The organism is Pseudomonas sp. PDM31 (genome assembly GCF_019218965.1).
In the GTDB taxonomy this organism is placed as follows: domain Bacteria; phylum Pseudomonadota; class Gammaproteobacteria; order Pseudomonadales; family Pseudomonadaceae; genus Aquipseudomonas.
In genome coordinates this window covers 228386-343728 of the sequence record NZ_JAHUWS010000005.1, presented here as the reverse complement: position 1 = coordinate 343728, position 115343 = coordinate 228386, and the positions used below count along the sequence as shown (strand labels likewise).

General features: G+C 60.0%; 96 protein-coding genes and 1 other RNA gene (2 of these 97 running past the window's edge). 45 read left to right on the top strand and 52 right to left on the bottom strand.

Annotation, left to right across the window (positions count from 1 at the left end):
- The 7 genes from KW839_RS12585 to KW839_RS12555 all read right to left on the bottom strand — a co-directional run.
- Positions 1 to 1730, bottom strand: partial view of a nitrate reductase gene (locus KW839_RS12585; RefSeq protein WP_060539815.1) — the 5' portion only. Its footprint begins 985 nt before the window's first position; 1730 of the gene's 2715 nt are visible here — the first part of the coding sequence; its start codon is at positions 1728 to 1730; its stop codon lies beyond the left edge, outside the window.
- A complete protein-coding gene (gene nirD / locus KW839_RS12580; RefSeq protein WP_060539814.1) occupies positions 1730 to 2044 on the bottom strand; it encodes a nitrite reductase small subunit NirD in 315 nt (104 codons plus the stop codon). The genes KW839_RS12585 and nirD overlap by 1 nt, the downstream gene beginning before the upstream one ends.
- Positions 2041 to 4494, bottom strand: a complete 2454-nt coding sequence (nirB, locus tag KW839_RS12575; protein ID WP_218424519.1) for a nitrite reductase large subunit NirB — start codon at positions 4492 to 4494, stop codon at positions 2041 to 2043. Before nirB ends, nirD begins: the two co-directional genes overlap by 4 nt.
- A gap of 328 nt (positions 4495 to 4822) precedes the next feature.
- The gene (locus KW839_RS12570) at positions 4823 to 6493 is read right to left on the bottom strand and encodes a bifunctional protein-serine/threonine kinase/phosphatase (RefSeq protein WP_218424518.1); all 1671 of its coding nucleotides are present in this window, start codon (positions 6491 to 6493) and stop codon (positions 4823 to 4825) included.
- Between the two features lie 7 nt (positions 6494 to 6500).
- A complete protein-coding gene (locus KW839_RS12565; protein ID WP_060539811.1) occupies positions 6501 to 7712 on the bottom strand; it encodes a NarK/NasA family nitrate transporter in 1212 nt (403 codons plus the stop codon).
- 317 nt (positions 7713 to 8029) lie between these two features.
- Positions 8030 to 8605: an ANTAR domain-containing response regulator gene (locus tag KW839_RS12560; protein ID WP_060539810.1), complete on the bottom strand. Its 576-nt coding sequence runs from the start codon at positions 8603 to 8605 to the stop codon at positions 8030 to 8032.
- A gap of 15 nt (positions 8606 to 8620) precedes the next feature.
- On the bottom strand, positions 8621 to 9832 hold the full coding sequence (locus tag KW839_RS12555; RefSeq protein WP_218424517.1) for a CmpA/NrtA family ABC transporter substrate-binding protein: 1212 nt from the start codon (positions 9830 to 9832) through the stop codon (positions 8621 to 8623).
- A gap of 229 nt (positions 9833 to 10061) precedes the next feature.
- Between KW839_RS12555 and KW839_RS12550 the strand changes: the two genes are divergently transcribed.
- The gene (locus tag KW839_RS12550) at positions 10062 to 11081 is read left to right on the top strand and encodes a quinone-dependent dihydroorotate dehydrogenase (protein ID WP_060539808.1); all 1020 of its coding nucleotides are present in this window, start codon (positions 10062 to 10064) and stop codon (positions 11079 to 11081) included.
- Positions 11082 to 11270: 189 nt separating this feature from the next.
- Here KW839_RS12550 and rmf read toward each other — a convergent pair whose 3' ends face one another.
- Positions 11271 to 11486 carry a ribosome modulation factor gene (gene rmf, locus KW839_RS12545; RefSeq protein ID WP_003223300.1) on the bottom strand — a complete coding sequence of 72 codons (216 nt, stop codon included), beginning with the start codon at positions 11484 to 11486 and terminating at the stop codon, positions 11271 to 11273.
- Between the two features lie 529 nt (positions 11487 to 12015).
- Between rmf and rlmKL the strand changes: the two genes are divergently transcribed.
- On the top strand, positions 12016 to 14286 hold the full coding sequence (gene rlmKL, locus KW839_RS12540; RefSeq protein WP_060539807.1) for a bifunctional 23S rRNA (guanine(2069)-N(7))-methyltransferase RlmK/23S rRNA (guanine(2445)-N(2))-methyltransferase RlmL: 2271 nt from the start codon (positions 12016 to 12018) through the stop codon (positions 14284 to 14286).
- Positions 14287 to 14428: 142 nt separating this feature from the next.
- On the opposite strand, the gene dacB is transcribed toward rlmKL, so the two are convergent.
- Positions 14429 to 15889: a D-alanyl-D-alanine carboxypeptidase/D-alanyl-D-alanine-endopeptidase gene (gene dacB, locus KW839_RS12535; protein ID WP_060539806.1), complete on the bottom strand. Its 1461-nt coding sequence runs from the start codon at positions 15887 to 15889 to the stop codon at positions 14429 to 14431.
- A gap of 233 nt (positions 15890 to 16122) precedes the next feature.
- Here dacB and KW839_RS12530 point away from each other — a divergent pair, with 233 nt between their 5' ends.
- Positions 16123 to 16467 (top strand): YggL family protein, encoded by a 345-nt coding sequence (locus tag KW839_RS12530; RefSeq protein WP_007971486.1) that lies wholly within the window; start codon positions 16123 to 16125, stop codon positions 16465 to 16467.
- Positions 16468 to 16627: 160 nt separating this feature from the next.
- Here the strand turns inward: KW839_RS12530 and KW839_RS12525 are convergent, their stop codons facing one another.
- The gene (locus KW839_RS12525; protein WP_218424516.1) at positions 16628 to 17821 is read right to left on the bottom strand and encodes a benzoate/H(+) symporter BenE family transporter; all 1194 of its coding nucleotides are present in this window, start codon (positions 17819 to 17821) and stop codon (positions 16628 to 16630) included.
- A gap of 255 nt (positions 17822 to 18076) precedes the next feature.
- Between KW839_RS12525 and KW839_RS12520 the strand changes: the two genes are divergently transcribed.
- Positions 18077 to 18841: a GntR family transcriptional regulator gene (locus KW839_RS12520; protein ID WP_060539804.1), complete on the top strand. Its 765-nt coding sequence runs from the start codon at positions 18077 to 18079 to the stop codon at positions 18839 to 18841.
- A gap of 182 nt (positions 18842 to 19023) precedes the next feature.
- Here KW839_RS12520 and guaD read toward each other — a convergent pair whose 3' ends face one another.
- The 4 genes from guaD to xdhA all read right to left on the bottom strand — a co-directional run bounded on the left by guaD (position 19024) and on the right by xdhA (position 25202).
- Positions 19024 to 20328: a guanine deaminase gene (gene guaD, locus KW839_RS12515; RefSeq protein WP_060539803.1), complete on the bottom strand. Its 1305-nt coding sequence runs from the start codon at positions 20326 to 20328 to the stop codon at positions 19024 to 19026.
- Positions 20329 to 20351: 23 nt separating this feature from the next.
- The gene (gene xdhC, locus KW839_RS12510) at positions 20352 to 21209 is read right to left on the bottom strand and encodes a xanthine dehydrogenase accessory protein XdhC (protein ID WP_060539802.1); all 858 of its coding nucleotides are present in this window, start codon (positions 21207 to 21209) and stop codon (positions 20352 to 20354) included.
- A 146-nt stretch (positions 21210 to 21355) separates the two neighbouring features.
- The gene (xdhB, locus tag KW839_RS12505) at positions 21356 to 23755 is read right to left on the bottom strand and encodes a xanthine dehydrogenase molybdopterin binding subunit (protein WP_218424515.1); all 2400 of its coding nucleotides are present in this window, start codon (positions 23753 to 23755) and stop codon (positions 21356 to 21358) included.
- Entirely contained in the window at positions 23748 to 25202 is a 1455-nt protein-coding gene (gene xdhA / locus KW839_RS12500; RefSeq protein ID WP_218424514.1) for a xanthine dehydrogenase small subunit, read from the bottom strand. Before xdhA ends, xdhB begins: the two co-directional genes overlap by 8 nt.
- Positions 25203 to 25469: 267 nt before the next feature.
- Between xdhA and KW839_RS12495 the strand changes: the two genes are divergently transcribed.
- From KW839_RS12495 to KW839_RS12465, 7 genes are all read left to right on the top strand, one after another.
- Entirely contained in the window at positions 25470 to 26129 is a 660-nt protein-coding gene (locus tag KW839_RS12495) for a GntR family transcriptional regulator (protein ID WP_060539915.1), read from the top strand.
- Between the two features lie 2 nt (positions 26130 to 26131).
- The gene (gene smc / locus KW839_RS12490) at positions 26132 to 29620 is read left to right on the top strand and encodes a chromosome segregation protein SMC (protein ID WP_060539799.1); all 3489 of its coding nucleotides are present in this window, start codon (positions 26132 to 26134) and stop codon (positions 29618 to 29620) included.
- Positions 29621 to 29877: 257 nt separating this feature from the next.
- Positions 29878 to 30732: a cell division protein ZipA gene (gene zipA / locus KW839_RS12485; RefSeq protein WP_218424513.1), complete on the top strand. Its 855-nt coding sequence runs from the start codon at positions 29878 to 29880 to the stop codon at positions 30730 to 30732.
- Between the two features lie 66 nt (positions 30733 to 30798).
- Entirely contained in the window at positions 30799 to 33156 is a 2358-nt protein-coding gene (ligA, locus tag KW839_RS12480; protein ID WP_218424512.1) for an NAD-dependent DNA ligase LigA, read from the top strand.
- A gap of 137 nt (positions 33157 to 33293) precedes the next feature.
- A complete protein-coding gene (locus tag KW839_RS12475) occupies positions 33294 to 34460 on the top strand; it encodes a putative zinc-binding metallopeptidase (RefSeq protein WP_218424511.1) in 1167 nt (388 codons plus the stop codon).
- 159 nt (positions 34461 to 34619) lie between these two features.
- Positions 34620 to 34716, top strand: an RNA gene (gene ffs, locus KW839_RS12470) — signal recognition particle sRNA small type.
- Between the two features lie 381 nt (positions 34717 to 35097).
- Positions 35098 to 35397: a hypothetical protein gene (locus KW839_RS12465; RefSeq protein WP_256352634.1), complete on the top strand. Its 300-nt coding sequence runs from the start codon at positions 35098 to 35100 to the stop codon at positions 35395 to 35397.
- A gap of 101 nt (positions 35398 to 35498) precedes the next feature.
- Here KW839_RS12465 and KW839_RS12460 read toward each other — a convergent pair whose 3' ends face one another.
- A complete protein-coding gene (locus KW839_RS12460; protein ID WP_218424510.1) occupies positions 35499 to 36251 on the bottom strand; it encodes an ABC transporter substrate-binding protein in 753 nt (250 codons plus the stop codon).
- Positions 36252 to 36374: 123 nt separating this feature from the next.
- Here KW839_RS12460 and dnaX point away from each other — a divergent pair, with 123 nt between their 5' ends.
- The 5 genes from dnaX (at position 36375) to KW839_RS12435 (ending at position 42162) form a co-directional block, all read left to right on the top strand.
- A complete protein-coding gene (dnaX, locus tag KW839_RS12455; protein WP_218424509.1) occupies positions 36375 to 38471 on the top strand; it encodes a DNA polymerase III subunit gamma/tau in 2097 nt (698 codons plus the stop codon).
- 66 nt (positions 38472 to 38537) lie between these two features.
- Positions 38538 to 38876, top strand: coding sequence for a YbaB/EbfC family nucleoid-associated protein (locus KW839_RS12450; RefSeq protein ID WP_060539784.1), 339 nt, complete (start codon positions 38538 to 38540; stop codon positions 38874 to 38876).
- Between the two features lie 215 nt (positions 38877 to 39091).
- Entirely contained in the window at positions 39092 to 40126 is a 1035-nt protein-coding gene (locus KW839_RS12445) for an NADP-dependent oxidoreductase (protein ID WP_218424508.1), read from the top strand.
- A 78-nt stretch (positions 40127 to 40204) separates the two neighbouring features.
- Positions 40205 to 40807: a recombination mediator RecR gene (gene recR / locus KW839_RS12440; RefSeq protein WP_218424507.1), complete on the top strand. Its 603-nt coding sequence runs from the start codon at positions 40205 to 40207 to the stop codon at positions 40805 to 40807.
- Positions 40808 to 41013: 206 nt separating this feature from the next.
- Positions 41014 to 42162: an acyl-CoA dehydrogenase family protein gene (locus KW839_RS12435; RefSeq protein ID WP_218424506.1), complete on the top strand. Its 1149-nt coding sequence runs from the start codon at positions 41014 to 41016 to the stop codon at positions 42160 to 42162.
- A 143-nt stretch (positions 42163 to 42305) separates the two neighbouring features.
- On the opposite strand, the gene KW839_RS12430 is transcribed toward KW839_RS12435, so the two are convergent.
- From KW839_RS12430 to KW839_RS12390, 9 genes are all read right to left on the bottom strand, one after another.
- Complete coding sequence (locus KW839_RS12430; RefSeq protein ID WP_008057870.1) at positions 42306 to 42854, bottom strand: adenine phosphoribosyltransferase; 549 nt, start codon at positions 42852 to 42854, stop codon at positions 42306 to 42308.
- Positions 42855 to 42934: 80 nt separating this feature from the next.
- On the bottom strand, positions 42935 to 43669 hold the full coding sequence (gene fnr, locus KW839_RS12425) for a fumarate/nitrate reduction transcriptional regulator Fnr (protein ID WP_218424505.1): 735 nt from the start codon (positions 43667 to 43669) through the stop codon (positions 42935 to 42937).
- 93 nt (positions 43670 to 43762) lie between these two features.
- On the bottom strand, positions 43763 to 45145 hold the full coding sequence (gene hemN / locus KW839_RS12420) for an oxygen-independent coproporphyrinogen III oxidase (RefSeq protein WP_060539912.1): 1383 nt from the start codon (positions 45143 to 45145) through the stop codon (positions 43763 to 43765).
- A 110-nt stretch (positions 45146 to 45255) separates the two neighbouring features.
- Entirely contained in the window at positions 45256 to 45939 is a 684-nt protein-coding gene (locus tag KW839_RS12415) for a sulfite exporter TauE/SafE family protein (protein WP_060539779.1), read from the bottom strand.
- On the bottom strand, positions 45932 to 46150 hold the full coding sequence (gene ccoS, locus KW839_RS12410; RefSeq protein ID WP_060539778.1) for a cbb3-type cytochrome oxidase assembly protein CcoS: 219 nt from the start codon (positions 46148 to 46150) through the stop codon (positions 45932 to 45934). The genes KW839_RS12415 and ccoS overlap by 8 nt, the downstream gene beginning before the upstream one ends.
- Before the next feature lie 22 nt (positions 46151 to 46172).
- Entirely contained in the window at positions 46173 to 48623 is a 2451-nt protein-coding gene (locus KW839_RS12405) for a heavy metal translocating P-type ATPase (protein ID WP_218424504.1), read from the bottom strand.
- Positions 48624 to 48791: 168 nt separating this feature from the next.
- On the bottom strand, positions 48792 to 49331 hold the full coding sequence (locus KW839_RS12400) for a FixH family protein (RefSeq protein ID WP_060539776.1): 540 nt from the start codon (positions 49329 to 49331) through the stop codon (positions 48792 to 48794).
- 11 nt (positions 49332 to 49342) lie between these two features.
- On the bottom strand, positions 49343 to 50758 hold the full coding sequence (ccoG, locus tag KW839_RS12395; protein WP_218424503.1) for a cytochrome c oxidase accessory protein CcoG: 1416 nt from the start codon (positions 50756 to 50758) through the stop codon (positions 49343 to 49345).
- Positions 50759 to 51051: 293 nt separating this feature from the next.
- A complete protein-coding gene (locus KW839_RS12390) occupies positions 51052 to 51258 on the bottom strand; it encodes a hypothetical protein (protein WP_218424502.1) in 207 nt (68 codons plus the stop codon).
- 297 nt (positions 51259 to 51555) lie between these two features.
- Between KW839_RS12390 and KW839_RS12385 the strand changes: the two genes are divergently transcribed.
- Positions 51556 to 52569 carry a metallophosphoesterase gene (locus KW839_RS12385; protein WP_218424501.1) on the top strand — a complete coding sequence of 338 codons (1014 nt, stop codon included), beginning with the start codon at positions 51556 to 51558 and terminating at the stop codon, positions 52567 to 52569.
- Positions 52570 to 52643: 74 nt separating this feature from the next.
- On the opposite strand, the gene ccoP (KW839_RS12380) is transcribed toward KW839_RS12385, so the two are convergent.
- From ccoP (KW839_RS12380) to ccoN (KW839_RS12345), 8 genes are all read right to left on the bottom strand, one after another.
- Positions 52644 to 53627 carry a cytochrome-c oxidase, cbb3-type subunit III gene (gene ccoP, locus KW839_RS12380; protein WP_218424500.1) on the bottom strand — a complete coding sequence of 328 codons (984 nt, stop codon included), beginning with the start codon at positions 53625 to 53627 and terminating at the stop codon, positions 52644 to 52646.
- Entirely contained in the window at positions 53624 to 53809 is a 186-nt protein-coding gene (locus KW839_RS12375; protein WP_003175465.1) for a CcoQ/FixQ family Cbb3-type cytochrome c oxidase assembly chaperone, read from the bottom strand. Before KW839_RS12375 ends, ccoP (KW839_RS12380) begins: the two co-directional genes overlap by 4 nt.
- A 5-nt stretch (positions 53810 to 53814) precedes the next feature.
- Positions 53815 to 54423, bottom strand: coding sequence for a cytochrome-c oxidase, cbb3-type subunit II (gene ccoO / locus KW839_RS12370; RefSeq protein ID WP_024164411.1), 609 nt, complete (start codon positions 54421 to 54423; stop codon positions 53815 to 53817).
- A complete protein-coding gene (gene ccoN / locus KW839_RS12365; protein ID WP_060539771.1) occupies positions 54423 to 55865 on the bottom strand; it encodes a cytochrome-c oxidase, cbb3-type subunit I in 1443 nt (480 codons plus the stop codon). The genes ccoO (KW839_RS12370) and ccoN (KW839_RS12365) overlap by 1 nt, the downstream gene beginning before the upstream one ends.
- 498 nt (positions 55866 to 56363) lie before the next feature.
- Positions 56364 to 57320, bottom strand: a complete 957-nt coding sequence (gene ccoP / locus KW839_RS12360; protein WP_218424499.1) for a cytochrome-c oxidase, cbb3-type subunit III — start codon at positions 57318 to 57320, stop codon at positions 56364 to 56366.
- Positions 57317 to 57514: a cbb3-type cytochrome c oxidase subunit 3 gene (locus tag KW839_RS12355; protein ID WP_060539769.1), complete on the bottom strand. Its 198-nt coding sequence runs from the start codon at positions 57512 to 57514 to the stop codon at positions 57317 to 57319. The genes ccoP (KW839_RS12360) and KW839_RS12355 overlap by 4 nt, the downstream gene beginning before the upstream one ends.
- A gap of 3 nt (positions 57515 to 57517) precedes the next feature.
- The gene (gene ccoO / locus KW839_RS12350; RefSeq protein ID WP_218424498.1) at positions 57518 to 58126 is read right to left on the bottom strand and encodes a cytochrome-c oxidase, cbb3-type subunit II; all 609 of its coding nucleotides are present in this window, start codon (positions 58124 to 58126) and stop codon (positions 57518 to 57520) included.
- A 10-nt stretch (positions 58127 to 58136) separates the two neighbouring features.
- Positions 58137 to 59561, bottom strand: a complete 1425-nt coding sequence (gene ccoN, locus KW839_RS12345; protein ID WP_218424497.1) for a cytochrome-c oxidase, cbb3-type subunit I — start codon at positions 59559 to 59561, stop codon at positions 58137 to 58139.
- A gap of 95 nt (positions 59562 to 59656) precedes the next feature.
- Between ccoN (KW839_RS12345) and KW839_RS12340 the strand changes: the two genes are divergently transcribed.
- Positions 59657 to 60331, top strand: coding sequence for an alpha/beta fold hydrolase (locus tag KW839_RS12340; protein ID WP_256352633.1), 675 nt, complete (start codon positions 59657 to 59659; stop codon positions 60329 to 60331).
- Between the two features lie 139 nt (positions 60332 to 60470).
- Here KW839_RS12340 and KW839_RS12335 read toward each other — a convergent pair whose 3' ends face one another.
- From KW839_RS12335 to acnA, 4 genes are all read right to left on the bottom strand, one after another.
- Positions 60471 to 60923: a hypothetical protein gene (locus KW839_RS12335; protein WP_218424496.1), complete on the bottom strand. Its 453-nt coding sequence runs from the start codon at positions 60921 to 60923 to the stop codon at positions 60471 to 60473.
- 393 nt (positions 60924 to 61316) lie between these two features.
- Positions 61317 to 62882, bottom strand: coding sequence for a PAS domain-containing methyl-accepting chemotaxis protein (locus KW839_RS12330; protein ID WP_060539765.1), 1566 nt, complete (start codon positions 62880 to 62882; stop codon positions 61317 to 61319).
- 103 nt (positions 62883 to 62985) lie between these two features.
- Positions 62986 to 63777 (bottom strand): CPBP family intramembrane glutamic endopeptidase, encoded by a 792-nt coding sequence (locus KW839_RS12325; RefSeq protein ID WP_218424495.1) that lies wholly within the window; start codon positions 63775 to 63777, stop codon positions 62986 to 62988.
- Positions 63778 to 63920: 143 nt separating this feature from the next.
- Positions 63921 to 66662 carry an aconitate hydratase AcnA gene (acnA, locus tag KW839_RS12320; RefSeq protein WP_218424494.1) on the bottom strand — a complete coding sequence of 914 codons (2742 nt, stop codon included), beginning with the start codon at positions 66660 to 66662 and terminating at the stop codon, positions 63921 to 63923.
- A gap of 223 nt (positions 66663 to 66885) precedes the next feature.
- On the opposite strand from acnA, the gene rlmM reads away from it, so the two are divergent.
- Entirely contained in the window at positions 66886 to 67959 is a 1074-nt protein-coding gene (gene rlmM / locus KW839_RS12315) for a 23S rRNA (cytidine(2498)-2'-O)-methyltransferase RlmM (RefSeq protein WP_218424493.1), read from the top strand.
- A gap of 217 nt (positions 67960 to 68176) precedes the next feature.
- Entirely contained in the window at positions 68177 to 68428 is a 252-nt protein-coding gene (tusA, locus tag KW839_RS12310; RefSeq protein ID WP_060539761.1) for a sulfurtransferase TusA, read from the top strand.
- 47 nt (positions 68429 to 68475) lie between these two features.
- On the opposite strand, the gene KW839_RS12305 is transcribed toward tusA, so the two are convergent.
- Positions 68476 to 69885 carry an MATE family efflux transporter gene (locus KW839_RS12305; protein ID WP_218424492.1) on the bottom strand — a complete coding sequence of 470 codons (1410 nt, stop codon included), beginning with the start codon at positions 69883 to 69885 and terminating at the stop codon, positions 68476 to 68478.
- 175 nt (positions 69886 to 70060) lie between these two features.
- Here KW839_RS12305 and pdxB point away from each other — a divergent pair, with 175 nt between their 5' ends.
- On the top strand, positions 70061 to 71203 hold the full coding sequence (gene pdxB / locus KW839_RS12300; protein WP_218424491.1) for a 4-phosphoerythronate dehydrogenase PdxB: 1143 nt from the start codon (positions 70061 to 70063) through the stop codon (positions 71201 to 71203).
- A gap of 62 nt (positions 71204 to 71265) precedes the next feature.
- On the opposite strand, the gene KW839_RS12295 is transcribed toward pdxB, so the two are convergent.
- Positions 71266 to 71445, bottom strand: coding sequence for a PA1571 family protein (locus KW839_RS12295; protein ID WP_060540158.1), 180 nt, complete (start codon positions 71443 to 71445; stop codon positions 71266 to 71268).
- Between the two features lie 245 nt (positions 71446 to 71690).
- On the opposite strand from KW839_RS12295, the gene KW839_RS12290 reads away from it, so the two are divergent.
- Positions 71691 to 73481, top strand: a complete 1791-nt coding sequence (locus tag KW839_RS12290; RefSeq protein ID WP_218424490.1) for an ABC transporter transmembrane domain-containing protein — start codon at positions 71691 to 71693, stop codon at positions 73479 to 73481.
- 111 nt (positions 73482 to 73592) lie between these two features.
- Here KW839_RS12290 and KW839_RS12285 read toward each other — a convergent pair whose 3' ends face one another.
- Positions 73593 to 75521, bottom strand: coding sequence for a transglycosylase SLT domain-containing protein (locus tag KW839_RS12285; RefSeq protein ID WP_060540157.1), 1929 nt, complete (start codon positions 75519 to 75521; stop codon positions 73593 to 73595).
- A 213-nt stretch (positions 75522 to 75734) separates the two neighbouring features.
- Here KW839_RS12285 and KW839_RS12280 point away from each other — a divergent pair, with 213 nt between their 5' ends.
- Entirely contained in the window at positions 75735 to 77654 is a 1920-nt protein-coding gene (locus KW839_RS12280; RefSeq protein ID WP_218424489.1) for an ATP-binding cassette domain-containing protein, read from the top strand.
- Between the two features lie 191 nt (positions 77655 to 77845).
- Here the strand turns inward: KW839_RS12280 and KW839_RS12275 are convergent, their stop codons facing one another.
- Positions 77846 to 78286: a universal stress protein gene (locus tag KW839_RS12275; RefSeq protein ID WP_060540155.1), complete on the bottom strand. Its 441-nt coding sequence runs from the start codon at positions 78284 to 78286 to the stop codon at positions 77846 to 77848.
- Positions 78287 to 78391: 105 nt separating this feature from the next.
- On the opposite strand from KW839_RS12275, the gene KW839_RS12270 reads away from it, so the two are divergent.
- The 7 genes from KW839_RS12270 to KW839_RS12240 all read left to right on the top strand — a co-directional run bounded on the left by KW839_RS12270 (position 78392) and on the right by KW839_RS12240 (position 87006).
- The gene (locus KW839_RS12270) at positions 78392 to 78829 is read left to right on the top strand and encodes a hypothetical protein (RefSeq protein WP_060540154.1); all 438 of its coding nucleotides are present in this window, start codon (positions 78392 to 78394) and stop codon (positions 78827 to 78829) included.
- A gap of 616 nt (positions 78830 to 79445) precedes the next feature.
- Entirely contained in the window at positions 79446 to 81593 is a 2148-nt protein-coding gene (gene fadB, locus KW839_RS12265) for a fatty acid oxidation complex subunit alpha FadB (RefSeq protein ID WP_060540153.1), read from the top strand.
- Between the two features lie 29 nt (positions 81594 to 81622).
- Positions 81623 to 82798, top strand: a complete 1176-nt coding sequence (gene fadA / locus KW839_RS12260) for an acetyl-CoA C-acyltransferase FadA (RefSeq protein WP_060540152.1) — start codon at positions 81623 to 81625, stop codon at positions 82796 to 82798.
- Positions 82799 to 82897: 99 nt separating this feature from the next.
- Entirely contained in the window at positions 82898 to 83134 is a 237-nt protein-coding gene (locus KW839_RS12255) for a DUF1653 domain-containing protein (protein ID WP_218424488.1), read from the top strand.
- A gap of 114 nt (positions 83135 to 83248) precedes the next feature.
- Positions 83249 to 85876: a type I DNA topoisomerase gene (gene topA, locus KW839_RS12250; RefSeq protein WP_060540150.1), complete on the top strand. Its 2628-nt coding sequence runs from the start codon at positions 83249 to 83251 to the stop codon at positions 85874 to 85876.
- Positions 85877 to 86153: 277 nt separating this feature from the next.
- Entirely contained in the window at positions 86154 to 86678 is a 525-nt protein-coding gene (locus tag KW839_RS12245) for a DUF6586 family protein (RefSeq protein ID WP_218424487.1), read from the top strand.
- Positions 86679 to 86772: 94 nt separating this feature from the next.
- Positions 86773 to 87006 (top strand): hypothetical protein, encoded by a 234-nt coding sequence (locus tag KW839_RS12240; RefSeq protein ID WP_060540174.1) that lies wholly within the window; start codon positions 86773 to 86775, stop codon positions 87004 to 87006.
- 93 nt (positions 87007 to 87099) lie between these two features.
- Here KW839_RS12240 and sulA read toward each other — a convergent pair whose 3' ends face one another.
- Positions 87100 to 87576 carry an SOS-induced cell division inhibitor SulA gene (gene sulA, locus KW839_RS12235; protein WP_060540148.1) on the bottom strand — a complete coding sequence of 159 codons (477 nt, stop codon included), beginning with the start codon at positions 87574 to 87576 and terminating at the stop codon, positions 87100 to 87102.
- Between the two features lie 10 nt (positions 87577 to 87586).
- Positions 87587 to 88195: a transcriptional repressor LexA gene (lexA, locus tag KW839_RS12230; RefSeq protein ID WP_007974043.1), complete on the bottom strand. Its 609-nt coding sequence runs from the start codon at positions 88193 to 88195 to the stop codon at positions 87587 to 87589.
- A gap of 228 nt (positions 88196 to 88423) precedes the next feature.
- Between lexA and KW839_RS12225 the strand changes: the two genes are divergently transcribed.
- The 3 genes from KW839_RS12225 to KW839_RS12215 all read left to right on the top strand — a co-directional run bounded on the left by KW839_RS12225 (position 88424) and on the right by KW839_RS12215 (position 91050).
- A complete protein-coding gene (locus KW839_RS12225; protein ID WP_060540147.1) occupies positions 88424 to 89131 on the top strand; it encodes a TetR/AcrR family transcriptional regulator in 708 nt (235 codons plus the stop codon).
- A 170-nt stretch (positions 89132 to 89301) separates the two neighbouring features.
- Positions 89302 to 90300, top strand: coding sequence for a beta-N-acetylhexosaminidase (gene nagZ / locus KW839_RS12220; RefSeq protein WP_218424579.1), 999 nt, complete (start codon positions 89302 to 89304; stop codon positions 90298 to 90300).
- 12 nt (positions 90301 to 90312) lie between these two features.
- Complete coding sequence (locus KW839_RS12215; protein WP_060540145.1) at positions 90313 to 91050, top strand: S-methyl-5'-thioinosine phosphorylase; 738 nt, start codon at positions 90313 to 90315, stop codon at positions 91048 to 91050.
- A gap of 140 nt (positions 91051 to 91190) precedes the next feature.
- On the opposite strand, the gene KW839_RS12210 is transcribed toward KW839_RS12215, so the two are convergent.
- Genes KW839_RS12210 through mfd form a run of 3 tightly spaced genes read right to left on the bottom strand, consistent with a single transcriptional unit; the run spans position 91191 to position 97922 of the window.
- The gene (locus KW839_RS12210; protein ID WP_218424486.1) at positions 91191 to 93884 is read right to left on the bottom strand and encodes a DEAD/DEAH box helicase; all 2694 of its coding nucleotides are present in this window, start codon (positions 93882 to 93884) and stop codon (positions 91191 to 91193) included.
- Positions 93885 to 93895: 11 nt separating this feature from the next.
- Entirely contained in the window at positions 93896 to 94462 is a 567-nt protein-coding gene (locus KW839_RS12205; protein ID WP_060540143.1) for a CsiV family protein, read from the bottom strand.
- 10 nt (positions 94463 to 94472) lie between these two features.
- Positions 94473 to 97922 (bottom strand): transcription-repair coupling factor, encoded by a 3450-nt coding sequence (gene mfd, locus KW839_RS12200; protein WP_060540142.1) that lies wholly within the window; start codon positions 97920 to 97922, stop codon positions 94473 to 94475.
- A gap of 363 nt (positions 97923 to 98285) precedes the next feature.
- Between mfd and KW839_RS12195 the strand changes: the two genes are divergently transcribed.
- From KW839_RS12195 to KW839_RS27665, 3 genes are all read left to right on the top strand, one after another.
- Positions 98286 to 99749, top strand: a complete 1464-nt coding sequence (locus KW839_RS12195) for a glyceraldehyde-3-phosphate dehydrogenase (protein ID WP_060540141.1) — start codon at positions 98286 to 98288, stop codon at positions 99747 to 99749.
- 231 nt (positions 99750 to 99980) lie between these two features.
- Positions 99981 to 100466, top strand: a complete 486-nt coding sequence (locus KW839_RS12190; RefSeq protein WP_218424485.1) for a hypothetical protein — start codon at positions 99981 to 99983, stop codon at positions 100464 to 100466.
- A 106-nt stretch (positions 100467 to 100572) separates the two neighbouring features.
- On the top strand, positions 100573 to 101685 hold the full coding sequence (locus tag KW839_RS27665) for a polymorphic toxin type 44 domain-containing protein (protein ID WP_256352632.1): 1113 nt from the start codon (positions 100573 to 100575) through the stop codon (positions 101683 to 101685).
- A 419-nt stretch (positions 101686 to 102104) separates the two neighbouring features.
- Here the strand turns inward: KW839_RS27665 and KW839_RS12175 are convergent, their stop codons facing one another.
- On the bottom strand, positions 102105 to 102311 hold the full coding sequence (locus KW839_RS12175; RefSeq protein WP_218424484.1) for a hypothetical protein: 207 nt from the start codon (positions 102309 to 102311) through the stop codon (positions 102105 to 102107).
- A gap of 378 nt (positions 102312 to 102689) precedes the next feature.
- Here KW839_RS12175 and KW839_RS12170 point away from each other — a divergent pair, with 378 nt between their 5' ends.
- The 4 genes from KW839_RS12170 (at position 102690) to sthA (ending at position 106463) form a co-directional block, all read left to right on the top strand.
- Positions 102690 to 103088, top strand: coding sequence for a hypothetical protein (locus KW839_RS12170; protein WP_256352631.1), 399 nt, complete (start codon positions 102690 to 102692; stop codon positions 103086 to 103088).
- A gap of 96 nt (positions 103089 to 103184) precedes the next feature.
- Positions 103185 to 103703: a hypothetical protein gene (locus tag KW839_RS12165; protein ID WP_218424483.1), complete on the top strand. Its 519-nt coding sequence runs from the start codon at positions 103185 to 103187 to the stop codon at positions 103701 to 103703.
- A gap of 213 nt (positions 103704 to 103916) precedes the next feature.
- Positions 103917 to 104861 carry an FAD:protein FMN transferase gene (locus KW839_RS12160; protein ID WP_256352644.1) on the top strand — a complete coding sequence of 315 codons (945 nt, stop codon included), beginning with the start codon at positions 103917 to 103919 and terminating at the stop codon, positions 104859 to 104861.
- A 207-nt stretch (positions 104862 to 105068) separates the two neighbouring features.
- Positions 105069 to 106463: a Si-specific NAD(P)(+) transhydrogenase gene (sthA, locus tag KW839_RS12155; RefSeq protein WP_060540138.1), complete on the top strand. Its 1395-nt coding sequence runs from the start codon at positions 105069 to 105071 to the stop codon at positions 106461 to 106463.
- Between the two features lie 42 nt (positions 106464 to 106505).
- On the opposite strand, the gene KW839_RS12150 is transcribed toward sthA, so the two are convergent.
- Together KW839_RS12150 and KW839_RS12145 are read right to left on the bottom strand one after the other, a co-directional pair.
- Positions 106506 to 107228 (bottom strand): glycerophosphodiester phosphodiesterase, encoded by a 723-nt coding sequence (locus KW839_RS12150; RefSeq protein ID WP_060540137.1) that lies wholly within the window; start codon positions 107226 to 107228, stop codon positions 106506 to 106508.
- 14 nt (positions 107229 to 107242) lie between these two features.
- Positions 107243 to 107824 (bottom strand): PilZ domain-containing protein, encoded by a 582-nt coding sequence (locus tag KW839_RS12145; RefSeq protein WP_218424482.1) that lies wholly within the window; start codon positions 107822 to 107824, stop codon positions 107243 to 107245.
- A gap of 94 nt (positions 107825 to 107918) precedes the next feature.
- Here KW839_RS12145 and KW839_RS12140 point away from each other — a divergent pair, with 94 nt between their 5' ends.
- The 3 genes from KW839_RS12140 (at position 107919) to KW839_RS12130 (ending at position 111170) form a co-directional block, all read left to right on the top strand.
- Positions 107919 to 109169 (top strand): lipoprotein-releasing ABC transporter permease subunit, encoded by a 1251-nt coding sequence (locus KW839_RS12140; protein ID WP_060540135.1) that lies wholly within the window; start codon positions 107919 to 107921, stop codon positions 109167 to 109169.
- 7 nt (positions 109170 to 109176) lie between these two features.
- Entirely contained in the window at positions 109177 to 109860 is a 684-nt protein-coding gene (gene lolD / locus KW839_RS12135; RefSeq protein ID WP_218424481.1) for a lipoprotein-releasing ABC transporter ATP-binding protein LolD, read from the top strand.
- Positions 109861 to 109925: 65 nt separating this feature from the next.
- Positions 109926 to 111170, top strand: a complete 1245-nt coding sequence (locus tag KW839_RS12130; RefSeq protein WP_218424480.1) for a lipoprotein-releasing ABC transporter permease subunit — start codon at positions 109926 to 109928, stop codon at positions 111168 to 111170.
- A 129-nt stretch (positions 111171 to 111299) separates the two neighbouring features.
- Here KW839_RS12130 and KW839_RS12125 read toward each other — a convergent pair whose 3' ends face one another.
- Positions 111300 to 112649 (bottom strand): heavy metal sensor histidine kinase, encoded by a 1350-nt coding sequence (locus tag KW839_RS12125; protein ID WP_218424479.1) that lies wholly within the window; start codon positions 112647 to 112649, stop codon positions 111300 to 111302.
- Complete coding sequence (locus tag KW839_RS12120; protein ID WP_060540131.1) at positions 112649 to 113329, bottom strand: heavy metal response regulator transcription factor; 681 nt, start codon at positions 113327 to 113329, stop codon at positions 112649 to 112651. Before KW839_RS12120 ends, KW839_RS12125 begins: the two co-directional genes overlap by 1 nt.
- Before the next feature lie 155 nt (positions 113330 to 113484).
- Here KW839_RS12120 and KW839_RS12115 point away from each other — a divergent pair, with 155 nt between their 5' ends.
- Both KW839_RS12115 and queF read left to right on the top strand, forming a co-directional pair.
- Complete coding sequence (locus KW839_RS12115; RefSeq protein ID WP_218424478.1) at positions 113485 to 114021, top strand: plastocyanin/azurin family copper-binding protein; 537 nt, start codon at positions 113485 to 113487, stop codon at positions 114019 to 114021.
- A 49-nt stretch (positions 114022 to 114070) separates the two neighbouring features.
- Positions 114071 to 114901 (top strand): NADPH-dependent 7-cyano-7-deazaguanine reductase QueF, encoded by an 831-nt coding sequence (queF, locus tag KW839_RS12110; RefSeq protein WP_218424477.1) that lies wholly within the window; start codon positions 114071 to 114073, stop codon positions 114899 to 114901.
- A gap of 57 nt (positions 114902 to 114958) precedes the next feature.
- Here queF and KW839_RS12105 read toward each other — a convergent pair whose 3' ends face one another.
- Both KW839_RS12105 and KW839_RS12100 read right to left on the bottom strand, forming a co-directional pair.
- Positions 114959 to 115222, bottom strand: coding sequence for a DUF4404 family protein (locus tag KW839_RS12105; RefSeq protein WP_060540128.1), 264 nt, complete (start codon positions 115220 to 115222; stop codon positions 114959 to 114961).
- A 109-nt stretch (positions 115223 to 115331) separates the two neighbouring features.
- Positions 115332 to 115343 carry the final stretch of a hypothetical protein gene (locus KW839_RS12100; RefSeq protein ID WP_060540127.1) on the bottom strand. Its footprint extends 609 nt past the window's final position, so 12 of the gene's 621 nt are visible here — the last part of the coding sequence; the start codon falls outside the window, past its right edge; its stop codon occupies positions 115332 to 115334.

Below are 115343 nucleotides of genomic sequence, written 5' to 3'. Positions count from 1 at the left end.
GCGGCGCGATAGGGATCGGCAACAAACTGCGCCCGCCCGCTGGGGGTCGGAAAAATTCCGTCGATATACAGCCGGGCCGTGCCCTCGCTGGCACCCACAGGGAAGGGCCATTGTTGCGGACCAAGACGGTCGATCAGGTCGTGACTGATACCGGACAGGTCCAGGTCGCGGCCATGGGTCAGTTGCTTGAATTCATCGAACACCTGAGTCGGGGTTTCAAACGCGAACAGACCGGGTTGGCCGGGACGCAGATGTTTTTCCAGACGTTGTGCGAAATCTACGGTGATCGCCCAGTCTGGCCGTGCTGCACCCGGTGCGGCGATGGCCCGGCGGACGTGGGAAATGCGCCGTTCGGAGTTGGTCACCATGCCGTCTTTTTCACCCCAGCTGGCGGCGGGCAGCAGCAGATCGGCGAACGCTGCGGTTTCGGTGGTGCGAAAGGCTTCCTGCAACACCACGAATGGGCACGCTTGCAAGGCTTCGCGCACGGCGCTCTGGTCCGGCATCGATTGCGCCGGGTTGGTGCAGGCGATCCACAGGGCTTTGATTTTGCCGTTGCCGACCTGCTCGAACAGTTCGATGGCGCTGAGCCCCGGGTTCTCCGGGAGTTGCTCGACACCCCAGTAAGACGCTACCTGAGCACGGTGTTCAGGATTGGCAACTTCGCGATGACCAGGCAGCAAGTTGGACAAGCTGCCGGTTTCCCTCCCGCCCATGGCGTTTGGCTGACCGGTCAACGAGAAAGGACCTGCACCAGGCCGTCCGATTTGCCCGGTGGCCAGATGCAGGTTGATCAGCGCACTGTTTTTCGCGCTGCCGGCGGTGGATTGATTCAGGCCCATGCACCACAGCGACAGGAAGCTTTTCGAGGTCCCGACCCATTGGGCACATTCCTGCAGTTGTTCGATGCCGATGCCGCACAGTTGCGAAACCATTTGCGGCGTGTAGTCGCGCACCAGGCTTTTGAGTTCGGCCAGACCTTCGGTATGGGCATTGATGAAATCGCGGTCGATCCAGTCTTCCCACAGCAGCAGGTGCAAGATCCCATGGAACAAGGCGACGTCGGTGCCCGGCAGAATCGCCAGATGCAGGTCAGCCAGATCGCAGGTGTCGGTACGCCGTGGGTCGATGACGATGACTTTCATCTGTGGACGGCGGGATTTGGCTTCTTCCAGGCGACGAAACAGTACCGGATGGGCGTAGGCCATATTACTGCCGACGATCATCACGCAGTCGCTCAGTTCGAGGTCTTCGTAGCTGCAAGGTGGTGCGTCTGCGCCCAGGCTGCGCTTGTAGCCGACCACCGCCGAAGACATGCACAGGCGTGAGTTGCTGTCGATATTGTTGGTCCCCACCAACGCTCGCGCCAGCTTGTTGAAGGCGTAGTAATCCTCGGTCAGCAACTGCCCGGAGATATAGAACGCCACGCTATCCGGACCATGTTCGGCGATGGTTTGGGCAAACACGCTGGCGGCATGATCGAGGGCGCTGTCCCAATCGGTGCGAGCGCGGGCCAGGCCTTTGCCCAGACGCAATTCGGGGTACAAGGCCCGGGCCGTGAGGTCGCCCGTCAGGTGCAGGGTCGAGCCCTTGCTGCACAGTTTGCCGAAATTGGCCGGGTGGGCCGGATCGCCGCTGACGCCGAGGATGCGCTCGCCGTCATGCTCGATCAGCACCCCACAACCGACCCCGCAGTAACAGCAGGTGGAAGCGGTGATCTGGCGGTTCATCAGCTTGCGTCCAGGGCCAGCATCACCCGGCCATTTTCGACCCGTGCCGGATGATGGTGGGCGCAGCCGATATCCGGCGCCTGGGCTTCGCCGCTTGCCAGGTCGATCTGCCAGTTGTGCAGCGGGCAGGCGACCCGCTTGCCGTAGATCAACCCTTGGGACAATGGCCCGCCTTTGTGCGGGCAGCGGTCATCGAGGGCGAAAACTTCGTCGTCGCTGGTACGGAAAATGGCGATGTCACCTTTCGGGCCGGCGACGATTCGCGAACCCAGGGCGTTGATTTCTTCCAGTGCGCAGATATCCAGCCAGTTCATGCCAGCACCTCCAGGTTCTTCACAGGGATGACGTCGAACTCCTTCTTCAGCAATGGCTGTTGCAGGCGTTCTTTCCACGGGTCTTGCTCGAACGACAGGGAGAACTGCAGACGCTCGTTGAGCGCTTTGCGGCGTTGTGGATCTTCCAGCACGGCTTTCTTGATGTGCTCCATGCCGACCCGTTGCAGGTAGTGCACGGTGCGTTCGAGATAGAAGGCCTCTTCGCGATAGAGCTGCAGGAATGCGCCGTTGTACTCGCGTACTTCTTCGGCGGTTTTGAGCTTGACGAAGAACTCGGCGACCTCGGTCTTGATCCCGCCGTTGCCGCCGATGTACATCTCCCAACCGGAATCCACACCGATAATTCCCACATCCTTGATACCCGCTTCCGAGCAGTTGCGCGGGCAACCGGAGACGGCCAGTTTCACTTTGTGCGGCGACCACATGTTGAACAGGTCATGTTCAAGCTCGATGCCCAGTTGGGTGGAGTTCTGCGTGCCAAAGCGGCAGAACTCGCTGCCGACGCAGGTCTTCACCGTGCGGATGGATTTGCCGTAGGCGTGGCCGGACGGCATGTCGAGATCCTTCCAGACCCCTGGCAGGTCCTGTTTTTTAATACCCAGCAAGTCGATGCGTTGCCCACCGGTAACCTTGACCATGGGCACGTTGTATTTGTCTGCCACGTCGGCAATGCGGCGCAATTCGGAAGGATTGGTCACTCCGCCCCACATCCTTGGCACTACAGAGTAGGTACCGTCTTTCTGAATGTTGGCGTGAGCCCGTTCGTTGATCAGGCGTGATTGCGGATCGTCCTTGGCCTCGCCCGGCCAGGTGGAAATCAGGTAGTAGTTGAGCGCCGGGCGACAGGTTGCACAGCCATTCGGCGTGCGCCAGTTCAAGTAGCCCATGGTGCCGGCAATGGTCAACAGGTGCTGCTCACGGATGGCCTGGCGGATCTGTCCGTGATTGAGGTCGCTGCAGCCGCAAATGGCTTTTTCGCTTTTCGGCTTGACGTCGGCGGCGCCGCCCACGGTATTGATCAGGATCTGTTCCACCAGGCCCGCGCAGGAGCCGCAGGAGCTGGCGGCCTTGGTGTGTTTCTTGACCTCATCGACACTGAACAGCCCGTGCTCCTGAATCGCCTTGACGATGGTGCCCTTGCATACGCCGTTGCAGCCGCAGACCTCGGCACTGTCAGCCATGCTCATGGCCTTGTCCTGGCCCTGATGTCCGACGTCGCCTATAGCGTTTTCACCAAACATCAAGTGATCGCGGATTTCACCGATGCCGTGGTTCTCGCGGATTTGCCGGAAGTACCAGCCGCCATCGGCGGTATCGCCGTACAGGCAGGCCCCGACCAGCACGTCATCCTTGATCACCAGTTTTTTGTAGACCCCGCCGATCGGGTCGGAAAGGGTGATGGTCTCCGTGCCTTCACCGCCCATGAAGTCACCGGCGGAGAACAGGTCGATGCCGGTGACTTTCAGTTTGGTCGAGGTCACCGAGCCCTGATAACGGGCGAAACCCAGTTGTGCAAGGTGGTTGGCGCAGACCTTGGCCTGCTCGAACAGCGGTGCTACCAGGCCATAGGCGATGCCGCGGTGGCTGGCGCATTCGCCGATCGCATAGATCCGTGGGTCATAGGTTTGCAGGGTGTCGTTGACCAGAATCCCGCGGTTGCAGGGGATCCCGGATTTTTCCGCGAGTTCGGTGTTGGGGCGAATGCCGGCCGCCATGACCACCAGGTCGGCGGGGATGATCTCGCCGTTCTTGAACTCCACCGAGCCGACCCGGCCATTGCCGGCATCGTGCAGGGCCTTGGTTTGCTCGCACAGGCGAAAATGCAGGCCGCGCGCTTCAAGGGCCGATTGCAGCAGCTGGCCGCTGGTCTTGTCCAGTTGCCGTTCCAGCAGCCATTCACCGAGGTGCACTACGGTGACATGCATGCCCCGCAGCATCAGGCCGTTGGCGGCTTCCAGGCCGAGCAGGCCACCACCGATCACTACTGCGTGCTTGTGGGTTTTTGCGGTGTTGATCATGGCCTGGGTGTCGGCAATATCGCGGTAGCCGATCACACCCTCAAGGGTGTTGCCTGGAATCGGTAGGATGAAAGGGGTCGAACCGGTGGCGATCAGCAGGCGGTCGTACTCGGCCTCGCTGCCGTCTTCAGCGATGACCCGGCGTTTGACCCGGTCTATTTCCACCACTTTGCGGTTGAGCAGCAGCTTGATGTTGTTTTCCAGGTACCAGTCCAGGTCATTGAGCACGATCTCTTCGAAAGTCTGCTCGCCGGCCAGCACCGGTGACAGCAGGATGCGGTTGTAGTTTGTGTGCGGTTCGGCGCCGAAGACCGTGATGTCGTACAGCTCATTGCTCAGCTTGAGCAGTTCTTCCAGGGTGCGAACCCCGGCCATGCCGTTGCCGATCATCACCAGTTTTAGTTTTTTCATCAGGTTCTCCGGGAGCTCAGACTCGCCTCATCAGGGCTGTTCAGGTCTTGCTCGACAAATTTTTGCGCAAACAAAAAAAGGCGTCCCGCTAGTTGCCTAGCGAGGACGCCTTTGTCCTGGTCCCGTTCTCTCGGGAAGCGCAGCATTCGTCGTTGAAGGCTGGGCTTTATGTGTGGTGTAAAAGGTAATGCAGCGGCTGTGCCAAGTGCTGCTGGACCGCGGATTTATTGAGTTAGGGGGGCATTCGTCGAAATGATTGCAGTGTTTTGTGCACTGATTCGAAGCGTGTTGCTCGTTCGTGGAGCGTCAGGTTGATGGTTCAGCGCTATCAGCCGTGAAACAGCAAAACCAGCAGCACCAGATTCACCACCAGCGACACCAACGCCAACGTCCGCCACACCTTCAGCGGCTCGCGCTCCAGCAGTGGCCTTGGCCGCACGTTCAAGCTGCGCCGCTCGCCCTGTTCCATCAACAGCAGCCATTCTTCCGCCGTTTCAAAGCGCTGATCAGGATCCGCAGCCACGGCCCGCTCCAGGCTTTGGGCAATCCACTCCGGCAGGTCTGGTCTATAGCGCCCGGCGCTGACCGGCTGGCCGAAACGAGGGTGCTGGAATGCCTCGATTTCGCCGTAGGGAAAATGCCCGGTAAGCAGGAAGTAAAGGGTAACGCCGACGGAGTACAGGTCCTGCTGCGCTGTCGCAAGGTTGCCAAGAAACGCTTCCGGGGCGATGTAGCTCGGCGTCCCGGGCAGTTCGGTGGGGCGGTCTTCGCAGAGCCCTGGACAGTAGGCGAGACCGAAATCCAGCAGGCGCAATTCGCCGTCGTCTGCCAACAGCAGGTTTTCCGGTTTGATATCGCGATGCAGAATCTGCCGGCGATGCAGCAAACCGACCGCTCGCAGCAAGCGCTCGGCCAGTTCCTGCCACTGGGCCAGCGGCAGCGGCCCGCCCTGATCGTACAATTGTGCCAGCGTCGACCCGGCATATTCGCGCATCACGTAGTACAAATGCTGACGCTGGCTGGCGGCATGGACTTCAGGGAAATGCCGTCCGGCCACGCGCTTGAGAAACCATTCCTCCGAGAGTAATGCTTGCCCGGCCTGGTGATCGTCGTGCATTCGCCCCGGCAGGGTTTTCAGCAGCCACGGTTGTTGCTGGGCGTCGCGTACCCGATAGAGCAGCGATTGCTGACTTTGCCCGAGTATTGTTTCGACTTGCCAGCCTTCGAAGAGCTGCCCGGGTTTCAGTGCCGGCGGCAGCGGCCATTGCTGCAAATGCATCAACGCGTCGCCGATGCTCGCCTCACCGAGCGCATCGACACGCACCAGCAAGGCGCTGGCGTTATCCTCGCTGCCGGCCAGATGCGCGGCCTTCACCAGGGTTTGCGCGGCGCTGTGCAAATCCGGTTGGTCGCGCAGAATCGCGGCAATTGCGGTGTCGCCAAGCACGGCCCAGACACCGTCGCTGAGCAGCACGAAACTCTCATCCAGGCGCAGTTCGCCATCGAGGAAATCCAGCACCAGATGCTGATCGAGCCCCAGTGCGCGTTTGAGCACGTGCTGCATGCCCGGCTGGTCCCAGACGTGATCCTCGCTGATGCGTTGCAACTGGTCGGCATGCCAGCGATATACCCGGCAATCTCCGACGTGGGCCAGGGTGAAACGCCTGCCACGCATGACCAGCGCACTGACCGTGGTCAACAGCGGTTGGCCGTTGCCATTGGCCTGCAGCCAGCGGTTCTGCGCCAGCAGCAGGCGATCCAGCGCCTGGGCAATGCCCCAGGTTTCCGGCGTGGCGTAGTAGTCCAGTGCCAAAGCCTGCAAGGTCGAACGGGCGGCGAGGCCGCCATCGGCACACTGGCTGACACCGTCGGCGATGGCGAACAGGTAACCTTTGCTCGCCGCCAGTGCCGGAGCGGGCGTGACCAGGCGCAGGGCGTCCTGGTTTTCATCGCGAGGGCCGATGGCACTGGCTTCGGCGAAACTCAGTTGCAGGCCCATGGCAGCGTCAGACCCGCGCCGCGGTTACGGCGGCCGAGCCCCAAGTGGTTCTCCAGCGCCGTTTTACGCCATGCAGGCCGAACCAGGCGAGGATGCCGAGGCTGGCGAACAACCACAGCGCCAGTTGATAGCTGCCGGTGCTCTGCTTGATCGCGCCCATGCCTGCGGCGAGAGCAAACCCGCCGATGCCGCCGGCCATGCCGATCAGGCCGGTCATTACCCCGATTTCCCGACGAAAGCGTTGCGGTACCAACTGGAACACCGCGCCGTTGCCTGCGCCCAAACCGAGCATGGTGCAGACGAAAAGCGCCAGAGCGGCGTAGGAACTTGGCAGATTGAAACCGACCAAGGCAATGCAAGTCGCCGCCACGGTGTACATCGCCAGCAGCGTGCGGATGCCGCCGAAACGGTCAGCCAGGGCACCGCCCAATGGGCGCATCAGGCTGCCACCGAATACGCAGGCAGCGGTATAGTAGCCAGCGGTCACCGGGCTCAGGCCATACTGGTCGTTGAAGTAGCCGGGCAGGGCGCTGGCCAGGCCGATGAAACCGCCGAACGTCACGCTGTAGAAAAACATGAACCACCAGCTGTCGCGGTCACCCAGTGCCTTGAAGTAGTCGGCCATGGATTTGGCTTTGGGCCGCTCGGGCGCATTTTTCGCCAGCCAGGCGAAAACGATCAGGGTCAGGATCAGCGGAATCAGGGCAAAGCCGAACACATTGCTCCAACCGAATGCCGCCGCCAGCACCGGGGCGATCAAGGCTGCCAATACGGTGCCCGAATTGCCGGCACCGGCGATACCCAGGGCCTTGCCTTGATGCTGCGGTGGATACCATTGCGACGCCAGGGGCAGGGCGACAGCGAACGACGCACCGGCCATGCCCAGGAACAGGCCCAGCAACAGGGCTTGCTCGTAACTGTGGATGCCGAGTTTCCATGCGACGAACAGGGCGCAGATGACGATCACCTGGCCGATCAGCCCGGCAGTCTTTGGCGACAGGCGATCGGCCAGCATCCCCATGATAAAGCGCAATATGGCACCGGCCAGGATCGGCGTGGCCACCACCAGGCCTCGTTGTTGCGTGGTCAGGTGCAAGTCAGCGGCAATCTGCACCGCCAGTGGGCCGAGCAGATACCAGACCATGAAGCTCAGGTCGAAATAGAGAAAGGCCGCGAACAATGTCGGGGTATGGCCGGATTTCCAGAAGCTTGAATTCATCGCGCACCTCAGCTGTGAAGAGTCTCGAGAAGGAGTCAGGAGCTTGCAGGTGGGGCGCCTGTGGGCTGCACCACCGACCCCGAGCTGTGGGGCCAGAACGAAAAAACGCCGCCACCCGATTCGCCTTGGGCAAACGGGGTGAGCGACGTCTTTGTCGTAGGTGGGGCAACCGCCGTTGGTTACCTGTGGTTATTGCTTAGCCAGATTTGTGCCAACAGGTGGGGCTGAGGTGCGTCCTTCGCGAGCAAGCCCGCTCCCACTGGGAAAAATGTGGGAGTGGGCTTGCTCGCGAGGGGCAGGACATCCACCACAAGGCTTCAGCCCAACAACTCACTCATGGCAATGATCTGCTCCGCGACCTGAATCAGCTTCTGCTGGCGGCTCATGGCCTGGCGGCGCATCAGGGTGTAGGCCTCTTCCTCGTTGCAGTCCTTCATCTTCATCAGCAGGCCCTTGGCCAGTTCGATGCGCTTGCGCTCGGCCAGTTGCTGGTCGCGGGCATGCAATTGAGCGCGCAGGGCCTGATCGCTTTCAAAACGCGCCATGGCTACGTCGAGAATGGGCTGCAAACGCTGTGCGTGAATGCCTTCGACGATGTAGGCACTGACCCCGGACTTGATGGCCTGGCGCATCACGCCGGGGTCGTGCTCGTCGGTGAACATCACAATTGGCCGGGGCTGGTCGCGGGTCACCAGCACCACTTGCTCCATGACATCGCGCCCCGGTGACTCGGTATCGATCAGGATCACGTCCGGACGCACCGTTTCGACGCGTTCGGGCAGGTCGATGGTCAGGCCTGATTCGTCGATCACCTCGAACCCGGCTTCCGTCAGTGCCGCTTTCAGCCGCCCGACTTTCTTCGCCGTGTCGTTGATCAGCAGGATTCGCAACATATTTGCAGTCTCCTGTCAGTGGCTGGCGAGCAGCGGCGTGCTGTCGCTCATCGCGTGCAGCTTGAAACCACGGGCATAACCGGCCGGGTCTGTGCCGTCCCATATTTTGCCGTCAATCAACTGGCTGCGGCGCATTTCCTTGTCCGTGGCGGCAACGCCGACGGCATCGGCGGCCTGCCGATACAGGTCCAGTTGCTGCACCTGTCGGGCTACGGCAAGGTAGTCCGGATCGTCGCGCAATAACCCCCAGCGGCGGAATTGGGTCATGAACCACATGCCATCGGACAGGTACGGCAGATTGACCTCGCCATTGGCGTGGAACCGCAGGGCGTGCGGGTCCTGCCAGCGGTTGCCGAGACCATCGGCATAGTCGCCGAGCAGGCGCGGCTCGATAAACTCCAGTGGCGTGTCGAGGTATTGCGCGGCGCTGAGCAACTGCGCCGTGCTGCGACGGTTTTCCTGGCTTTGCTCGATAAACCGACTGGCTTGCAGAATCGCCATCACCAGCGCCCGCGCGGTATTGGGGTATTGCTCGACGAAAGTACGGGTGCAAGCAAGGACTTTTTCCGGGTGATCGGGCCAGATCGCCTGGCTGGTGGTCAGGGTAAAACCGAGATCCTGTTGCACCGCGCTGGCGGACCAGGGCTCGCCGACGCAGAAACCGTCGATACGCCCTGCTTGCAGGTGCGCGATCATTTGCGGTGGCGGCACTACCACGCTATCGACATCCTGCAATGGGTGAATGCCCTGGCTGGCGAGCCAGTAATACAGCCACATGGCGTGAGTGCCGGTGGGGAAGGTCTGGGCGAAGGTGAGTTTTGAGCGAGTTTGGTGCACGTGCCGCTCGAGTGCTTCAGGACTGCTCACACCCTGCGTCTGCAATCCGTGGGAGAGATTGATGCTCTGGCCATTCTGGTTGAGGCCCATCAGCACCGCCATGTCCGTCGCCGCCACGCCGCCGATACCCAGGTGCACGGCATACACCAGGCCGTACAGGCTGTGGGCGGCATCCAGTTCGCCGCTGACCAGCTTGTCCCGCAGGCCGGCCCAGGAGGATTGGCGCTTGAGGTTAAGGGTCAGCCCATAGGGTTGGGCAAAGCCCTGGGTGGCGGCGACCACAACCGATGCGCAATCGCTGAGGGCCATGAAACCGAGATTGATTTCGGTCTTTTCCGGGGCGTCGCTGCCGTTGACCCAGGCCAAGGGGGTGGTTGAGGGTTCGTTCATTGCTATGGCACCTTCAAAAAAAAGGCATCGCCCCAGGCCACTGCGTCCGCCAGGCCGGGTGACGACGCCATCGTCCTTGCACCTATCCCGCCATTGGCAAGGGTGCTGATTCCGGTAGAGGTGCAAGGCATATGCCATCGCGGGCTGATTTTCTCGTGCGCCTCGCTTGCAACCCTGATGCGCGGCTATAATCTGCCCCACTTTTCGTAGCCCTGAGTCCGACCTGCCCATGTACACCCTGGCCCGTCAGCTGTTGTTCAAACTTTCCCCGGAAACTTCCCACGATCTGTCCCTGGACCTGATCGGCGCAGGAGGACGCCTGGGGCTCAACAGCTTGTTGTGCAAGGCGCCGGCGAAGGTCCCGGTGAACGTCATGGGCCTGGACTTCCCCAACCCGGTGGGTCTGGCGGCCGGCCTGGACAAGAACGGCGCGGCCATCGACGGCTTCGCGCAACTGGGTTTCGGTTTTGTCGAAATCGGCACCATCACCCCGCGTCCACAGCCAGGCAATCCGAAACCGCGGTTGTTCCGCTTGCCGGAAGCCGAGGCGATCATCAATCGCATGGGCTTCAACAACCTTGGTGTCGATCACCTGCTGGCCCGAGTGGCGGCAGCCAAGTACAAGGGCGTGCTGGGCATCAACATCGGCAAGAACTTCGATACCCCGGTCGAGCGTGCGGTCGACGACTACCTGATCTGCCTGGACAAGGTCTACGCCCACGCCAGCTATGTGACGGTAAACGTCAGCTCGCCGAACACCCCGGGCCTGCGCAGCCTGCAATTTGGCGACTCTCTCAAGCAATTGCTCGCCGACCTGGCCGAGCGCCGCGCGGAGCTGGCGCTGCGCCATGGCAAACATGTACCGCTGGCGATCAAGATTGCGCCGGACATGACCGATGAAGAAACCGCGCAAGTTGCCCAGGCACTGATCGAAACCGGCATGGACGCGGTCATCGCCACCAACACTACCCTGAGCCGCGTAGGCGTCGAAGGCATGGAGTTTGGTGATGAGGCGGGTGGTTTGTCTGGCGCCCCGGTTCGCGACAAGAGCACCCACACGGTGAAAGTGCTGGCGGCGCAATTGGGTGGGCAGTTGCCGATCATCGCGGCGGGCGGCATTACCGAAGGCCGACACGCGGCGGAGAAAATCAGCGCGGGTGCGAGCCTGGTGCAGATCTACTCGGGTTTCATCTACAAAGGCCCGGCGTTGATTCGCGAATCCGTGGACGCCATCGCCGCCTTGCGCTGATCGCTTGGAGGAGCGTAATGCTGTTCACTCAAGCCCCCTCGCCACAATAGTTTGCCGCTGAGTTTTTGGCAGGCACAAAAAAGGGCTCCTTTAAGGAGCCCCTGGGCCGAAGCCCGCCGTCCGGATGGGACGTGCGTGGTTAATTCGATACTGATTCAGATTGTCGTGTCGGAGTGTTGTGCCCTGTGTTTAGCCGACGGCGTGAAGTTCGTTGAGTCTATGGATTCCCGCAGTGCCGGTCATACCGTCCCAGTTGTCGCCGCGTCCTTCTCGCCAGCCGTTAATCCAGGCTTGACGTACCGACGGTAGAGTAAATGGGCAAAGCTCACGGGATTTGCCACCAACGCCATATTGATATCCGCGCAAAAATGCTCTTTCCAACGGATCACGCTTAAGTCTTCTCATAGGGTGTAGCCCTCACTTGTTGACTGTTTTCATCGCGTTGACCTCGATCGAGGTCTGGCAGAAATACTCTGCCGTTGGGGCTCGTTGCCGGCGTGACGAGCCAAGGGTGTTGGCGTCGTTGCGGCGCCAACCTGAGATGAGTTCTAACCAATGCGTCACATCGAGGGAATGATCGTTTTGTCATAAGGAAGTAACGATTAATGTGCTATGGCACTAAGCAACTCGATGTTTAACCCGTCGTTGTGAGCCAAACCCCGGTATGATCGGCCCCCTGCAAAAATGATGGGCTTAATCCTTAGTGAGAATGTCTCCCGTTGCCGAGGGCGATTATTCGACGAAGGGTCGAATTATGTCTTTTTGTGGCATCAACTTTTTTATCTGTCTTTGCATCTAAGCTCATTTAACCCGGGCAGCAAGGGTGGAACGGCACACCTTCGTGCCACGCGGGCGTTCTTCTAGAAAAGCGCCTGATACAAAACCGGACCGGCAATGCGTTGCCCGGTCACTCGCTAAAGGTTCTGGAATTCCCATGTCCGATCGTTTCGAACTCTTCCTCACTTGCCCCAAGGGCCTCGAAGGCCTGCTGATCGAGGAAGCCATCGGGCTTGGCCTTGAGGAAGCGCGTGAGCACACTTCTGCCGTGCGCGGCATGGCCACCATGGAAACCGCTTACCGCCTGTGCCTGTGGTCGCGCCTGGCGAACCGGGTGCTGCTGGTGCTCAAGCGTTTCCCGATGAAGGATGCAGAAGACCTCTATCACGGTGTGCTGGATATCGAGTGGCAAGACCACATGCTCAATGACGGCACCCTGGCCGTCGAATTCAGCGGCCATGGCTCGGGCATCGACAACACCCACTTCGGCGCATTGAAGGTCAAGGATGCGATCGTCGACAAACTGCGCACCCCGCAGGGCGATCGGCCGTCCATTGACAAGCTCAACCCGGACCTGCGCATTCACCTGCGCCTGGATCGCGGCGAGGCGATCCTTTCCCTCGATCTGTCCGGCCACAGCCTTCACCAGCGCGGTTATCGCCTGCAGCAGGGCGCGGCACCGCTGAAGGAAAACCTTGCGGCGGCGATCCTGATCCGTTCCGGCTGGCCACGCATCGCGGCCGAAGGCGGCGCCCTGGCCGACCCGATGTGTGGTGTCGGTACGTTCCTGGTGGAGGCGGCGATGATTGCCGCCGATATCGCGCCGAACCTGCGCCGCGAGCAATGGGGCTTCACCGCCTGGCTGGGCCACGTTCCAGCGCTGTGGAAAAAACTCCATGAAGAAGCCTCCGAGCGTGCCGCTGCCGGCCTGGCCAAGCCACCGCTGTGGATTCGTGGCTACGAAGCCGACCCGCGCCTGATTCAGCCAGGACGTAACAACGTCGAACGCGCCGGCCTGAGCGAGTGGATCAAGATCTACCAGGGCGAAGTGGCGACGTTCGAGCCGCGCCCGGACCAGAACCAGAAAGGCCTGGTGATCTGCAACCCTCCGTATGGCGAGCGCCTGGGCGACGAGGCGAGCCTGCTCTACCTCTACCAGAACCTTGGCGAACGCCTGCGTCAGGCCTGCCTGAACTGGGAGGCGGCGGTGTTTACCGGCGCACCGGATCTGGGCAAGCGCATGGGCATCCGCAGCCACAAACAGTATTCGTTCTGGAACGGCGCGTTGCCGTGCAAGCTGTTGCTGATCAAGGTGCTGCCGGATCAGTTCGTCACCGGCGAACGTCGTACACCGGAGCAGCGCCAGGTCGAGCGCGAGCAGGCGGCCTACGATCAGGCCCCAAGCGAGCCGCAAGAGCGCAAGTACAACAAAAACGGCAACCCGATCAAACCGACGCCAGCACCGGCACCGGTGATCGAGCAGCCACGCCTGAGCGAAGGCGGGCAGATGTTTGCCAATCGCCTGCAGAAGAACCTCAAGGCCATGGGCAAGTGGGTCAAGCGTGAAGGCATCGACTGCTATCGCGTCTACGATGCCGACATGCCGGAATACTCCATGGCCATCGACCTGTATCACGACTGGGTCCACGTTCAGGAATACGCCGCACCGAAATCCATCGATCCGGAAAAGGCCTCGGCGCGCATGTTCGATGCCCTGGCTGCAATTCCCCAGGCCTTGAACATCGACAAGAGCCGCGTGGTGGTCAAGCGCCGCGAGCGTCAGAGCGGCACCAAACAGTACGAGCGTCAGGCGGCACAGGGCAAATTCGTCGAGGTCAACGAAGGTGGCATCAAGCTGCTGGTCAACCTCACCGATTACCTCGACACCGGCTTGTTCCTCGACCACAGGCCGATGCGCATGCGCATCCAGAAAGAAGCCGCGGGCAAACGCTTCCTCAACCTGTTCTGCTACACCGCGACCGCCAGCGTGCATGCCGCCAAGGGTGGCGCGCGCAGCACCACCAGTGTCGACCTGTCGAAAACCTATCTGGACTGGGCGCGGCGCAACCTGTCGCTGAACGGTTTCTCCGACAAGAACCGCCTGGAGCAGGGCGATGTGATGGCCTGGCTCGAAGCCAGCCGTGACGAGTACGAGCTGATCTTCATCGACCCGCCGACGTTTTCCAACTCCAAGCGTATGGAAGGTGTGTTTGACGTGCAACGCGACCAGGTGCAACTGATCGACCTGGCCATGGCCCGTCTGGCGCCCGGTGGAGTGCTGTATTTCTCCAACAACTTCCGCAAGTTCGAGCTGGAGCCGAACCTCAGCGAGCGCTATGCGGTGGAAGAAATCACTGCCAAGACCATCGACCCGGATTTTGCTCGTAACGCCAAGATCCATCGTGCCTGGAAAATCATGGCGCGTTAATCAGCCGAGCGCGGCCCTCTGACCCACTGTGGGAGCGAGCCTGCTCGCGATGAACTCAAGAACACCGCGGGGAACCAGATTCCCCGCGTTATCGTTAATGACCATCGCGAGCAGGCTCGCTCCTACAGTGGTTCGGGGGTGCTTACAGAGTCGAGGCGGTCTGTGCCAGCTTTGGCTGGCGATACAGGTCCAGCAGCACCTGATCGAGTACTGACGAAGCGCCAAACGGTGCCTTGTCGTTGAGGATCGCTACCACCGCCCAGGTATTGCCGTTGACGTCGCGGCTGAAGCCGGCGATCGCCCGCACGGTATTCAGGGTGCCGGTCTTGACGTGGGCTTCACCGCGCATCGCGGTGGTCTTCAGGCGTTTGCGCATGGTGCCGTCGGTGCCGGCAATCGGCATCGAGCTGATGTACTCGGCGGCATACGGGCTGTGCCAGGCGGCTTCGAGCATCGAGGCCATTTCGCGGGCGCTGACCCGTTCGGCACGGGACAGGCCGGAGCCGTTCTCCATCACCAGGTGCGGCGCGGTGATGCCTTTCTTTGCCAGCCACTGGCGCACGACACGCTGGGCCGCCTTGGCGTCATCGCCGTCGGCGTCGGTGCGGTAGCGTTGGCCAAGGCTCAGGAACAGCTGCTGGGCCATGGTGTTGTTACTGTATTTGTTGATGTCACGGATGATTTCCGCCAGGTCCGGGGAAAACGCACGGGCCAGCAACTTGGCGCTTTTAGGTGTTGGCGCCAGCACATCCTTGCCCTGGATGCTGCCACCCAGTTCCTTCCAGATCGCGCGCACGGCACCGGCGGTGTAAGTCGCGTGGTCGAGCAGCGACAGGTAGGTCTGCGAGCTGCAGCCTTCAGCGAGTTGGCCGCCGACCGTCACGGTCATGGTGCCATCGGCCTGGGGGACCGGGTTGTAACGCACGCCACCGGTGCATTGCTTGCCGTTGATGGCTTTGACCTGGTTGTCGATGCGGATGCTGGCAATCGGTGGTTCCACCGAGATCAGCACCTTGCCCGAGTCATTGCGTGCAACAAAGCGCAGGGCCTTGAGGTTGACCAGCAAGGAGTCGGGTTTGACCAGGAACGGTTTGTTGTCGTCATTGCCGTCGTCGTTGAACTCCGGCAGTTGCGGCTGGACGAAGAAGGTTTTATCCAGCACCAGGTCACCGGTGATCTGCGTGACGCCATTGGCGCGCAGATCGCGCATCAGCAGCCAGAGCTTTTCCATGTTCAGCTTCGGGTCACCGCCACCCTTGAGGTAGAGGTTGCCGTTGAGAATGCCGCCGCTGAGGGTGCCGTCGGTGTAGAACTCGGTTTTCCACTGATGATTCGGGCCGAGCATTTCCAGGGCCGCGTAGGTGGTGACCAGTTTCATGGTCGATGCCGGGTTGACCGACACGTCGGCGTTGTACACGGTCGGGGTACCGGGGCCGGTGAGCGGGATCATCACCAGCGACAGGGCGTTGTCCTGCAGCTTGCTGGCCTTGAGGGCCTTTTCGACATTGGGTGTGAGGGCGGTGTTGATACTGGCGGCGCAAACGGGAAGGGCCAGGGGAAGAAGAAGGCTGGCCAGGAACAAGGGACGCAAAGATTTGATCATCTGTAATAAAACCCTACAGCCAGGGGGAAAAAGACGAGGGCATGAAGATAAATTCCCTCAATGGTCATGAAAGTGTCGGCATTATGCCCCAAGGTGTCCTGACTTGTGCCGTGCCTTGGCCCTCTAATCCGCTATTTTTTTACCGGCGGTAGCAGTCCCGGTCCAGAGAGTCGGGCAATCGGCCGCTTAAACTGCTAAAGTGCCGCCCGTTATTACTTAAGAGGATTGTTCCAATGGCGACTAACCGTTCCCAGCGTCTGCGCAAAAAATTGTGCGTCGATGAATTTCAAGAGCTGGGTTTCGAACTGAACCTGGATTTCAAAGAAGATTTGGCTGATGAAGCCATTGATGCTTTCCTCGACGCGTTCCTCAAAGAAGCCATGGAAGCCAACGGTCTGGGTTATGTTGGCGGCGACGACTACGGTCTGGTTTGCCTGCAGAAGCGTGGCTCGGTCAGCGCTGAACAGCGCGCTGCCGTTGAAGCCTGGCTCAAAGGCCGCACCGAGCTGACCAGCGTTGAAGTCAGCCCGCTGCTGGACGTCTGGTACCCGGAAAAGCCGATCAATCCGGTAGCTTGATGTTCTAAAAAAACGGCGACCCGAGGGTCGCCGTTTTTTTGCTTTTTTTCTGTAGGAGCGAGCACGCTCACGATGGTCGTCAACGATAACGCTGGAAACCTGACACCCCCGCGGCGCTCTCAGGTTCATCGTCGGAACGCCGCCCGGAGCACGCTCGTTCCTACAGGGCCTTGCGCCAATTCAGAATCAACAACGTCAAAACCCCCGCCACAATCCCCCAGAATGCCGAACCGATGGAAAACAGCGTCAACCCCGATGCCGTGACCATGAAGGTAATCAGCGCTGCTTCGCGCTCCTTCACTTCGCTCATCGCAATGCTCAAACCGTTGATGATCGATCCGAACAGTGCCAGCGCGGCGATCGACAGCACCAGTTCCTTGGGCAATGCGGCAAACAACGCCGCCAGCGTTGCGCCAAACACCCCGGCGATCCCGTAGAAAATCCCGCACCAGACCGCAGCCGTGTAGCGTTTGTTGCGATCCTCGTGAGCGTGCGGCCCGGTGCAGATGGCCGCACTGATCGCCGCCAGGTTGATCCCGTGGGAGCCGAATGGCGCCAGTAACAATGAGGCGATACCGGTGCTGGTAATCAGTGGCGAGGCCGGCACGTTGTAGCCGTCGGCGCGCAGTACGGCGATGCCGGGCATGTTCTGCGAGGTCATGGCCACCACGAACAGCGGGATGCCGATGCTGATCGTTGCGGCCAGGGAGAAGTGTGGCGTGGTCCAGACAGGTGTGGCCACTTCCAGATGGAAACCGCTGAAATCCAGCAGCCCCATGAACCCTGACAATGCCGTGCCGATCAGCAGGGCGGCCAGTACGGCGTAGCGAGGCGACAGGCGTTTCACGACCAGGTAAGTGAAGAACATGGCCAACACCAGCGCGGTGCGATGCTGGGCAGCGACGAAAATCTCGCTGCCGATCTTGAACAGAATCCCCGCCAGCAGGGCCGCGGCCAACGAGGCCGGGATCTTCTTGACCAAGCGTTCGAAACTGCCGGTCAGCCCACAAATGATCACTAGCAGCGCACAGGTAATGTAGGCGCCGATGGCTTCGCCGTAGGTCACGCCGCCCAGGCTGGTGATCAGCAGGGCCGCACCAGGCGTCGACCAGGCGATGGTGATGGGGGTGCGATAGCGCAGGGACAGGCCGATGGAGCACACCGCCATGCCGATGGAAATCGCCCAGATCCACGAGGAAATCTGCCCGCTGGTCAGGCCAGCTGCTTGCCCGGCCTGGAACATCAGCACCAGCGAACTGGTGTAACCGGTCATCATGGCGATGAAACCGGCGACGATGGCCGAGGGCGATGTGTCGGCCAGGGGGCGCAATTGCGTGTGGGTGGCGTCGTTCATGACGGGGGTGTTCCTATGCAGGTGAAGATTTCCGCAGCAACACTGAACCTTGTGGGAGCGGATTGTGCGATAAAGCCTAAACTCAAAAGTAACCCGACGTTGCAATACAGCCGAGGTGACATTCAGCCGTACAGTCGTGTTGCCACCATTCATTGTGTACAATCGCGGTGTTATTTACGCGATACTTGCCAGCGACCCACTGTGCCGTATTACAGTCACCGTCAATTCGCCGCAGTTCTCCCGACTCGAGTGCCCATGAACGAACAGTTGCAGCCCCTAAAGAAACAACCGCGAGCAGGCAAAGCCGGTCGCAGCGGTACCCAGGACGATATTGTCTACGCACATATCTTCGAGGCCATCCTCGAACAGCGCCTGGCGCCCGGCACCAAGTTGAGCGAAGAAGCGCTGGGGGAAATTTTCGGGGTCAGTCGCACCATCATTCGCCGCGCGCTGTCGCGCCTGGCCCATGAAAGCGTGGTACTGCTGCGACCCAATCGCGGCGCCGTCGTCGCAAGCCCGAGTGTTGAAGAGGCGCGCCAGGTGTTTTTCTCCCGGCGTCTGGTGGAGCGAGCAATCACCGAGCTGGCTGTTTTGCACGCCACCGCCGAGCAGATCGCCGAGTTGCGGCAGATGGTCAACGACGAGCGCGACAGCTTCTCCCGTGGCGATCGTGGTGCCGGTATCCGTCTGTCGGGCGAGTTCCACCTGAAACTGGCCGAAGCGGCGAAAAACGCGCCGTTGATCAGCTTCCAGCGCAGCCTGGTGTCCCAGACTTCGTTGATCATCGCCCAATACGAAAGCGGTAACCGTTCCCACTGCTCTTATGACGAACACACCCAACTGATCGATGCGATTGAGGCCCGGGACGCTGAGCTGGCAGTGAGCCTGATGATGCATCACATGGATCACATCGACAGCAAACTCAACCTCGACGAAGAAAGCGCGTCGGATGATTTGCATGCGGTGTTTTCGCATTTGCTGCAGACCAAGAAGCCAGGGCGGTCGACCGCCAAGTTATAGGTGGGACCGAGTCGCGCCTTTCGCGAGCAAGCCCGCTCCCACATTGGTTCTATGTCGTGCACAAGTATTGTGTTCGGTGCAGCTCAATTGTGGGAGCGGGCTTGCTCGCGAAGACGGTCTGACAGGCAATAAAAATCCCCCGGGCTGAAAAGCGGCGGGGGATTTTTTATGCCCGAAAAACCTTAACGCTGATGCACCAGATTCCCCGCTGCATAGGTCTGCAGTACCGTCCGGTCATCCCCCAGGGTCATCAACACAAACAACGTCTCGGCAATGTTTTTGGCTTGCTGCAAGCGATACCCAAGCAGTGGCGTGGCGTTGTAGTCGAGCACCAGGAAATCTGCGTCGGTGCCCGGCAACAGGGTACCGATCTTGTCTTCCAGGCGCAGTGCCCGCGCACCGCCGAGGGTCGCCAGGTACAGGGATTTGAACGGGCTCAGGCGCGCACCTTGCAGCTGCATGACCTTGTAGGCTTCGTTCAACGTCTGCAGCAACGAGAAGCTGGTGCCGCCACCCACGTCGGTGCCCAGGCCGACATTGACTTTGTGCTTCTCGGCCATCGGCAGGTTGAACAGGCCGCTGCCGAGGAAAAAGTTCGAAGTCGGGCAGAACGAGATCGCCGAACCGGTTTCGGCCAGTCGCGCGCATTCGGCGTCGCACAGGTGCACGCCATGGGCGAACACCGAGCGTTCACCGAGCAACTGGTAGTGATCGTAGACGTCCAGGTAGCCCTTGCGCTCCGGAAACAGCTCCTTGACCCACTCGATTTCCTTGAGGTTTTCGCTGATGTGGGTCTGCATGTACAGATCCGGGTATTCAGTCAGCAACTGGCCAGCCAGGGTCAACTGTTCCGGCGTGCTGGTGGGCGCGAAGCGCGGGGTGACCGCGTAGTGCAGGCGGCCCTTGCCGTGCCAGCGCTCAATCAGCGTTTTGCTTTCGAGGTAGCTGGATTCGGCGGTGTCGGTCAGGTAGTCCGGGGCGTTGCGGTCCATCATCACCTTGCCGGCGATCATCCGCAGGTCGAGCTGCTCGGCGGCTTCGAAGAACGAGTTCACCGATTGCGGATGCACGCTGCCGAAGACTAGCGCGGTGGTGGTGCCGTTGCGCAACAGTTCCTTGATGAAAATATCCGCGACCTGGTCGGCATGGGCCTTGTCGGCGAACTGGCTTTCGCAGGGGAAGGTGTAGGTGTTCAGCCAGTCCAGCAGTTGCTCGCCGTAGGCGCCGACCATGCCGGTTTGCGGCAGGTGAATGTGGGTGTCGATGAAGCCCGGAGTGATCAGCGCATCCTGGTAATGGGTGATCTCGATGTCCGCCGGCAGGGTCGGCAGCAGTTCGCTGGCGTGGCCCAGGGCGCTGATCTGGCCGTTGTCGACCACCAGCAAGCCGTCTTCAAAGTATTCGTAGGAGGCTTCGATGCCGACTTCGGCAGGGTCGGCGATGCTGTGCAGGATGGCGGCACGGTAGGCTTTGCGAGTCAGAGGCATGGTCATTCTCTAATATGAGGCAGTCAGTTCGACGCTTTCAGGTTGGCGGCCTGGCTGCGGCGTGACACGGGCAACAGTTTGGCAATCGGTTCGGCGCTGGCGCTGTGCTGGCCGAAACTGGCGTTATAGGTGGCGATGATTTCGCCGGCGATGGAGATGGCAATTTCCACGGGCAACTTGCCTTTGACTTCACCGATGCCCATCGGGCAGCGCATGCGTTGCACGACACTGCTGTCGAAACCGCGGTCGCGCAGGCGATGTTCGAACTTCACCCGCTTGGTCTTCGAGCCGATAAGGCCGAAGTAGGCGAAATCGTTGCGCTTGAGGATGGCGGCAGTGAGTTCAAGGTCCAGCTGGTGGTTGTGGGTCATGACGATGCAGTAGCTGCCGACGGGCAGGTCGTCGATTTCGTCTACCGGTTCTTCGCTGACGATCTTGCGCACGCCATGGGGAATCTGCTCGGGGAATTGGTCTTCACGCGAGTCGATCCAGCGCACCCGGCAGGGCAGGCTGGCCAGCAATGGCACCAATGCGCGACCGACATGGCCGGCGCCGAACACGGCAATTTGCGCCTGGACCTGGCCCATCGGTTCGAACAGCAGCACGGTGGCGCCGCCGCAGCACTGGCCCAGGCTGGCACCGAGGCTGAAGCGCTCCAGGTGGGTGTCCTGTTTGCCGCTGGCGAGCATGTCGCGGGCGATCTGCATGGCCTTGTATTCCAGGTGCCCGCCACCGATGGTGTCGAAGGCCTGGCGGGCGCTGATGACCATCTTCGAACCGGCATTGCGCGGCGTCGAGCCGAGCTCTTCGATGATGGTCACCAACACGCAGGGTTCACCGCGATTTTGCAGGTCGGCGAGGGCGTCGATCCAGTTGTACATGTTTCACCTCAACATCTCTGTTGTTTGTACCGGCCTCTTCGCGAGCAAGCCCGCTCCCACATTTTGATCTCTGTCGTTCACAAAATTTGTGCCCACTGGAGATCCATTGTGGGAGCGGGCTTGCTCGCGAAGGCCGCACTTCGGTCTCAGAGTGAAGCCAACTCCGGCTCAGCTTCCGCCGCCTTCGCCACCTTCAACTGGCGCATCTGCTCGCATCCCCACAACACCCGCTCCGGCGTCGCCGGCGCGTCGATCTTCGGTTGATGCTTGTAGTCACCCAAACTCGCCACGGCATCCTTGATCGCACACCAGGCGGCGATGCCAAGCATGAACGGCGGCTCACCCACAGCCTTGGAATGAAACACCGTGTCTTCCGGATTCTTGCGGTTTTCCACCAGCTTGACCCGCATGTCCAGCGGCATGTCCGCGACCGCTGGGATCTTGTAGCTGGCCGGGCCGTTGGTCATCAGCTTGCCCTTATTGTTCCAGACCAGCTCTTCCATGGTCAGCCAGCCCATGCCCTGGATGAAACCACCCTCGACCTGGCCGATGTCGATGGCCGGGTTCAGCGAGGCGCCGACGTCGTGGAGGATGTCGGTGCGCAGCATCTTGTATTCGCCGGTCAGGGTGTCGACCAGCACTTCGCAGCACGCCGCGCCAAAGGCGAAGTAGTAGAACGGACGACCACGGGCCTGGCTGCGGTCGTAGTGGATTTTCGGGGTCTTGTAGAACCCTGTGCTCGACAGCGACACCTGGGCGAAATACGCCTGCTGGATCAGTGCCTCGAAGGTCAGGATGTGATCGCGGACCCGCACGTGACCGTTGTGGAATTCCACGTCTTCTTCGCTGACCTTGTATTGCCGCGCTGCGAATTCGACCAGACGTTTCTTGATGGTTTCAGCAGCGTTCTGCGCCGCCTTGCCGTTCAGGTCGGCACCGCTGGAAGCGGCAGTCGGCGAGGTGTTTGGCACCTTGTCGGTGTTGGTGGCGGTGATCTGCACCCGATCCATTTCCACCTGGAACACTTGCGCCACGACTTGCGCGACCTTGGTGTTCAGGCCCTGGCCCATTTCGGTACCACCGTGGTTCAGGTGGATGCTGCCGTCGGTGTAGACGTGCACCAGGGCGCCGGCCTGGTTGAGGAAGCTGGCAGTGAACGAGATGCCGAATTTCACCGGGGTCAGTGCCAGGCCTTTTTTCAGGATCGGGCTGTTGGCGTTGTAGCGACGGATCGCTTCGCGACGCTCGGCGTACTGGCTGCTTTCTTCCAGTTCAGCGGTCATCTCTTCGAGCATGTTGTGCTCGACGGTCTGATAGTAATGGGTGACGTTGCGCTCGGTCTTGCCGTAGTAGTTGGCCTTGCGCACCGCCAGCGGATCGAGGGCCAGGTGACGGGCGATGGCGTCCATCACTTCTTCGATGGCAACCATGCCTTGCGGGCCACCGAAACCACGGTAGGCGGTGTTGGACGCGGTATTGGTCTTGCAGCGGTGACCGTTGATGGTCGCGTCACCGAGGTAGTAGGAGTTGTCGGAATGGAACATCGCCCGGTCGACAATCGACGCCGACAGGTCCGGCGAACAGCCGCAGTTGCCCGCCAGCTCCAGGTTGATGCCATGCAGGCGCCCGGTGCTGTCGAAGCCCACGTCGTACTCGACATAGAACGGATGGCGCTTGCCGGTCATCAGCATGTCTTCGACCCGTGGCAAACGCATCTTGGTCGGTTGGCCGGTCAGGTGTGCAATCACGGCGCACAGGCAGGCCGGGCTCGCCGCCTGGGTTTCTTTGCCGCCGAAACCACCGCCCATGCGGCGCATGTCGACGACGATCTTGTTCATCGACACGTCCAGCACTTCGGCCACCAGTTTCTGCACTTCGGTGGGGTTCTGGGTCGAGCAGTAGACGATCATGCCGCCGTCTTCGGTGGGCATCACCGAAGAGATCTGGGTTTCCAGGTAGAAGTGTTCCTGACCACCAATGTGCAGGGTGCCCTGGATGCGGTGCGCTGCGGTAGAAAGCGCGGTGGCCGAATCGCCACGCTGATGGGTATGGCTGTCGAGCACGAAGTGGCGTTTGCGCAGGGCCTCGACCACGTCCAGCACCGGCTCCAGGTCTTCGTACTCAATGATCGCGGCCATCGCCGCCTTGCGTGCGGTTTCCAGGTCCCTGGCGGCGACGGCAAGTACCGGCTGACCGACAAATTGCACGGTGTCGATCGCCAGCAACGGATCGCCCGGCAGCAATGGGCCGATGTCTTTCAGGCCGGGTACGTCTTCGTGGGTGATGGCAATGCGCACGCCTTCGAAGGCGTAGCACGGCTGGGTATCGATGCTGATGATCCGGGCGTGGGCGCGATCGGACATGCGCGCGTAAACGTGCAGCTGATTGGGAAATTCCAGCCGGTCGTCGATGTACTGCGCTTCACCGGACACGTGCTTGGCGGCGCTGTCGTGCTTGACGCTGCGGCCGACACCAGTGGTCAGGTCCTTGGCGAACAGCTCGGCCAGTTCGGCCTGGGTCTTCTCTACGGCGTGATGATTAGACATAAGCGGTCACCCGGGTCTCGATGTGCGGTGTTTGCAGTTCGATGAAGTATTTGCGCAACAGGTTTTGCGCGCTGAGCAGGCGATATTCCTTGCTGGCGCGGAAGTCCGAGAGTGGTGTGAAGTCTTCGGCAAGGGCTGCGCAGGCGCGTTCCACCGTTGCGTTATTGAATGGTGAACCGAGCAACGCGGTTTCGCAGGCGGCGGCGCGTTTAGGGATGGCTGCCATACCGCCGAACGCTACGCGGGCTTCGGCGACCACACCGTTTTCCAGGCGGATGTTGAAGGCTGCACAGACCGCCGAGATGTCATCGTCCAGACGCTTGGAGACTTTGTAGGCTCGGAACAGTTTTTCAGCACTGGCACGCGGCACGATGATCTTCTCGATGAACTCGCTTTCCTGACGCGCAGTGACGCGGTAATCGATGAAGTAGTCTTCCAGCGCCAGGGTGCGGCGGGTGTCGCCTTTGCACAGCACAATCTGCGCGCCCAGCGCGATCAGCAGCGGTGGCGAGTCACCAATAGGTGAGGCGTTGCCGATGTTGCCGCCCAGGGTGCCCTGATTGCGGATCTGCAGGGACGCGAAGCGTTGCAGCAGTTCACCGAAATCCGGGTACTCGGCCTTCAAGGCCTCGTAGCAATCGGAGAGGGCGGTGGCGGCGCCGATTTCCAGGCGGTCGTCGAAGCGGTCGATGCGCTTCATCTCGGCGACGTTGCCGACGTAGATCATCACCGGCAGGGTGCGGTGGAACTGGGTGACTTCCAGTGCCAGATCGGTCCCGCCGGCCAGCAGGCGGGCTTGTGGATAGGCGTCGTAGAGGTCGGCCAGATCGGCCACGGTCAGCGGCACCAGGCAGCGCTTGTCACCACTGTTGAGCTCACCGATATCGGTCGGGGCGATGGCTTTGAGGCGGGCAATGGTTTCGGTTTCGCGGGCGTCGAACTGGTCCGGCTGTTTGCCGCAGCAGGACTGCTCGGCGGCCTCCAGGATCGGCCGGTAGCCGGTGCAGCGGCAGAGGTTGCCGGCCAGGGCTTCGTGGGCTTTGTGCTGATCCGGTGCATCGCTGTTCTTTTGCAGGGCAAACAGCGACATCACGAAGCCGGGGGTGCAGAAGCCGCATTGCGAACCATGGCATTCCACCATGGCCTTCTGCACGCTGTGCAATTGGCCTTGGTGCTTGAGGTCTTCGACGCTGATCAGTTGTTTGCCGTGCAGGGAGGAGACAAACGTCAGGCACGAGTTGAGGCTGCGATAGTGGATGTGCTCACGGCCTTCGTCATCCGTCTGCAACTCACCGACTACCACTGTGCAGGCACCGCAGTCACCGCTGGCGCAGCCTTCTTTGGTACCGGGTTTGCCCACATGGTCGCGCAGATAATTGAGCACGGTCAGGTTCGGGTCCAGGGCGTGCTCGCTACGGAGTTCCTGGTTTAGTAAAAACTGGATCACGGATGGCCTCGCAGACTCATTATTGTTGTTAACCGATTGAACCGAATTTAGCAGGTCTGACTTTCCGGTCAATGATTTTCTGACTGTGAGGTCAGGAAAGATCGTTTTAGCGGTTAACAACCTGTTTGTTCAGTATTGACCCTGGTTCATCTGCCTGCTTTTTTGCTTGAATCGTGCCAAAAACCACCCGACGGGCACTCCGCCATGGCCTGGCAATTGCGCTACACTGCGCCGCTTGTGCAGATCGAAGAGTTTGAAGGGACAACCATGACGTTCAAGGCGCCGGACAGCCTCGCCGAGCAAATTGCTCACCACCTCGCCGAGCGCATCATTCGTGGCGAAATGAAGCCCGGGGAGCGCATCCAGGAACAGAAGGTCACGCTGGCGCTCAATGTCAGTCGCGGTTCGGTCCGCGAGGCGTTGCTGATCCTCGAGCGACGCCACCTGATCGCCATCCTGCCGCGGCGCGGCGCCCATGTGACCGAGCTCAGTGCGCACAAGGTACAGAGCCTGTGCACGCTGATGAGCGAGATGTACATTCTGCTCGCCAACGCCGTGGCCAGTGGCTGGAAAGCCCAGGCGGACCTGGCGCCCTTCGTGCAGATTCAGCAGCACCTCACGGCCAGCTACGAACGCCAGGACATCCATGCCTTCGTCGATGACAGTTTCAGTGTGATGCGCGCCACGTACTCCTTCGCCAATAACCCGTATCTGCAGGAAACAGTGGAAAATCTGCAACCGGCCATGAGCCGCGCGTATTTTCTCGCCCTGGACCAGCGCAAGGCTTCGATGAGCGAATTCCTCGATCTGTTCGATCGCTTGCTCGCCGCCGTGATCGCCCGTGACGTTGCGCAGATTCGCGAAGTGTTGACGGCTTACACCCAGCGCAGCTGCGATTTGGTGATCTGCGCGCTGACGGACGCCTGAGCGTGCGGCTAAAGTGCATCAAGCTGGCGGGGTTCAAGTCCTTCGTCGACCCGACCACGGTGAACTTCCCCAGTAACATGGCGGCGGTGGTCGGACCCAATGGTTGCGGCAAGTCGAACATCATCGACGCCGTGCGCTGGGTGATGGGCGAAAGCTCGGCCAAAAACCTGCGCGGCGAGTCGATGACAGACGTCATCTTCAACGGCTCGACCAGCCGCAAGCCAGTGAGCCAGGCGAGCATCGAACTGGTGTTCGACAACTCCGACGGCACCTTGCTCGGTGAGTACGCCGCCTACGCGGAAATTTCCATCCGCCGCAAAGTGACCCGCGACAGCCAGACCACCTATTACCTCAACGGCACCAAATGCCGGCGTCGCGACATCACCGACATTTTCCTCGGCACTGGCCTGGGCCCGCGCAGCTACTCGATCATCGAGCAGGGGATGATCTCCAAGCTGATCGAGTCCAAGCCTGAAGACCTGCGCAACTTTATCGAAGAAGCCGCAGGCATTTCCAAGTACAAGGAGCGCCGGCGCGAGACGGAAAACCGCATCCGCCGCACCCACGAAAACCTTGAGCGCCTGACCGATTTGCGCGAAGAGCTTGCGCGTCAGCTCGAACGCTTGCACCGCCAGGCGGAGGCCGCCAAGAAGTATCAGGAATTCAAGGGCGAGGAGCGACAGCTCAAAGCCCAGCTGTCAGCCCTGCGCTGGCAGGCGCTGAACGATCAGGTCGGCCAGCGCGAAGCGATCATCGGCAACCAGGAGGTTTCCTTCGAAGCCCTGGTGGCCGAACAGCGCAATGCCGATGCGAGCATCGAACGCTTGCGCGACGGCCACCACGACCTCTCCGAACGCTTCAATCTGGTGCAGGGGCGCTTCTATTCGGTTGGCGGCGACATCGCCCGGGTCGAGCAGAGTATCCAGCATGGTCAGCAACGCCTGCGCCAGTTGCAGGATGATCTGAAAGAGGCCGAGCGTGCCCGCCTGGAAACCGAATCCCACCTGGGCCACGACCGCACGCTGTTGCTGACCCTGGGCGAAGAGCTGGACATGCTCACGCCCGAGCAGGAAGTCACCAGTGCCGCCGCCGAAGAGGCCGCCGCCGCGCTGGAAGAATCCGAAACCACCATGCATGGCTGGCAGGAGCAGTGGGACACCTTCAACCTCACCGCCGCCGAGCCCCGGCGTCAGGCCGAAGTGCAGCAGTCGCGGATCCAGCAGCTGGAAACCAGCCTGGAGCGCCTGGCCGATCGTCAGAAACGTCTGGGTGAGGAACGCGCCTTGCTGTCGGCCGACCCGGAAGACGCGGCGATCATGGAGCTCAGCGAGCAGCTTGCTGAATCCGAAGCGACGCTCGAGGATTTGCAGACCAGCGAAGAAGCGCAGGTCGAAAAGCTAGAGCAATTACGACAGGAACTGCAGCAGGCGCTGTCGGCGCAACAGCAGGCCCAAGGCGATTTGCAGCGACTCAACGGTCGCCTGGCGTCCCTCGAAGCTCTGCAGCAAGCCGCGCTCGATCCTGGCACCGGCACCGCCGAATGGCTGCGCGAGCAGAACCTGGCGAATCGTCCGCGCCTGGCCGAAGGCCTGAAGGTTGAGGCGGGCTGGGAGCTGGCGGTGGAAACCGTGCTCGGCGCCGACCTGCAAGCGGTGCTGGTGGATGATTTCAACGATTTCGATCTGTCCGGGTTTGCCCAGGGCGATCTGCGCTTGCTGAGTCCCGCCGGCGATGGTGTGCGGGTGCCGGGCAGCCTGCTTGACAAGGTCGAGGCGCAGATTGATCTGTCGCCCTGGCTGGGGCAGGTCAAGCCAGTCGACAGTCTGGAGCAGGCCCTGGCCTTACGCGCTCAACTGGCCGCGGGCCAGAGCCTGATCAGTCGCGACGGTTACTGGGTCGGTCGACACTTCCTGCGTGTGCGCCGGGCCAGCGAAGCGGAAAGCGGTGTGCTGGCCCGTGGTCAGGAAATCCAGCAACTGAGCCTTGAGCGTGAAGAGCGCGAGGCCGCAGTGGAAACACTGGAAGCCCAACTGCAAAACCTGCGGGCGCAACAGCGTCAACAGGAAAACGGCCGCGAGCATTTGCGCCGCCTGCTTCAGGACGAGGCGCGTCAGCAGGGCGAACTCAAGGCGCAGTTGTCCGCCGGCAAAGCCAAGGCCGAGCAGTTGACCCTGCGCCGCACCCGCCTCGACGACGAGCTCATCGAGCTGGACGAGCAGCGCGCCCTGGAGCACGAAAACATCGGCGAGGCCCGCCTGCAATTGCAGGAAGCCCTCGACAGCATGGCCCTGGACACCGAGCAGCGCGAGTTGCTGCTGGCCCAGCGCGATAGCTTGCGCGAGCGCCTTGACCGGGTGCGTCAGGAGGCGCGCCAGCACAAGGATCACGCTCATCAACTGGCCGTGCGCCTGGGCTCGCTCAAGGCCCAGCACGACTCGACGCGCCAGGCGCTCGAGCGGCTGGAAATGCAGTCCGAACGCCTGACCGAAAAGCGCGAGCAATTGAGCCTGAATCTGGAGGAGGGCGAGGCGCCGCTGGAAGAGCTGCGCCTGAAGCTCGAAGAATTGCTCGACAAGCGCATGAGCGTCGACGAAGAGCTCAAGACCGCACAGATCGCTCTCGAAGACGCCGACCGCGAATTGCGCGACGCCGAGAAACGCCGCAACCAGGCCGAGCAGCAATCGCAGCTGATCCGCGGCCAGCTCGAGCAGCAGCGCATGGAATGGCAGGCCCTGACCGTGCGCCGCAAGACTTTGCAGGATCAATTGCTGGAAGACGGTTACGACCTGCATGGCGTGCTCGCCACGCTGACGCCCGAGGCCAGCGAGAAAGACGCCGAAGAAGAGCTTGAGCGCATTGCCGCGCGGATTCAGCGCCTGGGCGCGATCAACCTCGCGGCCATCGACGAATACCAGCAACAATCGGAGCGTAAACGTTATCTGGATGCCCAGGACGCCGATCTGGTCGAAGCCCTCGAGACGCTCGAGAACGTGATTCGCAAGATCGACAAGGAAACCCGCAACCGCTTCAAGGATACCTTTGATCAGATCAACGGCGGTTTACAGGCGCTTTTCCCAAAAGTTTTCGGTGGAGGACGCGCGTATTTGGAACTGACGGGCGAAGATCTACTCGATACAGGGGTGACAATCATGGCGCAACCGCCCGGGAAGAAGAACAGCACCATCCATTTGCTCTCCGGTGGCGAAAAAGCCCTGACCGCATTGGCCCTGGTTTTTGCGATCTTCAAGTTGAACCCGGCGCCGTTCTGCATGCTCGATGAAGTTGACGCACCACTGGATGACGCTAACGTTGGACGCTACGCAAGGCTGGTCAAAGAAATGTCGCAGACGGTGCAATTCATCTACATCACCCACAACAAGATCGCCATGGAAATGGCCGATCAACTGATGGGGGTGACGATGCATGAACCCGGTTGTTCGCGTCTGGTGGCGGTAGATGTCGAGGAGGCGATGGCGATGGTGGACGCCTGAACCGCAGGTTGAAGGACGGGAATTGCGGTCTATCGGACTTTTTTACTGGTTTTGACTTGCTGGCAATTCGACATATTCGCGCAAGCCAAGGTGGTAGACGGTGTAAAGTTGCCTTTGGTCGTGCTAGTTTAATGTCAATTTTTCGTATACGTGGGCAAAACGCCTGTCAGAACATAGAGTTGGCGCCACGTTTTAAAGCGGTTTACAGGTTGTAAACCCCTTATTTTTCAGCATTTTTTATAGAGGCACGGGATTACATGGAAATCGGTCTGCGCGAGTGGCTGATCGTCATCGGCATCATTGTCATTGCCGGTATTCTTTTCGATGGCTGGCGCCGCATGCGCGGTGGCAAGGGAAAACTGAAATTCCGCCTGGATCGAAATCTGTCCAATCTGCCCGACGAGGACACCAGCGCCGAGCTGTTGGGCCCGCCGCGCGTGCTGGATACGCATAAAGAGCCGCAGTTCGACGAGCAGGATCTGCCGTCGGTGAGCATGCCGGCCCGTGAACCTCGCGAGTCGGGTTCCAAGCGTGGCAAGCGTGGGCACGGCGAGCCTTCCCAGGGCGACATGAACCTCAGCCTGGACCTGGACGGCGGCCCGAGCTTCAGCAGCCGTGACGACGATTTCCCGGATGACACCAAGGTGGGTGGTTCGGCCAGCGAAAAAGACCAGGCGCAAGCCGAAGAAGTGCTGGTGATCAGTGTGATCTGCCGTGACGCCGCCGGCTTCAAGGGCCCGGCATTGTTGCAGAACATTCTGGAAAGCGGTCTGCGCTTTGGCGAAATGGACATCTTCCATCGCCACGAAAGCATGGCAGGTAACGGCGAAGTGCTGTTCTCCATGGCCAACGCGGTCAAGCCTGGCGTATTCGATCTGGACGACATCGACCACTTCAGCACGCCGGCGGTGAGCTTCTTCCTCGGTCTGCCCGGCCCGCGTCATCCCAAGCAAGCCTTCGATGTGATGGTGGCAGCGGCGCGCAAACTGTCCCAGGAGCTGAACGGCGAACTGAAGGACGACCAGCGCAGCGTACTGACCGCCCAGACGATCGAGCATTACCGTCAGCGCATCGTCGAGTTCGAACGCCGCGCCTTGACCCAGAAACGATAAAGGCAAGAGATCGCAGATAAGATTAGAGCAGCCTCGGCTGCTCTTTTGCTTTAAGAGAGAACACCCATGACCGCCGCGAAAAACCGCATTCTAGAATTGCGAGCTGAGCTGAATCAGCACAACTATCGCTACCACGTCCTCGACGAACCGAGCATCCCGGACGCCGAGTACGATCGCTTGTTCCATGAGCTCAAAGCCCTTGAAGCGGCCAATCCGGAGCTGGTCACCAGCGATTCGCCGACCCAGCGAGTGGGCAGTGCGGCGTTGTCGGCGTTCACCCAGGTGCGTCACGAAGTACCGATGCTCAGCCTTGGCAACGCCTTCGAAGAAACCGACATGCGCGAGTTCGATCGCCGGGTGACCGAAGGTCTGGATCTGCCGGCCGGTGATCTGTTCGGTGGCGGCGCTGCGGTGGAGTACAGCTGCGAACCGAAGCTCGACGGCCTGGCGGTCAGCCTGTTGTATCAGGATGGCGTGCTGGTACGCGGCGCGACACGTGGCGACGGCACCACGGGTGAAGACATCAGCGTCAACGTGCGCACCGTACGCAATATCCCGCTCAAGCTGCAGGGCACCGGCTGGCCGGCGACCCTTGAAGTGCGCGGTGAAGTATTCATGTCCAAGTCTGGTTTCGAGCGGCTCAACGCCACGCAACTGGAAGTCGGCGGCAAGACTTTCGCCAACCCGCGCAACGCGGCGGCGGGGAGCTTGCGCCAGCTGGATTCGAAGATCACCGCCAACCGCCCGCTGGAATTCTGCTGCTACGGCATCGGCCAGGTATCCGCGGATATCGCCGATACGCACATCGGTAATCTGCAGCAGCTGAAAGACTGGGGCATGCCCATCAGCCATGAACTGAAGCTGGCGCACGGCATCGACGAGTGCCTGGACTACTACCGCGATATCGGCGAACGCCGCAATGCATTGCCCTATGAAATCGATGGCGTGGTGTTCAAGGTCAACAGCATTGCCTCGCAGCGTGAGTTGGGTTTTCGTGCCCGCGAACCGCGTTGGGCCATCGCGCATAAATTCCCGGCCATGGAAGAACTCACCGAGCTGCTCGATGTGGAATTCCAGGTCGGCCGCACCGGCGCTGTCACGCCAGTGGCGCGTCTGAAACCGGTCAAGGTCGCGGGCGTCACCGTGGCCAACGCCACGCTGCACAACATGGATGAAGTGGCGCGCCTGGGTCTGATGATCGGCGACACGGTGATCATCCGCCGCGCCGGCGACGTGATCCCGCAAGTGGTGCAAGTGGTCACCGAGCGCCGCCCGGAGAATGCGCGACCGGTGCAGATTCCCGAGCAGTGCCCGGTGTGCGGCTCCCATGTCGAACGCACGCAACTGGTCAAGCGCAGCAAAGGCCGCGAGACCGTCAGCGAAGGTGCGGTGTACCGCTGTGTCGGTCGGCTGGCCTGTGGTGCGCAACTCAAACAGGCAATCATTCACTTCGTGTCCCGCCGTGCCATGGACATCGAAGGCCTGGGCGACAAGAGCGTCGAGCAGCTCGTGGATGAAGGTCTGGTGAGTTCGCCCGCTGATCTGTATGCCCTGAAGTTCGACGACATTGTCGACCTGGAGGGTTTCGCCGAGGTATCGAGCAACAAGCTGCTGGGCGCCATTGAAGACAGCAAGAAGCCAGGTCTGGCTCGATTCATCTACGCCCTCGGGATTCCCGACGTCGGCGAAGAAACGGCCAAGGTCCTGGCGCGCTCGCTGGGCTCGCTGGAGCGAGTGCAGCAAGCCTTGCCTCAAGTGCTGACGTACTTGCCGGATGTCGGTCTGGAAGTTGCTCACGAGATCCACAGCTTCTTCGAGGATGCCCACAACCAGCAAGTGATCGCCGACCTGCTCAAACATGGTTTGCAGATTCAGGATCAGGGCGAGCTGGGCGCCGAGTTCGCCGCCAGCACCACCCTGGGTGGTTTTCTCGACAAGTTGCACATTCCCTCGGTAGGGCCGGGCGGGGCACAGAAACTGGCCGACAGGTTCGGCTCCCTGCAAGGGGTAATCGACGCGGACTGGCTGGACATGCGCCAGGCGCTGCCGGAGAAGCAGGCCAATTCGGTTCGAGAGTTCTTTGCAGTCGAAGAGAATCGCCGATTGGCGCAGGCCGCCGAGCAGCAGCTGGCCGCTTTCGGCATGCACTGGCAAAGCGAAAAGAAAGTCGTCGAAGGTTTACCGCTGGCCGGGCAGACCTGGGTCCTGACCGGCTCGCTGGAGTTGATGAGCCGCGATGTCGCCAAGGACAAACTCGAAAGCCTGGGAGCCAAGGTCGCAGGCTCGGTGTCGGCCAAGACTCACTGCGTGGTTGCCGGTCCCGGTGCCGGGTCGAAGCTGACCAAGGCCAATGAGCTGGGATTGAAAGTGCTGGACGAAGAAGCGTTTGTCGGTTTTCTGCAGACCCACGGCATTTCTGTGTAATTGATCGTTCCCACGCTCGCGTGGGAACGCGTCACAGCGGTCGCGGGGCGTCCGAGGCAGTATTCCCACAAAAAAGCGTGGGAACGATCCGCTCACCGCAATGATCTAGTCTTGGCAAGCCCCAGGGAGAGATCGCCATGCACCGTTTTTTCGAACAGCTGACTTCGCGAATCAGCGCCCCCTTCACGGCGCAAAATTCGCGCAACAGCAAGGTCTGGCCCTGTCGTTGCGGGCAGTCGCTGTTTTTCCGCAACAGTCAGTGCCTGGCCTGTTCGGCCGCCCTGGGCTATCAGCCACAGCTCGGCCGTCTATCCTCGCTGCAGCCCGGCGTTCAGCCGGACAACTGGTTACTTGATGCCGACCCCGAAGCGGGCTTGTTCCGCCGCTGTGCCAACCTCGATTCGCCCGCTGCGTGCAATTGGTTGCTCCCGGACACCGGTCGCGACCTGCTGTGCATCGCCTGCAGCCTGAACCGCACCATTCCCGACCTGACGATCGCGCAAAATCACGAACGCTGGTGCAAGGTCGAAACCGCGAAACGACGGCTGGTCGCGCAACTGATCAGCCTGGGCCTGCAGGTCATCCCGAAAACCGTGGACGAAACGGCCGGGCTGGCGTTCGATTTTATCGGCGTCGACCTCGACGGCAAACCGCCCACCACCGGGCATGCCAACGGCCTGATCACCCTTGATATCAACGAAGCCGACGACGTTCACCGCGAACAGGTGCGGGTGCAGATGCACGAGCCCTATCGCACGCTGCTCGGGCATTTTCGTCACGAGGTCGGGCATTACTACTGGGATCGGCTGATCGGAGGCAGCTATTGGCTGGAGGCGTTTCGCGGGCTGTTCGGCGACGAGCGTACGAGCTACACCGATGCGCTCGAGCGGCATTATCAGCAGGGCGCACCGCCGGACTGGCCACAGCATTACGTCAGCGCCTACGCCACCATGCACCCATGGGAAGACTGGGCGGAAACCTGGGCGCACTACCTGCACATGATGGACGCGGTGGACACGGCACTGGGATTCGGCATGAGTGCCAGGGAGCTGGATCTCGACTTCCAGCCGTTTGCGCCTGGCACCCTTTACGACCCGCAACACCCCGGGGGCGCGGCATTTCTGGCGTTCGTCAACGCATGGATCGAACTGGCCGGAATGCTCAACGAACTGTCCCGCAGCATGGGGCAGCCGGATTTCTATCCATTCGTGCTGCCGCCGGCGGTGATCGCCAAGCTGCACTTCATCCACCTGGTGATCCAGCAGGAGGGCGGCAGGGCGGACGAGGTGCTGCAGGATCTGTAGGCGCAGCCGTCGTGCGGGCCGCGTTCGGACGATCTTTCCACTTCTGCGCATGTCCTTGAAGCGCCTCATTTTTTTTAATCCGTCCGAACAGTTGTAACTTCGTCTCAGATAGGTACAATGGCGCGGCTCGCCGACAGGTGAGCGTCGTTATGGTGACCCCATCGGTCCCCCCGCAACGATTACCCGTGAACCTGGTCAGAGCCGGAAGGCAGCAGCCACAGCGGGAACATTGTGTGCCGGGGTGTGGCTGGTGGGGTTACCACCTATCTCCAGTCCTTGGTTCTACAAGGATTTCTCAGTAAAAAAATTCTTCGAAGTACGACAGCGTTCATGTACGCCTGAATGGTGCATTGTGCTGGCACTCAGTATTGTCCGCGCTCAAACCATGCTCGCACACTGATGACGACATATTGGTATGTCCGGGGGCATGGCATTCTACGAAACTGTAAGCAATGCACTGCAACTTTGTCCCGAGTCGAAAAGGCACTGTGACCAGTTGCGACGCTGGCAGTCTCCCTCTATAAATATCTCCTGCGATCTATGCGGCAAGCCCCCGGCTATTCGGCATCGAGCCATATCCAGCGGCTTTCGTGTTGAGGTGCTTTACTGGTTTTTACACTGCATTACGAGATTAACGATGAAGATATTTTATGCAGTTGCGTTGCTTGTATCGATGCAGGGTAGCTCAATTGCTTTCGCTGATAAGTTTGATACCTACAAATGTACAGATGACTGCTCAGGGCATCAGGAAGGGTATGACTGGGCCAAAGAAGAAGGGGTTGACGATGAGGAATCCTGCAGCGACGCCTCTCAATCCTTCAACGAAGGTTGTCGGTCGTTTGTCCATGGCGGCAGCGGAGTTATCACACCGGTAGATGAAGATGAAGATGAAGATGAAGATGGCGCTGACGCTGACGCTGACGATGGCGACGAATGAATAACCTGATGGCGGCTTGAGGGTTCAGATCGCAAGGCTTGGACAACGGCTCTTCGTGCCGCCGCCGTGACGCTCTGAAAATCGACGCTAGCTCACAAGGGTTACGGTGCGGTCTTTGGCTCGCCACCGATATAGAGCCGGACAATGTCGTCAATCTCTCCGGACTTCTTCATCCGCATCAGTGTGCCCAGAATGCGCTGCACGGGCAATTTTGGGTCGTTGCGCACATAACAGCCCAGTTTCAACTCCTGCAGTTCTGCCACGGCTTTTAACTGCTGTTGCGGCAACAGGCGCTGATTGAACCAGTCCAGGCTCCATTGATTGCTGACGGCATAGCGATTGCGTCCGGCCAAAAGCTTGTCCAGCACCAACTGCTGATTGCGCGCGTCGTCACGCTCCAGGCGCTTGGCGTCGAACAGTGGTTGCAGGGTCGGGTAGCTGTAACGTAGTACGGTGCCAATGGGTTGTGCCGACAAGTCCGCCGGGTTTATCGGGGCAGTCGAAGCTTGTCGGGAGACGAGCAGGTCGGGCTGAGTGAAGAGCGGGATGCTCCAGCTGTAATCGCCTGGCTGGTCGGTCAGCCATGTTTGCACAACGTAGCAGCGCACATCGACTTCGCCATGCTCCATGGCGGTTTGTATCCGGCCGCGAGGCAGTACGTGGAATTCGGCAGGCAAGCCGACCTGGGTCGCGAGGCTGAGCATCAGGTCATGCAGGATGCCCTGGGTCGGGCGATCTTGTTCAAACTGCATCATGGGCATGGCCCAGCTATCGGGCACCACGAAACGCAAGGGTGCGTCCGCGGCCATGCCGTCCAGGCTGATTAACAGCATTGCCCCCAGCACCAGCCGCATAAACACCCCGTTAAATGTCCGCAAAGTGAAGCTTAGCCAGAATTGAGGAGCGCACCGGATGCAATTTGTGCCTTGCTCCGCTAGCATTAGCCGCTTCTGCTTCTTTCGTTGCGACGGTTTTCGATGAGTTATCAGGTTCTTGCACGTAAATGGCGTCCGCGCTCGTTCCGCGAAATGGTCGGCCAGACCCATGTGCTCAAGGCTCTGATCAATGCCTTGGACAGCCAGCGACTGCACCACGCGTACCTGTTTACCGGGACCCGCGGGGTCGGCAAGACTACCATTGCGCGGATCATTGCCAAATGCCTGAACTGTGAGACAGGTATCACTTCCACGCCCTGCGGCGAGTGCTCGGTGTGCCGGGAGATCGATGAGGGGCGCTTTGTCGACCTGATCGAGATCGACGCCGCGAGCCGCACCAAGGTCGAAGACACCCGCGAGTTGCTCGATAACGTGCAATACGCCCCGAGCCGTGGTCGATTCAAGGTCTACCTGATCGACGAAGTGCACATGCTCTCCAGTCATTCGTTCAATGCACTGCTCAAAACGCTCGAAGAGCCGCCACCCTACGTCAAGTTCATTCTGGCCACTACAGATCCGCAGAAACTTCCTGCAACGATTCTCTCGCGGTGCCTGCAGTTCTCCTTGAAGAACATGACGCCGGAGCGTGTGGTCGAGCATCTGACCCACGTCCTCGGGGTCGAGAACGTGCCATTTGAAGACGACGCGCTGTGGCTGCTCGGCCGCGCTGCCGATGGTTCGATGCGCGATGCCATGAGTCTGACCGACCAGGCGATTGCCTTCGGGGAAGGCAAGGTCATGGCCACCGATGTGCGGGCGATGCTCGGGACTCTCGATCACGGTCAGGTCTATGACGTCCTGCATGCGCTGATCGAAGGTGATGCCAAGGCTTTGCTTGAAGCGGTGCGTCACCTGGCTGAACAAGGTCCGGACTGGAATGGCGTGCTGTCGGAAATTCTCAACGTATTGCATCGTGTCGCCATCGCCCAGGCCCTGCCCGAAGGCGTCGACAACGGTCACGGCGACCGCGACCGGGTGCTGGCCCTGGCCCAGGCTCTGCCGGCCGAAGACGTGCAGTTCTACTACCAGATGGGCCTGATCGGTCGTCGCGACCTGCCACTGGCACCGGATCCGCGAGGTGGCTTCGAAATGGTCCTGCTGCGGATGCTGGCCTTCCGCCCGGCAGACACCGCAGATGCCCCGAGACAGCCACTAAAGCCAGTGGGGATCAGCCAGGCCACAGTTGATTCCGCCAAATCCGTGGCTGCCGCGCAGGTGACTGCGCCGGTAGTCGCCGCGGCGGTCGAACCGGTGGCGGCTGCGCCCGTTGAACCAGTGGTGGCAACGGCTGCCGTGCCTGAACCTGCTGCACCTGCACCTGCACCTGCACCGGTCGTGGTGCCCGAGCCCGTGGTTGAAGCGGTCGTGGTCGAGGAAGTTATCGACCTGCCGTGGAACGACCCGGTCGAGCCTGCCCCCGTTCAGCAGCCAGCGGTCGAACCGGTTCTGGAAACCGCGAGCGAGCAGCCCGAGTTGCCGCCTATGCCGTTACCGACGCCGGACAGCGTGGTGCCGGATGCGCCGGAGTGGGCCGCCACGCCAATTCCTGAGCCAACGGTCGCCCAGGTCGACGCCGCCACGCCAGGCATGGATCTGGATGACGAGCCCCCGCTGGACGAAGACTACATCGAGCCGGACATGGATTCGGCCTACAGTTACCTTGACGAGTTGGCCAGCGAGCATGCCGCTGACCCTGCGCCGGAGCCCGAGCCTGAGCCCGCCGCGATGCCGGCCACCGGCCTGGCCCTGCAATGGCTGGAGCTGTTCCCGAAACTGCCGATTTCCGGCATGACCGGCAGCATTGCCGCCAACTGCACGCTGATCGCGGTGGATGGCGACAATTGGCTGATGCACCTGGACCCGGCCCACAGCGCCTTGTTCAACGCGACCCAGCAGCGCCGTCTTAACGAAGCATTGAACCAGTATCATCAACGCACGCTGACCCTGAGCATCGAGCTGATCAAGCCCGAGCAGGAAACCCCGGCACAGGCGGCTTCGCGCCGGCGCGCCGACCGTCAGCGCGAGGCGGAAGAATCGATCCACGGTGATCCGTTCATCCAGCAAATGATGCAGCAGTTCGGTGCGGTGATCCGTAACGATACTATTGAACCTGTCGACGCTCTGGTCACTCAGGGCTAATAACTGAAAGCGCTCGGCCGATCGGCCGGGCGCTGTTTTGATCCAAGTACTTTTGAGGTGATTCCCATGATGAAAGGTGGCATGGCCGGCCTGATGAAGCAGGCGCAGCAGATGCAGGAAAAAATGGCCAAGATGCAGGAAGAACTGGCCAACGCCGAAGTCACCGGTAAAGCCGGTGGCGATATGGTCACCGTGGTCATGACCGGTCGTCACGACGTCAAGAGCGTGAGCATCGACCCGAGCCTGGTCGAAGGCCTGAGCGAAGACGACAAGGAAATGCTCGAAGCAGTCGTAGCCGCCGCCGTCAACGACGCCGTGCGCAAGATCGAAGCCAACAGCCAGGAAAAAATGGGCAGCATGACCGCCGGCATGCAATTGCCACCGGGCATGAAACTGCCATTCTGATTCGCCTTCAGGCGACAGATGAGATACAAAAAATGCCAGGCATCGCGCCTGGCATTTTTGTTTCCGGCTGTTGGAGGGTTGCGGTGATCCCTGTGGGAGCGGGCTTGCTCGCGAAGAAGTCTCCCCGGTCTTACTCCAGAAACATCGAACGCGATACCCTTACAAAGGTCTGCTCCCTATATCACCGAATCCCATCGATCAAAGGAGACGCCACCATGTCCGACCCCATGACCCTCAATCAACGCATTGTCCTGGCCTCGCGCCCGACAGGTGCGCCGACGCCGGAGAACTTCCGTCTGGAGCGGGTGGCACTGCCGGACCTGACTGACGGTCAGGTGCTGCTCAAGACCGTCTACCTGTCTCTGGATCCCTACATGCGTGGTCGCATGAGTGACGCGCCGTCCTACGCAGCGCCAGTGGAAATCGGCGAAGTGATGACCGGTGGCGCCGTCAGCCGGGTCGAGCGCTCGCTCAATCCCAAGTTCCAGGAAGGTGATCTGGTGGTCGGTGCCACAGGCTGGCAAAGCCATAGCATCAGCGACGGGCGCAGCATCATCCCGGTGCCTTCGGGATTGCCCAGTCCATCGATGGCTTTGGGCGTGCTCGGCATGCCGGGCATGACTGCCTATATGGGCCTGATGGACATCGGTCAGCCCAAGTCCGGCGAGACCCTGGTCGTCGCGGCCGCATCCGGCGCCGTGGGCTCGGTGGTCGGCCAGGTGGCGAAGATCAAGGGCCTGCGCGTGGTTGGCGTCGCCGGTGGTGCGGACAAGTGCCGTTATGTCGTCGAAGAGCTGGGCTTTGATGCCTGTGTCGACCACAAGAGCCCGGACTTTGCCGATGAGCTGGCCAAGGCCTGCGGTAACGGAATCGACATCTACTATGAAAACGTTGGCGGCAAGGTCTTCGATGCGGTGGTGCCGCTGCTCAATGCCAAGGCGCGGATTCCGCTGTGCGGCCTGATTGCTTCCTACAATGCCCATGAAGCACCGAGCGGACCGGACCGTTTGCCCCTGTTGCAGCGCACGCTGCTGACCAAGCGCGTGCGTATCCAGGGTTTTATCGTGTTCGATGACTACGGCGATCGCCAGCCGGAATTCCTCAGCGCCATGGCATCGTGGGTGCGCGATGGCAAGGTGAAGTTCCGCGAGGACGTGGTCGATGGGCTGGAGCAGGCGCCCGAAGCGTTCATTGGCCTGCTGGAAGGGCGCAACTTCGGCAAGCTGGTGGTGCGAGTCTGCCGGGATTGATATTCAACGCAGTAATTTGACGCAAATCAGAGGCGCGGGTATAAACCGCGTCTCGTTGTTTTGTCGGACTTTTTCACCATGAGCTTCAGCCCTTTGATTCGCCAACTGATCGATGCCCTGCGAACGTTGCCGGGGGTGGGTCAGAAAACCGCCCAGCGCATGGCGTTGCAGTTGCTCGAACGTGATCGCAGCGGCGGCTCGCGGCTGGCGCTGGCCCTCAGCCAGGCCATGGAAGGGGTCGGGCACTGTCGCTTGTGCCGCACGCTGACCGAAGACGACCTGTGCCCGCAATGTGCCGACACCCGGCGTGACGACACTTTACTGTGTGTGGTGGAAGGGCCGATGGATGTATATGCGGTGGAGCAGACAGGTTTCCGTGGTCGTTACTTCGTGCTCAAGGGTCACTTGTCACCACTCGACGGGCTGGGGCCGGAGGCTATCGGAATCCCGCAGTTGATGGCGCGCATCGAAGAGGCTGGCACCTTTGCCGAAGTCATTCTCGCGACCAATCCGACGGTGGAAGGCGAGGCTACGGCGCACTACATTGCCCAACTGCTGAGCAGCAAAGGCCTGATCGCTTCGCGTATCGCCCATGGCGTGCCGCTGGGCGGTGAACTGGAGCTGGTGGATGGCGGGACGCTGGCGCATTCGTTTGCCGGGCGTAAGCCGATCACTCTGTAATTGGTGTTGGCCCGGCCGACGCGATCGCTGGCAGGCCAGCTCCCACAGGTTCTTTGGTGTTCGTACTAGCATGAACTGCCAGAGTTACTGTAGGGGCTGGCTTGCTAGCGATGCAGGCGACTCGGTTGCGCTGTTTCACACAAATCCAGTTGAAAACCAAGCAAGCGCTCGGTTAACTTCACTGAACCCTTCAGTGGAGTTCGCCGATGTCTGCCTTGCAGGAATACTTCGACCCCAGCCACCAATTGGTCCGTGACAGCGTCAGACGTTTCGTCGAGCGCGAGATTCTTCCTGACATCGACCAGTGGGAAGAAGCCGAAAGCTTTCCCCGTGATCTCTACCTCAAGGCCGGCGCGGCGGGAATACTCGGCATCGGCTACCCCGAGGTCCTGGGTGGGAGCCATGAAGGCGATCTGTTCGCCAAGATCGCCGCCAGCGAAGAGTTGATGCGCTGTGGCTCTGGCGGCCTGGTGGCGGGGCTCGGTTCGCTGGATATCGGCCTGCCGCCGATACTCAAATGGGCCCGACCTGAAGTTCGCGACCGAGTGGTGCCGCAGGTGCTGGCCGGGGAGAAAGTCAGTGCCTTGGCCGTAACCGAACCCGGTGGTGGCTCCGACGTCGCCAATCTGCAAACCCGCGCCGTGCGTGACGGCGATTGCTACCGCGTCAGTGGCAGCAAAACCTTTATCACCAGCGGCGTGCGTGCCGACTTCTACACAGTTGCGGTGCGCACCGGGGCTCCAGGTTTTGGCGGCATCAGTCTGTTACTGATCGAGAAGGGTACGCCAGGTTTCACTGTGGGCCGCCAGTTGAAGAAAATGGGCTGGTGGGCGTCGGACACCGCTGAGCTGTTCTTCGACGATTGCAGGGTGCCAGCAGGCAATTTGATCGGCGGTGAGAACATGGGCTTCGCCTGCATCATGGGTAACTTCCAGAGCGAGCGACTGGCCCTGGCGCTGATGGCCAACATGACCGCGCAGCTTGCGCTTGAGGAAAGCCTGAAATGGGCGCGTCAACGCGAAGCCTTTGGCAAACCGATTGGCAAGTTCCAGGTGATCAAGCATCGCCTCGCCGAGATGGCTACGGCCCTGGAAGTGTCCCGGGAGTTCACCTATCGCCAGGCGGCGAAAATGGCGGTGGGGCAGAGTGTCATCAAGGAAATATCCATGGCCAAGAATTTTGCCACGGACACGGCGGACCGGATCGTTACCGATGCGGTGCAGATCCTCGGTGGTTCAGGGTATATGCGCGAGAGTCTGGTGGAGCGGCTGTATCGGGATAACCGGATCCTGTCGATTGGCGGCGGGACGCGGGAAGTGATGAACGAGATCATCAGCAAGCAGATGGGGCTTTGATTGATCTTGTAGGTGTGGTGTCTGTACTGCCCGCTTCGCGAGCAAGCCCGCTCCCACAGGGGCTTGGTCGTTCACACTACTGATGTACACCAGAGAACCTGTGGGAGCGGGCTTGCTCGCGAAGAGGGCAGTCCAGGCGCCGCTTACTTATCGCTCAACGCAAACTGCGTCAGGCAGAAAGTCGGGATGCCCATGTCTTCCAGGCGCTGGGACCCGCCCAGCTCCGGCAGATCGATAATCGCCGCTGCCTCGTGCACCCGTGCGCCCATGCGACGGATCAGGTTTGCCGCCGCAATCAGGGTGCCACCGGTGGCGATCAGGTCATCGAACATCACCACCGAGTCGCCTTCACAGAGGCTGTCGGCGTGCACTTCAAGGAACGCTTCGCCGTACTCGGTGGCATAGCCCTCGGCGAGTACGTCGGCCGGCAGCTTTCCTTGCTTGCGGAACAGCACCAACGGCTTGTTCAGCTGATAAGCCAGCACCGAGCCGATCAGGAAGCCGCGGGCATCCATGGCGCCGATGTGGGTGAAGTCGGCCTCGACGTAACGGTGGGCGAAACTGTCCATCACCAGGCGCAGGGCCGTTGGCGACTGGAACAGCGGGGTAATGTCGCGGAAGATCACGCCTGGTTTCGGAAAGTCGATGACCGGGCGGATAAGGGATTTGATGTCGAAAGAGTCGAAGACCATTATCGAAGAGTCCTGGCAGGGCTGCAAACGGCGCAGTATAACGGCGGCTGAACCGTTTCGCTCAGCCGCAATGATTTGTATCAGCTATCCACCGAGCCACCGGCCAGGGCGCAGAGCTCGATAGGATCAAGGATGTGGATCTCCTTGCCTTCGGCGGCGATCAATTCGTTCTGCTGGAAGCGCGTAAAGACGCGGGAAACGGTCTCCACGGCCAGGCCCAGGTAGTTGCCGATTTCGTTGCGCGACATACTCAGGCGGAACTGATTGGCAGAAAAGCCCCGGGCACGAAAGCGCGCCGAGAGATTAACGAGGAAAGTGGCGATGCGCTCGTCGGCGGTCTTTTTCGACAGCAGCAGCATCATCTGCTGGTCGTCACGGATCTCGCGGCTCATCACACGCATCAATTGGCGACGCAGTTGTGGCAGTTGCATGGCCAGTTCATCGAGGCGTTCGAACGGAATTTCACAGACCGAGGTCGTCTCCAGGGCTTGTGCCGATACCGGATGCTTTTCGGTGTCCATGCCTGACAGGCCGACCAATTCGCTTGGCAGATGGAAACCGGTGAGCTGCTCTTCGCCGGAATCACTGAGGCTGAACGTTTTCAGGGCGCCGGAGCGTACCGCGTAGACGGAATCAAAGGTATCGCCCTGGCGGAACAGAAACTCGCCCTTTTTCAGCGGGCGGCCCCGTTTGACAATGTCGTCCAGCGCATCCATGTCTTCCAGATTCAGCGAAAGTGGCAGGCAGAGAGGCGCGAGGCTGCAGTCCTTGCAGTGTGCCTGAGTGTGGGTGCGCAGTTTGACTGGCTCGGACATTTCTTCAATCCTTGTGGGAAATCACACATTAGGTGTAAGGGTAACCCACCCAAGGACATTGAGGCCAGCCTGTGGCGGTTTTGTCACGCCAGTCTAGATGACTCGTGAAAACCGCTGATAGCCGTGTTGTGCAAGGTATGCATCGAAGACCATACACACTGAGCGCACCAACAGTCGCCCGGCAGGCAATACTGTGATTCGGTCGCTATCGAGTTCGATCAGCCCGTCGTTGGCCATGTCCTGCAGTTGCGGCCAGAGCTCGCCGAAGTAGCCTTGAAAATCGATGTTGAACACCTGCTCGATCTCGCTGAATTCCAGGCTGAATTGGCAGATCAATTGCTGGATGACCGCGCGCCGCAGGCGATCGTCGGCGTCGCACAGCAGGCCGCGGCTGGTTGCCAGCTGCGATGAAGCGAGTGCGTTCTGGTACTCGCTCAGGTCGCTGCTGTTCTGGCAGTAAAGGTCGCCGATCTGACTGATGGCCGATACGCCCAGGCCGATCAAGTCGCAATGACCATGGGTGGTGTAACCCTGGAAGTTGCGTTGCAGGGTTGACTCCTCCTGGGCGATCGCCAGTTCATCGTCGGGCAGGGCGAAGTGGTCCATGCCGATGTAGCGGTAACCGGCAGCGGTCAGCTGTTCGATGGTGCGTTGCAGGATCTCCAGTTTCTGTGTCGGGCTTGGCAGTTCGGCGACGTTGATCCGTCGTTGTGGCATGAAGCGCTCCGGCAGGTGCGCGTAATTGAATACCGACAGGCGATCCGGTTGCAGGCTGATGACTTCTTCGACGGTGCGGGCGAAATTCTCCGGCGTCTGTTTCGGCAGGCCGTAGATCAGGTCAATGTTGATCGAGCGAAACTGCAGGGTGCGGGCTGCGTCGATCACCGCACGGGTTTCTTCCAGGCTTTGCATGCGATTGACCGCGCGCTGTACGGCGGGGTCAAGGTCTTGCAGGCCGATACTGACCCGATTGAAGCCCAACTCGCGCAGCAGGCCCATGGTCGACCAATCGGCCTCGCGAGGGTCGATTTCGATGCCGTAGTCGCCAGAGTCGTCATCGAGCAGGTTGAAGTGTTTGCGCAGATGCGTCATCAGCTGGCGCAGTTCGTCGTGGCTGAGAAAGGTCGGAGTGCCACCACCGAAATGCAGTTGCTCGACTTTTTGCGTGGGGTCCAGATGGCGGGCGATCAGCTGGATTTCCTGCTCCAGGCGCTGCAAATAGGGGGCCGCACGGCCGCGGTCCTTGGTGATGACTTTGTTGCAGCCGCAGTAGTAGCAGATGTTCGCGCAAAACGGCACGTGTACGTACAGCGACAGAGGTCGCTGGGCCTTGCGGCTCTCACGCAGCGCATGGAACAGGTCGAAGCTGCCCACCTGAGGGTTGAATTGCATGGCGGTCGGGTAGGAGGTGTAGCGCGGTCCCGCAAGGTCATAGCGGTGGATCAGATCGGTGTCCCAACGAATGGCGTCGAGCATCATGCGGGCGTTCCCCCCGGGTGGACTGGCATTTTTCGGCTAGTCTAGTGGGCGGAGCGGTTGGGCATCTTGACTTGCATCAAAGTCTAAACGTCAAAAGATCTTGCCCTTTAATGCCCCATCAACCAATGCTGATGCGGCCCCGGCAAGGTCCAGATGCCGAACAGCATCACCAGCAACCCGCCGGCCATGCGCACGCTGCGTTTGCGCAACAGCGCCGTGACGCGTTCGGCGGCCAGGCCGGTGGCGAGCAACACCGGCCAGGTACCCAGCCCGAAGGCGAGCATCAACAATGCGCTGTCCAGGGCATTGCCCTGGCTGGCTGACCACAGCAATGTGCTGTAAACCAGGCCGCAAGGCAGCCAGCCCCAGAGAGCGCCCAGCAATAACGCACGGGGTACGCTCGACACCGGCAGCAGTTTGTTCGCCACGGGCTGGATATGTCGCCACAGGCCGCGACCGAGGCTTTCGATGCGGGTCAGGCCGCTCCACCAGCCGGCCAGGTACAGGCCCATGGCGATCAGCAGCAGGCCGGCGAGCACGCGCATTATCAACGCCGCCGGGCTGTTGGCCACCGCCCAGCCGGCCAGGCCGATGAGCAATCCGGCGCAGGCATAACTGAGGATTCGCCCCAGGTTGTAGGCCAGCAACAGGCGAAAGCGGCGGCTGCGCTGTTCCTTGGGAATCGCCAGGGTCAACGCGCCCATCAGGCCGCCACACATACCCAGGCAATGCCCGCCGCCGAGCAGGCCGAGAATTACCGCAGACACCAGCAGTGGCGCCAGTTCAAGCATGGGGTGGCGCCTTGTCGTCCGGTTTGGCCGGATGGCCGCTGGCCTCGTCGACGGCAGCGGTGTGCTTCGGGTCCTGATCGTCGAAGAGGATGCTGTGGGCCGGGCCGTCAAGGTCGTCGTACTGGCCGCTGTCCACCGCCCAGAAGAAAATGTAGACGGCGATGGCTACGAGCAGCAGGGCGGCCGGGATCATCACGTAGAGAGCTGGCATCTGGACTCCATGCTCGCGCGGCTCAGGCCGGCAGCGGGCGGGTTTCTGGCGTGGCGTGGGCATCCGGCGCGCCGGGCAGGCGGGTCAGGCGCAGGGCGTTCAACACCACGGTCAACGAACTGATGGACATGCCGACAGCAGCCCACACCGGGGTGATCCAGCCGAGCGCGGCGAACGGCAACATGAGGCCATTGTACAGCGCAGCCCACAGCAGGTTCTCGATAATCACCCGACGGGTGCGGCGCGCCAGGCTGAAGGCCTGCACCAGTGCGTCGAGTCGATTGGACAGCAGCACGGCGTCGGCGCTGGTTTTCGCCAGGTCGGTGGCCGAACCCATGGCGACACTGATGTCGGCGGCGGCCAGGACTGGCACATCGTTGACTCCGTCCCCCAGCATCAGCACTTTGCGACCTTCTTTATGCAGTTGTTGCAGGACCTGCAGCTTATCGTCAGGGCGCAAGCCGCCCTGTGCTTCATCGATGCCCAGTTGCGCGGCGACACTGGCGACCATCGGCGAGCTGTCGCCGGACAGCAACAGCGTCCGCCAGCCTCGGGCCTTGCAAGCCGCCAGCAGCGCCGGTGCATCAGCGCGCAAGCGGTCGTCGAGCACCAGCCAGGCCAGCGGTCCCTGACTGTCGCCGAGCAGCAGCCATTGCCCGGGTTCATCAGGCATAACGGGTATTTCGGCGCCACTGAGCTGGCAGACAAAACCGGGCTGGCCAATACGCAGGCGTTGCAAGCCGACCACGCCTTCGAGGCCAAGGCCCGGGGTGCTGTGAACCTCGTCGGCGGCCTGAGGCGCGCGTCCGAAGGCTCGGGCGATCGGGTGTTCGGAGCGGTTTTCCAGGGCGGCGGCGAGGCTCAGGCATTGATCGCTGTCCAGCGCACCGAGAGGGCGAATCGAACGTAATGCCAGGCGACCTTCGGTGAGAGTGCCGGTCTTGTCGAAAATCACCGTGTCGATCTGGTTCAAGCCTTCCAGCACATGGCCGCGGGTCAGCAGCAGGCCGAGTTTGTGCAGGGTGCCGGTCGCTGCAGTCAGGGCGGTCGGAGTGGCCAGGGACAAGGCACAGGGGCAGGTCGCCACGAGCATCGCCAGCACTATCCAGAAGGCCCGGGACGGGTCGAGCTGCCACCACAGCAGGCCGATGGCGGCGGCAGCGACCAACGACAGCAACAGGAACCATTGCGCGGCGCGATCGGCAATTTCCGCCAGGCGTGGTTTTTCGGCCTGTGCGCGATCGAGCAGGCGCACGATCGCCGAGAGGCGGGTGTCCTGGCCGAGGGCCTGGACCTCGACCGTCAGTGCGCCTTCGACATTGAGGGTGCCAGCGGTAACGGCATCGCCGAGGGTTCGCGGTTGCGGCAGGTATTCGCCCGTCAGCAGCGATTCGTCGACGCTTGACTGGCCGTCGAGGATCTTGCCGTCAGCGGGAAGAATGGCGCCCGGATGGACCAGCACCTGGTCACCTACGCGCAGTTCGCTGAGCAGAATGCGTTCGCTCTGGCCATCGGTCGCCAGGCGCAGGCACGAGGCGGGCAACAGATTGACCAACTGCGCGGTGGCGGCGGCCGTGCGTTCCCGGGCCCGGCGCTCCAGATAGCGCCCGGCGAGCAGGAACAGGGCAAACATGCCGACGGCGTCGAAATACAGTTCGCCGACCCCGGTGATCGAGGTCCAGATCCCGGCGATGTAGGCGCTGCCGATGGCCAGCGACACCGAGACATCCATGGTCAGGTGGCGGGTACGCAGATCACGCATGGCGCCTTTGAAGAAGGGGGCGCAACTGTAGAAAACGATCGGGGTGGTGAGAAACAGTGCGACCCAGCGCAGGATGGTGTGCAGTTCCGGGCTGAGGTCGATGTTGAATTCCGGCCAGGTCGCCATGGTCGCCATCATCGCCTGGAACCACAGCAACCCGGCAACGCCGAGTTGACGCAGGGCCAGGCGGTTTTCCCTGGCCAGTTGTTCGCTGGCGCGGTCGGCCTGGTAGGGGTGCGCGGCGTAACCGATGTGACGCAGTTCGCTGAGCACCTGGCTCAGGGGCAATTGCGCGTCGGCCCAGCGCACATGCAGGCGATGGTTGGACAGGTTCAGGCGCGCCTCGGCCACCGCCGGCAGGGCGCGCAAGTGTTTTTCGATCAACCAGCCACAGGCGGCGCAACTGATGCCTTCCATCAGCAGCGTGGTTTCGGCCAGTTCGCCTTCGTGGCGGACAAAGGGTTGCTGCACGTCGGCGCGGTCGTACAGCGCCAGTTCGTCCACCAGTTGCACCGGTAACGCTTCGGGATTGGCCGAGGCTTCGCTGCGATGCTGGTAATAGCTTTCCAGCCCACCGGCGACAATGGCTTGGGCCACGGCCTGGCATCCCGGGCAGCAGAATTCGCGGGTGTCCCCGAGCACGACGGCGGTGAAGCGGCTGCCGGACGGGACGGGCAGGGCGCAGTGGTAGCAGGGGAGTGGGGTGGTCATGGGGTTTTCATTAATGCCGCAGGATCTCTGTCGTCAAGTAAGGCCTCTTCGTCGGAACGCCGCCCGGACCAAGCCCGCTCCCACAGGGATCATGGGCGTATGCAAAATCTTTGCACGACATTGATCAACTGTGGGAGCGGGCTTGCTCGCGATGCGCGAAGCGCGGCTTTATTTCTTCAGGTCTTCCGCGCCCTGCAACGGCTCGTCGCCCAGCAACAGATCCTTGTCATGGCTGACCAGCTCTTCTTCGAACATGCGCCAGATGTGGTCGTCCTGGGTGCCGAGCAATTCGACAAAACGTCGACCTTCGATCTTGTCGCTCAGTTGCCCAATGTAGCGGCCCTGCTCGCTGTCGCTGCGGGCCAGGGTGATCTTGCGATCCTTCTCCGGCTGGGTCGGCGAAATCAGGTTCAGTTCCAGGGTCTTGGGCTGGCTGATGCCGCTCAGGCGCAAATCCACTTCGCCGGTGACGTCATCCAGGTGAATGCTGGCGCGCATCTGCAGGGTCTGGGCCAGCAGTTCGCGGTCCAGGGAGCGGTTGATGCCTTTGCCTGCCTCGTAATAGTTGTCGTTGACCAGGTTGTCCGGATTTTTCACCGCAATGGTCACCATGGACAAGGTCAAGGCCACCGAGCAGGCCAGGATCCCGATGATGATCCACGGCCAGAGGTGCTTGTACCAGGGGCTTGCGGCGTTTGCTGCGGGCATGATCAATTCTCTCAACGAATTTGTGGGCCGATGAACCGGCTCTTGGCTTCAACTTGAACACTGTCGTCATCGGCATCCTTGAGGATGAATTTCACCTCGTTGGTGCTCGACGGCAGTTTTTCCGGCGCGACGGACAGCTCCGCCGGCTGGCTGACGATCTCGCCGGCCGCGACCTTGATCTCGCGTCGACCCTGCAGCCTTAGATCCGGCAGGCCGGTGGCTTCCAGCACGTACCTGTGATCGCGCTGGTCCTTGTTCATGATTTTCAGGCTGTAGACGTTTTCGATCCGGCCTTCGGCGTTCTCGCGATACAACACGCGGTCCTTGCTGACGTCGAAACCCACCAGCGAACGCATGAAGAATGCGGTCACCAGCAAGCTGATCATCGCCAGCAGCACCAGGGCATAGCCGATCAGGCGCGGGCGCAGTTTATGGGTTTTCTGTCCGGACAGGTTGTGCTCCGTGGTGTAGCTGATCAGCCCGCGCGGGTAGTCCATCTTGTCCATGATGGCGTCGCAGGCATCAATGCAGGCGGCACAGCCGATGCATTCGATTTGCAGGCCATCGCGGATATCGATGCCGGTCGGGCAGACCTGGACGCACATGGTGCAGTCGATGCAATCGCCCAGGCCCTGGGCCTTGTAGTCGACGCCTTTCTTGCGCGGCCCACGGCCTTCGCCACGGCGAGGATCGTAGGAAACGATCAGGGTGTCCTTGTCGAACATCACGCTCTGGAAGCGTGCGTACGGACACATGTAGATGCACACCTGTTCGCGCAGCCAGCCGGCATTGCCGTAGGTGGCGAGGGTGAAGAATCCGACCCAGAAATACGACCAGCCATCGGCCTGGCCGGTGAAGAAGTCGATCACCAGTTCACGGATCGGCGAGAAGTAACCTACGAAGGTCATGCCGGTGACGAACCCGATCAACAACCACAGACTGTGTTTGCTGAACTTGCGCAGGAATTTGTTGGCACTCATCGGCGCCTTGTCGAGCTTGATGCGCTGGTTGCGGTCGCCTTCGGTGACCTTTTCGCACCACATGAAAATCCACGTCCATACGCTTTGCGGGCAGGTATAGCCGCACCAGACCCGTCCGGCGTAGACGGTGATGAAGAACAGGCCGAAGGCGGCGATGATCAACATGCCGGACAGAAGTATGAAGTCCTGGGGCCAGAAGGTGGCGCCGAAAATGAAGAACTTGCGTTCCGGTACGTTCCACCAGACGGCCTGGTGTCCGCCCCAATTGATCCATACCGTACCGAAATACAGCAGGAACAGCGCGGCACCGCCAGCCATCCGCAGGTTGCGGAACAGCCCCGTGAAGGCGCGGGTGTAGATTTTTTCTCGAGAGGCGTAAAGGTCGACGCTGTTGTTGGCGTTCCTGGTGGGGGGCGTGACGTCGTGTACCGGAATCTGGTTGCTCATCATTGCATCCCACGGCAGTGGAAAAATGCCTCGGTCGATACGTGCCGACCGCGGTCAAAAAGGGGTATTGCAGTGGCGCAATGATACGCCTGTCGCTCTAGCCTGCGGGTGCGACCTTTGGTCGCGTTGGGGAAAAAACCTGGATGGTGTAGCAAATGTAACAAATCATGATGCAGGTCAATTGACTATAGACGATTGATCTTGCGCCCAAATGGCTTGGCCTTGCCAGGGATTGCAGTACGTGGGTACTGCAATCCGGATGCGCGCGACTCAATCTCCAGGGTTGGAGATGCTCAAGGCAGGCGACCGCCGCCCAGGGAGTCTATTCCACCTGTGTGGTTCCCGCCCTGGCTGGGAGCGCTGTTAGCCCTGTCGATAATGGACCTGGGTTTGCGCGTTGGATTCGTGGATTTGTCAGCTTGCGCGCAAGGTGGGTTTTCGGCTTCAGTTTGCTGTTCGATATGATCGGATTCGATATCGGTAATGTTTTGCTCGGACATGGTCAAACTTCCTTGTTCAATTGAATGAGTTTTGGGTCGTAAATTTGGTATGGATTGTTTAGTGACCCATCTTTTAAGTTAGCTTCTACTGTTGATTTCGTCGAATAAGGATTGATTTCAATTTGTAAGTTGTAATAGGCCGTTCATATCGTAATTTGTGCTTATTATTTTTGGCGTCGATGGGTTGGTCGCTGCTGGGTTTTTGCGTTAGTTTTATTACCCTGAGTGCACGTTATTCCAGATGGTCTGGAACCGTAATGGGTAGTTATTTGCTGGTTTGAATGGAAATGGATTTCTATGTGGTCAAATAAAAAAACCAGCCTGCTGCTGGGGGCGCTGATCTGGATCGTTCCGTTCCTGTCGCACTCTGCGCAAAAGAATGATTCCCCACTGCACATGGTCTTTTCCTCCAACCCGCAATACCCTCGGACCGAGGCCACTGAGAGCGGGCGGGTCGAATCCGACTCGGAGAGAGAAAAGCGCTCAAAGTTTCTGATCGAAGCCCAGTATTCGGATATCGCCGACTTCAGGAGGAATTCTGGTGGTCCTGACCAAGTGCCAGTCATGATCAATGGCGACCTTACAATGTACGGTCGTGGCTGGCAGCGGTCGGTGGTAATGCCGATTCTGCAGGAGAAACTGGAGAGCGTTTATGACTATGGGTTGGGTAAACGCGACTATGAAAAGAATTTGGCTAATTGCTTTTTGAATAGTTGCGCCGCAACCAGTATCGAGCATTTCAAAGGCCGGTACTGGGGCAAAGTAGACAGCATGGACTTTGGTGTGCGTGTGTCAGGTCGTACCGATGTTTATTACGGCAGTCTGGCGTACTCCAGGACCATAGGTGACGTGCATCTGGTGCAGTTGAATAATGAGCCGACTTACAGCGTGACGTTTTTTTCCGGGACACCTTTGATCAGTCCGTTGGAAGTGCGGATCACAGACGCGCTTGACTGGCTGGAAAGGGACCTGCGAAAAGCCCGGCAACAAGGCCGGATCATCATTCTGAATATGCACAAGGTGCGGGGCTGGATGGGCAGTGAACAGCAGATCGAACGGTTCAGAACCATGATCCAGGCTTACAAGGTGACAGCGGTGTTTGCCGGACACTACCACTGGCACTCGGGACGGTACTGGAATGCGTCCGACCGGTTCGGCAATGTGCCGGTGTTTCTCAGCGGTTCGGCAATCCGGCAGACATATCTGATCGCATCCATTTCCGCGGACAGGCAAGCACTGACGGTCAATCGTGTCGAGGGCAATTACTGGCCGGGTCGCCAGCTTGAGGCGGTCGTCGAGGTTCAGTATTAGCGTTGTTTGCTGCACAAAAAAACGGCCCCGTCAGTGACTGACGGGGCCGTTTTTTATTGCTTCAAGCGTTTGCCTTACTGGGCATCTTCCGCCGGAGCCTTCTCACCATGAGACAAGCTGTAGACGTAAGCGGCCAGCAGGTGAACCTTGTCGTTACCTTGCATTTGCTCTTGCGCAGGCATCTGGCCCTGACGGCCGTAACGGATGGTCTGTTGCAGTTGCGCGAAGCTCGAGCCATAGATGAACGCACCCGGGTGGGTCAGGTCAGGCGCGCCCATCGCTGGGGTGCCTTTGCCTTGCGGACCGTGGCAAGCCACGCAGTTGGCGGCGAACAGTTTCTGTCCGGCAACCGGATCAGCCTTGGCGTCTTCCGGCAGCTTGCGGCCATCGAGGTTGGTCACGACAAAAGCCGCGACGTCGGCAACGCCTTGCTCGCCGATCACTTCAGCCCACGCCGGCATGACGGCATGACGGCCGCCCATGATGGTGGTCTTGATGACTTCCGGTTCGCCACCCCAGCGCCAGTCAGCGTCGGTCAGGTTAGGGAAGCCATAAGCGCCCTTGGCGTCGGAGCCGTGGCAAACCGAGCAGTTGGAGGCGAACAGGCGGCCACCCATCTTCAGGGCTTGGGGGTCCTTGGCGACTTCTTCGATCGGCATGGAAGCGAACTTGGCGAAGATAGGACCGAACTTGGCGTCCGATTTGGCCATTTCCTTTTCCCACTCGTGAACGCCGGTCCAGCCGGTCTGGCCGTTGGCGAACGCGGTCTGCTTTTCGTTATCCAGGTAGTTGTAACCTGGCAGCAGGCCTTTCCAGTTGCCCAGGCCCGGGTACAGCGCCAGGTAGCCCAGGGCGAAAATGATGGTGCCCACGAACAGCATGAACCACCATTTCGGCAGCGGGTTGTCGTACTCCTCGATCCCGTCGAAGGAGTGCCCAACCGTCTCGTCCGTCTGCTCGTTGCGCTGGCCCTTGCGGGTCGACAGCAACAGCCAGGTCAGGGCGAAGATCGTACCGAGACTGAGGACTGTGACGTACAGACTCCAGAATGTAGTCATTCTTTGTTACTCCTAGAAGCTTGCTCGACGTGCTTGATGGCTTCGGGATCATCCGCGAAAGGCAGCAAGGTCGCGTCTTCAAACTCCGACTTGCGCTTGGGGCTGAACACCCACAGTGCCAGTCCAATGAAGGCCACCATTACAACAACGGTGCCCAGGCCACGAATCATCCCGATATCCATTTAGATCACCGTTTGCTTTTGATGATGGTGCCCAGGCCTTGCAGATAGGCCACCAGCGCGTCCATTTCGGTTTTGCCCTTCACGGCGTCTTTTGCACCGGCGATGTCTTCGTCGGTGTAAGGGACGCCGAGCGTGCGCAAGACTTCCATTTTCTTCGCGGTGTCCTTGCCGTCGAGCTTGTTTTCCACGAGGAACGGGTAGGCCGGCATTTTCGACTCAGGCACGACGTTGCGCGGGTTGTACAAGTGCGCACGCTGCCAGTCATCGGAGTAACGACCGCCGACACGGGCCAGGTCTGGACCGGTACGTTTGGAGCCCCACAGGAACGGGTGGTCCCAGACGCTTTCACCGGCAACGGAGTAGTGGCCATAGCGTTCGGTTTCAGCACGGAACGGACGGATCATCTGCGAGTGGCAGCCGACACAACCGTTAGCGATGTAAACGTCCCGGCCTTCCAGTTCAAGGGCGGAGCGGGGCTTCATGCCCTCGACCGGCTTGTTGGTGACATCCTGGAAAAACAGCGGAACGATCTGGGTCAGGCCGCCGATGCTGACGGCGATGACCATGAAGAAGGCCAGCAGGCCAATGTTCTTCTCGACTGCTTCATGCTTCATCAGTGAGCTCCAACTACGGCAATCTGTTCGGCGGCTTCGGCTTCTGCCGGGTTCGAGGCACGTACGGTACGGAATACGTTGTAAGCCATGAACAGCATGCCGGCAGCAAAGAACGCACCGCCCAGGGCGCGGACGATGAAGCCCGGGTGGCTGGCTTGCAGCGCTTCGACGAACGAGTAGGTGAGGGTGCCGTCATCGTTGATTGCACGCCACATCAGGCCCTGGGTGATGCCGTTGACCCACATCGAAGCGATGTAGAGCACGGTACCGATGGTCGCGAGCCAGAAGTGGGTGTTGATCAGGCCAGTGCTGTGCATCTGCGCACGACCGAACAGTTTCGGGATCATGTGGTAGACCGCGCCGATCGAGATCATTGCAACCCAGCCCAAGGCACCGGCGTGTACATGGCCGATGGTCCAGTCGGTGTAGTGCGACAGGGAGTTCACGGTCTTGATCGCCATCATCGGACCTTCGAAGGTCGACATGCCGTAGAACGCCAGGGACACCACCAGGAAGCGCAGGATCGGGTCGGTGCGCAGCTTATGCCAGGCACCCGACAGGGTCATCATGCCGTTGATCATGCCGCCCCAGCTTGGCGCCAGCAGGATGATCGACATTGCCATGCCCAGGGACTGAGCCCAGTCCGGCAAAGCGGTGTAGTGCAAGTGGTGGGGACCGGCCCAGATGTACAGGGTGATCAGTGCCCAGAAGTGCACGATCGACAGGCGATAGGAGTAGATCGGACGCTCGGCCTGCTTCGGTACGAAGTAGTACATCATCCCCAGGAAGCCGGTGGTCAGGAAGAAGCCCACGGCGTTGTGGCCGTACCACCACTGGATCATCGCGTCAGTCGCACCGGCGTAGGCCGAGTAGGACTTGAACAGGCTGACCGGCAGCGACATGTGGTTGACGATGTGCAGCATCGCCGTCACCAGGATGAAGGCACCGTAGAACCAGTTACCGACATAGATGTGCTTGGTCTTGCGCTTTACGATGGTGCCGAAGAACACCACAGCGTAGGTGACCCAGACAATGGCCAGCAGAATAGCCAGGGGCCATTCCAGTTCGGCGTATTCCTTGCTGGTGGTCAAACCCAAAGGCAAGGTAATGCCGGCACCGACGATCACCGCTTGCCATCCCCAGAAGGTGAAGGCCGCGAGGCTGTCGGAAATCAGTCGCGTCTGGCAGGTTCGCTGGACGACGTAATAAGAGGTGGCAAACAGTGCACATCCACCGAAGGCGAAAATCACCAGGTTGGTGTGCAACGGGCGCAGGCGTCCAAAGCTCGTCCATGGCAGACCGAAGTTCAACTCCGGCCAGACCAGTTGCGAGGCGATGAAGACACCGAGCCCCATGCCAAGGATCCCCCAGACCACCGTCATGATGGCGAACTGGCGGACTACCTTATAGTTATAAGCAGTCGGACTGATTGCTGTGCTCATTCTAAGGTTCCACGGTTTGGGTGTTTTATTAGGATTAAAAATCGGCCGCAAGTATGGAGAAAGCAGGGGGTCATTGCAACGCGCCATGACCTTGGTCAATGCTTTCAAATGCTGATTCTGCGGCCTTTCCATGCGCCGCGTAAGGACAAAATAGCCCAAGGGCAAAATGTCCCGGTGCAATCAAAAGGCGAGGGGTTCAGGTCGGATGTAACGGGGTGTGTTCAAACGCAACGATCGAGCGACCAAAGGCAATTGGCGCGACAGCCGGTTTTACCGGCCTTTGCGGCCTGTCCTCGGGCGAAATCGTCGAACACATCAGTCAATGTCGACCTGGAACCGCTGCTTGCCGGTCCGCATCGGGCAAGCTTAGACCCGAATTCGGGGAACTGAAAGGAAGACGCTGGGAGGGTGCGACAAAAAGAAGCAGCTTTGCCGTAACGGCGAGCCGCAAGCTACAAGCTCCAGGTTAGAGCCCGTAGTTGCGGCTTTGCTTTGCCTTTACTTGCTGCTGGTAGCTTGAAGCTTTTCGCTCAACTGCTCATCACTTCTCGAAAGGCTATACACGTAGGCTGCAAGCAGTTGCACCTTATCGTTGCCGAGCAATTCGTTCTGCGCCGGCATATGGCCCTGGCGACCATGGCGGATGGTTTGTTGCAGCTGCGCCAGGCTCGTACCGTAGATAAACCCGGCCGGGTGCGTCAGGTTTGGTGCGCCCATGGCTTCGGTGCCCTGGCCGTTTGCCCCGTGGCAAGCCACGCAGGTGCTGTTGAACGCCTGCTGTCCGGCTTGCAGATCCGCTGTGCTGTCGGCCGGCAGTGGCAGGCCGGCCAGATCATGACGGACATAGGCGGCGACGTTCTTCACGCCCTCTTCGCCGAGGATTTCACCCCAGGCCGGCATCGCCGCCACCCGGCCACCCATGATGGTGGTCTTGATAGTTTCCGCGGTGCCGCCCCAGCGCCAGTCGCTGTCCGCCAGGTTGGGAAAGCCGAAGGCACCCTTGGCATCGGAGCCGTGGCACACCGAGCAGTTGGACGCAAACAGGCGACTGCCCATTTTCAGTGCTTGTGGGTCCTTCGCTACTTCTTCCACGGGCATGGCGGCGAATTTGGCGAAGATCGGTCCGAACCTGGCGTCAGCCTTGTCCATCTCCTTTTCCCATTCATGCACGCCGGTCCAGCCGTTTTCGTAGCCGGGCAGGATGCCTTTCCAGTTACCCAGTCCCGGATAGAGGATCAGGTAGCCGACGGCAAACACCAGGGTGGCGACGAACAGCATGAACCACCATTTTGGCAACGGGTTGTCGTACTCCTCGATGCCATCGAAGCTATGGCCCATGGTCTGGTCGACGCTGCCCTTGCTTTCGCTCTTGCGGGTGGCGATCAACAGCCAGGTCAGGCCGATCAGGCTGCCGATGGTCAGTACGCAGATCCAGATACTCCAGAAGGTGGTCATGGCCGGGTACTCCTTGTTGCGCGATCGTGGGTGATGTCGGGTTGTGGCTCATCGGCGAATGGCAGCAGGCGCGCTTCGGCGAACTGCGGATTGCGCTTGCTGTTGAACACCCACAGCGTCAGGCCGACGAAGGCCACGAACACCACGACCGTACCCAGGCCGCGGATCATTCCAATGCTTAACTCAAAGAACATGGCTCACCTCTTGCTCTTGATCGCAGTGCCGAGCACTTGCAGGTAGGCGACCAACGCGTCCATTTCCGACTTGCCCTTGAGCGACTCGGCCGCACCGGCAATGTCCTCGTCGGTGTACGGCACGCCGAGGGTGCGCATGGTTTTGAGCTTGGTTGCGGTCTGACTGCTGTCGACCGGATTGGCCACCAGCCACGGATAGGCCGGCATCTTCGATTCCGGCACCACGTTGCGCGGGTTGTACAAGTGCGCACGGTGCCAGTCGTCCGAGTAGCGAGCGCCGACCCGGGCCAGGTCCGGACCGGTACGTTTGGAACCCCACAGGAACGGGTGATCCCACACGCTTTCACCGGCCACTGAGTAATGCCCGTAGCGTTCGGTCTCGGCGCGGAACGGCCGGATCATCTGCGAGTGGCAACCGACGCAGCCTTCGCGGATGTAGATGTCACGCCCTTCCAGTTGCAGCGCGGTATAGGGTTTCATGCCTTCCACCGGTTTATTGGTCACGTCCTGGAAGAACAGCGGGACGATCTGGGTCAGGCCGCCGATGCTCACGGCCAGGATCATCATCAGCAGCATCAGGCCGATGTTTTTCTCGATTGTTTCGTGTTTCATGGCGGACTCCTCAGGCCATCTGCGCGGCAGCGGCGACGTCGGCAGGCTGGGAGGCCCGCACGGTGCGCCAGGTGTTGTAGGCCATCAGGAACATGCCGCTGAGGAAGATCGCGCCGCCCACCAGCCGCACGACGAAGCCTGGGTGGCTGGCCACCAGGGTTTCGACGAAGGAGTAGGTCAGCGTGCCGTCCTCGTTCACCGCACGCCACATCAGGCCCTGGGCAATGCCGTTGACCCACATCGAGGCGATGTACAGCACGGTGCCGATGGTCGCGAGCCAGAAGTGCGCGTTGATCAGGCCAATGCTGTGCATCTGCGTGCGGCCGAAGACTTTCGGGATCATGTGGTACAGCGCGCCGATGGAAATCATCGCTACCCAGCCCAAGGCGCCGGCGTGTACGTGGCCGATGGTCCAGTCGGTGTAGTGGGAGAGGGCGTTGACGGTCTTGATCGCCATCATCGGCCCTTCGAAGGTCGACATGCCGTAGAACGCCAGCGATACCACGAGGAAGCGCAGGATCGGGTCGCTGCGCAACTTATGCCAGGCACCCGACAGGGTCATCATGCCGTTGATCATGCCGCCCCAGCTTGGAGCCAGCAGGATCAGCGACATCACCATGCCCAGCGATTGCGCCCAGTCCGGCAGCGCGGTGTAGTGCAGGTGGTGGGGACCTGCCCAGATGTACAGGGTGATCAGTGCCCAGAAGTGCACGATCGACAGGCGATAGGAATACACCGGGCGTTCGGCCTGTTTCGGCACGAAGTAATACATCATCCCGAGGAAACCGGCAGTGAGGAAAAAGCCCACGGCGTTGTGTCCGTACCACCATTGCACCATGGCGTCGGTGGCACCGGCGTATACCGAGTAAGACTTGGTGAAACTCACCGGCAACTCAATATTGTTGACGATGTGCAGGATTGCCACGGTGACGATGAACGCGCCGAAGAACCAGTTGCCCACATAGATGTGTTTGGTCTTGCGCTGCATGATCGTGCCGAAGAACACGATCGCGTAGGCGACCCAGACAATGGTGATGAGGATATCGATCGGCCATTCCAGCTCGGCGTATTCCTTGGACGTGGTGTAACCGAGCGGCAGGGTGATCGCCGCCAACAGGATGACCAGCTGCCAGCCCCAGAAGCAGAACGCAGCGATTTTTGGCGCGAACAGTTGCGCCTGGCATGTGCGCTGTACCGAATAGAATGAACTGGCGAACAGCGCGCAACCGCCGAACGCGAAGATCACCGCGTTGGTGTGCAGCGGGCGTAAACGGCCGAAGCTGGTCCATGGCAGATTGAAGTTGAGTTCGGGCCAGACCAACTGGGCGGCGAGAAAAACTCCGAGCCCCATGCCGACGATGCCCCACACCACCGTCATAATGGCGAATTGGCGGACCACCTTGTAGTTGTAGGCGGTACTGATAGAAGTGTTCATGGTTCCCCATCCACGGTTCAGCCGAAGTGATCGCGCTCGCGCAATGCAGTGCACCCTTCGCCTGGAGTTATAGGCAGACTAAAAGCGAGGCAAGCATGGACAAAGAGCACAAGGCCAGTATTGACGGGGATCAATGGGCGCAGTGCGTGCGCGATCATGGATGGTTGTGGAATGCCGCTGCAGCGCCGGCCTCGGCTACGCTTATTCTCGCCCATGGCGCCGGCGCACCGATGGACAGTGACTGGATGAGCGACATGGCTGCGCGCCTTGCCGCGCATGGCGTCAACGTGTTGCGCTTCGAGTTTCCCTACATGGCTCAGCGGCGTGTCGATGGCGGTAAACGCCCGCCGAACCCGGCAGCGAAACTGCTGGAGTGCTGGCGCGAGGTGTATGCCCAGGTGCGACGTCATGTCGCCGGGCGTCTGGCCATTGGCGGCAAGTCCATGGGCGGGCGGATGGCCAGTTTGCTGGCGGATGAGTTGGGCGCTGATGCCCTGGTGTGCCTGGGGTATCCGTTTTATGCAGTGGGCAAGCCGGAGAAGCCGCGGGTCGAGCATCTGGCCGGCTTGCAGACGCGGACGTTGATTGTGCAGGGTGAACGGGATGCGCTGGGCAATCGGGAGGCGGTCGGGGGTTATTCGTTATCGCCAAGTATCGAGGTGATGTGGCTGGTGGCGGGGGATCATGATTTGAAGCCGTTGAAGGCTTCGGGGTTTAGTCATGAGCAGCATTTGGCGACAGCAGCGCAGTCTTTAGCTCAGTTCCTTTAAATAGTTATGACTGAACAGTTGGCAGTCACGCTTTTTCATTGAAATGCTCGAGCTTCCCTGGTCCAAGTCGAGTAGGGAAGCGTCGAGCGACGTACTGCTGATATTGCTAATGATTCAGATCTTTATAATGAAATACTATTTACTGCTGTAATGTCAGGTTGAATTTCCCTGTTATGGAAACTCGACGCTTTTTGAAATCTGCAATGAAATTTCCTTCAGCTGTTCCCTTTCTTGGGTCGAGCCGGACAGTCAGCTCTACGTTGTTGGCTTGATCGCTGCCGATTACATCAAAGCCCGGAAAAGGAGGTAGCCAGTATTGATGGAAAGATTCCAGGCCCTGTCCGTCCCCGAGCTTGTAGGTGCGCTCGAATAACTCCTCGCCGTTGTAAGGGATCAACAATGTGACTGAGAAGTTGTTTTCGCTTGAATAGGATCCTGTCCGACCTGTGAAGCTCCAGGAGGTGCGGCCCCCATCTATCGTAAATAGGGAACTCTGCGCAGTAATCAGTTCGCCATTGCGCATCCATTGGAAATTGTCGCCTGGTGGCTGGATACATTTTCCATTGCTTGCCAAAAAAAAATGCGTACTCATACTGAAGTCCTTTTTATGATTGAAAGACAATTCCAGCAAGTCAGCTGGTTTCTTTTTATGTGCTTTACGTTGCGGAATGTCTACTGTAAAACTTGTCAGCTTGACAGACTCATGTAGGTGTGGTTTTTCTTGTTTGCGAATGGGTCGGCGTAGTTGTCATGCGGTTGTAGGTAGCGTTTGCGGGACTTGAAAGTAGTTGTCGCCAGCAATCACGGCGCGTTATTCGGTCAGACTCGCTCCCGCATTGGGCAAATAGTAAAATGGGTTTGGTGCCTGATGAATATTTGTGAAAACCTGCTCGCCACAGTGGTCTGTCGGACATCATTGGTTTTAAGCCGCAAATAAAAAACCCGGAAGCTTGCGCCATCCGGGTTCTTTGTCCCTTCAGACCTATCAGCGGTTAAACCGCTCCACCAGCGAATATTGGGTATTCGCCGTCTTGGTCAGCTCTTCACTCAACAACGCGGAGTTCTGTGCCTGCTCCGAGGTCTGGTCCGCGAGGTCGGAAATGTTGCTGATGTTGCGGCTGATTTCCTCGGCCACGGCACTTTGCTCTTCGGTCGCGGCGGCAATCTGGGTGGTCATGTCGGTGATGTTGGCCACCGCTTCGCTGATCCCCACCAGTGCCTGGTCCGCTTCGAGCACCCGCGCCACACCTTCTTCCGCCTGGCGATGCCCGGCTTCCATGGTCTGTACGGCGGTGCCGGCGGTTTGCTGGAGCTTGGCGATCAGGGCGTGAATCTGCCCGGTCGACTCGCTGGTGCGTTGCGCCAGCTGGCGGACTTCATCGGCCACCACGGCAAAACCGCGTCCCATCTCGCCGGCACGGGCCGCTTCGATGGCCGCGTTCAGTGCCAACAGGTTGGTCTGGTCAGCGATGCCCTTGATCACGTCGACCACGCCGCCGATTTCATTGCTGTCCTTGGCCAACTGGGTCACGGTCACGCCAGTTTCACCGACCACCACCGACAGGCGCTGGATGGCTTCGCGGGTTTCCCCGGCAATTTCGCGACCACGACCGGTCAGGCGATTGGCTTCCTGCGTTGCATCGGCCGTGCGTTGCACGTGGCTGGCGACTTCCTGGGTGGTCGCGGCCATCTGGTTGACGGCGGTGGCCACTTGCTCGGTCTCCACCCGTTGACGCTCAAGGCCGGTGGAACTGTTGTGCGCCAGGGCGTCGGACTGTCTGGCCTGGTCGTTCAGGTGTTCGGCGGTGTCCTGCAGGCGGGTCAGGCAAGTTTTCAGACGGGCTTCCTGACTGAGGATCGACATCTCCAGGCGCGCCTGGGCGCCACGGCTGTCGGTGTACATCCGGGCGATCAGCGGGTCGGAGGTGGTTTGTTCGGCCAGGTGCAGCAAGCGCTTGAGACCACGCTGTTGCCAGCTCAAGCCCAGCAAACCCAATGGCACCGAGAGGCCGGCAGCCAGGGCAAAGCCCCAATGGGAATTGAGTGACGCACCGATCATGAAGCTCAGTTGGCTGACCAGAATGAACGGCAGCCAGTCTTGCAGGATCGGCAGCCATTTATCGCTGGAAGGAATGGCCGACTTGCCCTGGTTGATGCGTTGGTAGAGCGCTTCGGCACGGCGGATCTGTTCGGCGGTGGGCTTGACCCGCACCGACTCGTAACCGATCACCTGATTGCCTTCGAAGATCGGTGTGACGTAGGCGTTAACCCAGTAGTGGTCACCGTTCTTGCAGCGATTCTTGACAATGCCCATCCATGGCAAGCCTTGTTTGAGGGTGCCCCACATGTGCGTGAAGACCGCGGCCGGCACGTCGGGATGACGAACCAGGTTGTGCGGTGCACGCATCAGTTCTTCCCGGGAGAAGCCGCTGATTTCGACAAAGGCGTCGTTGCAGTAGCTGATCACGCCCTTGGCATCAGTGGTGGAAATCAACCGTTGCTGAGCCGGGAAAGTCCGCTCGCGCTGGGTAATGGGCTGGTTGTTACGCATGGTTTATTAGTCCGCAAGGCTTTCAAGTGCTGTATCGGCAACCTCGGCGATTTAATGAGATTTTTTTCGAAAATCAGCGGTGCGTCGCAAAACGACCCTTGCGTCAGCTCGCGAGCATCGGATAGGTGAACAGTGCGAAGTGCAACACATTCAAGCCGAAATGAGTGGCGATGGCCGCCGCCAGGCCGCCAAAACGGTAGGCCAGGCCATAGCCGACTCCCGCCAGACTCGCCAACAGCACCCAATGCCAGCCCGCTCCCGCATGCACCAGGCCGAACAGCAGGGATGCAAGAAGCAGGGCGAGGTTCTCGCCGTAGGCCAAATCTTTAAAGCATCGAGTCAGGCCGCCCTGGATATAGCCACGAAACAGAGCCTCTTCAACCAGGGTCACCAGCAACAGATTGTTGAGCAGCCACAACCAGGCGTGCTCCGGCCATTTTGGTGCCCATTCGATGACGCCCAGCAACAGCGCGCCACCCAGAGCCAGCACGGCGCTCAAGGTCAGGGCCAGCGCACTGGCATACAAGCCGCGTCGTAGCGAGCGGCGACTGATAATCCATGGGCAGGCCAGCAACAGCCAGAACCCGATCAGGGGTTTGTCCAGGTTCAGGTACATGGAAAACGGCACGGCATTGTCGGTGAAGCGCTGGGCAGGAATGACGCGACCATTGTAGAAACCGGGCAGCCAGTGCATCGCCAGGGCCAAGGCCAGAAAGATGAACAGGCCATGGCCGAGCCAGCGGCCGAACTGAAGTTGTTGTTGGCGCACGGCAAAGCCTGCGACCAACAGCAAAACCACGGAAATCGCCGCCAGCCAGCCGAGATGGCCGTACGCCAGGGCCATGCCATAGCCGAGGGAGAGCAGGGTCAGGCAGGTCCATGGCAGGGCAATCATTCAAAGTCCTTGGGTCAAAAACTGCGGTCGAGTTGATCTCACCGGGTTTGGTGAGTCTTCGCTTGCCCAGCAAAGGCGCGATTATAGAGCGGCCCACCCCAACAAAAACACCGCCCGAAGGCGGTGTTTGTGTCAGTGCAGGGTCAGGACGCAATCAACTGACGCAACACGTAGTGCAAAATCCCTCCCGACTTGAAGTACTCCACTTCATTAAGCGTATCGATCCGGCAAAGCACCTCGATTTTCTCGCGGCTGCCATCTGCACGGGTGATGACCAGGTTCAGGTTCATCCGTGGTGTCAGCTCGACGCCGGTCAGTCCCAGGATATCCAGGGACTCCTTGCCGGTCAGGTTCAGGCTCTTGCGATTCTGATCCAGCTTGAACTGCAACGGCAGCACGCCCATGCCCACCAGATTGGAGCGGTGGATACGTTCAAAACTCTCGGCAATGACTGCCTTTACACCGAGCAGGTTAGTGCCTTTGGCGGCCCAGTCGCGGCTCGATCCGGTGCCGTATTCCTGCCCGGCGATCACCACCAGCGGTGTGCCTGCCGCCTGATAACGCATGGCGGCATCGTAGATCGGCATTTTTTCCATGGTGGGAATATAAAAGGTGTTGCCGCCTTCCTCGCCACCGAGCATTTCGTTACGAATGCGGATGTTGGCAAAGGTGCCGCGCATCATCACTTCATGGTTGCCGCGCCGGGAGCCGTAGGAGTTGAAGTCCCGTGGTTCCACGCCTTTGTCGCGCAGATAGTGGCCCGCCGGGCTGTCGGCCTTGATGTTGCCGGCCGGAGAGATATGGTCAGTGGTCACCGAATCTCCCAGCAGGGCGAGGACGCGGGCACCGGCTACATCCTTGACCACTGGTGGCGGGCCACCGATGTCATCGAAGAAGGGCGGATGCTGGATGTAAGTCGAATCCGCCTGCCAGACGTAAGTGGCGGCTTGCGGCACTACGATCGCCTGCCACTGCTCGTCACCGGCAAACACTTCGGCGTACTCCTTGTGGAACATCGCTGTGTTGACGCGTGCCACCGCCTCGGCGATTTCCTGGCTGCTCGGCCATATGTCGCGCAAATAAACCAGCTTGCCGTTCTGGTCGGTACCCAGCGGCTCGCTGCTGAGGTCGATGCGCACAGTGCCCGCCAACGCATAGGCAACCACCAGTGGCGGGGAAGCCAGCCAGTTGGTTTTTACCAGGGGATGCACCCGGCCTTCGAAGTTGCGGTTTCCCGACAGCACTGAGGCCACTGTCAGGTCGGCTTGCTGGATGGCTTTTTCGATCGGTTCCGACAGGGGGCCGGAGTTGCCGATGCAGGTGGTACAGCCGTAACCCACCAGCGCGAAACCAAGCTGGTCGAGGTATTGCGTCAGCCCGGCCGCCTTGTAGTAGTCGGTGACCACTTTCGAGCCCGGGGCCAGGGAGCTTTTCACCCAGGGTTTGCGTTGTAGGCCTTTTTCCACTGCTTTTTTGGCCACCAGCCCGGCCGCCATCATCACGCTCGGGTTGGACGTGTTGGTGCAGGAGGTGATCGCGGCAATCACCACGGCGCCGTTTTTCAGCCGGTGGGTCTGGCCTTCAAATTCGTAGTCCGCCTCGCCCGCCATGTCCGCATTGCCCACTGCCACGCCGCCACCGCCTTCGCTTTCCAGGCGACCTTCTTCCTTGCTGGTGGGTTTGAGCTGGACGCCGAGGAAGTCGCTGAACGCTTGTGCGACATTCGGTAGCGCCACACGGTCCTGCGGGCGTTTCGGTCCGGCGAGGCTGGCCTCTACGCTGCCCATGTCCAGTTCCAGGCTGTCGGTGAACACCGGTTCCTTGCCCGGCAGGCGCCACAGGCCCTGAGCTTTACTGTAGGCCTCGACCAGTTTCACGGTCTCGATTGGGCGGCCGGACAGACGCAGGTACTCCAGTGTGATGTCGTCCACCGGGAAGAAACCGCAGGTTGCACCGTATTCCGGCGCCATGTTGGCGATGGTCGCGCGGTCGGCCAGCGGCAGGTCGGCAAGGCCGTCGCCGTAGAATTCGACGAATTTGCCCACCACACCTTTCTTGCGCAACATCTGGGTAACAGTCAGCACCAGGTCGGTGGCCGTGATGCCTTCCCTGAGTTTGCCGCTGAGCTTGAAGCCGATGACTTCCGGAATCAGCATCGATACCGGTTGCCCGAGCATGGCCGCTTCCGCTTCGATGCCGCCGACGCCCCAGCCGAGTACGCCGAGGCCGTTGATCATGGTGGTGTGGGAGTCGGTGCCGACCAGGGTGTCGGGGAAGGCATAGGTGCGGCCGCCCTCGTCCTTGGTCCAGACCGTGCGGCCGAGGTATTCCAGATTGACCTGGTGGCAGATCCCGGTGCCTGGTGGCACCACGCTGAAGTTGTCGAAGGCGCTCTGGCCCCAGCGCAGAAAGGCATAACGTTCGCCATTGCGCTGCATCTCAATGTCAACGTTCTGCTCGAAGGCGCTGCTGCTGGCGAACTTGTCGACCATCACCGAGTGGTCGATCACCAGGTCCACCGGCGACAGCGGGTTGATGCGCTGCGGATCACCGCCGGCCTTGGCCATTGCTGCACGCATGGCGGCCAGATCGACCACGGCCGGGACGCCGGTAAAGTCTTGCATCAGGACCCGCGCCGGGCGGTACTGGATCTCGCGGTCGGAGCGACGCTCCTTGAGCCATGCGGCGATGGCTTTGAGGTCGGCGCCGGTGACGGTTTTTTCGTCCTCCCAGCGCAGCAGGTTTTCCAGCAGCACTTTCAAGGACATCGGCAGCTTGTCCAGGTCACCAAGGCTCCTGGCAGCTTGCGGCAGGCTGAAATAGTGGTAAGTCTTGTCATCGACTTGCAGGGTTTCAAGGGTGTTCAGGCTATCGAGGGACGGCATTACGATCACTCCTTTGAGTCCGCACGGCTACGGACTGAGGGGACGGACAGAGCATTAAACCTAGCCCTGTTTTCATTAGCTGGCTAATAACTGGACTCTATCGACAAGTCCGGGGTTGCGAAGTCGGCTATCATGCGCGGGTTTTCGTGACAGGCTTTGCTTCAACGCAACGTCTGGGCATCGCGCAGCGGCGTAATTTATCGCCATCTGCCCAGGAGTAAGAATGAACACCCTCTTTATGCATTGCCGGCCGGGCTTCGAAGGCGAAGTCTGTTCCGAGATTTCCGACCTTGCCGCACGGCTGAATGTGGCCGGGTATGCCAAGGCCAAGACTGCCAGCGCCTGCGCCGAATTTGTCTGCACCGAAGAAGACGGCGCCGAGCGCCTGATGCGCGGTCAGCGTTTCGCCGAGCTGATCTTCCCGCGCCAATGGGCCCGGGGGATTTTCATCGATCTGCCGGAAACCGACCGTATCAGTGTAATCCTTGCGCACATGGCGGACTTCCCGCTGTGCGGCAGCCTGTGGCTGGAAATGGTCGATACCAACGACGGCAAGGAACTGTCGAACTTCTGCAAGAAGTTCGAAGTTCACCTGCGCAAGGCGCTGATGGCCGCCGGCAAACTGGTGGAAGATGCGCACAAACCGCGGCTGCTGCTGACCTTCAAAAGCGGCCGTGAAGTATTCATGGGCCTGGCCGAGTCGAACAACTCGGCGATGTGGCCGATGGGCATCCCGCGCCTGAAGTTTCCCCGCGAGGCACCGAGCCGCTCAACCTTGAAGCTGGAGGAGGCCTGGCACCACTTCATTCCACGGGATCAGTGGGACGAGCGCCTGCACGGCGACATGACCGGCGTCGACCTGGGTGCCGCCCCCGGTGGCTGGACCTGGCAACTGGTCAATCGCGGCATGCTGGTGACCGCCATCGACAACGGCCCGATGGCCGAAAGCCTGATGGACACCGGGCTGGTGCAACACTTGATGGCTGATGGTTTTACCTTCAAGCCCAAGCAGCCGGTGGACTGGATGGTTTGTGACATCGTCGAAAAACCTGCGCGTAACGCGGCGATGCTGGAAGAGTGGATTGGCGACGGGCATTGCCGCGAGGCAGTGGTCAACCTGAAACTGCCGATGAAGCAGCGCTATGCCGAAGTGAAGCGTTTGCTGGAACGGATTGCCGACGGCTTCAAGGCACGGGGCATCCGGGTCGAGATCGGCTGCAAGCAGCTGTATCACGACCGTGAAGAAGTGACCTGCCACTTGCGCCGCCTGGACGTGAAGAAGCCCAAATCCCGCTGATTCACACGGCTCCCTGTGGGAGAGCCTTTGTGGCGAGGGGGCTTGCCCCCGTTGGGCCGCGAAGCGGCCCCAAAACTGTTATGGGTCCAAAACTGCGATGGGACTACTGCGTAGTCCAACGGGGCGATGTGGCGTTCCGACAAGCCCCCTAGCCACGATACAGATGACCGAACACCCGGCTATGCGCGACAATGCCGGCAAGTTTCAGGAGTAAATCATGAGTGAAATGCTTGATACGCCGGTAGACGGCACCCTCGACGCCACCGGCCTCAACTGCCCGGAGCCGGTGATGATGCTGCACCAGCACATCCGTGACCTGGTGCCCGGCGGCCTGCTCAAGGTGATCGCCACCGATCCGTCGACCCGTCGCGATATCCCCAAGTTCTGCGTTTTTCTCGACCACGAGCTGATCGCGCAGCACGAAGAGGCAGGCACCTACCTCTACTGGATTCGCAAGAAGTCTGGGTAACGAAGCCAAAAAAAGGCCTGCATTTGCAGGCCTTTTTTTGTGTGCGCTCAACCCGCCGAATGGCTGATGCGGATCCGTTTTCGTGCACTGCGCGTCAGGCGAATAGACAGCATCAGCGCCGCGCAACTCAAGCCCACGATCAGTCCCTGCCACAGTCCGCTCGGGCCGCTCGGTGCGCCGAACCAGTCGGTCAAGCCCAGGGCGTAACCCACCGGCAAGCCGATCCCCCAGTAGGCAAACAGCGTCAGGATCATGGTCACCCGCGTGTCCTGATAACCACGCAGTGCGCCGGCGGCTGTCACCTGGATCGCATCGGAAAACTGGAACAGCGCCGAATACACGATCAGCATCGCCGCCACCTGGATCACCGTTGGATCGGCAGTGTAGATCGCGGCGATGTGCTCGCGCAGCAACAGCATCAGGCTCGCGGACAGGCAGGCATACGCCAGCGCCGTGCCCATGCCGACCCCGGCGGCGAAGCGTGCTTCGCGCGGTTGCTGACGGCCCAGGGCCTGGCCGACCCGAACGGTGACGGCCATGCCCAGGGAGTAGGGGATCATGAACACCAGCGAGCTGAAGTTCAGGGCGATCTGGTGTCCGGCGACTACAGTGGCACCAAGGCTGCCGATCAGCAGGGCAATCACGGCGAAGATGCTCGACTCGGCAAACACCGCAATCCCGATCGGCAGACCGATCCCCAGCAAGCGCTTGATCACCGACCATTGCGGCCAGTCGAAGCGGCTGAACAATTGGCTCGACTGATAGGCCGGTGCCCAGCGCTCCCAGCCGGCCATGCCCAGGGCCATCACCCACATCACGATGGCGGTGGCCCAACCGCAGCCAACGCCGCCCATGGCCGGGACGCCGAAGTGGCCGTAGATGAAGATGTAATTGAGGGGAATGTTCAAGGCCAGGCCGCACAGGCCCAGCACCATCGCCGGCCGGGTGCGGCCCAGGCCGTCACTGAAACAGCGCAGCACATGATAGAACGCGACGGCAGGCAAGCCACTGGCAATGCCATGCAGGTATTGCATGCATGGGCCGATCAGTTCGGGATCGACCTTCATGACGTGCAGGATCGGTTCGGCGCTGAACAGTGCGCCGGTCGCCAGCAGGCCGACGACCAGTGCCAGCCACAGTGCCTGACGTACGATCGGGCCGATTTCACTGTGGGTGCCGGCACCGAAGCGCTGGGCAACTTTTGGTGTGGTCGCCAGCAAGGTGCCGGTCATCAGCAGGAACACCGGCACCCAGATCGAGTTGCCCAGGGCCACGGCAGCGAGGTCACGTGGCCCAACCCGGCCGGCCATCACCGCATCGACGAAGCCCATGGCGGTGGTCGCCAGTTGCGCGATCATGATCGGCAGGGCCAGGCCGAGCAGATTCTTCAGCTCAAGGCGTACCCGGGCCGGGCGAGAAAGGGAGAGGGCGGCAGGGCGGTCAGTCACGGAATTCAAAGGCGAAACGTCCAAGGGGTGCTAAGTACAGTCGCGCATTCTACGCCTTGACGCAGTAGTCAGGAAAAGACAGTGTTACCTATTTGTAATCTCCCGAAATTGCAGCCGCAGCACAGAGGGATAGGCGCTGGAGGGTATCTACGCCTACACTGCCGATCCGCCCAAGGAGCCTGCCATGCTGATTGTTGCCGACGAAAACATCCCCCTGCTCGATGCCTTCTTTGAAGGCTTCGGTGAAATCCGCCGGGTACCGGGTCGCTCCATCGATCGTGCTACCGTCGAACAGGCCGATGTACTGCTGGTGCGTTCGGTCACCAACGTCAACCGCGCATTGCTCGAAGGCAGCAAGGTGCGTTTTGTCGGCACCTGCACCATCGGCACCGACCACCTGGACCTGGAGTACTTCCATCAGGCCGGCATCACCTGGTCCAGCGCCCCGGGCTGCAATGCCCGCGGGGTGGTTGACTACGTGCTCGGCAGCCTGCTGACCCTGGCCGAGATAGAGGGCGCCGACCTGACACAACGCACCTACGGCGTGGTCGGTGCCGGACAAGTGGGCGGGCGGCTGGTCAACGTCCTGCAAGGCCTGGGCTGGAAGGTGCTGGTCTGCGACCCGCCCCGGCAAGTTGCTGAAGGTGGCGATTACGTCAGCCTTGAGCGGATCATCGAAGAATGCGACGTCATCAGCCTGCACACGCCGTTGAGCAAGCGAGGCGCGCAGCCGACCTGGCATCTGTTTGACGAAAAACGCCTGAAGCAGCTCAAGCCAGGCGCCTGGCTGATCAACGCCAGTCGTGGTCCGGTGGTGAACAACGCAGCGCTGCGCGAAGTGCTGCTGGAGCGCGAAGACCTCCAGGCGGTGCTGGATGTCTGGGAAGGCGAACCGGAAGTCGATGTTGCCCTGGCTGATCTGTGCGTGCTGGCGACACCGCACATTGCCGGTTACAGCCTCGATGGCAAGCAGCGCGGGACTGCGCAGATCTATCAGGCGTATTGCCAGTTTCTCGGACAACCGGCCGTGGTCAGCTTGAGCGATTTATTGCCGGCACCCTGGCTGGCGCACGTGACCCTGAACGCACAAACCGATCCGGCCTGGGCCCTGGCGACGTTGTGCCGTGGTGTGTACGACCCGCGCCGCGACGATGCGGATTTTCGTCGCAGCCTTGTCGGCAGTGTCAGCGAGCAGCGTGCGGCATTCGATGTGCTGCGCAAGAACTATCCGCCGCGTCGTGAGATCGACGGATTGCAGGTGCGGATCGAGGGCGACTCAGCGGCGTTGCGGCAAATAGTGGCAGCCCTTGGCTCAACAGCGGTCTGATACACCACTGGGCATAAAAAACCCGGCCAACAACGGGCCGGGTCAAGAAGACGGTGGCTACATCACTTTTGTTCGGCAGGCTTGACCAATCGGTCTTCCAGTTCGCGGCAGGCGCACTGGATCATTGCTTCAGTGATCGGTACCTCGCGGCCCTGTTCGTCGATAATCGAGCAACCCAGAGACTGGTCTGGCTGCGTGCGGATCACTTGAATCTTGTCATCGCTGCTGTTTTGCAAGGACATGGCCTGTCTCCTCTTCAGGTGTGTGCCTACTTTAAAGCCGTCAGGTGACCGGGCTATGACAACTCCCTGCGGTCTTTCCGAAACGGCGTTACCAGTCCACCAGAAATGCCATCATCTGGCTACTCGAACTTTAGACCATTAGCGTCTAGTCACTAGTCTTGCCGGTCATAATTAACCTGACGCATTGTGATTTACAAAGTTCCTCGGCCAACGAGCGTGTAGGCTGACCTTAATGACCTCCGTGGATGATTGCGATGCTCTCTGCCCGTCAACGCCGTGCGATTCGCCTGGCCAGTCGTTTCCTCGTCCCGTACCGCTGGCAGGCCCTGGGTGCCTTGCTCGCGTTGATCGTCACCGCTGCAATCACCTTGTCCATGGGGCAGGGGATTCGCCTGTTGGTGGACCAGGGTTTCATGACCCAGTCGCCACACCTGCTCAACCAGTCCATCGGTCTGTTCCTGTTGCTGGTGATGGGGCTGGCGGTCGGCACCTTTGCGCGTTTTTACCTGGTGTCGTGGATCGGCGAGCGTTGCGTCGCTGACATCCGGCGCCAGGTGTTCAACCATTTGATCTACCTGCACCCGGGTTTTTATGAAGACAACCGCAGCTCGGAGATCCAGTCACGCTTGACCGCCGATACCACGCTGCTGCAATCGGTTATCGGTTCTTCGTTGTCGCTGTTCCTGCGCAATCTGCTGATGGTGCTGGGCGGGATAGTGCTGCTGTTTGTGACCAACCCCAAGCTCACCAGTATCGTGGTGGTGGCTTTGCCATTGGTGATCGCGCCGATCCTGATTTTCGGGCGCCGGGTGCGCAACCTGTCGCGCCTGAGCCAGGACCGGATTGCCGACATCGGCAGCTACGTCTCGGAAACCCTGGGCCAGATCAAAACCGTGCAGGCCTACAACCATCAGGCGCAGGACGAGCGGCGCTTCGCCAGGACCGTGGAAGATGCCTTCGACACCGCGCGCAAACGCATCTTTCAGCGCGCCTGGCTGATCACCCTGGTGATCGTGCTGGTGCTCGGTGCGGTCGGGGTGATGCTCTGGGTCGGCGGCATGGACGTGATCGCCGGGCGGATTTCCGCAGGCGAGCTGGCGGCGTTTGTCTTCTATAGCCTGATCGTCGGCAGTGCATTCGGCACATTGAGCGAGGTGATAGGGGAATTGCAGCGTGCGGCCGGGGCCGCCGAGCGGATCGCCGAGTTGCTGCGCTCGGAAAACATCATCCAGCCGCCAGCTACCGGGGCAGTGGCGCTACCGGAGCGAGTCCGGGGCAATCTGCAGCTGCAAGCGGTGCGCTTTTCTTACCCGTCACGTCCTGAAAGCTATGCCGTCGATGGTTTGAGCCTTTCGATCAATGCCGGCGAAACCCTCGCACTGGTTGGTCCCTCCGGCGCCGGCAAGTCCACGGTGTACGATCTGCTGCTGCGTTTCTACGACCCCGCCGAGGGGTGCATCCTGCTCGATGGCGTGCCGCTGGTACAGCTCGACCCATTGGACTTGCGCCGCTGCTTCGCCCTGGTCTCGCAAAACCCGGCGCTATTTTTCGGCAGCATCGAAGAAAACATTCGTTACGGTAATCCGGCAGCAACCCCGGAGCAGGTCCGGGAAGCGGCGAAAATCGCCTATGCCCATGACTTCATCGAGGCCATGCCCAATGGCTACCAGACGCACCTGGGCGACGGCGGTCTGGGTTTGTCCGGCGGCCAGCGCCAGCGCCTGGCCATCGCCCGGGCTTTGTTAGTGGATGCACCGATCCTGTTGCTCGACGAAGCCACCAGCGCCCTCGATGCCCAGAGTGAACACCTGATCCAGCAAGCCCTGCCAAGCCTGATGAAAAACCGCACCACCCTGGTCATCGCCCACCGCCTGGCCACCGTGAAAAACGCCGACCGGATCGCGGTGATGGACCAAGGGAAACTGGTAGCGGTGGGCACGCACCTGGAGCTGATCGCCAGTAATGCGCTGTATGCGCGGTTGGCGGCGTTGCAGTTCAATGATGGCCAGGAAGTATTCGACCCAGTAATCGACTAAGTAGCGACCAAATGGATCAATAAAAAATGCCCGCATCTTTCAAATGCGGGCATTTTTACGGCTAGCGAGAACTGCTCGCAGCTTGTGGCTTAAAGCTTGCCGCTGCAGCTCTTACTGATCGTCGAAATACCGCTCATGCCAATCCACGATCGGTTGCGGTGAGTTGAGTTTCTGGCCGTAGATCACCGAATACGACAGCACGTTTTGCACGTACTGGCGGGTTTCGTCGAACGGGATGCTCTCCACCCACACGTCGAAGCTCAGGTGGTCTGCGCCGCGCAGCCACTGGCGCACGCGGCCGGGACCGGCGTTGTAGGCGGCGGAGGCGAGGACGCGGTTGCCGTTGAACTGGCTGTGCACCTGGCTCAAATAGGCGGCGCCGAGCTGAATGTTCTTGTCCGGGTTGAGCAACTGCTGTGGCGAGGAATAAGGAATGCTGAACTTGCGTGCGGTTTCCTTGGCGGTCGCGGGCATCAGCTGCATCAGGCCCGTTGCACCGACGCCGGAGCGAGCATCGTCCATGAAGGCGCTTTCCTGACGGGTGATGGCAAACGCCCAGCTCGGATGCAGTCCGCGATTCTTCGCTTCACGCACCAGGGTTTCGCGATGGGCCATGGGGAAACGGATGTCCAGGTCATCCCAGTATTGCGCCTGGCTGATGGTGCGGATCGCCGGGAAATACCATCTCAGGTCGTAGCCCAGTTTGGCCTGGGCGACCATTTCATCACGGCTGAAATGGCGGCTGACGTGGTACCACTCGCGGCGACCGTCGACGATCTGGCCGCGGGCGTGGAACTCCAGGGCTCGGCGGATGCCGGGTGTGTTGCGTACTTTATTGATGGTGGCCTGGCTGAGTGCCAGCGGCTTGTTGAGCAGCGAGTAGGGCGATTGCGAACGATCGGCCGCCATGAAGCCATAAAAGTCGCGCTCGCGGGCCAGGTTCTTGTACAGGCTCTGGGGTTCCGGGCTCTGTGGCTGCGCCAGCTCCAGGCTGCGGGCCTGCCAGTAGCGCCAGCGGTTGGCGGTGGCCAGGTCTTGCGGCACGCGGCGCGTCAACTGATAGGCCTCGTCCCAGCGCGCCAGGCGCAGCAGCAGGCGCAAGCGCCACTCGGACACCGTGTTGTCGCGCAGTTCCGGATCGTACTGGGTCATGAGGTTCAGTGCCCGACCGTCGAACCGTTTGGCGAGGGTCAGCCCGATTTCCCGGGCGATCGCGACTTTTTCATCCCGGGAGAAATGCATGCTGCTGGCATAGCCGTCGAGCAGGTTCATGGCCCGGTCCGGATCCTGGCGGGCCAGGCGGCGCAGGCCGAGGCTGACCACGTCAGACATGGGTTCATCGGCCGGAGTGAAACGCGAAGGCTGGTTGAGCATTTCCGGTTTCTGCGCCACGTCGATCAGCAAGCGACCGCGCGGGGCGAGGGTGGTCAAGCCGTTGGTCAGGCTGTTTGCCAGCGGATAGTTGCGTGCCTGGGCGGCAAGCTTGACGCGCTCCCAGCGTTTTTGCTCGGTCAACTGGCCATCGGCAGCCCACATGGCGAACAGCGTGTCGCAGGCCTCGGGCTGCGATTTGCCTGTCAGCCAGAGCTTGTTGGCGTTGGCGTAACCTTCGGACTTGAGGTTATGGCTGATCTGGTACTGCGCATTCAGGCAGTCCAGTTCGGTGAAGTTCATTTTCGGGTCGTAATACTTGACGAAGGTCGCCCAGTCGCCACGGTCGGCCAGCCAGCGCAACCAGCGCAGCTTCATCCAGTTGGCTTGCGGCAGATCGCCATGTTCGGCGAGGAATTTCTCGATTTCGGCGTTGCTCGCGGTTTTCAGGCGAGCGGTCAGCTCGTCATAGGCCAGATAGGGCTCCAGCGGATAATCGGCCAGGGCCTGGTTGTAGCGAAAGTACGGGCCGGAGTCGCCCTTGGCCAGGGCGCGCTTGGCTTCATCGTAATACTGGCGTTGGGTGGAAATATCCACGGCCTGTACGGATTGAACGGCAGCGGCAGAAAGAACAAAGCAGGATAAGAGACTGAAAAGGCGACTGCGCATGAGACATCCGGGCAGAGAAATCATGACAAGTGCGGGTCAGGCCCCCACTGAATTATCTGTAGCTTAGCCTTTTGCCAGCAACGCGCGAAAGCTTTGCCGGCGTCACGGCATCAGTTAGCAACATTTGTCATGCAGAGTGCTACGAGAATGAAATTGCCGGCCTTCTGACGCCCCAAGTCAGGTAGAATGCGCGCCCGGTTTTTGGAGAAGCTCATGACCCTGCTCAAATTCAGCGATGTGTCCCTTGCTTTCGGCGCTATGCCGTTGTTGGACAAGGTGTCCTGGCAGATCGCCCGTGGTGAGCGGGTGTGCATCATCGGCCGCAACGGCACTGGCAAGTCCAGCATGATGAAGCTCGTCAAGGGCGACCAGAAGCCCGATGACGGCTCTGTCTGGCGTGCACCCGGGCTCAAGATCGGCGAATTGCCGCAAGAATTGCCGGTGGCCGACGAGCGGACAGTGTTCGACGTGGTTGCCGAAGGCCTGGACGGCGTCGGTGCCTTGCTTGCCGAATATCACCACCTGAGCCAGAACTGCGTCACCGATGCCGACCTGGACAAGCTGATGCACGTTCAGCACGACCTCGAAGCCCGTGATGGCTGGCGCTTGCAGACCCTGGTCGACAGCACCCTGAGCCGCCTGCAGTTGCCGGCGGACAAGACCCTCGCCGAATTGTCCGGTGGCTGGCGTCGTCGCGTGCTGCTGGCCCAGGCCCTGGTGTCCGAGCCGGACCTGCTGTTGCTCGATGAGCCGACCAACCACCTGGACATCGGTGCAATCGCCTGGCTTGAAGAAGCACTGAAGGATTTCCAGGGCGCCGTGCTGTTCATCACGCACGACCGTTCTTTCCTGCAGAACCTGGCGACCCGCATCCTCGAACTGGATCGCGGCGGCCTGATCGACTGGAATGGCGATTACGCCAGTTTCCTCGTGCACAAAGAAGCCGAACTGGCGGCGGAAGCCACCGCCAATGCCCTGTTCGACAAGCGCCTGGCCCAGGAAGAAGTGTGGATTCGCCAGGGCATCAAGGCCCGTCGCACCCGTAACGAGGGCCGCGTGCGTGCCCTCAAAGCCTTGCGCGTGGAGCGCAGCGAGCGTCGTGAGCGTACCGGCAAGGCCAATATCCAGCTGGAAACCGCCGACAAGTCCGGCAAGCAGGTGATGGTCCTCGAGAATGTGAGCTTCGCTCACCCGGGTGGCCCGTTCCTGATCAAGGATTTCTCGATGGTGCTGCAGCGCGGTGACCGTATCGGCCTGCTCGGCGCCAACGGTACCGGCAAGACCACGCTGCTCAAGCTGATGCTCAGCGGCCTGCAGCCAACCAGCGGCAAGGTGGAAGAGGGCACGAAGATCGATGTGGCCTACTTCGACCAGTTGCGCCACCAGCTGGATCTGGAAAAGACCGTGATCGACAACGTCGCCGAAGGTCGCGACTTCATCGATATCGACGGCCAGAGCCGCCATGTGCTGAGCTACCTCGGCGACTTCCTGTTCAGCCCGCAGCGTGCGCGCACGCCGGTCAAGGCGCTGTCTGGTGGTGAACGCGCTCGTCTGCTGCTGGCCAAGCTGTTCAGCAAGCCGGCGAACCTGCTGGTGCTCGACGAACCGACCAACGACCTCGACGTTGAAACCCTGGAGCTGCTCGAAGAAGTCCTGCTGACCTTCAACGGCACCGTGCTGATGGTCAGCCACGACCGGGCATTCCTCGACAACGTGGTCACCAGCACCCTGGTCTTCGAAGGTGAAGGCAAGGTTCGCGAATATGTCGGTGGCTATCAGGACTGGCTGCGTCAGGGCGGTTCACCACGCCTGCTGGGTGTGACCGAAAGCAAGTCCGGCAAGGCCGACCTCAATTCGGCAGTGGTCAAGGCCGAGCCTGCGCCAGTCGCGGCGGCAGTCGAGACACCCGTGGCGAAGAAGAAGCTCAGCTACAAGTTGCAGCGTGAACTGGAAGCGCTGCCGGGGCAGATCGAAGCCATGGAACAGCAGATTGCCGCCGTTGAGGCGCAGATGGCCGATGCCGATTTCTACCTGCGTCCGGCTGCCGAGACGGCTGCGGTGATCGCTCAGCTGGAACAGTTGCAGGCTGAACTCGACGTGATGGTCGAGCGCTGGGCCGAGCTGGATGCCTGATTGATCGCGCAATAAAAAAGCCCGGCGTTCAGTGATGAACGCCGGGCTTTTCATATGCAATGCGATCTGCGGATTATCGCAGATTCCATGTGGGAGCGGGCTTGCTCGCGAAGGCGGTTTAACATTCAACGAATGTGTCGACTGTCACACCGCTTTCGCGAGCAAGCCCGCTCCCACAATGATTTGTATTGTCAGCTTTTGTTTTGCAGGCGTACAGCGAGGACATCGCAAGGGGCGCCATGCAACACGTCGTTGGCGGTGGAGCCTAGCAGCAGTGCCAGGCCATGCCGGCCATGGCTGCCCACCACGATCAGGTCACAGGTCTGTTCCTTGGCCAGATGGTGAATCTCCTGGCGTGGCTGGCCGTAGGTCAGGTGGCTGTATTCCCGGGTAAGCTCCGGATACTTCACGATCAGCCGGTCAAGGCGCTCTTTGGCCTGATCGAACTGCTGTTGTTGCAGTTGTGACAGGTCCATTGGCACATCACCGCCAAAGGCCATGGCCATTGGCTCGACAATGTGCACCAGCGACAGCTTCGCACCGCTACTTACCGACAGTTCGCGAGCGCGGTGGATTACAGGATCGCACTCTTCGGTTAGATCTACAGCGACCAGAATGTGGTTGTAGGGCATGAGGTGCTCCTCCTGAGGGATTGCAATATTGGTAAGTATGGCTGGTTTCAAGCGCATTGGTTCCAAAGTGACCCAATGTGCCCATCAAGAATCGGGAGTACAGATATGACGGTCTGGATAGTGCTGTCAATCCTGCTGGTGGTGCTGAGTCCACTGGCATGGTTGCGCCCGTCCCGTGCCCAGAGTGGCCGGATAGCCCTGCGCATGGAGGCCCGACGCATCGGCCTGGCCATGCAATTGGCGCCTCAGGAGTGGCCGCACTGGCTCAGCCAGGAGCCGCCAAGCCCGTGTGCGCAGTACCATCGCCCGCGCCGGGGCAGTCAGCCTGCGTGCTGGAGTTACTGGCAGAAATCGCCAGGTGTCTGGGTCAATCAGTGGCAGGAAATCTGCGAAGATCCGGCGTTACTCAATCATTTCGAAAAATTGCCAGGCAATGTCTACAAGGTCGAGGCGGACAGGCAGATGATCGCTTTGTACTGGGGCGAGAAGGGCGAAGCCGAGGTATTGCAACAGATCGACGCCACCTTGAAGGCGCTCGCCTGAACTCCCTCCTGCAGACGCTGGCGTAGGCGCGAGCATGCTCGCGAAAAACCAGAGAACGCCTCGGGGCGTCAGGTTTGCCGCGTCATCGTTGACCACCATCGCCAGCATGCTGGCTCCTGCAGGAGTCGGGCAAAAAAAAGCCCGACAGTATCATCGGGCCGGTTTGGCCAGGCAGGCCGGTAAATCGGTTCGGGCTGAATTTGCATCAGGCATTGCCAAAAAGCATTCATGTTTATCCCGCTTTTCGCCAGCGTAGCTCGTTAAACGCGGCCTGCAGGGAATTAGGGCGACTTTTCTAACAATTGATCCTATGAATGCGTTCACATGCTTCGGCGTGTTTAAGGCCTCGTAGTACGGAAATGACCGTAAAGTCGCGCTCCATCCCCTGTTTCAGGCGATTGACAATTGTCGGAAATTCCGTGAAGGTGACGTACCCAAATCAAACGGGCGTATGAATTGAGCGTTTGTTTTACAGATCGCTCCTACAGAATCCCGAATATCGCGTTGGCGGGTGTGTCGGGGGAATGGGCGTAGCATCGACGGAAACCGTCCCTGCCGAACCATTCGCCTGCGTCCGACGTGTACTGTTCAGCTTCCATATCGTGGAGATCAGTTGATGATTTACGAAGGTAAAGCCATCACGGTTAAGGCTCTTGAAAGTGGCATCGTCGAACTGAAGTTCGACCTCAAGGGTGAGTCCGTCAACAAGTTCAACCGTCTAACCCTGAACGAACTGCGTCAGGCCGTGGACGCCATCAAGGCAGATAATTCGATCAAGGGTGTGATCGTCAGCAGCGGCAAGGACGTGTTCATCGTCGGTGCCGACATCACTGAATTTGTCGACAACTTCAAGCTGCCGGATGCAGAGCTGGTTGCTGGCAACCTCGAAGCCAACAAGATTTTCAGCGATTTCGAAGACCTCAACGTGCCGACCGTAGCGGCCATCAACGGCATCGCGTTGGGTGGCGGCCTGGAAATGTGCCTGGCGGCGGACTACCGCGTCATGTCCACCAAGGCCAAGATCGGTCTGCCGGAAGTCAAGCTGGGCATCTACCCGGGCTTCGGCGGTACCGTGCGTCTGCCGCGCCTGATCGGTGCCGACAACGCCATCGAGTGGATTGCCGCTGGCAAGGAAAACCGTCCTGAAGACGCGCTGAAAGTCGGTGCCGTCGATGCAGTGGTTGCTCCTGAGAAATTGCAAGATGCTGCCCTGGAACTGATCAAGCGCGCCATTTCCGGTGAGTTCGACTTCAAGGCCAAGCGTCAGCCCAAGCTTGAGAAACTCAAGCTGAACGCTATCGAACAAATGATGGCCTTCGAAACCGCCAAAGGTTTCGTGGCCGGTCAGGCTGGCCCGAACTACCCGGCGCCGGTTGAAGCGATCAAGACCATCCAGAAAGCTGCGAACTTCGGTCGTGACAAGGCGCTGGAAGTCGAAGCTGCCGGTTTCGTCAAACTGGCCAAGACCTCTGCTGCACAAAGCCTGGTCGGTCTGTTCCTGAACGATCAGGAGCTGAAGAAAAAGGCCAAGGCCTACGACGAAATCGCCAAGGACGTGAAGCAGGCCGCCGTACTGGGCGCCGGCATCATGGGTGGCGGCATCGCCTACCAGTCGGCTTCCAAAGGCACGCCGATCCTGATGAAGGACATCAACGAGCACGGTATCGAGCAGGGGCTGGCCGAAGCCGCCAAACTGCTGGTTGGCCGCGTTGAAAAAGGCCGCATGACCGCCGCAAAAATGGCCGAAGTACTCAACGGCATTCGTCCTACCTTGTCCTACGGTGATTTCGGTCACGTCGACCTGGTGGTTGAAGCTGTCGTCGAGAACCCAAAGGTCAAGCAAGCCGTTCTGGCCGAAGTCGAAGACCAGGTCAAAGAGGACACTATCCTCGCCTCGAACACCTCGACCATTTCCATCACCTTGCTGGCCAAAAACCTCAAGCGTCCGGAAAACTTCGTCGGCATGCACTTCTTCAACCCGGTGCACATGATGCCGCTGGTTGAGGTCATCCGTGGCGAGAAGTCCAGCGAGCTGGCGATTGCCACCACCGTTGCCTACGCCAAGAAAATGGGCAAGAACCCGATCGTCGTCAACGACTGCCCGGGCTTCCTGGTCAACCGCGTCCTGTTCCCGTACTTCGGCGGTTTCGCCAAGCTGGTCAGCGCCGGTGTGGACTTCGTGCGTATCGACAAAGTCATGGAAAAATTCGGCTGGCCTATGGGCCCGGCCTACCTGATGGACGTGGTCGGCATCGACACCGGCCACCACGGCCGTGACGTAATGGCTGAAGGTTTCCCTGATCGCATGAAAGATGACCGTCGTACGGCCATCGACGTGCTCTACGAAGCCAAGCGCCTGGGCCAGAAGAACGGCAAGGGCTTCTACGCCTACGAGACCGACAAGAAAGGCAAGCAGAAGAAAGTCGCCGACCCGGCGGTACTGGAAGTGCTCAAGCCAATCGTCTACGAGCAGCGCGAAGTCACTGACGAAGACATCATCAACTGGATGATGATCCCGCTGTGCCTGGAAACCGTGCGTTGCCTTGAAGACGGCATTGTCGAAACCGCTGCCGAAGCCGACATGGGTCTGGTCTACGGTATTGGTTTCCCTCCATTCCGTGGCGGTGCGCTGCGCTACATCGATTCGATCGGTGTTGCCCAGTTCGTTGCCCTGGCTGACCAGTACGCTGATTTGGGCGCGCTGTACCACCCGACCGCGAAGCTGCGTGAAATGGCCAAGAACGGCCAGAGCTTCTTCGGTTAAGTGCCCCCAACTAGAGTGAGAGTGAACTTATGAGCTTGAATCCTAGAGACGTCGTGATTGTCGACTTCGGTCGTACTCCGATGGGCCGCTCCAAGGGCGGCATGCACCGCAACACCCGCGCCGAAGACATGTCGGCGCACCTGATCAGCAAATTGCTGGAACGCAACGTCAAGGTCGACCCGAACGAAGTCGAAGACGTGATCTGGGGCTGCGTGAACCAGACCCTGGAACAGGGCTGGAACATCGCCCGCATGGCGTCCCTGATGACCCAGATCCCGCACACCTCGGCCGGCCAGACCGTCAGCCGCCTGTGTGGTTCGTCCATGAGTGCCCTGCACACTGCCGCGCAAGCGATCATGACCGGCAACGGTGACGTGTTCGTTGTCGGCGGCGTCGAGCACATGGGCCACGTGAGCATGATGCACGGTGTCGATCCGAACCCGCACATGTCGCTGCACGCGGCGAAAGCCTCGGGCATGATGGGCCTGACCGCGGAAATGCTCGGCAAGATGCACGGCATCACCCGCGAGCAACAGGACGCTTTCGGTTTGCGCTCCCACCAACTCGCCCACAAGGCGACCGTGGAAGGCAAATTCAAAGACGAAATCATCCCGATGCAGGGTTACGACGAGAACGGTTTCCTGAAAACCTTCGACTACGACGAAACCATTCGTCCGGAGACCACTCTGGAAAGCCTGGCAGCGTTGAAGCCAGCGTTCAATCCAAAGGGCGGCACCGTGACAGCCGGTACTTCGTCGCAGATCACTGATGGTGCCTCGTGCATGATCGTGATGTCGGCGCAGCGTGCACAGGACCTGGGGATCCAGCCTATGGCGGTGATTCGCTCGATGGCAGTGGCAGGTGTGGACCCGGCGATCATGGGCTATGGTCCAGTACCGGCCACACAAAAAGCATTGAAGCGTGCGGGTCTTGGTATTTCCGATATCGACTTCTTCGAGCTCAACGAAGCTTTCGCCGCACAGGCCCTGCCAGTGCTGAAAGATCTGAAAGTACTCGACAAGATGAACGAGAAGGTTAACCTGCACGGCGGCGCGATTGCCCTGGGTCACCCGTTCGGTTGCTCCGGTGCGCGTATCTCGGGCACTTTGCTCAACGTGATGAAGCAAAATGGCGGCACCTTTGGGGTAGCCACCATGTGCATTGGTCTCGGCCAAGGCATCTCCACCGTCTTCGAACGCGTTTAAGCGTCTCGTTGATGGAAGCCGGGGCCAAGTGCCCCGGTTTTTGTTTTTCCGGATTTATTTTTGTTTTTATTTTGAAAAAAATTGAGTGAGGGCCAAAGCATGCCGATACAACCTGGGCTCTACCAACATTACAAAGGTCCGCAGTACCGCGTATTCAGTGTCGCGCGGCATTCGGAAAGCGAAGAAGAAGTGGTCTTCTACCAAGCCCTGTATGGCGATTACGGCTTTTGGGTACGTCCCTTGAGCATGTTCCTGGAGTCCGTCGAGGTTGACGGCGAACAGGTGCCGCGCTTTGCTCTGGTGCAGGCCGAAGAAAGCCTTTTTAACAGGCCATAAGCCGAGGGCGCGCAAAACCCTGCGCTTGACCTCACCTTGTTGCCACTATATATAGCGGTGCCGCGTCAGGCGCCAATCGCCTTTCACTTCTCGAATTCAGGAATTTTCTGATCCATGGGCAAATCGCTGGTCATTGTGGAATCCCCGGCTAAGGCCAAGACCATCAACAAGTATCTGGGTAACCAATACGTGGTGAAGTCGAGTATCGGCCATATCCGAGACCTGCCCACCAGCGGTTCGGCTAGCGCCAGCAAAGAGCCAGCTGCCAAGCGTGGCAAGGCCGCCGCAGGTGAAGGTCCGGTGCTCTCGCCGAAAGAAAAGGCGCGCAAGCAGCTGGTCGCGCGCATGGGTGTCGATCCGGATCATGGCTGGAAAGCCAAGTACGAGATCCTCCCGGGCAAAGAGAAAGTCATCGAAGAGCTGCGCCGGCTCGCCAAGGATGCTGACACCATCTATCTCGCAACCGACTTGGATCGCGAGGGGGAAGCCATTGCCTGGCACCTGCGCGAAGCCATCGGTGGTGACGACAGCCGCTACAAGCGCGTGGTGTTCAACGAAATCACCAAGAAGGCGATTCAGGAAGCCTTCTCCCAGCCGGGCGAACTGGACATCGATCGTGTCAACGCTCAGCAGGCGCGTCGCTTCCTCGACCGCGTAGTGGGTTACATGGTTTCGCCGCTGCTGTGGGCCAAGATCGCTCGTGGCCTGTCCGCCGGTCGCGTGCAGTCGGTAGCGGTAAAGCTGGTTGTTGAGCGTGAGCGCGAAATCCGTGCCTTCAACCCTGAAGAGTATTGGGAAATCCACGCTGACCTCGGCACCGCCAAGGGCGCGAACGTGCGTTTCGACGTGGCTCGCGAGAAAGGCGAAGCCTTCAAGCCGCTCAATGAAGCCCAGGCCATGGCCGCGCTGGAAAAGCTCAAGGCTTCCAGCTACAGCATCGTCAAGCGCGAAGACAAGCCGACCAGCAGCAAGCCGTCGGCGCCATTCATCACCTCCACCCTGCAACAGGCCGCGAGCAACCGCCTGGGCTTCGGCGTGAAGAAGACCATGATGATGGCCCAGCGTCTGTATGAAGCCGGCTACATCACTTACATGCGTACCGACTCCACCAACCTCTCGGCTGACGCCGTGGCGATGGCGCGTACCTATATTGAAGGCGAGTTCGGCAAGAAGTACCTGCCGGAAACGCCGAACGTCTACAGCAGCAAGGAAGGCGCACAGGAGGCTCACGAAGCGATTCGTCCTTCCGACGCCAATACCGAGCCAAGCAAGCTGTCGGGCATGGAGCGTGACGCTGAGCGGCTCTACGAGCTGATCTGGCGCCAGTTCCTCGCTTGCCAGATGCTGCCGGCGCAATACCTGTCGACTACCGTCACCGTCGGTGCCGGCGACTTCGAGCTGCGCGCCAAGGGCCGCATCCTCAAGTTCGACGGTTACACCCGTGTCATGCCGCAAATTGCCAAGCCAGGCGACGACGATGTATTGCCGGACATGGCCCAGGGCGATGCGATGAAGCTGATCAAGCTTGATCCGACCCAGCATTTCACCAAGCCGCCGGCGCGTTATTCGGAAGCCAGCCTGGTCAAGGAAATGGAAAAGCGCGGTATTGGTCGTCCTTCGACCTATGCGGCGATCATTTCGACAATCCAGGACCGTGGCTACGTGGCGCTGCATAACCGCCGCTTCTACTCGGAAAAGATGGGAGACATCGTTACCGAGCGCCTGTCCGAAAGCTTCTCCAACCTGATGGACTACGGCTTCACCGCCGGCATGGAAGAGCACCTCGATGACGTGGCCCAGGGCGAACGCGACTGGAAAAACGTGCTGGACGAGTTCTACGGCGACTTCAAGAAGAAACTGGAAGTTGCCGAAAGCCCGGACAACGGCATGCGTGCCAACCAGCCGGTAATGACCGACATTCCGTGCACCACCTGCGGTCGTCCGATGCAGATTCGTACTGCTTCGACCGGCGTGTTCCTCGGTTGCTCGGGCTACAGCCTGCCGCCGAAAGAGCGCTGCAAGGCCACCGTTAACCTGGTGCCGGGCGATGAAATCGCCGCGGACGACGAGGGTGAGTCGGAGTCGCTGGTGTTGCGTGGCAAGCATCGCTGCCCGATCTGCAGCACGGCGATGGATGCCTACCTGCTGGATGAGAAGCGCAAGCTGCACATCTGCGGTAACAACCCCGATTGCAATGGCTACGAAATCGAGGAAGGCACCTACCGCATCAAAGGCTATGAAGGCCCGAGCCTGGAATGCGACAAGTGTGGCAGCGAGATGCAGCTCAAGACCGGCCGTTTCGGCAAGTTCTTCGGTTGCACCAATGCGACCTGCAAGAACACCCGCAAACTGCTGAAAAGCGGTGATGCGGCGCCGCCGAAGATGGACCCGGTGAAGATGCCCGAGCTGAAGTGCGAAAAGGTCAACGACACCTACATCCTGCGCGATGGTGCATCCGGACTGTTCCTGGCGGCCAGCCAGTTCCCGAAAAACCGTGAGACCCGTGCTCCTCTGGTGCTGGAAATCATCCCGCACAAGGATGAGATCGATCCCAAGTATCACTTCCTCTGCGAAGCGCCGAAGAAGGACCCGGATGGCCTGCCAGCGGTAATCCGTTATAGCCGCAAGACCAAGGAACAGTACGTGCAGACCGAAGTCGACGGTAAGCCGACTGGCTGGAAAGCGTTCTATGACGGTGGCAAGTGGAAGGTTGAAGACAAGCGTCCGGCCGCCAAGGCTTAACGGCCTGCGGTAGCAAAAAGGCCGCATGAGCACCTTAGGGTGTTCATGCGGCCTTTTTGTTGGTTGTCTGCTGTCTCTTTCTGTAGGAGCGAGCACGCTCGCGAAAAAACGCTAGGGCGACGCGTTTATCCAGAAAGCTCGCGTTATCGTTGACGTCCATCGTCGGAACGCCGCCCGGAGCAGGCTCGCTTGTATGGTAGGGCTTGCAGTCGCATCGGCCGATCCACGACACTGTCTGACCTGCTAGAAGCCCTTATTCGTTGTGGAGGCTGCCGTCATGGCCCACGAACTCTATACCCGTACCAATCAGAAGATTTATTTCGCCGGCCTGTCGCTTGAGGCGCTCGCGCGGGCGGAGGAGGGGCGGGCAATGAACTCCCTGGCGCTGATCCAGGCCGGACGCGAATCGGCATTGTTTCACCTGTACGGCGCCTTGTTGGGGCTGTGCCATGAAATCGCCGGCTTCTATCGTCTGCCACAAGCCAATGCGCCCCGTGCAGAGCTGTTGCTGACTCGAGAAGTGCTGGAAACCATCGCCATTCCGGAAATGGCCGAGATGGTCGAACTGGCCCACAATCCGCAAACCTGGCTGGCCAAGCTGTTGGCGGCCCATGCTGCGCTGTTCCAGCCGCCAAGAGCGCCGCGCAAGCCAAAAGGCGATGTGACGCAACCGTTGATCCTGGCGGTAAACCTGGACGAAGAGGAGGCAGTCGAGGAGCTTGGTCGGGAAGAGCTGGAGAGCTGGCGTCAAAACCTGAAAGGGTTGGCGATCAGGTTTCGCGAAGGCCTGAACGAGTGCTGAAAGAAGCGTCCAGGCAATGACAGCTGGTCAAGATACCAAGCGAAGCCTGAACGATGCCTATATAATGCTCGCCTTTCGTGGAGAACAGTCCTTTATGCCAACGTCCTTTCTAGAAATTGTCGAGTTACCAGACGGCCGAATCGAGCTGCGCAGGGCCGAGGACGAAGGTTCTCTGGTTACTTTGGATTTCTCCGAGGATGCCAAGGTGTTTCTGCAAGGCCAGCACGTAGAGGTCGCCAAGGCGATGCTGAGCGTCGGCGTGCAGATGGCGGGTCGCCTTGTCGAGGGCGAATTCGAAAAGGAAGAGGGATCGCGGGTTCTGCACTGATCCCCGTCCGTCGCATTATCCTGTATCGCCACATATCGGCTTCTCCGTCCCTTGGAGAAGCCTTACGCGGATCAAAACGCGTCTTGCCTGCCGTTAACCCAGTCGAATATTCAGGCTCTGAGCGTCCCCGGTGCGGGCGGCGCTGATCAGTTGTTGCCGAGATTGGGCATTCAACGGGTTGAGCCAACTGACCACCGTATGGCTGCGGCCCAGGCGCAGGGCTTCACAGGTCAGTTGCTGGGCACTTTGGCTGCCCCGTGGTTGCAGCAGCAGAATGCGTTCGCGGTTGAGGCCTGCATCGCGTAGCCAGGCCTGGGTCAGGCTGGCGGGCGGGGCTATCAGTGTCAGCCAGCGCGCATCCTGGTCCTGGCTCAATTCCCGAAGAATCGGCGCCAGAAGGTTCAGGCAGTTTCCGGCTGCACCGCGCAGTGACAGCTCACTGAAAACTTCGGGCTCGGCGCTCCAGGGCGCTTCGACCACGTCTTTCAGGATCGGTGCCAATGGCTGGGCCATGAACGCTTCGAACAGCGAAAGTTGGGCTTGCTGTGGCGATGTCTGTGGAAACTGCATGATGCCTCCTTTAGCGGCGTATCACGCCGACACTCAAGCCTTCGATCACCAGTTCCTGGTCCTGAAGGTTCACTTCGATCGGGGCGAACTCGGGATTCTCGGCGATCAGCCAGACTTTGCTGCCGTCACGCTTGAAGCGCTTGACGGTGACTTCGTCGCCGATCCGGGCAACCACGATCTGGCCGTTACGGGCCTCGCGGGTGGTATGTACCGCCAGCAGGTCGCCGTCGAAAATGCCGACATCCTTCATGCTCATGCCGTGGACGCGAAGCAGGTAGTCCGCGCGTGGATGGAAGAACGCAGGATTGATGTTGCACGACTCTTCGATGTGCTGCTGCGCAAGAATCGGGGCGCCTGCTGCAACCCGGCCAATGATCGGCAGGGTGGAGTCGTCCGCCTTGGCTTCGAAGCCGGGGATGCGAATGCCGCGGGACGCGCCGGGTGTCATCTCGATTGCACCCTTGCGGGCCAGTGCCTTGAGGTGTTCTTCCGCGGCATTGGGTGACTTGAACCCCAGTTCCTGAGCGATTTCCGCGCGAGTGGGCGGATAGCCGTTGTCTTCCAGGCAGCGTTTGATGAAGGCCAGAATTTCGGCTTGGCGTGGCGTCAGCTTTAGCATATTGATCGCTCTGTTTTTTTATACAGTGACTGGGATTATATACAGTGGCGCGATCTTGGCAATGCTCCTTTTTTCACAGGGCGCCGGACGGTGTGTCAACGTACGGATGGAAGCTTTACTGATCTATGGTTAAATGTAGGGACGCACGCGGCGAAACGCGTGGCCATGCTTGACAAGGCGGGGTTTGAAACGTATGTTTCAAACAAGTGTTTGTCAGGCGGAGTAGCCATGGCCCAGTCGGAAACCGTTGAACGCATTCTCGATGCTGCCGAGCAGTTGTTCGCGGAAAAAGGTTTCGCCGAAACCTCATTGCGTCTGATCACCAGCAAGGCCGGGGTCAACCTGGCAGCGGTGAACTATCACTTCGGCTCCAAGAAGGCCCTGATCCAGGCCGTCTTCTCGCGTTTCCTCGGACCGTTTTGCATCAGCCTCGATAAAGAGCTGGAGCGGCGCCAGGCCAAGCCCGAAATCAAGCCGACACTCGAAGAACTGCTGGAGATCCTCGTCGAGCAGGCCCTGGTGGTGCAGCCACGCAGCGGTAACGATCTATCTATTTTCATGCGCCTTCTGGGCCTGGCCTTTAGTCAGAGCCAGGGGCATTTGCGGCGTTACCTGGAAGATATGTACGGCAAGGTATTTCGCCGCTACATGATGCTGGTCAATGAAGCGGCGCCGCGGATCCCGCCGATCGAACTGTTCTGGCGTGTGCACTTCATGCTGGGTGCGGCGGCGTTCAGCATGTCCGGGATCAAGGCCTTGCGGGCGATTGCCGAGACCGACTTTGGTGTGAACACTTCGATAGAGCAGGTAATGCGCCTGATGGTGCCGTTCCTGGCCGCCGGCATGCGCGCCGAAACCGGGGTGACTGATACGGCCATGGCTACTGCGCAGTTGCGTCCGCGCAGCAAGTCCTCGACGGTTGCCGCCAAGGTTTGACCGCGCACGGGTGGGCGCGGCAGCTGACATCCGTTAAGCTAGCCGCCCATGCCGACTCTCGTTTTGAATCCTTCCCCCATTGATATCGCCGACCTGCCGGGCATTGCCCATCGCGGCGAATTCGCGCGGGCCGGGTTCCTCGTAACCAAGGAATTGCTATGACTGCTGGCCTGCAAGGCTCGTTGATGGTGGACGTCGCCGGTACCTGGCTGACGGCCGAAGATCGCCAATTGTTGCGCCAGCCCGAGGTGGGCGGCCTGATTATTTTCGCGCGCAACATCGAGCATCCACGCCAGGTGCGTGAATTGAGTGCGGCAATCCGTGCCATTCGTCCCGATCTGCTGCTGGCGGTGGATCAGGAGGGTGGCCGGGTACAGCGTCTGCGCCAGGGCTTTGTGCGGTTGCCGGCCATGCGTGCGATTGCCGATAACCCGAATGCCGAATACCTGGCCGAGCAATGTGGCTGGATCATGGCCACCGAAGTGCTGGCCGTTGGCCTGGACCTGAGTTTCGCTCCGGTGCTGGACCTCGACTATCAGCGCAGCGCCGTGGTCGGCACCCGGTCGTTCGAGGGTGACCCTGAGCGCGCGGCATTGTTGGCGGGTGCATTCATTCGCGGCATGAACAGCGCCGGCATGGCGGCCACCGGCAAGCACTTCCCCGGTCACGGTTGGGCCGAGGCGGATTCCCACGTCGCGATCCCGAACGACGAGCGCAGCCTGGAAGAAATTCGTGCCAACGACCTGGTGCCGTTCGCCCGGTTGAGCAAGCAGTTGGCCGCGGTCATGCCGGCTCATGTGATCTATCCGCAAGTCGACTCCCAGCCTGCCGGTTTCTCCCGGCGCTGGCTGCAGGACATCCTGCGCGGTGAGCTGCAATTTGACGGGGTGATTTTCAGCGACGACCTGTCCATGGCCGGTGCGCACGTGGTCGGTGATGCTGCCAGTCGCATCGAGGCGGCACTGACCGCTGGTTGCGACATGGGCCTGGTGTGCAATGATCGCGCGGCGGCGGAGCTCGCCCTGAGCGCAGCCCAGCGCCTTAAGGTCAAGCCATCCGCGCGCATTGCGCGGATGCGCGGCCGGTCGTTCGCCAGTACCGAATACCGTCAGGACCCGCGCTGGCTGGCAGCCGTCGGTGCGCTCAAAGAAGCTCAATTGATAGATTAAGGACTGTTCGTTATGACGGTTTACGCGATTATTGGTGGCACCGGCCTGACTCAGCTCGAAGGCCTGAGCATTCGTCAGTCATTGGCGGTGGATACGCCTTACGGTGCGCCTTCGGCTGAAGTGCAGATCGGCGAATATGCCGGCAGGGAAGTGCTGTTCCTCGCCCGTCACGGCCATCCCCATCGTTTGCCGCCACATCAGGTGAATTATCGCGCCAACCTCTGGGCGCTGAAACAGGCCGGGGCCGACGCGGTGCTTGCGGTCAATGCCGTGGGCGGTATTCATGCCGCCATGGGCACCGGGCATTTCTGCGTGCCGCATCAGTTGATCGACTACACCAGCGGTCGCCAGCACACGTACTTCGCCGATGATCTGGAGCAGGTCACCCACATCGATTTCAGCTACCCCTACAGCGAACCGCTGCGTCAGCAATTGATCGCGGCGCTGGCTGCAGAAGGCGTTGGCTACAGCAGCCACGGCGTGTATGCCTGCACCCAGGGGCCAAGGCTGGAAACCGTCGCTGAAATCGCCCGGCTAGAGCGTGATGGCTGCGACATCGTTGGCATGACCGGCATGCCGGAAGCGGCGCTGGCCCGTGAGCTGGAGCTGGATTACGCCTGTCTGGCACTGGTGGTGAACCCGGCGGCGGGCAAGTCGACGGCGGTAATCACCATGGCCGAGATCGAGCAGGCGTTGCATGATGGGATGGGTAAGGTTAAGTCGACATTGGCGCGGGTTCTCAGGGGCTGAGCCAGCCTTGGTACCGTGTTGACCCCTTCGCGAGCAAGCCCGCTCCCACAGGTTCAGTGTCGTTCAAAATATTAGTGTTCGACGCGGTCACTGTGGGAGCGGGCTTGCTCGCGAATTCGACCTAACAGGCGCCGTGTATTTCAGCGCTTCTCGAGCTTGTCCGGCAACGGCGCAAACAGCGCTTCGATGTCATCGCTCTGCAGTTTCCAATCCCCGGTCTTGCGCCCATCGAGCACGCCGGCCGCCAGGTCGGATTTTTCTTTCTGCAGGTGCTGAATCTTCTCTTCCACTGTGCCTCGGGCAATCAGCTTGTAGACGAACACCGGCTTCTCCTGGCCGATCCGGTACGCGCGGTCGGTCGCCTGGTTCTCTGTCGCCGGGTTCCACCAGGGGTCGTAATGAATCACCGTGTCCGCTTCGGTCAGGTTCAGGCCAACACCACCGGCCTTCAGGCTGATCAGAAAGATCTGACGCTTGCCGCTCTGGAATTCCTTCACCGGCGCACGTCGGTCGCGGGTCTGGCCGGTCAGCAGCGCGTAGGCGACCCCGCGTTTCTTCAATTCGTCTTCGATCAGCGACAACATTGAGGTGAACTGCGAAAACAGCAGGATGCGCCGTCCTTCCTCGAACAGCTCTTCGAGCATTTCCATCAGGCTGTCGAGTTTGCCTGACGTGCTGCCACGGCTGGGCAGAGGCGCGTCATTGACCAGGCGCAAATCGCAGCACACCTGGCGTAGCTTGAGCAGCGCTTCGAGAATGATGATCTGACTGCGTGCGACACCTTTGCGGGTGATCTCGTCGCGGACTTTCTTGTCCATGGCCAGGCGCATGGTTTCATACACGTCGCGCTGGGCTTCGTTGAGCTCGACCCAGTGAACGATCTCGGTTTTCGGCGGCAGTTCAGTGGCTACCTGTTCCTTGGTGCGGCGCAGCAGGAATGGTTTGATCCGGCCGTTGAGGTGTTGCAGGCGTACTTCGCTGGCGCGTTTCTCAATTGGAACGCGGTAGTCGCGGTTGAAGCTTTTGACGTCGCCCAGCCAGCCGGGCAACAGGAAGTGGAACAGCGACCACAGTTCGCCCAGGTGGTTTTCCAGCGGTGTGCCGCTCAGGCACAGGCGCTGCCGCGCACTCAATTGGCGGGCTGCCTGCGCCGCCTTGCTGTTGGGGTTCTTGATGTACTGCGCCTCATCCAGCACCAGTACGTGCAACGGCTGCGCGGCCAGGCGTTCGACATCCTTGGGCAGCAGTGCATAGGTGGTGAGGATCAGGTCGTACTCGGCCAGCTTGTCAAAATGCTTCTTGCGGCTGGCGCCGTACAGCGCCAGCACTTTGAGCTGTGGTGTGAAATGCGCTGCTTCGTCGAGCCAGTTGGGAATCAGGCTGGTGGGCATCACCACCATGCACGGCCGGTCCAGGCGCCCGGCGATTTTTTCGCTAAGAATATGCGCCAGGGTTTGCAGGGTTTTGCCCAGGCCCATGTCATCCGCGAGAATCCCGCCCACCTCAAGCTGACGCAGCGACTGCATCCAGCTCAAGCCTTCGAGCTGGTAGGGGCGAAGGGTCGCATTCAAACCTTGCGGGGCGGCGGCGGTGTAGTCCTTGATGTCGCGCAGGCGCTGGGCAAAGGTGCGAATCTGTTCGCCGCCTTCCCACAGTAATGGCATGTCCTCAAGGGGATTGAGGCGTATGGCATCGGCCTTGCTCAGGCGCAGGGTGGTCTCGCCGGGTTCCTGCAGATAAAACTCGCCGAGGGTCGCCAGTACCGGCTTCAAGCGGCCAAAGGGCAGGGCGACTTGCAGCGGCCCGTGCTCGGAACCCGGGCGATTGGGGATGTTCACCAGAATCAGTTCGTCATCGCGGCGTCGGGCCAGGCGTTCCGGGTTGAGGATTTCGGTGTGCGAACGCATCAGGTTGAGCAGGATCGGCAGCAGGCTCAGGCGCTCGCCGTTGACGATGATCCCCAGTTCCAGGTCGAACCAGTCGCGTTCCGGAGCCTGGTCGACGGTGGCGTACCAGTCGTCCACGGCGGTCAGGTCGAAGCCGAAGTCGTCGTCGATCAGCAGTTCCCAGCCGTGGTCGCGCAGCTTCGGCAGTTCATTGAGGGTGAAGGTCAGCCAGGCGCTGTCGTTGACCATCTCGAACAATTCGCCGGCGCTTTCAGGAAGCGCTTTGCTTTGCCGGGTGGCGATCCTGAAACCGAGGATTCGCAATTGCTCCCGGTAGGACTGTTCGACATCAGGATGACGTTTGATCCGCAGCGTCTGTGTCTCCTGGCGAATCAGGATGTCAGTGTTTTTCTGGCCTGAAACGTACTCGTCCAGGTAACTGAAGGACAGCGCCGCGCGATGCTGTATATAGCGCTGCATCCTGCCATTGCGTGGCTCGAAGGCGCTGAATTCGATGCTTGCCAGCCATAGGCGCGGCACTGGTTGCACGTTGTCCACCAGCACTTGCGGCGGCGCTTTCGGGCCGCGGTTCTCCAGTACGGCCTGAAGTTTTTCCAACAGGTTGGCATCTTTGGCGGCGGCCGGGAAATCGAGGGTTTCCTGCACTTGCAGCAGAACCGCCGCGCAATGTTTGCAGTTACTGTGCACGGGGCAGCTGCAGGTGGCGTCGACCATCAGCAAGGTGCCCTTGGCCGATTCGCGCAGGCGAATGGTCTGGCGGTAAACGTTACTGCCAGAGCCTTCGCAGGCGGCGATGATAGTGGCGTCGCCCGCCTCAACAATCCTGACGCGGTTCTCCAGTGCGTAGCGGCGGCCACGCTCCAGGCTCTGTTCCTTGAATCGGCTGACCCAGGAAGGTGCCAGGGGTTTGCTCAGGGTTGCGGACATAAGGACTTCAATCAGTCCGGAATTTCATCGGGGGCTGGCCGGGGTGCAGGCGCGGTCAGCGAGGTGATCTTGATCAGCAGGCCCAGGTGGCCGTTATCGAGGAAGTTCAGCTGGCCGTTCTTGGTGTGGCTTTCCTGTTTCAGGCGCTCGCTGGCAGTCACCATGCCATTGGTGTCGATCTGATTGACCCAGAAGTCTGCATCGACGTCGGTGAAGCGTCCCAGTTTCAGGCTCAGCGTGCCCTCGATCGGGAATTGACCGTATTGTTCCTGACCGTCGCTGATCGCGACTTTGCTGGCGTTTTCACCGAGGTTCTGTTGCCAGGCCTTGTGCAGCAGCACCGTGTAGTCGTTGCTGGCGGTGAGTTTTTCCACCTCGCCGTTGAGGCTCGGCGTGCGCAGGCTGTCAGCGCCGATCAGCTTGGCACCGGCGGCCCAGTCCTCTGGCGCGGCGCGGCTGACAATGGCCGGCACGGCGTTTTGCCGTACCAGAATCATTTCGACCTGATACAGGTCATCGGCAAATGCCGTTGGGGTGACCAGGGTCATCAACAGGGTCAGTGAACGAAACAGGCGCATGTGGCGTCCTTCAAGCAGTTTTCGGAACGAGGCGCTCGAACAGCGCCTCTACAGTATTAAAGCGCTCTTCCGGGCGCTCCATTGGAACCATGAACTTAAATACCGTGGCCCCTTCGAATTTGTAGCGTTTTGGCTGGCTCTGGATCAGTTTGATCAGGGTCAGCGGGTCGACCGGGGTTTGCGCCGCGAATTCGACGCGACCGCCTTGCGGACCGCCATCGACCTTCTTGATACCCAATAGCTCGGCCTGCAATTTCAACGCAGTGATGCGCATCAGGTTCTTGGTCGGCTCCGGCAGCAGGCCGAAGCGGTCGATCATTTCCACCTGCAGATCCTTGAGCCCTTCCTCGTCGGTGGCCGAGGCAATGCGCTTGTAGAGAATCAGACGGGCGTGAACATCCGGCAGGTAGTCCTCGGGAATCAGCGCCGGAACACGCAGGTTGACCTCCGGGCCGCCCCCCAACGGTTGATCGAGGTTCGGTTGTTCGCCCTTACGGATCGACTTCACCGCGCGCTCGAGCATCTCCATGTACAGGGTAAAGCCGACCGCCTGAATCTGCCCGCTCTGGCCATCGCCGAGCAGCTCGCCGGCGCCGCGGATTTCCAGGTCGTTGGTGGCGAGCACGAAGCCAGCACCGAGGTCCTGGGTGTTGGCGATCGCTTCCAGACGCTTTTCCGCATCCGGGGTGATTTGCTGGCGCGGCGGCGTCAGCAGATAGGCATAGGCCTGGTGGTGGCTGCGTCCGACCCGGCCGCGCAGCTGGTGCAATTGTGCCAGGCCGAACTTGTCGGCGCGCTCGATGATGATGGTGTTGGCGCTCGGCACGTCGATGCCGGTCTCGATGATGGTCGAGGCGATCAGCACGTTGAAACGCTTGTGGTAGAAGTCGCTCATCACCTGTTCGAGTTCGCGTTCGCGCATCTGCCCGTGACCGATGCCGATCCGTGCCTCCGGCACCAGTTCGGCGAGGTCGGCGGCGCATTTCTCGATGGTCTTCACGTCGTTGTGCAGGTAGTAGACCTGGCCGCCGCGCAGCAGCTCGCGCAGCAGGGCTTCCTTGACCGTGCTTTTGTTCTGCTCCATGACGAAGGTGCGTACCGACAGGCGCCGGGCCGGCGGTGTGGCGATGATCGACAGGTCGCGCATGCCCGACACCGCCATGTTCAGCGTGCGCGGAATCGGCGTGGCAGTCAGGGTGAGGATGTCGACTTCGCTGCGCAGGGCCTTGAGCTGTTCTTTCTGGCGGACACCGAAGCGGTGCTCTTCGTCGATGATCACCAGCCCCAGGTTTTTGATTTTTACATCGTCGGACAGCAACTTGTGCGTGCCAATGACGATGTCGATCTTGCCTTCGGCGAGGTCGGCGACCGCGGCGTTGACTTCCTTGGCCGACTTGAAGCGACTCATCACTTCCACGGTCACCGGCCAGTCGGCGAAGCGGTCGCGGAAGCTGTTGTAGTGTTGCTGGGCGAGCAGGGTGGTCGGCACCAGGATCGCCACTTGCCGGCCGCCATGCACGGCGATGAACGCCGCGCGCATGGCCACTTCGGTCTTGCCGAAGCCGACGTCACCGCACACCAGGCGGTCCATCGGTTTCGGTGCGAGCATGTCTTCGCGAACGGCTTCGATGGTGGTTTGCTGGTCCGGTGTTTCCTCGAACGGGAAGCCGGCGCTGAAGGTGGCGTAGTCGGCTTTCGGGTCGGCAAAGGCATAACCTTCGCGGGCGGCGCGACGGGCATAGATGTCGAGCAATTCGGCAGCCACGTCGCGCACCTGTTCGGCGGCTTTGCGTTTGGCTTTCTGCCAGGTTTCCGAGCCGAGACGGTGCAATGGAGCCAAGGCGTCGTCACTGCCGGTATACCGGGCGATCAGGTGCAGGTTGGCGACCGGCACGTAGAGCTTGGCGCCTTCGGCGTATTGCAGGGTCAGGAACTCAGCGGCCTGATCGTCGATTTCCAGTGTCGCCAATCCGAGGTAGCGGCCTACGCCGTGATCAATGTGTACCACCGGCGCGCCTTCGCGCAGCTCGGTAAGGTTCTTGATGACCGCATCGTTGTTGGCGTCGGCACGTTTTTCGCGACGCCGACGCTGCATCACCCGTTGGCCGAACAATGGGCTTTCGGCGACCAGGGCCAGGCCCGGATCGTCCAGTAGCAGGCCTTCATCGAGCGGTGCGATGGTGATCGCCAGGCGCTCTTTGCCGGCGACAAAGTCAGGCCAGCTGTCGACGGTTTTCGGTCGCAGCTTCAAGCGTTCCAGCAGCTCCAGCAGCACTTCGCGCCGGCCCGCAGACTCGGCGGTGAACAGTACGCGCCCAGGGAATTGGTCGAGGAAACCAGCCAGCGCCGCCATCGGCTGGGTGGCCTTGGCTTCGATGGCCAGGTCCGGCAGCGACCGGGCCGGGAAGCGCTCGCGGCCAACACCGGGTTCGACATCCTGCTGGCTGGCGACCACTCGCGGCCAGCTTTTCAGGCGGGCGAAGCAATCCTCTACCGGCAGGAACAGTTCGTCCGGTGGCAATAAAGGACGGGACGGGTCGACGCGACGCTCTTCGTAGCGATTGCGCACGTCGTTCCAGAAATTTTCCGCCGCCTGTTCGATGCCCGGCAAGGAGAACACCTGGGTGTCCTGGGGCAGGTAATCAAACAGCGTCGAGGTTTCGTCGAAGAACAGCGGCAGGTAGTACTCGATACCGGCCGGGGTGATTCCGCTGCTCAGGTCCTGAAATATCGGGCAGCGACGGAAATCGACATCGAAACGCTCGCGAAAGCGTGCCTTGAAGCGGGTGACCGCATCTTTTTGCAGCGGGAATTCCCGCGCCGGCAACAGCTTGACCGAATCGACCTTGTCGATGGAGCGCTGGTTCTCCGGGTCGAAGGTGCGCAGGGTTTCGATTTCGTCGTCGAACAGGTCGATCCGGTAGGGCAGCTTGCTGCCCATCGGGAACAGGTCGATCAGCGAGCCGCGAACGGTGAACTCGCCATGCTCGTACACCGTATCGACATAGCGATAGCCGGTGGCCTCGAGGCGGGTACGCATCTGTTCGACATCGAGCTTCTGGCCGACATCCAGTACCAGGCTGCTGCCGAGCAGGAATTTGGTCGGCGCCAGGCGGTGCAATGCAGTGGTGATCGGCACCACCAGCACGCCGTGCGCAAGCTCCGGCAGCCGGTAAAGGCTGGCGATGCGCTGGGAGATGATGTCCTGGTGCGGTGAGAACAGATCGTAGGGCAGGGTTTCCCAGTCGGGGAAATGCAGCACGGGCAAATCCGGGGCGAAGAAACTCAGCTCCTGTTCCAGCCGTTCGGCACTTTGGCTGTCGGCGGTCAGCAGCAGGGTAAAGCGCTTGGCAGCGCTGGCGGCCTCGGCAATGGCCAGGCTCAGGGCGGCACCGGGCAGGTTGCCCCAGTGCTGTTTACCTGCCGCGGCAGGGAGAAGCGGTAGACGCAGAACGGGCACGGAAGGTTGAGCTCCAAGCGTTGCGACAAAGTCGGTAATTGTAGCGGCCCGGAGTGCCGCCTGTCAGTTGCAGACTGTGTCTAATCCACAGGTTTGGCGAAATGTAGTGGTAAAGACAAATAAACCCGGTTTTTTAACAATAAAAACCGATTATGTAGTGATAAAACCAATGGGTGTTACGGAGGGTTACGGACAAGGTAGCAGCGCCTCCAAAAAATTGACTCTTCTGAAAGCCCCGGTTTTATTGGGCCTTAGCGCTGCGAAAATTTTTTGGACGGGAAAATGTTACGGATCGCACGACAGGCGCGCATTGCTACACGCGTCACTCGGCGGCATAATGTAGCCCCTTTTTTCTGCCCCTACATGTGGAAGGTTCCCGTGACTCAGAAGCCCGACCAGTGTCTTGGTGAATGGATCGACCGTGAAGCACTCGCAGAAGCGATGATTCCGCTTATCGGTCAGCTCTACCGCAATAACAACGTGGTGAGCTCGATCTATGGCCGCAGCCTGATCAACCGTTCAGTCATTGCGATTCTCAAAGCTCACCGCTTTGCTCGTCACCGTCAGTCCGACGACAGTGAGCTGTCCGTCCACGAAACATTCCCGCTGCTCAAGGCGATGAGCGAGCTCAAACTGGGCTCTGCTTCGGTAGACCTGGGCAAGCTGGCAGCCAAATTCAAGGCCGAAGCCAATGGCCGTACTGCCGAGCAGTTCGTCCGTGAAGAACTGGCTGACGTGGTTGGCCAGCAGAACGCTTGCGCCCGCAAAGGCACCGACGTTGTACTGTACGGCTTCGGTCGTATCGGCCGTCTGCTGGCGCGCATCCTGATCGAGAAAACCGGTGGTGGCGACGGCCTGCGTCTGCGCGCCATCGTTGTCCGCAAGGGCGCCGAAAACGATCTGGTCAAGCGTGCAAGCCTGCTGCGTCGTGACTCCGTACACGGTCCGTTCGATGGCACCATCACCATTGATGAAGCCAACAACACCATTACTGCCAACGGCAACCTGATCCAGGTTATCTACGCCAAGAGCCCGGCCGAAGTCGACTACACCCAGTACGGCATCGAAAACGCTCTGATCGTCGACAACACCGGTGTATGGCGTGACGCCGACGGTCTGGGCCAGCACCTGAACTGCCCGGGCGCTGCCCGCGTGATCCTCACCGCACCTGGCAAGGGCGCGCTGAAGAACATCGTTCACGGCATCAACCATGGCGACATCAGCCCTGACGACAAGATCATCTCGGCGGCCTCCTGCACCACCAACGCCATTGTGCCGGTGCTGAAAGCTGTGAATGACAAGTTCGGCATCGTCAACGGCCACGTCGAAACCGTTCACTCGTTCACCAACGACCAGAACCTGATCGACAACTTCCACAAGGGCAGCCGTCGTGGCCGCGCCGCGCCGCTGAACATGGTTATCACCGAGACCGGTGCCGCCACCGCAGCCGCCAAGGCACTGCCAGTGCTCAAGGGCAAGCTGACCGGTAACGCGATCCGCGTTCCGACGCCAAACGTGTCGATGGCCATTCTCAACCTGAACCTTGAGAAAGCCACCACCCGCGAAGAGATCAACGAGTACCTGCGCCAGATGGCCATGCACTCGGATCTGCACAAGCAGATCGACTACGTCAATTCCCAGGAAGTGGTTTCCACCGACTTCGTTGGCTCGCGCCACGCAGGCGTGGTGGACGCAGAAGCGACCATCACCCAGGACAACCGCGTTGTTCTGTACGTGTGGTACGACAACGAGTTTGGCTACAGCTGCCAGGTCGTTCGCGTGATGGAAGACATGGCCGGTGTAAACCCGCCAGCGTTCCCGCGCTAAGCACTAGCAGTACATGAAAACGCCCCGACTTTGGTCGGGGCGTTTTTGTTTGTGAGCCTTTTAGACTTTTCTTACCGAATAACTCTGTCTTGGAAACACTCTTGTAGGAAAAGGATTGTTTCTGATGGCGAAACTTCTTATTCGTTCTTTTGACCCTGCCGTGAGGGTCGCGTCGCTGTTAGCGTCCGTCGCATTATTTCTTAACACCCTTGCAAAAAATAAGGAGTTGAAATGAATGCACCCTTGCATCCTTCGTATACCAACGATGTTTCCCCAGAGTATCTGCGCAGTCTGGACAAACCTCATTTCACTGAGCAGCAAATTGCGCAATTCAATGAACAAGCCCGGGCGGTTGTTTGTGAGCAGCAGACTTATATCGACACTCATCCCGCTATCGCCATTTTCCGATGCGCCACAGAAGGCAGCCACACTCGTAACGGCGGGGTGATCGAGCAAGGGACAGGGCCGCTGGAATTCAACCTGGAAGATGGGCGGTCGGTGCGTGGAGCACGCAAAGGCGACTACGTCCTGTATGCCGATGGCGGTACGGCACAGATCATCACGGGCGCCGGCCAAGGCAACAATGATGTGGCGCTGGTCGGCAGCCTGCTCAGCAATGGCGACGAGATCATCAATACCCTGCAAGACGGCTTCTCGTTTATTGCGCGTGAAGGCGTGTCGATCGCCGAAGATTTTCTGCCATCTATTGCGGACTGAGCGATGAAGTCTGGCGGTACCCACTTGATTGATCGGGCAGCTGACGATCACAACCCAAGCTCGTAAACCTTCTGGGCTCGGCCGGAAGTCATGGAGAAGAAATTCAATGAGAGAAGGACATTTCATCGGTTTGGATGACCGAACCACCTGTGATGGCAAGGTTCTCGATGGTGACACCCGGCTCATGATGTATGGCATTGCCCACGCCCGCGATGGTGATCGAGTTACCTGCGGAAAAGACGGGAAGACCTATCGGATCGTCGGTGGCATCTCGCACATGATCAGTCATGGCAAGGCCATGGCTGGCACGCTGGATAGTTACAGTAATTGCCCATGTAAAGCCCGCTTGATCCCCTCGGTGCTCACGGCCACCTATCAAAGCAGGGAGGGCTCCGCGCAGCCGGCCACCAGGGTCGCAAGTTCATCGGCGACCCCGGTGGCTAACAGCTTTACAACCACGCGCCAGGCGATTGATCAGAAGCTGGCAGATAAAGTCCCTGGCCCGTTCGGCGACCTTGGTGGAAGCAAAGTCTGTAACCATCCAGATCAAATGGAAGAGTTGGCCAGCTATATTGCTGGCGAGATGAATCGGAACATCAGGCACCCATCTGTATTGAAAATGAAAGAACTAATTAGCTACGACGGTGAAGCGGCTGCCAAGAAGTTTTGGGAGCTGCCGTGGTATGCGAGGCTGGCGGGGCCACCGGATTTCAAAGCCATCGCCTGGGCGAAGAAGCTTGAGGCGATGGCGCTCTGGACGAAGCAGGTGGGGCAGAACATGGAGTGGGATCATAAGCCGAAGCTGGAGGCGATGTATAATGGTGTCGTCCGGCACAAGCAAGGGGGATACGAGTACTACTACGATATTTGGTCGAACATTCACTATGGGTATGTTGGTATTGCAGGTGGGCTCTCGGAAAGTGTTCTGCTGGATGGCGCGGGAGCTGAACAGATTGTCTCGGACTTCGTGAGGAAGGCTAACGAATTGACAAAGCCCAAAGAGGATCGAGTGCAGCCCGGTCCCCGCCCTACGTCCAGCCCTTGGACGAAGCTACGGTCCTGGGACGATGTTGCGGATAGGGTTTCAATTAGTATTGGTATTAAACTCCATATGCAGTATCCAAACGGCGGAATCAACGCGCAGTTGATCATGAATGAAGTGCTTGCCATTGCACCAGCGGACTGGGGGGAAGGAATTCGTGTCCATGCCTGCAAGTAAAACGCGAAAATCGTACAGGCGATGGCTATGGGTCTTAGTTGTATTTTTGGTTGTCACCCAGTGGAATATTGGGTTGCCTACAGTGACTGTCCGCTACTCTAAGGATGCTAAAGAAGAACTTAAATACATCTGGAACGTACAGCACCGGATATACAAAGGGCGGATGCAGCCTGGGGGTGGTACACGGGATTATGGTCACTTGTTTCCAGATGAGAAATTTTTCATGGAAATTTCCTGGTGGGACGATGGCACTCTTCGACACTGCGTTAACATTACACCCAAGTGGCCAAACACGCATATTTACCTAGATGCCAATGGCCAAATAGATCATACCGAAGGTGTCGGTACGGACTCGGATCGCTTGAAGCAGTGTGTTACGGATACCGCGCCCCCATGAAGAGCTATATGATATTAACAAATTATAAGGCGGTTCTAAGAAGTGGAGTCAACACCCATTCTTGCAAATAAATCTCGATCTCGATATGTGCGGTGGATTTGGATTCTTTTGCTACCGCTTTTGTTGCCATTTTTAGTGCTTCTGATTTTTGTGCTCTGGCGAATTTTCGTGCTACCCACAGCAACAATTCATTACTCCGGGAATGCTTTACAAGAAATACGGTATACATGGAACGTCCAGGATCGAATATACAGGGGGCGGATGCCTCCGGGAAGTGCGGTTATCGACCATGGATTTCTATTTCCGGATGATGAATTCTTTATGGAATTTTCTTGGGGTGCTGAAAATCAGCGCTGGCACTGCATCAGCATCAATCCAAAGTGGCCCAATACGCATATTTTCCTGGACAGCGACGGCAACATCGATATGCGGGAAGGGAGTGGGACTGATGTAGAAAGCTTGAAGGAGTGTCAATGGGATTTGGCGAAACCATAGCGTGTGGTAGAGCTAGTAGTCTTTATCCGCCTGATAAATGAAATGCTTGTCGAGCCTGTGAGTTAAGGGGGGGATAGTGTCCATTTCTTCAAGTAAACCTCGGTCCCGGTACATGTGGTGGATTTTGATCCTATTGCTGCCGCTATGGCTGCCTTTTTTGGTGTTGTTGCTTATTGTTCTCTGGCGAATTGCAGTGTTGCCCACCGCCACAGTCCATTACTCTAAAAAAGGTCTGGACGATTTGCGATTCATCTGGAATGTACAAGACCGAGTATACAAAGGGCGCCTGCCCCCGGGCAGCAGCACAGGGGATCACGGATTTTTGTTTCCAGATGAGAAGTTTTTCATGGAAATATCCTGGTGGAACGATGGTGATCTTCGCCGTTGCGTTAACATCACACCCAAGTGGTCCAATACGCACATTTACCTGGATGCCAACGGTCACGTTGATCGCAGTAGCACGGATTTTCAGGGGCTAAAACAATGCATCACCGATCCCGCACCTCCATGAGTGACGCCTGCGCAATAAATCATTACACATGCACTATGTCTTGAAAGTCGAGGGTGTACTATTTTCAGGTAAACCAATAACCCCAGAGAAAATATCATGGACGATATGGGCGACAACAATAGCGGAGATTTTCAAGCAGCTATCGATGAGGCAACGGAAGAAGAGGAGGGAGTATGGAAGAAGGTAATGCAGGTGACTTCACACAGTCACGTCATGTTCTATATTTGCAACTCTACCGCAGAGACCTTCAGACTCACCGCTGCCAGTTGGGACGTCAATGGGCTTGATGAAAAGTATGTCATTAGGCCCTGGGACTACCTTTCGTTTGTGCTGCGCGAGGAGATTCCAGCGTTTGCCAGGGGAAAACTTTCAACGCAGGCAAAACACAGTTTTTCTTATCAAGGCGCGAACGAGGCATTCGAGTTTTCCACGAGCCTTAAAGTGGCAAAAGAATTTGATCCTTTTGCATTTACGCCGCAAACAATTCCTCAACGAACCCATGGCATAAAGTCGACCGGAAAGAGTTCGCTTAAATGCGCATCCCATATTACTCGAGCAATGGCTGACAGACCCTTTCACTATGGCGTCGTTATCATGTTGGGGGATAATTTTTAGGTTTTGGTGATGGACTACGCTAACGATTATGAGGATTGGCTGGGTAAGCGTGGCGCCCTGATGACCTTCGCGAGCATGCTCGCTCCTACAGTTGTACCGCATAATAGGGGCGACTTTGTGGTGGGTCGTCAGGGGGTGGATTTGTTTAGTGGGCGCACGGGTTCGTTGCTGGTGTTGTGCGTTGCCTTGTCTGGCTGCGGCAGCGGCGACTCCATGGAGAGTATCAGCGGCCCGACCATGGGCAGTACGTATTCGATCAAGTACGTCCGTCACGCTGGTCTTCCTGCCCCGGAAAACGTCCGCGCCGAAGTCGAGAAAATCCTTTCTGAGGTCGACCGCCAAATGTCGACTTACCGCAGTGACTCCGACATCGAACGCTTCAACGCCTTGCCCGCGAACCACTGTCGGGCCATGCCCGCACCGATCCTCGAACTGGTCCGCGTCGGCGAGCAGTTGTCCCGGCAAAGCGAAGGTTCCTTCGATTTGACCGTGGAACCGCTGCTAAACCTCTGGGGGTTCGGCCCGCAAGCTCGCGAGGAAAAAGTCCCAGGTGCGCAAGCGCTGGCCGAGGTGCGGCAGCGGGTCGGTCATGCCCATCTGCGTATCGAGGGTGACCAGTTGTGCAAGGACGCTGCCGTCGAAGTCGACTTCAACAGCGTCGCTGCCGGTTACGCCGTCGACACCATTGCCGCAAAGCTTGATCAGTCAGGCATCCACGATTACCTCGTTGAAGTCACCGGAGAGCTCAAGGCGTCCGGCCGCAAGCCCGATGGTGCGCCGTGGCGCATCGCCCTGGAAGAACCACGGGATGACCGGCAAGTGGTGGAGCGCATCATTGCTGTCGACGGTTTCGGACTGTCAACATCTGGCGACTACCGTAATTATTTCGAACAGGACGGCCGGCGTTTTTCCCACACCTTCGATGCGCGTACCGGGGCGCCGGTCTCACATACCCTTGCCTCGGTCACGGTGATTCATCCTTCAGCCCTGATGGCCGATGGCTTATCGACGCTGTTGCTTATCCTCGGCCCGGAGCGAGGCTGGGACTACGCTGAAAAACATGATATCGGTGCATTCTTTGTCATTCGTGCCGATACAGGTTTCGTCACGCGCAGCAGTCACGCTTTTGCCCGCATGAGTGGCGAAAAAACCGAGTAATCGCGGCGATTAGGGCATTGAAATCTGGCGTTGTAGTGCAGGCAAAACTAGCCTACGACGCGACCAAGGGTTAATGTGCCCGGCGTTGACGCTTCTATAGACTGTGTCCGGGTTCTGCACTGACCCCAAATTGTTCCTTCACGCCGCAGATCGGCGTGATTTAGCCGCAGGTGCCGAGGGCGCCGCGGCCTGTTCTGAGGAGTACGCATGGCTGTCTACAACTACGACGTGGTGGTGTTGGGTTCCGGCCCGGCGGGGGAAGGCGCGGCAATGAATGCCGCCAAGGCGGGACGCAAGGTCGCGATGGTCGACAGCCGTCGGCAGGTCGGCGGCAACTGCACTCACTTGGGCACCATCCCGTCCAAGGCACTGCGTCACTCGGTGCGGCAGATCATGCAGTTCAACACCAATCCGATGTTCCGGGCCATTGGTGAGCCGCGCTGGTTCTCGTTTCCGGACGTTCTGAAAAGCGCCGAGAAAGTCATCTCCAAGCAAGTTGCTTCGCGCACCGGCTATTACGCCCGCAACCGCGTCGACGTGTTCTTCGGCACCGGCAGCTTCGCCGACGAGCAAACCATCGAAGTGGTCTGCGCCAATGGCGTGGTCGAGAAGCTGGTGGCCAAGCACATCATCATTGCCACCGGTTCGCGCCCGTATCGCCCGGCCGACATCGATTTCCACCATCCGCGTATCTACGATAGCGACACCATCCTCAGCCTCGGTCACACCCCGCGCAAACTCATCGTTTACGGCGCCGGCGTGATCGGTTGTGAATATGCCTCGATCTTCAGCGGTCTGGGTGTGCTGGTCGAGTTGGTGGACAACCGTGGTCAGTTGCTGAGCTTCCTCGACTCGGAAATTTCCCAGGCCCTGAGCTACCACTTCAGCAACAACAACATCACCGTCCGCCACAACGAAGAGTACGACCGCGTCGAAGGCGTGGACAACGGTGTGATCCTGCACCTGAAGTCCGGCAAGAAGATCAAGGCCGATGCCTTGCTCTGGTGCAACGGTCGTACCGGCAACACCGATCAGTTGGGACTGGAGAACATCGGCGTCAAGGTCAACAGCCGTGGTCAGATCGAAGTCGATGAGGCCTACCGCACCTGCGTGCCGAACATCTACGGTGCCGGCGACGTGATCGGCTGGCCGAGCCTGGCCAGTGCCGCCCATGACCAGGGTCGTTCGGCCGCTGGCAGCATCGTCGACAACGGCAGCTGGCGTTTCGTCAACGATGTGCCGACCGGGATCTACACCATTCCGGAGATCAGCTCGATCGGCAAGAACGAGCAGGAACTGACCCAGGCCAAAGTGCCGTATGAAGTGGGCAAGGCGTTCTTCAAGAGCATGGCGCGTGCGCAGATCGCCGGCGAGCCTCAGGGCATGCTGAAGATCCTGTTCCACCGTGAAACTCTGGAAGTGCTAGGCGTTCACTGCTTCGGTTATCAGGCGTCGGAGATCGTCCACATCGGTCAGGCGATCATGAACCAGCCGGGCGAACTGAACACGTTGAAGTACTTCGTCAACACCACGTTCAACTACCCGACCATGGCCGAAGCCTATCGGGTCGCCGCGTACGACGGCCTCAACCGGCTTTTTTGACGGGCTCCGGCCGGTGGCCTGAGCCGGCCGGGGAGACCGATTTCAGCAATTCTCGAGCGTGGCGCTGGCCAAACCGGGAAAGTCTGTAATCAGGCTGTCAACGCCGAAGTCGGCGAGTCTGCGCATCAGCGCAGGCTCGTTGACGGTCCATACCGACACATGCAGCCCCTGACGCTGCGCCTTCTGCAGGCGTTCCGGCGTGCACAGGGTCCAGTTCAGCGCCAGAATTTCACAGCCGTAGCTCTGCGCGACCTTCAGCGGGTCGAGCCAGGCGTATTCGGCAACCAGCCCTCGTGAAACGTCCGGCACCAGGTCCAGCGCCGCTTTCAACACTTCCCGCGAACTCGAGGTGATGGTCACCTTGTCCATCACGCCGTGGCGTTGCGCCATTTCGCGAATCGCCAGCACGGTGGTCGCCGCGCGGGTGCGTGACGCGCTTTTGACTTCCAGTTGCCAGTGGTCGAAGTCGCACTTCTCGAACAGTTCTTCCAGAGTTGGAATCGGGCAGGGCTTGATCCAGCCCGGGCCGCCCTTGCGCGCGTCGTAAGTGACCAGGTCAGCCGCCGGGTGCTCGGCGACCTTGCCGCGTCGGTCGGTGGTGCGCTTGAGGGTCGGGTCATGGATGACCATCAGTTCGCCGTCCCTGGACAGGTGCAGGTCCAGTTCGCAACGGCGTACGCCGTGCTTGAGGCACTCCTGAAAACTGGTCAGGGTGTTTTCCGGTGCTTCGCCCTTGGCGCCGCGATGGCCGTAGATGAGGGTCACGGTTGTTCCTTAAGTTAAATGCCTGATTCGTTGTGTTCGCGGGCCAGGCGTCGTTCCTGGGCCTGCTTGTGCAAGATGTGGCGTGCCAGCAGTTGGCGCTGGGCATCGGTCAGGTGTTCGAACTCGGTGCCGACGTCAAAACCATCGCCCTTGCGGTCGCAATGGGTAACGCGAGCCCGCAGCAACAAGCCCAGGGCTTGGGGCATCAATACCAGTTTGACCGACAGGTGAGCGCCGGTGTCGATAGGTGTTGGATGTTGAAATTCGATACCGCCCTCGGAGATGACGACAGGCTGCGGTTCGCCGATCTGGCCGAGCAAGGTGATGGCGATCACCTGGCTGAGCAAGTCGATGCGTTTATTCTGGGATTTGAGGAACGCCGCGGTGTTGCGGTCGCGTTCGCTGATCTGGCGCAACAGGTGTTGCGACTCGAATTCGCTCAGGTGCAGTTCGCTGAGCAGGTTGAAGAGCGGGGAAGCATCCTGCAACACTTCCTGTCCTGCGGCTTCGAGAGCGGACAGGGGCCGAATTTCCAGTGCGATCGTGTCCTCGATACGGTAGTATTCGCGGCGATCTTCTTCATCTAATGTCGACATGGCGAACCCATGGTAGCGGCGGTGGTCTGAGTGTAAAGCTGGTTTTCGACCCCCGCCACAAGGACGTTCCTTTTCCCTCCGAACAAGCCCCGACATGTTCAGACCTCTCTTCGTATTTATCGGCACGCGTTACACCCGTGCAAAGCGTCGCAATCACTTCGTGTCGTTCATTTCCCTGACTTCGATGATCGGGCTCGCCCTTGGCGTGGTCGTGATGATCGTGGTCTTGTCGGTCATGAACGGCTTCGATCATGAGATGCGCACCCGTGTGCTGGGCATGGTGCCCCACGCGACCATCGAGTCCGGCGAGCCGGTCAATGACTGGCAGAGCCTGGCCGCCAAGGTCAAGCAGAACCCGCAGGTGACGGCCGTTGCGCCGTTCACCCAGATGCAGGGCTTGCTGACCAACAACGGCAAGGTCTCGAAAGTCCTGCTCAACGCCATCGATCCGGCGCTGGAGCGCCAGGTGTCGATCATCGACCGCTTCATGCTGCAGGGCAAACTCGACGACCTGGTCCCGGGCGAATTCGGCATCGTCATCGGCGACAAGGCCGCCGCCAAGCTCGGTGCGGCCATCGGCGACAAGCTGACCTTTGTCGCCCCGGAAGTCACCGTGACCCCGGCCGGGATGTTCCCGCGCATGAAGCGCTTTACAGTGGTTGGCATCTTCCATGTCGGCGCCGGCGAGATCGACGGCTACCTGGGCGTTACCAACCTTCAGGACCTGGCGCGGCTGCATCGCTGGAAGCCGGACCAGGTGCAAGGCCTGCGCCTGAAGTTCGATGACCTGTTCCAGGCCCCGCGTACCGCGTGGAGCATCGCCCGGGAACTCGGTGAAGATCGCTACTACGCCCGTGACTGGACCCGCACCCACGGCAACCTGTATCAGGCGATCCGCATGGAAAAAGCCATGATAGGCCTGCTGTTGCTGCTGATCGTCGCCGTCGCTGCGTTCAACATCATTTCCACGCTGGTGATGGTGGTGAACGACAAGAAAGGCGACATCGCGATCCTGCGCACCCTGGGCGCCACGCCGGGCACGATCATGCGCACGTTCATGGTCCAGGGCACGGTCATCGGCGTGGTCGGTACGGCCATTGGTGCCGTGGTCGGGATCTTCGCCGCGCTGAACGTCAGCGCCGCGATCTCGGCGCTGGAAGGCCTGATCGGGCACAAATTCCTCAACGCCGACGTGTACTTCATCGATTACCTGCCGTCGCAGGTGCAGAGCCAGGACGTCTTGATGGTCTGCGGCGCCGCGCTGGTCCTGAGTTTCCTCGCCACCCTGTATCCAGCCTGGCGTGCCGCGCGCACCCAGCCTGCGCAGGCGCTACGTTATGAGTGAGTCACGCATGAGTGAAAAAGCAATCTTGAGCTGCCGCAACCTGGGCAAATCCTACGAGGAGGGCCCGGAGTCGGTGCAAGTGTTGGCCGGCCTGCAACTGGAGTTGCACCCGGGCGAGCGTGTGGCGATCGTCGGCACCTCGGGTTCGGGCAAAAGTACCTTGCTCAACCTGTTGGGCGGCCTCGATACGCCGACCCAGGGCAGCGTCTGGCTCGATGGTGAGGAACTTTCCGCCCTCAGCGAGAAAAATCGCGGCCTGTTGCGCAACCGTTCACTCGGTTTCGTCTACCAGTTCCACCACTTGCTGCCGGAATTCACCGCCCTGGAAAACGTCTGCATGCCGCTGCTGATCGGCAAGACCGCGATCCCGGAGGCGCGTCAACGGGCCACGGCATTGCTGGAGCGGGTAGGGCTGGGCCATCGCCTGGAGCACAAGCCCTCCGAATTGTCCGGTGGTGAACGTCAGCGCGTGGCCATTGCCCGTGCCCTGGTGAACAAGCCGGGCCTGGTGATGCTCGACGAGCCGACCGGCAACCTCGACTCCCACACCGCCCAGGGCATTCAGGACTTGATGCTGGAGCTCAGCACCTCGATGCGCACGGCGTTTCTGGTGGTGACCCACGACATGAACCTGGCCCGCCAGATGGATCGCGTCCTGCACTTGCAGGAAGGTTGCCTCACGCCCATCTGATTGGCTGTAACCCGGCGTGCTGGAATGTGCGCCGGGTCTTTTATTTTTATACGGTGCCCCAGCGAATGTTCAGACCGTTATCGATCTTTATCGGCACGCGCTATACCCGCGCCAAGCGCCGCAATCGCTTTGTTTCCTTCATCTCGATGACCTCGATGATCGGCCTCGCCCTCGGCGTGCTGGCGATGATCGTGGTGTTGTCGGTGATGAACGGCTTCCAGCGCGAAATGAGTTCGCGCATCCTCGGCATGGTGCCGCACGCGACCATCGTTGGCGTCAACCCGATCAGTGACTGGCAGCCCGTTGCGGCGGCCGCGATGAAAAATCCGCAAGTGACGGCGGCCGTGCCGTTCACCGAAATGGAAGGCATGTTGTCCTACAAGGGCACGATGCAGCCGATCCAGGTCAGCGGCATCGATCCGGCGCTGGAAGGCCAGGTGTCGATCGTCGCCCAACACATTGTCCAGGGGCGTCTCGATGCCCTGAAACCGGGCGAGTTCGGCGTGGTGATTGGTGAGATCACGGCGCGTCGCTTCCGCTTGAATGTCGGTGACAAAATCACCCTGATCGTGCCTGAAGTCAGCACTGCACCGGGGGGCATTACCCCGCGCATGCAGCGTTTGAACGTGGTCGGTGTGTTCAAGGTCGGTGCCGAGCTTGATGGCTCGATGGCCTTGATCCACATGGCCGATGCCGCGCAGATGCAGCGCTGGGAGCCGAATCAGGTGCAGAGCGTGCGTCTGGCGGTGAAGGATCTGTACGCTGCGCCGCAAGTGTCGAGCGATATCGCCACGGGCCTGGGCGCCGCCTACAAGGCTGACGACTGGACCCACACCCAGGGCAGCCTGTTCAGTGCGATGAAGATGGAAAAGACCATGATCGGCCTGTTGTTGCTGATGATTGTCGCGGTGGCGGCATTCAATATCATCGCCACCCTGATCATGGTGGTGAACGACAAGGGCGCGGACATCGCGATCCTGCGCACCATTGGCGCCACGCCACGGCAGATCATGGCTATCTTCATGGTGCAAGGCACGGTGATCGGCATTGTCGGCACCTTGATCGGTGGCGTGCTCGGTGTGATTGCGGCACTGAACGTCAGCGCGCTGGTGGGCTGGATCGAACGGATCAGCGGGCAGCACATCTTCAGTTCCGATGTGTACTTCGTCAGCAACCTGCCGTCCGAGCTGCAAGGGGCGGACGTGGCGCTGATCTGCTCGGCGGGTTTCATCCTCAGCTTCCTGGCGACGGTGTACCCGGCCTGGCGCGCGGCGAAGATCGAACCGGCTCATGCGTTGCGCTATTCGTAAGCGCTGATACCGCGATCGCCGGCAGACCGGCTCCCACAGGGGCCGGTGTTGTGCACGAATGTGTAATTCCATTGGGGAGCTGCGGAGCGGCGATCCGACTTGCCAGCGATGAGGCCGGCCCTACCGGCCTCAATCCCCCCTTGGCAACTCAATCACAAACCGCGTCCATCCATTGTCCGATTCGCAACGAATCTGCCCGCCATGGGCCCGCACGATCGACTGGGTAATCGCCAGCCCCAACCCCGCATGCTCGCTGCTGCCTTCATGACGCGCCGGATCGGCTCGGTAGAAACGGTCGAACAACCGTGGCAGCAGCTGCGCTGAAACTCCTTCGCCGCTGTTTTCCACAATGATGCTCAACTGCTTCGGTTGCTCGGCGATACGCAAGCGTACCTGGCCGTCGACCGGGGTAAACCGCAGGGCATTGTCCAGCAGGTTCGACAGCGCCCGACGCAACATGCTGCGGTCGCCTTCGATTCGCCCATGGCCCTCGCGGCCAAGCGTAACCCTGGTGTCTTCCGCCAGCGGCGCGAAAAACTCCAGCAGCAGGTCCGCTTCTTCCGCCAGCTCCAGCGATTGGCGTGTGGGCACCAACAACCCGTGGTCCGCCTTGGCCAGGTACAACATGTCGTTGACCAGTTGCGCCATCCATTGCAGTTCTTCCAGGTTACTGTGCAATGCTTCACGGTAGTCCTCGATGGGGCGAGGGCGGGTGAGGGTGACCTGGGTGTGGGTCAGCAAGTTCGACAGCGGTGTGCGCAGCTCATGGGCGATGTCGGCAGAGAAGGCTGAGAGCCGCTGAAAGGAGTCGTCGAGGCGTCCGAGCATGGCGTTGAAGCTGTGGGCCATTTCCGCTAGTTCCGGCGGCATGTTTTCTTCCGGCAGACGTGAGCTCAGCGATTGCGCGGATACGCCACTGGCGATCGTGCTCATCCGTCGCAATGGCCGCAACCCGCTGCGCGCCGCCCAGGCACCAAGCAGCGCGGTGGCCAGTGCCGACAAGCCGACGGTCAGCCAGATCAAACGCTGCATGCGTTGCAGAAAGTGCTGGTGATGAGTGATATCCAGCAACAGCGTCAGCTGTGGCGAGTTGGCCTGATCGGGGTAGAGCGGTGCATTGAGGACGCGATACGCGGTGCCCTCGTGGCTCACCGTGGACAATCCCGGCTGGCGCGGTAACGCTTGCGGCAGCTGCGTCGAACTCTCATACCGGCGCTGGCCATCACTGCCGGTGATGCGCAGGGACAGATCGGCCTGGCGGCTGAGCTCGTCGGCCAATCTTGTTTCGCTGGTGCTCGAGTGCAGGTCCTGAAGGGCGCGGCGCACACCGATCAATTTGCCGTCCAGCAACTGCTGGTCCAACTCAACAAAGTGCGCCTCGCTGGCGCGACTGAACAACACCCCGGCGAACAACGACACCACGGCGGTGCACGCGGCAAACAGCAGCGCCAGGCGGCTGCTCAAGGACAGTCGGCGCATCAGGTTGGGCGCTCTTCAAGGACATAACCCATGCCGCGCACGGTGTGGATCAACTTGTTGGGGAATTCATCGTCGATCTTCAGGCGCAAACGGCGGATCGCCACTTCGATGACGTTGGTGTCACTGTCGAAGTTCATGTCCCACACCTGGGACGCGATCAGTGATTTGGGCAGGACTTCACCCTGGCGGCGCAGGAGCATTTCCAGCAAAGCGAACTCCTTGGCGGTCAGGTCAATACGCTGGCCGCTGCGTTCAACCCGACGGCGGATCAGGTCCAGGCGCAAGTCGGCCAGATGCAGGCTGGTCTCCTGTGGGGCAACGCTGCCACGACGCAACAGGCTGCGAACCCGGGCCAGCAGTTCGGAGAAGGCAAACGGCTTGACCAGATAGTCGTCGGCACCCAGTTCCAGGCCATGAACCCTGTCATCCACCGCGTCCCGCGCCGTCAGAAAAAGTACCGGGGTGTCGAGGCCGGCGCTGCGCACCGCCTGCAGAATCTGCCAGCCATCGCGACCGGGCAGCATCACGTCGAGGATCAGCAGGGCGTAATCGCCGCTGAGGGCCAATTGCTGGCCGGTGCTGCCGTCGGCCACCAGTTCCGTATTGAACCCGGCCTCGGTCAGGCCCTGGCGCAGGTATAGGCCGGTTTTGTGTTGGTCTTCGACGATCAGCAGTTTCATGGGCGACTCTATCAAGATGGTACGAACGCTTTATACCGTGGGTGGCCTTGATGCAGCTCAACCTTACAAAGTTGTAATCTGGCTGTCAGGTTACAGGCAGTGCCAGCAGTTTAGAGTTTTCCCCAAGCCGAGCCTTACCTTGTTGGAGTACGACGATGTTTTTTCGCAAATCCCTGATGCAAGTCGCTTGTTTGCTGGCGTTGAGCTCGCCGGTATGGGCCGGTCCGGCACCTGCCTACGATTTCGGCCAACCCGCGCCGGCGAACAAGGCGACCCGCAGCGTTGAAGTGGTGATGAGAGACATGAGCTTCAATCTGCAGTCCATTGACATCAAAGCCGGGGAAACCGTGCGCTTCGTGCTGGTGAATAAAGGCCAGTTACTGCACGAGTTCAACCTGGGGGACGCGGCGATGCATGCCCGCCACCAGCAGGAAATGTTGCAGATGCAGCAAAGCGGCATGCTGACACCTACCGGCATGAAGGAAATGGACCACGACGCCATGGCCGCGATGGAGCACGCCTCGCACGGGCATGCCATGAAGCATGACGACCCCAATAGCGTGTTGGTCGAACCGGGCAAGACCGCTGAGCTGACCTGGACCTTCAGCCGCGCCGGCAGCCTGGAATTTGCCTGCAACATTCCCGGGCATTACCAGGCTGGCATGGTCGGCAAAGTGTCTGTCAGTCAGTAAGCACTCAAAGGCTGGTAGAATCGGCTGATTCTTCAGACAGGTTTCCGCCATGCATCCCGCAGCCGAACACTCGCCGCTGGGCAAATCCAGCGAATACATCGCCACTTACACGCCGTCCCTGCTGTTCCCGATCCCGCGCACCGCGAAATGGGCCGAACTGGGCCTGACGGCGCAAACCCTGCCTTACAAGGGCGTGGACTTCTGGAACTGCTTTGAACTGTCCTGGCTGTTGCCGTCGGGCAAGCCGGTGGTGGCGATCGGCGAGTTCAGCATCCCGGCGGATTCGCCGAACATCATCGAGTCGAAGTCGTTCAAGCTGTACCTCAACTCGCTGAACCAGACCCCCTTTGCCGATACGGCGAGCCTGGAAGCGACGCTGGTCAAGGACTTGTCGGCTGCTGCCGGCAAGCCGGTGGGCGTGCGCATTCGCAGCCTCAAGGATGTCGAGGCTGAAGGTGTGGTGGCGTTGCCGGGGGTGTGCATCGATGAGCTGGATATCAGCGTCAGCAACTACGAGCATCCGCGCCCTGAGCTGCTGCGTTGTGATGAATCGCGCATTGTCGAAGAGAGCGTGCACAGCCACTTGCTCAAATCCAATTGCCCGGTGACCAGCCAGCCGGACTGGGGCAGCGTGGCGGTGGAGTATCGCGGCGCGGCGCTCGATCACGCGAGTCTGCTGGAGTACATCGTCAGCTTCCGCCAGCACTCGGATTTCCATGAGCAGTGTGTGGAGCGGATCTTTCTCGACCTGCAGCGGTTGCTCAAACCCGAGAAATTGACGGTGTATGCGCGTTATGTGCGCCGGGGCGGGCTGGATATCAATCCGTATCGCAGCACGGAAGAAGCGCAACTGCCGAACCATCGTCTGGCCCGCCAGTAACCCCCCCCTGTAGGTGTAGGAGCGAGCAGGCTCGCTCCTACAGTGCTTCTACCCGATTCAGATCCCCATGTTGGCCAAGGCCTGCCCGATGTTGCGCAGGGTGCCGGCGAGGGTCGGGTGTTCGAGCTCAAAGCGCTCCACGGCCAGGTTGACGCCGTCGGCGAGGCTGGAGTCCTGAGTCTTGGTTTCGAGCTCAAGCTTGAGTTCGATCTGTTGCATCAGTTCGTGCAGGTTCTCGCGCTCTGATTCGGACAGCGGAGGGTTCTGTTCCAATTGCTCGCGCAGGGCATTGAGCTGTTCTTGCAGTTCGCGGGCAGGCATGACGGTCTTCCTTTTATCGATAGGCACTGGCATAGACCGTAACGTTACGCCAAAGGTCTATGGCTGACCTTTAGATTAATCCACTCGCGTACAAACTGCATGATCTCGGTCAGGGCTTTTC

Excerpts from the sequence above, each read along its gene's own strand:
- KW839_RS12495 (WP_060539915.1), top strand. The coding sequence starts at position 25,470 with ATGACGTTCAAGGCGCCGGACAGCCTCGCCGAGCAAATTGCTCACCAC.
- KW839_RS12525 (WP_218424516.1), bottom strand. The coding sequence starts at position 17,821 with ATGAACGACGCCACCCACACGCAATTGCGCCCCCTGGCCGACACATCG.
- KW839_RS12325 (WP_218424495.1), bottom strand. The coding sequence starts at position 63,777 with ATGATTGCCCTGCCATGGACCTGCCTGACCCTGCTCTCCCTCGGCTAT.
- KW839_RS12445 (WP_218424508.1), top strand. The coding sequence starts at position 39,092 with ATGTCCGACCCCATGACCCTCAATCAACGCATTGTCCTGGCCTCGCGC.
- KW839_RS12375 (WP_003175465.1), bottom strand. The coding sequence starts at position 53,809 with ATGGATATCGGGATGATTCGTGGCCTGGGCACCGTTGTTGTAATGGTG.
- queF (WP_218424477.1), top strand. The coding sequence starts at position 114,071 with ATGCATCCCGCAGCCGAACACTCGCCGCTGGGCAAATCCAGCGAATAC.
- tusA (WP_060539761.1), top strand. The coding sequence starts at position 68,177 with ATGAGTGAAATGCTTGATACGCCGGTAGACGGCACCCTCGACGCCACC.
- KW839_RS12550 (WP_060539808.1), top strand. The coding sequence starts at position 10,062 with ATGTACACCCTGGCCCGTCAGCTGTTGTTCAAACTTTCCCCGGAAACT.
- recR (WP_218424507.1), top strand. The coding sequence starts at position 40,205 with ATGAGCTTCAGCCCTTTGATTCGCCAACTGATCGATGCCCTGCGAACG.
- ccoO (WP_218424498.1), bottom strand. The coding sequence starts at position 58,126 with ATGAAACACGAAACAATCGAGAAAAACATCGGCCTGATGCTGCTGATG.
- KW839_RS12565 (WP_060539811.1), bottom strand. The coding sequence starts at position 7,712 with ATGAATTCAAGCTTCTGGAAATCCGGCCATACCCCGACATTGTTCGCG.
- KW839_RS12295 (WP_060540158.1), bottom strand. The coding sequence starts at position 71,445 with ATGTCCTTGCAAAACAGCAGCGATGACAAGATTCAAGTGATCCGCACG.
- KW839_RS12105 (WP_060540128.1), bottom strand. The coding sequence starts at position 115,222 with ATGCCTGCCCGCGAACTGCAAGAACAGCTCAATGCCCTGCGCGAGCAA.
- KW839_RS12125 (WP_218424479.1), bottom strand. The coding sequence starts at position 112,649 with ATGCGCCGACTGTCCTTGAGCAGCCGCCTGGCGCTGCTGTTTGCCGCG.
- KW839_RS12415 (WP_060539779.1), bottom strand. The coding sequence starts at position 45,939 with ATGCTTGAACTGGCGCCACTGCTGGTGTCTGCGGTAATTCTCGGCCTG.
- dacB (WP_060539806.1), bottom strand. The coding sequence starts at position 15,889 with ATGATCAAATCTTTGCGTCCCTTGTTCCTGGCCAGCCTTCTTCTTCCC.
- KW839_RS12560 (WP_060539810.1), bottom strand. The coding sequence starts at position 8,605 with ATGTTGCGAATCCTGCTGATCAACGACACGGCGAAGAAAGTCGGGCGG.
- rlmKL (WP_060539807.1), top strand. The coding sequence starts at position 12,016 with ATGTCCGATCGTTTCGAACTCTTCCTCACTTGCCCCAAGGGCCTCGAA.
- KW839_RS12210 (WP_218424486.1), bottom strand. The coding sequence starts at position 93,884 with ATGTCCGCAACCCTGAGCAAACCCCTGGCACCTTCCTGGGTCAGCCGA.
- ccoN (WP_060539771.1), bottom strand. The coding sequence starts at position 55,865 with ATGAGCACAGCAATCAGTCCGACTGCTTATAACTATAAGGTAGTCCGC.
- lolD (WP_218424481.1), top strand. The coding sequence starts at position 109,177 with ATGAGTGAAAAAGCAATCTTGAGCTGCCGCAACCTGGGCAAATCCTAC.
- KW839_RS12170 (WP_256352631.1), top strand. The coding sequence starts at position 102,690 with ATGTGGTGGATTTTGATCCTATTGCTGCCGCTATGGCTGCCTTTTTTG.
- sulA (WP_060540148.1), bottom strand. The coding sequence starts at position 87,576 with ATGCAGTTTCCACAGACATCGCCACAGCAAGCCCAACTTTCGCTGTTC.
- KW839_RS12450 (WP_060539784.1), top strand. The coding sequence starts at position 38,538 with ATGATGAAAGGTGGCATGGCCGGCCTGATGAAGCAGGCGCAGCAGATG.
- ligA (WP_218424512.1), top strand. The coding sequence starts at position 30,799 with ATGACCGCCGCGAAAAACCGCATTCTAGAATTGCGAGCTGAGCTGAAT.
- KW839_RS12275 (WP_060540155.1), bottom strand. The coding sequence starts at position 78,286 with ATGCCCTACAACCACATTCTGGTCGCTGTAGATCTAACCGAAGAGTGC.
- KW839_RS12385 (WP_218424501.1), top strand. The coding sequence starts at position 51,556 with ATGTGGTCAAATAAAAAAACCAGCCTGCTGCTGGGGGCGCTGATCTGG.
- KW839_RS12570 (WP_218424518.1), bottom strand. The coding sequence starts at position 6,493 with ATGGGCCTGCAACTGAGTTTCGCCGAAGCCAGTGCCATCGGCCCTCGC.
- ccoP (WP_218424499.1), bottom strand. The coding sequence starts at position 57,320 with ATGACCACCTTCTGGAGTATCTGGATCTGCGTACTGACCATCGGCAGC.
- KW839_RS12195 (WP_060540141.1), top strand. The coding sequence starts at position 98,286 with ATGTGGAAGGTTCCCGTGACTCAGAAGCCCGACCAGTGTCTTGGTGAA.
- fadB (WP_060540153.1), top strand. The coding sequence starts at position 79,446 with ATGATTTACGAAGGTAAAGCCATCACGGTTAAGGCTCTTGAAAGTGGC.
- KW839_RS12115 (WP_218424478.1), top strand. The coding sequence starts at position 113,485 with ATGTTTTTTCGCAAATCCCTGATGCAAGTCGCTTGTTTGCTGGCGTTG.
- KW839_RS12460 (WP_218424510.1), bottom strand. The coding sequence starts at position 36,251 with ATGCGGCTGGTGCTGGGGGCAATGCTGTTAATCAGCCTGGACGGCATG.
- KW839_RS12270 (WP_060540154.1), top strand. The coding sequence starts at position 78,392 with ATGACGGTCTGGATAGTGCTGTCAATCCTGCTGGTGGTGCTGAGTCCA.
- KW839_RS12355 (WP_060539769.1), bottom strand. The coding sequence starts at position 57,514 with ATGTTCTTTGAGTTAAGCATTGGAATGATCCGCGGCCTGGGTACGGTC.
- KW839_RS12400 (WP_060539776.1), bottom strand. The coding sequence starts at position 49,331 with ATGCCCGCAGCAAACGCCGCAAGCCCCTGGTACAAGCACCTCTGGCCG.
- xdhC (WP_060539802.1), bottom strand. The coding sequence starts at position 21,209 with ATGTACAACTGGATCGACGCCCTCGCCGACCTGCAAAATCGCGGTGAA.
- nirD (WP_060539814.1), bottom strand. The coding sequence starts at position 2,044 with ATGAACTGGCTGGATATCTGCGCACTGGAAGAAATCAACGCCCTGGGT.
- ccoO (WP_024164411.1), bottom strand. The coding sequence starts at position 54,423 with ATGAAGCATGAAGCAGTCGAGAAGAACATTGGCCTGCTGGCCTTCTTC.
- KW839_RS12175 (WP_218424484.1), bottom strand. The coding sequence starts at position 102,311 with ATGTATACCGTATTTCTTGTAAAGCATTCCCGGAGTAATGAATTGTTG.
- KW839_RS12430 (WP_008057870.1), bottom strand. The coding sequence starts at position 42,854 with ATGGTCTTCGACTCTTTCGACATCAAATCCCTTATCCGCCCGGTCATC.
- KW839_RS12435 (WP_218424506.1), top strand. The coding sequence starts at position 41,014 with ATGTCTGCCTTGCAGGAATACTTCGACCCCAGCCACCAATTGGTCCGT.
- KW839_RS12330 (WP_060539765.1), bottom strand. The coding sequence starts at position 62,882 with ATGCGTAACAACCAGCCCATTACCCAGCGCGAGCGGACTTTCCCGGCT.
- KW839_RS12165 (WP_218424483.1), top strand. The coding sequence starts at position 103,185 with ATGGACGATATGGGCGACAACAATAGCGGAGATTTTCAAGCAGCTATC.
- sthA (WP_060540138.1), top strand. The coding sequence starts at position 105,069 with ATGGCTGTCTACAACTACGACGTGGTGGTGTTGGGTTCCGGCCCGGCG.
- KW839_RS12120 (WP_060540131.1), bottom strand. The coding sequence starts at position 113,329 with ATGAAACTGCTGATCGTCGAAGACCAACACAAAACCGGCCTATACCTG.
- KW839_RS27665 (WP_256352632.1), top strand. The coding sequence starts at position 100,573 with ATGAGAGAAGGACATTTCATCGGTTTGGATGACCGAACCACCTGTGAT.
- KW839_RS12255 (WP_218424488.1), top strand. The coding sequence starts at position 82,898 with ATGCCGATACAACCTGGGCTCTACCAACATTACAAAGGTCCGCAGTAC.
- KW839_RS12390 (WP_218424502.1), bottom strand. The coding sequence starts at position 51,258 with ATGTCCGAGCAAAACATTACCGATATCGAATCCGATCATATCGAACAG.
- nirB (WP_218424519.1), bottom strand. The coding sequence starts at position 4,494 with ATGAAAAAACTAAAACTGGTGATGATCGGCAACGGCATGGCCGGGGTT.
- topA (WP_060540150.1), top strand. The coding sequence starts at position 83,249 with ATGGGCAAATCGCTGGTCATTGTGGAATCCCCGGCTAAGGCCAAGACC.
- KW839_RS12465 (WP_256352634.1), top strand. The coding sequence starts at position 35,098 with ATGAAGATATTTTATGCAGTTGCGTTGCTTGTATCGATGCAGGGTAGC.
- KW839_RS12290 (WP_218424490.1), top strand. The coding sequence starts at position 71,691 with ATGATTGCGATGCTCTCTGCCCGTCAACGCCGTGCGATTCGCCTGGCC.
- zipA (WP_218424513.1), top strand. The coding sequence starts at position 29,878 with ATGGAAATCGGTCTGCGCGAGTGGCTGATCGTCATCGGCATCATTGTC.
- KW839_RS12405 (WP_218424504.1), bottom strand. The coding sequence starts at position 48,623 with ATGACCACCCCACTCCCCTGCTACCACTGCGCCCTGCCCGTCCCGTCC.
- KW839_RS12130 (WP_218424480.1), top strand. The coding sequence starts at position 109,926 with ATGTTCAGACCGTTATCGATCTTTATCGGCACGCGCTATACCCGCGCC.
- KW839_RS12555 (WP_218424517.1), bottom strand. The coding sequence starts at position 9,832 with ATGAACGAACCCTCAACCACCCCCTTGGCCTGGGTCAACGGCAGCGAC.
- guaD (WP_060539803.1), bottom strand. The coding sequence starts at position 20,328 with ATGCCTCTGACTCGCAAAGCCTACCGTGCCGCCATCCTGCACAGCATC.
- KW839_RS12340 (WP_256352633.1), top strand. The coding sequence starts at position 59,657 with ATGGACAAAGAGCACAAGGCCAGTATTGACGGGGATCAATGGGCGCAG.
- KW839_RS12530 (WP_007971486.1), top strand. The coding sequence starts at position 16,123 with ATGGCGACTAACCGTTCCCAGCGTCTGCGCAAAAAATTGTGCGTCGAT.
- rlmM (WP_218424493.1), top strand. The coding sequence starts at position 66,886 with ATGAACACCCTCTTTATGCATTGCCGGCCGGGCTTCGAAGGCGAAGTC.
- ccoG (WP_218424503.1), bottom strand. The coding sequence starts at position 50,758 with ATGAGCAACCAGATTCCGGTACACGACGTCACGCCCCCCACCAGGAAC.
- KW839_RS12145 (WP_218424482.1), bottom strand. The coding sequence starts at position 107,824 with ATGTCGACATTAGATGAAGAAGATCGCCGCGAATACTACCGTATCGAG.
- KW839_RS12190 (WP_218424485.1), top strand. The coding sequence starts at position 99,981 with ATGAATGCACCCTTGCATCCTTCGTATACCAACGATGTTTCCCCAGAG.
- fadA (WP_060540152.1), top strand. The coding sequence starts at position 81,623 with ATGAGCTTGAATCCTAGAGACGTCGTGATTGTCGACTTCGGTCGTACT.
- KW839_RS12240 (WP_060540174.1), top strand. The coding sequence starts at position 86,773 with ATGCCAACGTCCTTTCTAGAAATTGTCGAGTTACCAGACGGCCGAATC.
- KW839_RS12160 (WP_256352644.1), top strand. The coding sequence starts at position 103,917 with ATGGAGAGTATCAGCGGCCCGACCATGGGCAGTACGTATTCGATCAAG.
- KW839_RS12475 (WP_218424511.1), top strand. The coding sequence starts at position 33,294 with ATGCACCGTTTTTTCGAACAGCTGACTTCGCGAATCAGCGCCCCCTTC.
- dnaX (WP_218424509.1), top strand. The coding sequence starts at position 36,375 with ATGAGTTATCAGGTTCTTGCACGTAAATGGCGTCCGCGCTCGTTCCGC.
- KW839_RS12245 (WP_218424487.1), top strand. The coding sequence starts at position 86,154 with ATGGCCCACGAACTCTATACCCGTACCAATCAGAAGATTTATTTCGCC.
- acnA (WP_218424494.1), bottom strand. The coding sequence starts at position 66,662 with ATGCCGTCCCTCGATAGCCTGAACACCCTTGAAACCCTGCAAGTCGAT.
- ccoN (WP_218424497.1), bottom strand. The coding sequence starts at position 59,561 with ATGAACACTTCTATCAGTACCGCCTACAACTACAAGGTGGTCCGCCAA.
- KW839_RS12280 (WP_218424489.1), top strand. The coding sequence starts at position 75,735 with ATGACCCTGCTCAAATTCAGCGATGTGTCCCTTGCTTTCGGCGCTATG.
- xdhB (WP_218424515.1), bottom strand. The coding sequence starts at position 23,755 with ATGTCTAATCATCACGCCGTAGAGAAGACCCAGGCCGAACTGGCCGAG.
- KW839_RS12140 (WP_060540135.1), top strand. The coding sequence starts at position 107,919 with ATGTTCAGACCTCTCTTCGTATTTATCGGCACGCGTTACACCCGTGCA.
- KW839_RS12335 (WP_218424496.1), bottom strand. The coding sequence starts at position 60,923 with ATGAGTACGCATTTTTTTTTGGCAAGCAATGGAAAATGTATCCAGCCA.
- pdxB (WP_218424491.1), top strand. The coding sequence starts at position 70,061 with ATGCTGATTGTTGCCGACGAAAACATCCCCCTGCTCGATGCCTTCTTT.
- ccoS (WP_060539778.1), bottom strand. The coding sequence starts at position 46,150 with ATGCCAGCTCTCTACGTGATGATCCCGGCCGCCCTGCTGCTCGTAGCC.
- ccoP (WP_218424500.1), bottom strand. The coding sequence starts at position 53,627 with ATGACTACATTCTGGAGTCTGTACGTCACAGTCCTCAGTCTCGGTACG.
- KW839_RS12285 (WP_060540157.1), bottom strand. The coding sequence starts at position 75,521 with ATGCGCAGTCGCCTTTTCAGTCTCTTATCCTGCTTTGTTCTTTCTGCC.
- hemN (WP_060539912.1), bottom strand. The coding sequence starts at position 45,145 with ATGCTCGACGCCATTCGTTGGGACACCGATCTGATCCACCGCTATGAC.
- KW839_RS12225 (WP_060540147.1), top strand. The coding sequence starts at position 88,424 with ATGGCCCAGTCGGAAACCGTTGAACGCATTCTCGATGCTGCCGAGCAG.
- fnr (WP_218424505.1), bottom strand. The coding sequence starts at position 43,669 with ATGTCCGAGCCAGTCAAACTGCGCACCCACACTCAGGCACACTGCAAG.
- KW839_RS12520 (WP_060539804.1), top strand. The coding sequence starts at position 18,077 with ATGAACGAACAGTTGCAGCCCCTAAAGAAACAACCGCGAGCAGGCAAA.
- KW839_RS12215 (WP_060540145.1), top strand. The coding sequence starts at position 90,313 with ATGACGGTTTACGCGATTATTGGTGGCACCGGCCTGACTCAGCTCGAA.
- KW839_RS12205 (WP_060540143.1), bottom strand. The coding sequence starts at position 94,462 with ATGCGCCTGTTTCGTTCACTGACCCTGTTGATGACCCTGGTCACCCCA.
- rmf (WP_003223300.1), bottom strand. The coding sequence starts at position 11,486 with ATGAGAAGACTTAAGCGTGATCCGTTGGAAAGAGCATTTTTGCGCGGA.
- lexA (WP_007974043.1), bottom strand. The coding sequence starts at position 88,195 with ATGCTAAAGCTGACGCCACGCCAAGCCGAAATTCTGGCCTTCATCAAA.